The sequence below is a fragment of the Nocardia sp. NPDC004123 genome (genome assembly GCF_053603795.1).
In genome coordinates this window covers 111,823-227,165 of sequence record NZ_JBSGGG010000003.1, presented here as the reverse complement: position 1 = coordinate 227,165, position 115,343 = coordinate 111,823, and the positions used below count along the sequence as shown (strand labels likewise).

At 62.4% G+C, this 115,343-nt stretch carries 98 protein-coding genes (1 of these 98 running past the window's edge); 50 read left to right on the top strand and 48 right to left on the bottom strand.

What is annotated here, in order from left to right:
* Window positions 1–441: the end of a MobF family relaxase gene (gene mobF / locus ACWEQQ_RS05440; protein WP_452347277.1), read on the top strand. Its footprint begins 5,199 nt before the window's first position; only the last 441 of its 5,640 coding nucleotides appear in the window; the start codon falls outside the window, past its left edge; its stop codon occupies window positions 439–441.
* A 128-nt stretch (window positions 442–569) separates the two neighbouring features.
* Here the strand turns inward: mobF and ACWEQQ_RS05435 are convergent, their stop codons facing one another.
* The gene (locus ACWEQQ_RS05435; RefSeq protein WP_452347276.1) at window positions 570–791 is read right to left on the bottom strand and encodes a hypothetical protein; all 222 of its coding nucleotides are present in this window, start codon (window positions 789–791) and stop codon (window positions 570–572) included.
* A gap of 1,434 nt (window positions 792–2,225) precedes the next feature.
* On the opposite strand from ACWEQQ_RS05435, the gene ACWEQQ_RS05430 reads away from it, so the two are divergent.
* Entirely contained in the window at window positions 2,226–2,642 is a 417-nt protein-coding gene (locus tag ACWEQQ_RS05430; RefSeq protein WP_452347275.1) for a nuclear transport factor 2 family protein, read from the top strand.
* A gap of 204 nt (window positions 2,643–2,846) precedes the next feature.
* Window positions 2,847–2,993, top strand: a complete 147-nt coding sequence (locus ACWEQQ_RS05425) for a DUF6283 family protein (protein ID WP_452347274.1) — start codon at window positions 2,847–2,849, stop codon at window positions 2,991–2,993.
* A 278-nt stretch (window positions 2,994–3,271) separates the two neighbouring features.
* Here ACWEQQ_RS05425 and ACWEQQ_RS05420 read toward each other — a convergent pair whose 3' ends face one another.
* The 3 genes from ACWEQQ_RS05420 to ACWEQQ_RS05410 all read right to left on the bottom strand — a co-directional run bounded on the left by ACWEQQ_RS05420 (window position 3,272) and on the right by ACWEQQ_RS05410 (window position 9,365).
* Window positions 3,272–4,210, bottom strand: a complete 939-nt coding sequence (locus ACWEQQ_RS05420) for a spirocyclase AveC family protein (RefSeq protein WP_452347273.1) — start codon at window positions 4,208–4,210, stop codon at window positions 3,272–3,274.
* A 401-nt stretch (window positions 4,211–4,611) separates the two neighbouring features.
* Window positions 4,612–7,263, bottom strand: a complete 2,652-nt coding sequence (locus ACWEQQ_RS05415) for an AAA family ATPase (protein WP_452347272.1) — start codon at window positions 7,261–7,263, stop codon at window positions 4,612–4,614.
* 524 nt (window positions 7,264–7,787) lie between these two features.
* Complete coding sequence (locus tag ACWEQQ_RS05410; RefSeq protein WP_452347434.1) at window positions 7,788–9,365, bottom strand: acyl-CoA synthetase; 1,578 nt, start codon at window positions 9,363–9,365, stop codon at window positions 7,788–7,790.
* Between the two features lie 305 nt (window positions 9,366–9,670).
* On the opposite strand from ACWEQQ_RS05410, the gene ACWEQQ_RS05405 reads away from it, so the two are divergent.
* The 12 genes from ACWEQQ_RS05405 (at window position 9,671) to ACWEQQ_RS05350 (ending at window position 21,551) form a co-directional block, all read left to right on the top strand.
* Complete coding sequence (locus ACWEQQ_RS05405) at window positions 9,671–10,456, top strand: coniferyl-alcohol dehydrogenase (protein ID WP_452347271.1); 786 nt, start codon at window positions 9,671–9,673, stop codon at window positions 10,454–10,456.
* Window positions 10,457–10,501: 45 nt separating this feature from the next.
* Window positions 10,502–10,900: a nuclear transport factor 2 family protein gene (locus ACWEQQ_RS05400; protein WP_452347270.1), complete on the top strand. Its 399-nt coding sequence runs from the start codon at window positions 10,502–10,504 to the stop codon at window positions 10,898–10,900.
* Between the two features lie 321 nt (window positions 10,901–11,221).
* Complete coding sequence (locus ACWEQQ_RS05395; protein ID WP_452347269.1) at window positions 11,222–12,607, top strand: NAD(P)/FAD-dependent oxidoreductase; 1,386 nt, start codon at window positions 11,222–11,224, stop codon at window positions 12,605–12,607.
* 12 nt (window positions 12,608–12,619) lie between these two features.
* Window positions 12,620–13,573, top strand: a complete 954-nt coding sequence (locus ACWEQQ_RS05390; RefSeq protein ID WP_452347268.1) for a PDR/VanB family oxidoreductase — start codon at window positions 12,620–12,622, stop codon at window positions 13,571–13,573.
* Window positions 13,570–14,643: a phosphotransferase family protein gene (locus ACWEQQ_RS05385; protein ID WP_452347267.1), complete on the top strand. Its 1,074-nt coding sequence runs from the start codon at window positions 13,570–13,572 to the stop codon at window positions 14,641–14,643. The genes ACWEQQ_RS05390 and ACWEQQ_RS05385 overlap by 4 nt, the downstream gene beginning before the upstream one ends.
* 7 nt (window positions 14,644–14,650) lie before the next feature.
* Window positions 14,651–15,643 carry a DUF7064 domain-containing protein gene (locus tag ACWEQQ_RS05380; RefSeq protein ID WP_452347266.1) on the top strand — a complete coding sequence of 331 codons (993 nt, stop codon included), beginning with the start codon at window positions 14,651–14,653 and terminating at the stop codon, window positions 15,641–15,643.
* A 17-nt stretch (window positions 15,644–15,660) separates the two neighbouring features.
* On the top strand, window positions 15,661–16,095 hold the full coding sequence (locus ACWEQQ_RS05375; protein WP_452347265.1) for a nuclear transport factor 2 family protein: 435 nt from the start codon (window positions 15,661–15,663) through the stop codon (window positions 16,093–16,095).
* Window positions 16,096–16,191: 96 nt separating this feature from the next.
* Window positions 16,192–17,355 (top strand): thiolase family protein, encoded by a 1,164-nt coding sequence (locus ACWEQQ_RS05370; protein WP_452347264.1) that lies wholly within the window; start codon window positions 16,192–16,194, stop codon window positions 17,353–17,355.
* 169 nt (window positions 17,356–17,524) lie between these two features.
* Window positions 17,525–18,655 carry an acetyl-CoA C-acyltransferase gene (locus ACWEQQ_RS05365; RefSeq protein WP_452347263.1) on the top strand — a complete coding sequence of 377 codons (1,131 nt, stop codon included), beginning with the start codon at window positions 17,525–17,527 and terminating at the stop codon, window positions 18,653–18,655.
* Between the two features lie 2 nt (window positions 18,656–18,657).
* A complete protein-coding gene (locus tag ACWEQQ_RS05360; protein ID WP_452347433.1) occupies window positions 18,658–19,803 on the top strand; it encodes an acyl-CoA dehydrogenase family protein in 1,146 nt (381 codons plus the stop codon).
* A gap of 23 nt (window positions 19,804–19,826) precedes the next feature.
* Window positions 19,827–20,591 carry an SDR family NAD(P)-dependent oxidoreductase gene (locus ACWEQQ_RS05355; protein ID WP_452347262.1) on the top strand — a complete coding sequence of 255 codons (765 nt, stop codon included), beginning with the start codon at window positions 19,827–19,829 and terminating at the stop codon, window positions 20,589–20,591.
* An 81-nt stretch (window positions 20,592–20,672) separates the two neighbouring features.
* A complete protein-coding gene (locus ACWEQQ_RS05350) occupies window positions 20,673–21,551 on the top strand; it encodes a LysR family transcriptional regulator (RefSeq protein WP_452347261.1) in 879 nt (292 codons plus the stop codon).
* Between the two features lie 7 nt (window positions 21,552–21,558).
* Here the strand turns inward: ACWEQQ_RS05350 and ACWEQQ_RS05345 are convergent, their stop codons facing one another.
* Window positions 21,559–22,443 carry a LysR family transcriptional regulator gene (locus ACWEQQ_RS05345; protein WP_452347260.1) on the bottom strand — a complete coding sequence of 295 codons (885 nt, stop codon included), beginning with the start codon at window positions 22,441–22,443 and terminating at the stop codon, window positions 21,559–21,561.
* A gap of 150 nt (window positions 22,444–22,593) precedes the next feature.
* Between ACWEQQ_RS05345 and ACWEQQ_RS05340 the strand changes: the two genes are divergently transcribed.
* The 12 genes from ACWEQQ_RS05340 (at window position 22,594) to ACWEQQ_RS05285 (ending at window position 33,786) form a co-directional block, all read left to right on the top strand.
* Complete coding sequence (locus ACWEQQ_RS05340) at window positions 22,594–23,373, top strand: crotonase/enoyl-CoA hydratase family protein (RefSeq protein WP_452347259.1); 780 nt, start codon at window positions 22,594–22,596, stop codon at window positions 23,371–23,373.
* Window positions 23,370–24,521 (top strand): CaiB/BaiF CoA transferase family protein, encoded by a 1,152-nt coding sequence (locus tag ACWEQQ_RS05335; protein WP_452347258.1) that lies wholly within the window; start codon window positions 23,370–23,372, stop codon window positions 24,519–24,521. The genes ACWEQQ_RS05340 and ACWEQQ_RS05335 overlap by 4 nt, the downstream gene beginning before the upstream one ends.
* A 31-nt stretch (window positions 24,522–24,552) precedes the next feature.
* Window positions 24,553–25,701: an acyl-CoA dehydrogenase family protein gene (locus ACWEQQ_RS05330; RefSeq protein ID WP_452347257.1), complete on the top strand. Its 1,149-nt coding sequence runs from the start codon at window positions 24,553–24,555 to the stop codon at window positions 25,699–25,701.
* Window positions 25,698–26,468, top strand: coding sequence for an enoyl-CoA hydratase/isomerase family protein (locus ACWEQQ_RS05325; RefSeq protein WP_452347256.1), 771 nt, complete (start codon window positions 25,698–25,700; stop codon window positions 26,466–26,468). The genes ACWEQQ_RS05330 and ACWEQQ_RS05325 overlap by 4 nt, the downstream gene beginning before the upstream one ends.
* On the top strand, window positions 26,465–27,676 hold the full coding sequence (locus tag ACWEQQ_RS05320) for a CoA transferase (RefSeq protein WP_452347255.1): 1,212 nt from the start codon (window positions 26,465–26,467) through the stop codon (window positions 27,674–27,676). Before ACWEQQ_RS05325 ends, ACWEQQ_RS05320 begins: the two co-directional genes overlap by 4 nt.
* Complete coding sequence (locus tag ACWEQQ_RS05315; protein WP_452347254.1) at window positions 27,673–28,509, top strand: HpcH/HpaI aldolase/citrate lyase family protein; 837 nt, start codon at window positions 27,673–27,675, stop codon at window positions 28,507–28,509. The genes ACWEQQ_RS05320 and ACWEQQ_RS05315 overlap by 4 nt, the downstream gene beginning before the upstream one ends.
* 11 nt (window positions 28,510–28,520) lie before the next feature.
* Entirely contained in the window at window positions 28,521–29,678 is a 1,158-nt protein-coding gene (locus tag ACWEQQ_RS05310) for an acyl-CoA dehydrogenase family protein (protein ID WP_452347432.1), read from the top strand.
* A gap of 43 nt (window positions 29,679–29,721) precedes the next feature.
* The gene (gene fabG, locus ACWEQQ_RS05305; protein WP_452347253.1) at window positions 29,722–30,468 is read left to right on the top strand and encodes a 3-oxoacyl-ACP reductase FabG; all 747 of its coding nucleotides are present in this window, start codon (window positions 29,722–29,724) and stop codon (window positions 30,466–30,468) included.
* Window positions 30,469–30,473: 5 nt separating this feature from the next.
* Window positions 30,474–31,361 carry an FAS1-like dehydratase domain-containing protein gene (locus tag ACWEQQ_RS05300; protein ID WP_452347252.1) on the top strand — a complete coding sequence of 296 codons (888 nt, stop codon included), beginning with the start codon at window positions 30,474–30,476 and terminating at the stop codon, window positions 31,359–31,361.
* On the top strand, window positions 31,354–32,568 hold the full coding sequence (locus tag ACWEQQ_RS05295) for an acetyl-CoA C-acetyltransferase (protein WP_452347251.1): 1,215 nt from the start codon (window positions 31,354–31,356) through the stop codon (window positions 32,566–32,568). Before ACWEQQ_RS05300 ends, ACWEQQ_RS05295 begins: the two co-directional genes overlap by 8 nt.
* Complete coding sequence (locus ACWEQQ_RS05290; protein ID WP_452347250.1) at window positions 32,565–33,017, top strand: MaoC family dehydratase; 453 nt, start codon at window positions 32,565–32,567, stop codon at window positions 33,015–33,017. Before ACWEQQ_RS05295 ends, ACWEQQ_RS05290 begins: the two co-directional genes overlap by 4 nt.
* A 124-nt stretch (window positions 33,018–33,141) precedes the next feature.
* Window positions 33,142–33,786 carry a TetR/AcrR family transcriptional regulator gene (locus ACWEQQ_RS05285; RefSeq protein ID WP_452347249.1) on the top strand — a complete coding sequence of 215 codons (645 nt, stop codon included), beginning with the start codon at window positions 33,142–33,144 and terminating at the stop codon, window positions 33,784–33,786.
* Between the two features lie 854 nt (window positions 33,787–34,640).
* Here the strand turns inward: ACWEQQ_RS05285 and ACWEQQ_RS05280 are convergent.
* From ACWEQQ_RS05280 to ACWEQQ_RS05240, 9 genes are all read right to left on the bottom strand, one after another.
* Window positions 34,641–35,905 (bottom strand): IS3 family transposase gene (locus ACWEQQ_RS05280; RefSeq protein WP_452347248.1). Its coding sequence is split into 2 segments (ribosomal slippage): window positions 34,641–35,626 and window positions 35,626–35,905, totalling 1,266 coding nucleotides; the frame shifts between segments, so codons are not numbered across the junction.
* 153 nt (window positions 35,906–36,058) lie between these two features.
* The gene (locus tag ACWEQQ_RS05275) at window positions 36,059–36,826 is read right to left on the bottom strand and encodes an enoyl-CoA hydratase-related protein (RefSeq protein ID WP_452347431.1); all 768 of its coding nucleotides are present in this window, start codon (window positions 36,824–36,826) and stop codon (window positions 36,059–36,061) included.
* Window positions 36,827–36,908: 82 nt separating this feature from the next.
* A complete protein-coding gene (locus ACWEQQ_RS05270) occupies window positions 36,909–38,060 on the bottom strand; it encodes an acyl-CoA dehydrogenase family protein (RefSeq protein WP_452347247.1) in 1,152 nt (383 codons plus the stop codon).
* Window positions 38,061–38,164: 104 nt separating this feature from the next.
* On the bottom strand, window positions 38,165–39,793 hold the full coding sequence (locus ACWEQQ_RS05265) for a class I adenylate-forming enzyme family protein (RefSeq protein ID WP_452347246.1): 1,629 nt from the start codon (window positions 39,791–39,793) through the stop codon (window positions 38,165–38,167).
* A 48-nt stretch (window positions 39,794–39,841) separates the two neighbouring features.
* On the bottom strand, window positions 39,842–40,237 hold the full coding sequence (locus tag ACWEQQ_RS05260; protein WP_452347245.1) for a nuclear transport factor 2 family protein: 396 nt from the start codon (window positions 40,235–40,237) through the stop codon (window positions 39,842–39,844).
* Between the two features lie 39 nt (window positions 40,238–40,276).
* On the bottom strand, window positions 40,277–41,716 hold the full coding sequence (locus ACWEQQ_RS05255) for an aldehyde dehydrogenase (protein WP_452347244.1): 1,440 nt from the start codon (window positions 41,714–41,716) through the stop codon (window positions 40,277–40,279).
* 153 nt (window positions 41,717–41,869) lie between these two features.
* Window positions 41,870–42,637, bottom strand: a complete 768-nt coding sequence (locus ACWEQQ_RS05250) for an SDR family NAD(P)-dependent oxidoreductase (protein WP_452347243.1) — start codon at window positions 42,635–42,637, stop codon at window positions 41,870–41,872.
* Window positions 42,638–42,676: 39 nt separating this feature from the next.
* On the bottom strand, window positions 42,677–43,849 hold the full coding sequence (locus ACWEQQ_RS05245) for an acyl-CoA dehydrogenase family protein (protein ID WP_452347242.1): 1,173 nt from the start codon (window positions 43,847–43,849) through the stop codon (window positions 42,677–42,679).
* A gap of 49 nt (window positions 43,850–43,898) precedes the next feature.
* Window positions 43,899–44,660, bottom strand: a complete 762-nt coding sequence (locus ACWEQQ_RS05240; protein ID WP_452347241.1) for a 3-hydroxyacyl-CoA dehydrogenase — start codon at window positions 44,658–44,660, stop codon at window positions 43,899–43,901.
* 583 nt (window positions 44,661–45,243) lie between these two features.
* Between ACWEQQ_RS05240 and ACWEQQ_RS05235 the strand changes: the two genes are divergently transcribed.
* On the top strand, window positions 45,244–46,203 hold the full coding sequence (locus ACWEQQ_RS05235) for a pyridoxamine 5'-phosphate oxidase family protein (RefSeq protein WP_452347240.1): 960 nt from the start codon (window positions 45,244–45,246) through the stop codon (window positions 46,201–46,203).
* A 300-nt stretch (window positions 46,204–46,503) separates the two neighbouring features.
* Here the strand turns inward: ACWEQQ_RS05235 and ACWEQQ_RS05230 are convergent, their stop codons facing one another.
* The 5 genes from ACWEQQ_RS05230 to ACWEQQ_RS05210 form a co-directional block, all read right to left on the bottom strand.
* Window positions 46,504–47,967, bottom strand: a complete 1,464-nt coding sequence (locus tag ACWEQQ_RS05230; RefSeq protein WP_452347239.1) for a WS/DGAT/MGAT family O-acyltransferase — start codon at window positions 47,965–47,967, stop codon at window positions 46,504–46,506.
* Window positions 47,968–48,549: 582 nt separating this feature from the next.
* Window positions 48,550–48,768 carry a helix-turn-helix domain-containing protein gene (locus ACWEQQ_RS05225; RefSeq protein WP_452347238.1) on the bottom strand — a complete coding sequence of 73 codons (219 nt, stop codon included), beginning with the start codon at window positions 48,766–48,768 and terminating at the stop codon, window positions 48,550–48,552.
* Between the two features lie 483 nt (window positions 48,769–49,251).
* Window positions 49,252–50,634 (bottom strand): NAD(P)/FAD-dependent oxidoreductase, encoded by a 1,383-nt coding sequence (locus tag ACWEQQ_RS05220; RefSeq protein ID WP_452347237.1) that lies wholly within the window; start codon window positions 50,632–50,634, stop codon window positions 49,252–49,254.
* A gap of 587 nt (window positions 50,635–51,221) precedes the next feature.
* Window positions 51,222–51,647, bottom strand: coding sequence for a nuclear transport factor 2 family protein (locus ACWEQQ_RS05215; RefSeq protein ID WP_452347236.1), 426 nt, complete (start codon window positions 51,645–51,647; stop codon window positions 51,222–51,224).
* Window positions 51,644–53,083 (bottom strand): aldehyde dehydrogenase, encoded by a 1,440-nt coding sequence (locus ACWEQQ_RS05210; protein ID WP_452347235.1) that lies wholly within the window; start codon window positions 53,081–53,083, stop codon window positions 51,644–51,646. The genes ACWEQQ_RS05215 and ACWEQQ_RS05210 overlap by 4 nt, the downstream gene beginning before the upstream one ends.
* Before the next feature lie 421 nt (window positions 53,084–53,504).
* On the opposite strand from ACWEQQ_RS05210, the gene ACWEQQ_RS05205 reads away from it, so the two are divergent.
* The 3 genes from ACWEQQ_RS05205 to ACWEQQ_RS05195 all read left to right on the top strand — a co-directional run bounded on the left by ACWEQQ_RS05205 (window position 53,505) and on the right by ACWEQQ_RS05195 (window position 58,797).
* The gene (locus ACWEQQ_RS05205) at window positions 53,505–54,608 is read left to right on the top strand and encodes a porin PorA family protein (protein WP_452347234.1); all 1,104 of its coding nucleotides are present in this window, start codon (window positions 53,505–53,507) and stop codon (window positions 54,606–54,608) included.
* A 69-nt stretch (window positions 54,609–54,677) separates the two neighbouring features.
* Window positions 54,678–55,103: a nuclear transport factor 2 family protein gene (locus ACWEQQ_RS05200; RefSeq protein WP_452347233.1), complete on the top strand. Its 426-nt coding sequence runs from the start codon at window positions 54,678–54,680 to the stop codon at window positions 55,101–55,103.
* A 361-nt stretch (window positions 55,104–55,464) separates the two neighbouring features.
* The gene (locus ACWEQQ_RS05195; protein WP_452347232.1) at window positions 55,465–58,797 is read left to right on the top strand and encodes a protein kinase domain-containing protein; all 3,333 of its coding nucleotides are present in this window, start codon (window positions 55,465–55,467) and stop codon (window positions 58,795–58,797) included.
* Window positions 58,798–58,919: 122 nt separating this feature from the next.
* Here ACWEQQ_RS05195 and ACWEQQ_RS05190 read toward each other — a convergent pair.
* Window positions 58,920–59,718 (bottom strand): IS5 family transposase gene (locus tag ACWEQQ_RS05190; protein ID WP_452347231.1). Its coding sequence is split into 2 segments (ribosomal slippage): window positions 58,920–59,346 and window positions 59,345–59,718, totalling 801 coding nucleotides; the frame shifts between segments, so codons are not numbered across the junction.
* Between the two features lie 244 nt (window positions 59,719–59,962).
* On the opposite strand from ACWEQQ_RS05190, the gene ACWEQQ_RS05185 reads away from it, so the two are divergent.
* Window positions 59,963–63,241: a protein kinase domain-containing protein gene (locus tag ACWEQQ_RS05185; protein ID WP_452347230.1), complete on the top strand. Its 3,279-nt coding sequence runs from the start codon at window positions 59,963–59,965 to the stop codon at window positions 63,239–63,241.
* Between the two features lie 20 nt (window positions 63,242–63,261).
* On the opposite strand, the gene ACWEQQ_RS05180 is transcribed toward ACWEQQ_RS05185, so the two are convergent.
* The 7 genes from ACWEQQ_RS05180 to ACWEQQ_RS05150 all read right to left on the bottom strand — a co-directional run bounded on the left by ACWEQQ_RS05180 (window position 63,262) and on the right by ACWEQQ_RS05150 (window position 70,903).
* Window positions 63,262–63,519 carry a DDE-type integrase/transposase/recombinase gene (locus ACWEQQ_RS05180; RefSeq protein ID WP_452347229.1) on the bottom strand — a complete coding sequence of 86 codons (258 nt, stop codon included), beginning with the start codon at window positions 63,517–63,519 and terminating at the stop codon, window positions 63,262–63,264.
* 184 nt (window positions 63,520–63,703) lie between these two features.
* A complete protein-coding gene (locus ACWEQQ_RS05175) occupies window positions 63,704–63,925 on the bottom strand; it encodes a hypothetical protein (RefSeq protein ID WP_452347228.1) in 222 nt (73 codons plus the stop codon).
* A 239-nt stretch (window positions 63,926–64,164) separates the two neighbouring features.
* On the bottom strand, window positions 64,165–64,950 hold the full coding sequence (locus tag ACWEQQ_RS05170) for an enoyl-CoA hydratase/isomerase family protein (protein ID WP_452347227.1): 786 nt from the start codon (window positions 64,948–64,950) through the stop codon (window positions 64,165–64,167).
* A gap of 94 nt (window positions 64,951–65,044) precedes the next feature.
* Window positions 65,045–66,271 (bottom strand): cytochrome P450, encoded by a 1,227-nt coding sequence (locus tag ACWEQQ_RS05165; protein ID WP_452347226.1) that lies wholly within the window; start codon window positions 66,269–66,271, stop codon window positions 65,045–65,047.
* Window positions 66,272–66,284: 13 nt separating this feature from the next.
* On the bottom strand, window positions 66,285–67,895 hold the full coding sequence (locus tag ACWEQQ_RS05160) for an acyl-CoA synthetase (RefSeq protein WP_452347225.1): 1,611 nt from the start codon (window positions 67,893–67,895) through the stop codon (window positions 66,285–66,287).
* Window positions 67,896–67,925: 30 nt separating this feature from the next.
* Window positions 67,926–69,419, bottom strand: a complete 1,494-nt coding sequence (locus ACWEQQ_RS05155) for an acyl-CoA reductase (RefSeq protein ID WP_452347224.1) — start codon at window positions 69,417–69,419, stop codon at window positions 67,926–67,928.
* Window positions 69,416–70,903: a hypothetical protein gene (locus tag ACWEQQ_RS05150; RefSeq protein WP_452347223.1), complete on the bottom strand. Its 1,488-nt coding sequence runs from the start codon at window positions 70,901–70,903 to the stop codon at window positions 69,416–69,418. The genes ACWEQQ_RS05155 and ACWEQQ_RS05150 overlap by 4 nt, the downstream gene beginning before the upstream one ends.
* 244 nt (window positions 70,904–71,147) lie before the next feature.
* On the opposite strand from ACWEQQ_RS05150, the gene ACWEQQ_RS05145 reads away from it, so the two are divergent.
* Entirely contained in the window at window positions 71,148–71,945 is a 798-nt protein-coding gene (locus ACWEQQ_RS05145) for an enoyl-CoA hydratase/isomerase family protein (RefSeq protein WP_452347222.1), read from the top strand.
* Between the two features lie 109 nt (window positions 71,946–72,054).
* Window positions 72,055–72,873, top strand: a complete 819-nt coding sequence (locus ACWEQQ_RS05140) for a crotonase/enoyl-CoA hydratase family protein (RefSeq protein WP_452347221.1) — start codon at window positions 72,055–72,057, stop codon at window positions 72,871–72,873.
* 85 nt (window positions 72,874–72,958) lie between these two features.
* On the opposite strand, the gene ACWEQQ_RS05135 is transcribed toward ACWEQQ_RS05140, so the two are convergent.
* Window positions 72,959–74,554, bottom strand: coding sequence for an AMP-binding protein (locus ACWEQQ_RS05135; protein WP_452347220.1), 1,596 nt, complete (start codon window positions 74,552–74,554; stop codon window positions 72,959–72,961).
* Window positions 74,555–74,719: 165 nt separating this feature from the next.
* Here ACWEQQ_RS05135 and ACWEQQ_RS05130 point away from each other — a divergent pair, with 165 nt between their 5' ends.
* The 4 genes from ACWEQQ_RS05130 to ACWEQQ_RS05115 all read left to right on the top strand — a co-directional run bounded on the left by ACWEQQ_RS05130 (window position 74,720) and on the right by ACWEQQ_RS05115 (window position 78,927).
* A complete protein-coding gene (locus tag ACWEQQ_RS05130) occupies window positions 74,720–75,712 on the top strand; it encodes a Zn-ribbon domain-containing OB-fold protein (protein WP_452347430.1) in 993 nt (330 codons plus the stop codon).
* Window positions 75,709–76,773 carry a thiolase domain-containing protein gene (locus ACWEQQ_RS05125; RefSeq protein WP_452347219.1) on the top strand — a complete coding sequence of 355 codons (1,065 nt, stop codon included), beginning with the start codon at window positions 75,709–75,711 and terminating at the stop codon, window positions 76,771–76,773. Before ACWEQQ_RS05130 ends, ACWEQQ_RS05125 begins: the two co-directional genes overlap by 4 nt.
* A complete protein-coding gene (locus tag ACWEQQ_RS05120; RefSeq protein ID WP_452347218.1) occupies window positions 76,766–77,929 on the top strand; it encodes a thiolase domain-containing protein in 1,164 nt (387 codons plus the stop codon). The genes ACWEQQ_RS05125 and ACWEQQ_RS05120 overlap by 8 nt, the downstream gene beginning before the upstream one ends.
* Before the next feature lie 581 nt (window positions 77,930–78,510).
* Window positions 78,511–78,927, top strand: coding sequence for a transposase (locus ACWEQQ_RS05115; RefSeq protein WP_452347217.1), 417 nt, complete (start codon window positions 78,511–78,513; stop codon window positions 78,925–78,927).
* Window positions 78,928–78,934: 7 nt separating this feature from the next.
* Here ACWEQQ_RS05115 and ACWEQQ_RS05110 read toward each other — a convergent pair whose 3' ends face one another.
* Entirely contained in the window at window positions 78,935–79,963 is a 1,029-nt protein-coding gene (locus ACWEQQ_RS05110) for a TIGR03617 family F420-dependent LLM class oxidoreductase (RefSeq protein WP_452347429.1), read from the bottom strand.
* 2 nt (window positions 79,964–79,965) lie between these two features.
* Entirely contained in the window at window positions 79,966–82,122 is a 2,157-nt protein-coding gene (locus ACWEQQ_RS05105) for an acyl-CoA dehydrogenase family protein (protein WP_452347216.1), read from the bottom strand.
* 343 nt (window positions 82,123–82,465) lie between these two features.
* Here ACWEQQ_RS05105 and ACWEQQ_RS05100 point away from each other — a divergent pair, with 343 nt between their 5' ends.
* The 6 genes from ACWEQQ_RS05100 (at window position 82,466) to ACWEQQ_RS05075 (ending at window position 88,310) form a co-directional block, all read left to right on the top strand.
* On the top strand, window positions 82,466–83,236 hold the full coding sequence (locus tag ACWEQQ_RS05100; protein WP_452347215.1) for an IclR family transcriptional regulator: 771 nt from the start codon (window positions 82,466–82,468) through the stop codon (window positions 83,234–83,236).
* 141 nt (window positions 83,237–83,377) lie between these two features.
* A complete protein-coding gene (locus tag ACWEQQ_RS05095) occupies window positions 83,378–83,968 on the top strand; it encodes a TetR/AcrR family transcriptional regulator (RefSeq protein ID WP_452347214.1) in 591 nt (196 codons plus the stop codon).
* 348 nt (window positions 83,969–84,316) lie between these two features.
* Window positions 84,317–85,240 (top strand): SDR family NAD(P)-dependent oxidoreductase, encoded by a 924-nt coding sequence (locus ACWEQQ_RS05090; RefSeq protein ID WP_452347213.1) that lies wholly within the window; start codon window positions 84,317–84,319, stop codon window positions 85,238–85,240.
* 83 nt (window positions 85,241–85,323) lie between these two features.
* Window positions 85,324–86,391, top strand: coding sequence for an NAD(P)H-dependent amine dehydrogenase family protein (locus ACWEQQ_RS05085; RefSeq protein WP_452347212.1), 1,068 nt, complete (start codon window positions 85,324–85,326; stop codon window positions 86,389–86,391).
* Window positions 86,392–86,646: 255 nt separating this feature from the next.
* Window positions 86,647–87,399 (top strand): SDR family oxidoreductase, encoded by a 753-nt coding sequence (locus ACWEQQ_RS05080; protein ID WP_452347211.1) that lies wholly within the window; start codon window positions 86,647–86,649, stop codon window positions 87,397–87,399.
* A complete protein-coding gene (locus tag ACWEQQ_RS05075) occupies window positions 87,396–88,310 on the top strand; it encodes an NAD(P)-dependent oxidoreductase (protein ID WP_452347210.1) in 915 nt (304 codons plus the stop codon). Before ACWEQQ_RS05080 ends, ACWEQQ_RS05075 begins: the two co-directional genes overlap by 4 nt.
* Window positions 88,311–88,758: 448 nt before the next feature.
* Here ACWEQQ_RS05075 and ACWEQQ_RS05070 read toward each other — a convergent pair whose 3' ends face one another.
* The 3 genes from ACWEQQ_RS05070 to ACWEQQ_RS05060 all read right to left on the bottom strand — a co-directional run bounded on the left by ACWEQQ_RS05070 (window position 88,759) and on the right by ACWEQQ_RS05060 (window position 91,688).
* On the bottom strand, window positions 88,759–89,397 hold the full coding sequence (locus ACWEQQ_RS05070; protein ID WP_452347209.1) for an IS630 family transposase: 639 nt from the start codon (window positions 89,395–89,397) through the stop codon (window positions 88,759–88,761).
* A complete protein-coding gene (locus ACWEQQ_RS05065; RefSeq protein ID WP_452347428.1) occupies window positions 89,310–89,855 on the bottom strand; it encodes a helix-turn-helix domain-containing protein in 546 nt (181 codons plus the stop codon). The genes ACWEQQ_RS05070 and ACWEQQ_RS05065 overlap by 88 nt, the downstream gene beginning before the upstream one ends.
* Before the next feature lie 264 nt (window positions 89,856–90,119).
* Entirely contained in the window at window positions 90,120–91,688 is a 1,569-nt protein-coding gene (locus tag ACWEQQ_RS05060; protein ID WP_452347208.1) for an IS1182 family transposase, read from the bottom strand.
* 133 nt (window positions 91,689–91,821) lie between these two features.
* Between ACWEQQ_RS05060 and ACWEQQ_RS05055 the strand changes: the two genes are divergently transcribed.
* On the top strand, window positions 91,822–92,085 hold the full coding sequence (locus tag ACWEQQ_RS05055; protein ID WP_452347207.1) for a hypothetical protein: 264 nt from the start codon (window positions 91,822–91,824) through the stop codon (window positions 92,083–92,085).
* 65 nt (window positions 92,086–92,150) lie between these two features.
* On the opposite strand, the gene ACWEQQ_RS05050 is transcribed toward ACWEQQ_RS05055, so the two are convergent.
* Window positions 92,151–92,789, bottom strand: coding sequence for a TetR/AcrR family transcriptional regulator (locus tag ACWEQQ_RS05050; RefSeq protein WP_452347206.1), 639 nt, complete (start codon window positions 92,787–92,789; stop codon window positions 92,151–92,153).
* A 173-nt stretch (window positions 92,790–92,962) separates the two neighbouring features.
* Between ACWEQQ_RS05050 and ACWEQQ_RS05045 the strand changes: the two genes are divergently transcribed.
* Window positions 92,963–94,396: an aldehyde dehydrogenase gene (locus tag ACWEQQ_RS05045; protein WP_452347205.1), complete on the top strand. Its 1,434-nt coding sequence runs from the start codon at window positions 92,963–92,965 to the stop codon at window positions 94,394–94,396.
* Window positions 94,397–95,195: 799 nt separating this feature from the next.
* On the opposite strand, the gene ACWEQQ_RS05040 is transcribed toward ACWEQQ_RS05045, so the two are convergent.
* Window positions 95,196–96,323 carry a carbon-nitrogen hydrolase family protein gene (locus tag ACWEQQ_RS05040; protein ID WP_452347204.1) on the bottom strand — a complete coding sequence of 376 codons (1,128 nt, stop codon included), beginning with the start codon at window positions 96,321–96,323 and terminating at the stop codon, window positions 95,196–95,198.
* Window positions 96,324–96,601: 278 nt separating this feature from the next.
* Window positions 96,602–96,778: a hypothetical protein gene (locus ACWEQQ_RS05035; RefSeq protein WP_452347203.1), complete on the bottom strand. Its 177-nt coding sequence runs from the start codon at window positions 96,776–96,778 to the stop codon at window positions 96,602–96,604.
* A 763-nt stretch (window positions 96,779–97,541) separates the two neighbouring features.
* Here ACWEQQ_RS05035 and ACWEQQ_RS05030 point away from each other — a divergent pair.
* A complete protein-coding gene (locus ACWEQQ_RS05030) occupies window positions 97,542–98,045 on the top strand; it encodes a MarR family winged helix-turn-helix transcriptional regulator (RefSeq protein WP_452347202.1) in 504 nt (167 codons plus the stop codon).
* 264 nt (window positions 98,046–98,309) lie between these two features.
* Here ACWEQQ_RS05030 and ACWEQQ_RS05025 read toward each other — a convergent pair whose 3' ends face one another.
* The 4 genes from ACWEQQ_RS05025 to ACWEQQ_RS05010 all read right to left on the bottom strand — a co-directional run bounded on the left by ACWEQQ_RS05025 (window position 98,310) and on the right by ACWEQQ_RS05010 (window position 102,326).
* On the bottom strand, window positions 98,310–98,969 hold the full coding sequence (locus tag ACWEQQ_RS05025) for a GntR family transcriptional regulator (RefSeq protein ID WP_452347201.1): 660 nt from the start codon (window positions 98,967–98,969) through the stop codon (window positions 98,310–98,312).
* 92 nt (window positions 98,970–99,061) lie between these two features.
* Window positions 99,062–100,051, bottom strand: coding sequence for a transketolase family protein (locus ACWEQQ_RS05020; RefSeq protein WP_452347200.1), 990 nt, complete (start codon window positions 100,049–100,051; stop codon window positions 99,062–99,064).
* Window positions 100,048–100,938 (bottom strand): transketolase, encoded by an 891-nt coding sequence (locus ACWEQQ_RS05015; protein WP_452347199.1) that lies wholly within the window; start codon window positions 100,936–100,938, stop codon window positions 100,048–100,050. The genes ACWEQQ_RS05020 and ACWEQQ_RS05015 overlap by 4 nt, the downstream gene beginning before the upstream one ends.
* Before the next feature lie 38 nt (window positions 100,939–100,976).
* Window positions 100,977–102,326 (bottom strand): MFS transporter, encoded by a 1,350-nt coding sequence (locus ACWEQQ_RS05010; protein ID WP_452347198.1) that lies wholly within the window; start codon window positions 102,324–102,326, stop codon window positions 100,977–100,979.
* A gap of 192 nt (window positions 102,327–102,518) precedes the next feature.
* Here ACWEQQ_RS05010 and ACWEQQ_RS05005 point away from each other — a divergent pair, with 192 nt between their 5' ends.
* From ACWEQQ_RS05005 to ACWEQQ_RS04995, 3 genes are all read left to right on the top strand, one after another.
* Window positions 102,519–103,334, top strand: a complete 816-nt coding sequence (locus tag ACWEQQ_RS05005) for a sugar phosphate isomerase/epimerase family protein (RefSeq protein ID WP_452347427.1) — start codon at window positions 102,519–102,521, stop codon at window positions 103,332–103,334.
* Window positions 103,335–103,353: 19 nt separating this feature from the next.
* On the top strand, window positions 103,354–104,127 hold the full coding sequence (locus ACWEQQ_RS05000) for an SDR family NAD(P)-dependent oxidoreductase (RefSeq protein ID WP_452347197.1): 774 nt from the start codon (window positions 103,354–103,356) through the stop codon (window positions 104,125–104,127).
* A 540-nt stretch (window positions 104,128–104,667) separates the two neighbouring features.
* Window positions 104,668–107,955: a protein kinase domain-containing protein gene (locus ACWEQQ_RS04995; RefSeq protein WP_452347196.1), complete on the top strand. Its 3,288-nt coding sequence runs from the start codon at window positions 104,668–104,670 to the stop codon at window positions 107,953–107,955.
* A gap of 668 nt (window positions 107,956–108,623) precedes the next feature.
* Here the strand turns inward: ACWEQQ_RS04995 and purU are convergent.
* The 8 genes from purU to ACWEQQ_RS04955 are packed head-to-tail and all read right to left on the bottom strand — an operon-like array spanning window position 108,624 to window position 115,294.
* Window positions 108,624–109,466, bottom strand: coding sequence for a formyltetrahydrofolate deformylase (gene purU / locus ACWEQQ_RS04990; RefSeq protein WP_452347426.1), 843 nt, complete (start codon window positions 109,464–109,466; stop codon window positions 108,624–108,626).
* A 20-nt stretch (window positions 109,467–109,486) separates the two neighbouring features.
* Entirely contained in the window at window positions 109,487–110,098 is a 612-nt protein-coding gene (locus tag ACWEQQ_RS04985) for a 4-carboxy-4-hydroxy-2-oxoadipate aldolase/oxaloacetate decarboxylase (RefSeq protein ID WP_452347195.1), read from the bottom strand.
* The gene (locus ACWEQQ_RS04980; protein WP_452347194.1) at window positions 110,095–111,081 is read right to left on the bottom strand and encodes a DODA-type extradiol aromatic ring-opening family dioxygenase; all 987 of its coding nucleotides are present in this window, start codon (window positions 111,079–111,081) and stop codon (window positions 110,095–110,097) included. Before ACWEQQ_RS04980 ends, ACWEQQ_RS04985 begins: the two co-directional genes overlap by 4 nt.
* Before the next feature lie 2 nt (window positions 111,082–111,083).
* Window positions 111,084–111,488 carry a RidA family protein gene (locus tag ACWEQQ_RS04975; protein WP_452347193.1) on the bottom strand — a complete coding sequence of 135 codons (405 nt, stop codon included), beginning with the start codon at window positions 111,486–111,488 and terminating at the stop codon, window positions 111,084–111,086.
* Window positions 111,485–112,876, bottom strand: coding sequence for a hypothetical protein (locus ACWEQQ_RS04970; RefSeq protein ID WP_452347192.1), 1,392 nt, complete (start codon window positions 112,874–112,876; stop codon window positions 111,485–111,487). The genes ACWEQQ_RS04975 and ACWEQQ_RS04970 overlap by 4 nt, the downstream gene beginning before the upstream one ends.
* Before the next feature lie 18 nt (window positions 112,877–112,894).
* Entirely contained in the window at window positions 112,895–113,956 is a 1,062-nt protein-coding gene (locus tag ACWEQQ_RS04965; protein WP_452347191.1) for an amidohydrolase family protein, read from the bottom strand.
* A 22-nt stretch (window positions 113,957–113,978) separates the two neighbouring features.
* Window positions 113,979–114,632, bottom strand: a complete 654-nt coding sequence (locus ACWEQQ_RS04960) for an RraA family protein (RefSeq protein ID WP_452347190.1) — start codon at window positions 114,630–114,632, stop codon at window positions 113,979–113,981.
* Entirely contained in the window at window positions 114,629–115,294 is a 666-nt protein-coding gene (locus tag ACWEQQ_RS04955) for an RraA family protein (RefSeq protein ID WP_452347189.1), read from the bottom strand. Before ACWEQQ_RS04955 ends, ACWEQQ_RS04960 begins: the two co-directional genes overlap by 4 nt.
* Window positions 115,295–115,343 lie beyond the last annotated feature (49 nt).

Sequence of the window (115,343 nt, the reverse complement as noted above, 5' to 3'; positions counted from 1 at the left end):
GAAGCATGGGTCGAGCAAGACCCCAACCTCCAAACCCGCACGCGCCCATCCGGTATCGACTCCTCATCGACCGCGGCAAACCTCGGCACTCCGGATCCGCTGAAAGCCCTCACCGACGAGCAGATCATCCAACGCCTTGCCCACGTCGAGCGACGTATCACGCTCACCGACAACGAAGCCATCCTCTACGGACCAGCCCCGAATACTTCCGATGCCACCGATCCCACCGCCACTACCGACAACCAATGGCTCCTCGACGAACTGACGGAACTACACGCCGAACAACATCGGCGCGCCCAGCTCACGCCAGCACAAGCGGCCGCCGAGCGCGCCCTGCGCGGCAACCACACGGACGAATCTGCCGCCGGGATACCCGCACTCGACGCCAACGCGGCCGCCGACGTCTCCCCACAGAGGATCGACACAACGACTGAGCGGTAGGCACGCAAATCCGTCTCTCCGCACATTTCGCCGACCGTATGGTCACACACGACAGCTCCGATTCGAACCCAGCACCGGCCACGACCCCAAGGTCTTCCTCACCCCGGGCGGACCCCGGAGGCTTTCGATCACGGTCCGAGGAACAGTCGTTCGCATGGCAGGCGCGGCAGCAGCCGACAGTCGTCGATGGCACCACATATCACTTCGATTGTGCACCAACGCTGTCGCCGCCAATCGTGGATCAAGTTGTATACCGCCGCCGCGGCGGCCGTGCAGTCGAAGACCACGCCAGCCAGCCAAATTCGCACGTGGACGTCGTCTTCGGGTGGGAACCATCGTTCGGCGGTCATGGCCGATCGCATTCCTGAGGCATAACCGTGTCCTGCTTTCCGGACGAGGCACCAGCCAGCTTCACTGATCCTCTAGGGTGTTTGGATGTAGAGGTCCCCGTCGAGTTCGACGTACCAAATCGGAAGGCTTATCGGTCGGCAGTCGGCACGCACGTGATTAGCACATCGGCGTGACTTTGTCGCAGGAATTGTTCGCGTGCGGCACTCTCGATGATCACGCCCACTCGATCACCACCAACGGGAGACCTGGTGGCGTGCGCACATCGCATGGGTTTGTGCGGATACTCGTTTGCCTCGGTGCTGATTTCATCGACGGAGCGGTACTCCGTTCCGTCGAAGAACGTGGCCTGCTTCATACTTCGATCTATGCACAGGAAAGATGCAACTGCGCCCGTAGTTGGCTACGGAGATCGATCGAACGCTACTGCTGATTACTATCCGGCAGCGCGGTTCACGGTGTCCGCACCTTCTTGAGCACGCTGCGGTCGTAGTGGACCAACGACCACGGCGTCAGCACCGGCAGGACCCACAGCCAAACCGACACTCGGTTACTTCGCCGACCCATCTGGACGAGACGGTAGCTGGAAACGGTGCCCCTGGCCTCTTCGTGCGAAGAGGCCAGGGGCACCGGTTGGGTAATCCGTCAACGGTCGCAGTGCTATTGACACGGGAAGCGTGCCCGAACGTCGTTCTGCACGAGCGAGTCGGGTCGTCACATGAACTCCCCGCACAGTCGGCGAAGCTGTGTCGATCAGGCCAGTCATCATGGAGCGCCGCGCGCTGTACGCACACAGCGCAAAGCCAGCGCGGCCTGGCGCTTCGCACCGGCACGGCGGCTTGGGCACTGAGGTTCCGACACGCATTGTCACGACCCCTGCGCGACGACCATAGGCACGATGCGGCCGGCGGTTACGCAATCTTTGTTAACGGCTCTCCACTATCCCTGAGCTCAGTTACAAGCCCGCCGAGGATCAAGCCTTTTTGCAGATCGTATCTATTTGCTTGCACCGAACTAACACAGCAGGAATCTGGCCAAGAGTAGGTTCGTCGATAGCAGTCGATTCGCATCCTGAAGAAATAGAAAAGCATAGCACCGAACGCGATAGAGTCGCTCGCGATCGGCGGACTATGATCTGGGCTTCAGAACCGGCATGGGCACCCACGCCAGACCGGTCGTCCGCAGAGCTCTGACCGAATGCGCACGTCACGATCTTGTCCGGCGCACCGATCGCCGGCAAGGCTGCGATCATTTCGCTCACCAGAGGCACCTCCGTAGCGAAATTCGGCAATTTCAGTAGTCGGTAGCCATCGACTTCGCGAATCCACAGCCTACGCTATACACGACGTAACTTCTTCTGGGCCGACCGCAGACTATTCGGGCTTGCGGCTTGCGGAGCGAAAGGGCAATACACAATGGAAAATAGTGACAGCGCTGTGCGTGAGGTCGAAGCGGTACTCGAACACCTCCACAAAGCCTATTACAACCGAGATCTGGACGCGCAGGTATCTTCGGACGTCTACTTCACGGGAGACGCAGACGAAGACTTCGTTCTCTTCGACCTCGCGCCACCGATGCGACTGGTCGGACTTGAGATCTTCCGTAAGCGGGCCACTGATTTCTTCAATGTGACCGAAGGTCCACAACTGTCGGAGTGGACGGACACCTACATCAATGTTGTCGGTGATATCGCCTACTTCCACGGCACCTGGAAGACTACCTTCAAGTTGAAGGACCAAGCAGAGCCGACGGTACTGACGATGCGGGAGACGCTCGTCCTCCGGCGGATCGATGGCAGGTTCAAGATCGTTCACGAGCACTGCTCAGTGCCCCTGGAAGCAAGTGGATACTAAGCCTTGATCCGCGGCAACGCCGAATTGATCGCAAGACACACCGAGGACTCCAAACCCTAGCATCGACATCGCCGGCCGGACACGTTCTGTGTCCGGCCGGCGATGTTGATGGCTCCTCTCCGGGCAAGACGCGGAGCCAGTTCGGGTTTAGCGTGATGTGAGCAGGCCTGCATACGACTTGGGCTCCCCAAGCAGCCGCCGGCGTTGTTTCAATGCCACCAGACCGACACCGACAGCAATCGGCGGCGGCTTCGCGCCGGTTGGGTCGGCTGTCACTGCGACGAACTGCTGGGGCTTCGGTTGGCCGTGTTGGGGGCCGTATCAGCGATGCCACGTTCGAGAACGCTGTGAACTATCAGTCGCCGGTGCCACTGTTCAGGTCCGGCACCGACGCTGCCGATCACGGGCGGGCCGATATTCACCGTCCGGGCCCGGATGTGGTCGCGCGACCGCCAAGAGAAGCCGGCGATCCGGCCTGCATTGAGATGTCCTGCGCGAACCTCAGCGCCGGCGCCCCGAAGCCATACGACCGCCGACATCTGAGCCAGCCGAGACTCCCACACTCAGACAGATACTGATGTAGCCAGGGGCGTGGCCTGATTGCTAGGCCACGCCTCTCCTCCCTATCGCTACTTCTCGGTGCCAGATCCAGTCCTCGGCGGCAGTTCGGTGCCCTGGGGAACGACGAGGGAGCCGTCGGGTGCCACATGCGCAGAACCCTGCCGCGGAATCGGGATAGCAGGACCGGGGCACGCATACCCCGTATTCCCGCCACACATGTTCCCAGTGAAATACGACTTCTCCGTTATCGACGTCGGCCATGGGCCAGACTTGAGGGCGAAGAACTGCATGGGAATCCAATAGGTGAAGGCCAAGATCACTACATTGGCAGCGAAAATTGCCAGGAAGCGGATGAAAGTCTTCGTACGATCCGACCTATCGATTCTATCCAAGCCACGCTCAGCAACGGAGTCGCCTCTGGCATCGGTGAAGAATTTGAGCGCAGCGGCCCCAGCAAGCCACGCTCCGAAGAACAATGCATGATACACCGGATACTGATGGTATGAGCCGGAGAAGATCGTCAAACTCGGAGCAGCGCCTGGAATAGCATTGATGCCCAAGGGGAAGAACAGCAGTCCTTCAAGAACGATCGAAACGATCATCAAGATGATTGCACTCACTACAATGCAGAGCGGCGCAGAAAGACCCTTGTTACGCAGCCACTTGATCAGGGCACATCCTGCCATCACCGCTGGCAGGAGCAAGACGTATACGGGCGGAATCACAAGAAGCGGCTCGGCCATATAATTGGTCCTCGGCGCCCCCCAGCCAGGAAAACTGCCCATCGTCCATGAACCAAGATTGACCATGTTCGGGTTGTAAACAGCAATATTTTGGAAGAAGTTCAGCATCGGATCCCAGAAGACCAGCAGCAACCAGGCGAACCACCACAAACCATCCTTCGAAATTCTTCCAGCCTTCTTCCAAGGCAGCAGAACGTACACGAAGAAGGAGCCAATTGCAAGAATTGGAAAAACAATCTGGAATATGATCTGCACAACCGACATCCACGTAGGTTGCACACTAGGTCCGACCGGCGTCGGAGTTGCGTTCCCGGACAGTAGCCACCGGGCCCACACGCAGATCTGGAATAACAGGAGCAGACCTCCCGCCATGGCCCACCAGAGGGCAGGTACTGCGCGAGTATTTTCAGTGGCATCCTGACGATCGTCGCTCGCCGGCTGGAGCGAATTACGCAAGTCATCGGCTTCTGTGTGTTGCGTCACATACGTATTAACGCACTGCAGGTTCCAGGAAGCCTGAGTGGTGGGGTACTGAACTCGATGCAACAGCACTACGCACACCGATCTCCGAACCCGTCCACACCTCCACGACGTATGTCGAATCGGCGGCTTACCGGTTGAAAGAACCGGTAAGCCGCGCGCCGATCATATCCGAAGTGGGCTGCTCAGGAGACTCCCGACCAAATACCAAGCGCTTCGCTCAAGTCGGATCGGCGTGAGATGTTGAGCTTGCTGTATGCGCGCTGGAGATGGCTTTCGACGGTTCGTATAGATAGTTGTAGCTCTGCTGCCACCGCCTTATTCGTCCTCCCGCTCGCAACCAGCAGAGCGATCTTTCGTTCTGAGGGAGTGAGCTTCGCGCGGCATTCGGGCCTACTCAATGCGGGTGTGACAGGGAAACCCGCACGTTCGGCCAAGAGGTCAGCACGAATCTCGCTGGTACCGGCGCGGCGCGGTTGCCCGGCATGCCGCCAGGCCACAGCCGCATCAGCGGCCGCTTCGGCGGCCAGGAGCGTTGCCCCAAGACGATCGAACACGACAGAGACCGCATCCAATGCAGTGGCGTCACCAGTCGCCAGCGCAGACGCATGGGCTGAGCGGGCTTGAATGAGTTCTCCTTCGATCACCAACGTAAGTTCGGATAGCCGCGGCGCCACAGCGGGTGCTTCTTCGAGTCTGGCCAGCGCGTGCAGGGCACTAGCTTCGCCGACGTAGTCACCGCTACGGTTGCCCGTCGCCGCGGCTTCACGCAGAAGCCGCCGGCCACCATCAAGATCGCCCGCGGCGATTCGACTCCATGCCCTGGCTTGAACCAAGTCCGGCGCCATCACCTGGTAGAACGGAACACCGAGGGCATCCAGGTCGTCAAGAACCTCGGCGGCCTCCGTGGCATGTCCTTGCAGAGCAAGCGCTGTCGCCAAGTATTGCCGAGCCCACAGTTCGAACTGGGGCCGAGCCAGGCGATGGTAGATAGCGACCGCTTCCCGCGCATAATGCGCCGCCGTAGCCATCCCGCCGCGGTCACCGACGGCCTTCGACAGTACGAAGGCGAAGGTGGCCTGGTCCTCGAGGCATCGGTCGGTCAATGCGGCCCTGTAGTGCTCTGTCGCAATACGCTCTGCGACATCGAATTTACCGAGCTGATTGAGCGCATCACAGCGATGAAGAAGATGGAAGCAGGGATACCACTCGGATCGGTGCTGCAAGCCGGCCTGCGCTGCTTCGCCCTTTTCCGAGGCCACAATCGCGGAGGACAACTCACCGATGCAGGTAAGACCGTGAGCCGCCGTCATGCTCGCCCAGATCAGAGCCTCTCCCGTGGCGTGTTCGAGTTGCGGCAGCGCACGGTCAAGCGCTGCACGCGGTCCAGACGTGGCGAACGCGATGGTGGCGAGCCTGGACTCGACGTCCTGCCGATGAGTCTCGTTGTGCAGCCGCGCGAGAGCCGCAGTGGCGATTTCCTCTGCTTCACGCATCTTCCCGAGGTGGAATGCGGTGGTCTCGATCCGGAGCAGCGCCACCTCGGCGTATCGGTCATCGTCGAGGTCGCTCGAAGCGAGTCGAGTGAGCAAGGTGTTGGCACGTTCAGTGTGGCCTTGCACAATAGCTAGTTGCGCAATGAGCAGATGTGCGTCGTACCCTGCACCGGCCTGAGCAGCGGCTGTGGCAAGTCGTTCGGCAAGCGGAAAGTCGTAGCGCCACCTCGCGATTCGAGCCGCCGTAAGCAATAACTCGGGACCGGCACCGCCAGCGGTGAGCCGCCAAACAGCCACCCTGAGCACGTCGTCGTCGGAACATGATCCGCTGTTTTCGACACTGTCAGCGAGCTGCCGGGCGATTTCGAGAGTCCGCAGCGCCGGCGTCCGGGAACGCACGACCTCCGCATATAGCGGATGCGCGAGACGGACCGTGAGCTCGGCAGCGTCTTGAGTGCTGACCAGGAGATGGTCGCGCTCGAGTTCGGCAGCGATCAGCAGGTCACAGACCTGAGCCAAGATCTCCGGAGTAAGGTACTGCGCAAATGAGACGACCTCCAGAACTTTTCGCTGGCTGCGACTCAACGAATGTAGACGCATTTCGATCAGTTCGGTCAGCCGTTCGGACGGGGCGAGCGGACCGGTCAAACACCACAGCTCACCTTCCTTCGTCAACGCACCCGTTGCCTCTGCGCAGATGAGTAGTTCTCGCAGATAGAGCGCGTTACCCTGCGAAGCCTCGGCCAGCCGCACAGCGGTCGCTCCGTCGACGGGACCTTCGAGAACCGCACGTACGAGTTCCTCCACCGATTCAGGGGACAAACTCGGCACATCGATCCGGGTGGCGAGGCCGTCTTTCCAGAGCGTCATGACCGAGTCGGGGGTATCCGCTCCTGAAACGACGGTGAGCAATACGACCGCAGCCCGCGATGCCGCTATTTGATGTACCAGTGTCGCGGATCCGTCATCTAGGAGATGCGCGTCGTCGACGAACAGCAGCAGTGGGCGTCCGCCGGCGTTGCGCAGCAGTGTCGCGGCCGCACGGCGCAGCATCGCAGCGCGATCGGAGGTCGGGGCGAGCCCTGATTCGGCACCGTCACGTCCGACTAGAAGAGGTGCCATCGCACCGAACGGCAGTTGTGAGGCGCTACGAGTCGCAGTCGCGACAGCGACCGCAAATCCCTTCTTCTCCGCGATCTGTAGGCACTCTCGAGCAATTCGTGTCTTTCCCACGCCGGGCGCGCCCGCCAGGATCATGCCGCCCGACGTTCTAGCGTCGAGCAGTTCCCGAAAGTTGATCAGCTCTTTCGAACGGCCGATCAGCGGCCATGTCTGCTTCATTGTGCACACCTGCTTCACCACGTTGTGAGCGAACTGAGCGGTTCCGCCTGTTCGGGAACCTCGTCGGCACCAGGCCGGCCGATGGCCGTGGCCCGGCTGCCCTTAGGCCGGTCGACGGCGCACCCGATGCCGAGAACCCCACAGGCCGCTCTGCGATCGACTTAGTGGTGTCCGGGTGAGGATTGCGCACTGCATCATGTCCGCCTGCGGGTACCCGCTGCCACCCGCTGTGGCGCGAGAACGGGCCCTTGGCAAGTGGTGAGCGCCTCCGCCCACCACTATCCGCCCCGGATGAACAACAAGGCATACCAAGACCCTACCTCAGGCTCACGATCCAGTGTGTCCCAGACCACACTGCCGTGGATGACCTAATCATGCCCTGGCCAGGGGACACAAATCCGAAAATCGGATCGGATGGATCGGCCCACCCTATGGGGAGTGCTGGCGGCCGTTGCTGCGCACCGCGGGATAACCGGCGGGTTGACGGCAACGGTCCATATTGGCACCGTCACGGTCGACAATTTTCAGGCTTGAACAGTGTCTACCATGCTCTGATCGGCCGCATTTGCACCAGTGACATACTGCTCACGAAGTCTCCCCTTCATAAGCTTTCCGGTGTCCGTACGCGGCAGAGAATCAACGAAATGCACGCCACGCGGGGCCTTGAAGTGAGCGATCTTCGATTTGACGAATGTGATGATCTCGCGTTCGAGCTCGGGGCCGGGTTCAATTCCGCTGACCGTTTGCACGAACGCCTTGACCGACTCCCCCATCTCCGGATCCGGCACTCCGATCACAGCGACATCATGAACCGCGGGATGCAATGCGAGAACATTTTCGATCTCTTGCGGATAGATATTTACTCCGCCGGAGATGATGACGAACGCCGCGCGATCGGTCAGGAACAGGTAGCCGTCCTCGTCGATGTATCCGATATCGCCAAGCGTCGTCCAGTTCTCGTGGTTAGGGTGTTGGGAAGCCTTCGTCTTGACCGGGTCATTGTGATAAATGAACGGAACATCTTCGCGTTCCACGTAGACAGTGCCGGTCTCCCCCGGCGGCAGCTCTCGACCGTCCTCTTCGCAGATATGAAGTACGCCCAGTACTGACCTACCGACCGTCCCGGGTTTGGTGAGCCAGGTAGGGCTGTCGACGATGGTGAACGTATTGCCCTCGGTTGAAGAGTAGTACTCAACCAGGATGGGACCCCACCAAGCGAGCATTTTCTGTTTCACTTCTACCGGGCAAGGCGCAGCGGCGTGAATGGCAACCTTCAAGCTCGACACATCGTACCGCGTGCGCACATCGTCGCCGAGTTTCAGCATACGCACGAACATCGTCGGCACGAATTGCGCATGGGTTACCTTGTGGTTTTCGATCGCGTGCAGTGCCGATTCAGCGTCGAACCGTTTCATCACCACAACGGTTCCACCGTGTGCCTGCATTGCCGCACTCCATCGCAGAGGAGCGGCATGGTAGAGCGGTGCGGGAGTCAAATAGACTGTATCCTGGTCCACCCCGAAGTACGCACCAGTCAGCTGAACCACTGCATCCCCTACCTCACCGACTTGCCCTGACGGCAACGGAGGCCGCACTCCTTTCGGCCGCCCGGTGGTCCCCGATGAGTAGAGCATCGCAGCGCCGCGAGGTTGGTCCTCAAACGGAGTCGCCGAGGCCGATGCGATAGCAACTTCGTAAGGATCGAACCCAACTACCGCGCCGTTGTAGGAGAGCCGGAGCTTGAGATCATCAGCTCCCACCACAATTTCGGTCGCGATCTCTCCCTTTCCGGCCGACACGATCAGTGCTGATGCACCGGAGTCTCGGACGATGTACGCCGCTTCCTCCGCGGACAAGTTGTGGTTGATCGAGGTGAGATACAGTCCCGACCGGTGCGCGGCCCAGTAGACCTCGAACACTCGAAGGCTGTTCTCGCTGAGCAATGCGACGACATCGCCGCGACGGAGGCCGGCGTCGTACAAGACGTGAGCAAGGCGGATCGATCGCTCTTCGAGCTCGCGATAGGTGATCGACTCACCGGTTTCGGCAACCATCGCCGCGATCTTGTCCGGTGTGGTCGCCGCGTACGTTCCTGGGTACATCAGATCCTCTCGATATCGTCGCGCCGTCACGGGCGCCACGCAGTGGACCGTCGGACGCGAAGGCACCTCTCGTATTGAAAAGGTTCGTCCTCGAGCCAACCCCAGTCGCCCGTACGGCACTACGCAATTCCCGTGAGACCACTACCGAGGGCTGTCCTGCTCGGGTTACGAGCCTCCATGCTGGTCCAACCCCATCGGCGGTGCCTGTTCCAGCGGTGTTCGCCAAGAACACAAGCGGCCACAGGAACCTGTAATTCACCGGTGGGTTGCGCTTTGGTTGAGCAACTTCGGTAAGGAGATAGAACGTGTCCGACGTCAAAGGCAAGCGAATCCTGGTAACAGGAACCGCTTCTGGTATCGGCCAGGCCGTGGCCCGATTGCTCGGTGAAGGCGGGGCAACTGTATTTAGTCTGGATCGGAACGAGCCCAGCGTTCCGGTAGAAAAGCACATCGCCGTGGATCTCGCTGATCCGGACTCGATCGATTCCGCCGTCGCACAACTCGACGGCGAATGGGACGCTGTGATCAGCGTCGCCGGAATCCCTGGAACTGCTCCGGCGGACCTCGTTCTCAAGGTCAATTTCCTTGCTGTGCGTCATCTCACCGAGGCGCTTGCCGACGCGATCAAACCAGGTGGCAGCGTAGTAGTTGTTTCATCTACAGCCGGGGCGGGGTGGCCTGCACGCCTGCCTGTGATCAACGAACTACTCGCGACAAAAACGTTCGACGAGGGGGCCAAGTGGTTCGCAGAGAATCCGCAGGATGGCAATGCCTATCTTTTCTCCAAGGAAGCGGCGACCGTATACGTCCTCAGCAATGGGCTTCGTTTCGCAAAGATGGGCCTTCGTATCAATGCGATCACGCCCGGCCCGGTAGAGACGCCAATTCTCAAAGACTTCGAAGAGCATATGGGCAAAGACAACTTGGACGGGGTGAGGCACCTCATCGGCCGGCACGCCACGGCTGAAGATATCGCCGCGCCAGTCGTGTTTCTCGCTTCGAACGAGGCTAGCTGGATCAACGGTCATGCTCTCGACGTCGATGGCGGCCTGATGGGAGCGCTCTCCACCGGCGTGATCTCGCTCGGCTGAGACCCCGGTACCGCCGAACGCATCCGACTGGCAGGAGAAATCACCATGAGCATCGAAGCACACAAGAAACTGATCGTCGAATTCATGAAAGCCTTCGCCGATACCGACTACTCCACGATGACATCGCTGATGACCGACGATGGCACTTGGACAGTTCCCGGGCAGCTCCCGATATCGGGTCCGCATCCGAAGGATGAAATGGTCATGCTGCTCGAACAGATGAAGGAACAATTTGCAAGCCCGGTTGAATGGGTCGCCACGGGAATGATTGCCGAAGGCGACGCCGTCGCCGTCGAATGCTATTCCTCGCTCGATACGACCCGCGGGCAGGAGTATCGGAACCGATACCACCTGATCTTCCGCTTCCGTGATGGGAAGATATCGGAGCTCATCGAATACTGCGACACCAAGCACGTTTACGACGTCTTCCTCGCACCCTCGTAACGAGAACCCGAACACAGACTTGGCCGCTCTTGGCGGTGCGGGTCGAGCCATCCCCCCGCAATGTTCATCGCTCGGATGACGTTGCGCCGCGGTGTTGTGCCAGCGCTAATCCGCTGGCACAACACCAGCGTCTTCTGCGTTGCGACAACCTCACGTCCGGCGCGTGGTCACCGGCTCATCCGGTAGTCCATAACGCCGATCTCCGTAGCGCGGTACGGATGACTCCGTAGTGTCTCGAACCCGATACTTCAATTAGTCATGCCGTGAAAGCTTTCTTTGCGGCATTCCAGAAAAGCTCAACTCTTCTTTACGGAGGCTATCTTGCCCCTCGACCACGCTGTAGTTCTCGGTGGAAGCATCGCCGGTCTGCTCGCTGCTGCAGCTCTGAGCGATTCGTTCGCTGTGATCACGATCGTTGAGCGCGATGAGCTGGAGGACACCCCTGCCCTCCGACGTGGGGTACCACAGGGCACCCAGGTCCACCAGCTGATGTCACTCGGGCTTGACCGCATCGAGCAGCTGCTTCCGGACTTCGCTCAGGATCTGCTCGACAACGGTTGCGAACAGTACGACGCCGCGAGCATGCTGCCGTTCTGGACGCCGGAGGGCTGGGGGGCCCGGGCGGTAGGCGGGATCGGCGTCATCGGGTTTCTCAGGCCGACTTTCGAATGGCTTCTGCGCAGGCGCGTTTTCGCGCTGAGCAATGTGCGGGTGGTCAAAGGCGTTGCCACTTCACTGATTTCGACCGACGACAGGACACGAGTGACTGGCGTCAAAGTCAGAGGCGCCGAGATCGATGAGATCTCTGCCGATCTGGTCGTCGACGCGACAGGTCGCGGTTCCAAGTCCGGAAATTGGCTCGAAGACCTCGGCTACGACCGGCCGGAGGAGCAACATATCCGCCCGTTCATGGGCTACGCGACGATGGTTGTGCGTTTCCCCGACGGCGTCCTGCCCGACGGCATGCGTGGACTCGGCGCCCCTCCGCACCCGGGAAATACGAAGGGCGGTAGCTTCCAGCCCTGCGGCGATGGCAACCACGTCGTCGCCGCGTGCGGGATGGCGCGAGACTACCCGCCCGGCGAATTGGATGCCCTGCTCGACTTCCTCGACCAGGCCCCCAGCCCACTTCTCGGAGCTTTCGCCCGCAAGGCCGAAGTGGTGACGCCCCCCACTACGTACCAGATGATCGGCAGCCAGCGACGATTGTGGGAGCAGCTCGATCGCCGACCCGAGGGCTTTGTCGTAGTCGGTGACGCGGTGACATCCTTCAACCCGCTGTATGGCCAGGGCATGACGATGGCCGCCCTGGCTGCGACGATCCTGAAGGATGTTGTGGCCGAGTCGGGGGGCGAGATCGCCGGGATTGCCGAGAAGGTTTCGCGCGACCTCGCGCCCTGGTCGGATATTGCATTCGGTATGGCGGCCGGCCAGGACTCTTTCTACGCCGGCACTGAATTCGTCAACTTCGAGCCGCCGTGTGAGGACACCCGTCAGGCTCAATCATTGATCTTGCAAGTGGCCACCGCAGATACCGAGGTGATGCTCGCCCTCCGCCGTGCCGCCTATTACATGGATCCGACGGTCCTCCAAACCGAGTCTGTCCAGAGCAAGATCAAAGAGTGGTCCAATTCCGGCCGCACCCCCAGCGCGGCCGCTACCGACCCGAACCATATCCCGGACATCGTGCCGTTCGACGTGGAATGAGTGGTTCCCCAAATGACATCCCTACTACAGCTCCGCATCAACAAGGTCATTCACGAAACCGACGCTGTCGCTTCGATCTTGTTCGAGAGTCCGGATGGACAACCGCTGCCCCAATGGAGCCCGGGCGCCCATATCGAGATCATCCTCCCCTCGGGGAAGGCGCGGCAGTACTCGCTTTGCGGTGATCCGAACGACCGCTCGGTTTATGAGATTGCCGTCCTTCGCGAGGATGAAGGCCGAGGCGGCTCGGTGGAACTGCACCGTCTGGCCCAGGTCGGCGAGGTGCTCGGCGTGCGTGAGCCGCGGAACAACTTCCAGCAAGTGTCGGCCGACCATTACCTGTTCTTGGCAGGGGGAATTGGAATTACGCCAATCCTTCCGATGATCGCCGAGGCAAACGCGGCGGGCGCGAATTGGCGCCTTGTGTACGGCGGGCGCTCCCGTACCAGCATGGCCTTTCTGGACCGTCTTTCCCTCTACGATGCCGGTCGCGTTGACGTGGTCCCTCAAGATGAGAAGGGTTTTCCTGCGCTCGGCGAGGAGCTCGAGGGGTTGCATCCGCGCGGGCATGTGTACTGCTGTGGTCCGACCGGAATGATAAATGCCGTCACAGACCTGCATGTGACAAGTGGGCGAAGCACCGTGCTCCATGTCGAGCGGTTCGCTGCCGATCCGGACGCGGTCGTCGCAAAGGAAGGCGCCGCGTTCGAGGTCCAGCTGGCTCGTACCGGCGCAGCCGTCCCCGTCGGGCCGAGCGAGACAATTCTCGACGCTATCCGACCGGTTCTCACCAACGTGCCGTTCTCCTGTGGGGAGGGATATTGCGGCTCATGCGAGACGACGGTGCTGGCCGGCGAACCGGATCATCGCGACACATATCTGACCGATGACGAGAAAGAATCCAACGACACGATGATGATCTGCGTAAGCCGGTCGAACAGCACCCTGTTGAAGCTCGATCTATGACGATGAACGATAAGCCGTGGTTCGAGCAGTGGATTACCGAGCATCTTCCGGGCCTTACCCCTCCGGTGTCGATGGTCCGAATCGGTGCGGGGCAGTCGAACATCACTTACTTGGTCACCGATGCCTTGGGCCGGCGATGCGTGCTCCGGAGGCCCCCGGCAAATCGGCACGACTCCGCAGCACACGACGTACTTCGCGAGGCGCGGGTGCTCCGAGCCCTCGACGCCACCGAGGTGCCGGTGCCGAAGGTGCTCGGGTCCGCGGAGGCCACGAACGTCGAGGGCGGGAGCTTCCCGTTCTACGTCATGACAGCCATGCCGGGACGTGTGCTCGAGACGGTGGGCGACGCAGCGACCTTGACGGTGTCAGAACGCGGCGAACTCAGTACGCAGATGATTCGCGTGCTCGCAGCGATCCACCTGGTCGATGTCGAGGCCGCCGGACTGCAGGATCTCGGCCGTCGCGGCGACTTCATATCGCGGCAGCTCAAGCGAGGTCAGCGCAACTGGGACTACTGGGGCCGCACGTCCGACCACGACCACTCGTGGGAGGCGGTCCTGGCCCGCCTGCAGACCGGGATCCCGACTCAGGCAAGAACCGTACTGACCCACGGTGACCTGCGCCTTGCCAACGTGTTGATCGACGAAGGCACGGTAACAGCAGTTCTTGACTGGGAGCTGTGCACTCTTGGCGACCCACTGGCCGACCTGGCGTGGTTGCTCGACGACTGGCGCGCCGCCGACGAGCCCAGCATCGCCATCCCCAGCCCGACGCAGGCCGGAGGATTCGCCGACCGCGAAGCATTGATCCAGGAGTACGCCCGACTGACCGGATTCGACGTGTCGGGGATGGACTACTACCGCGCGTTCACGCACTGGAAGGCGGCGACGCTGCTGCAGGGCGTACTGACCCGACGCAGAGAAGGCGTTATGGGCGAGCACGGTTCCGTCGACTTGAACGTACTCGACAGCACAATCGGATTCCTCCTCGCCGAGGCCGATGAACTGCTTGAAACGGCCACCGAGCGAGACGGCGGGCCGCTGTCAAACCACCAATCGAACAGGAGCTAGAGCACAAATGAGCAGCCCGATCGATCCACAGCACGACTACCTGCATCCGATCACCGACCACCCCGACCACAATGAGAGCGCCTACTACAATTTCGGCGTCGTCGGCGGCATTACCGGATGGGTACGCATCGGCAACCGCATCAATGACGGATTCGCCGAGGTCACTGTCTGTCTTTATACCCCTGACCAGCGTATTGCCTTCTGGTGGAAGCGGGCAGAGATTGCCGACCCGGGCGTACACAATGCGGGCGGTCTGCGGTTCGAGGTTCTGGAACCGTTCCGCTCGCACCGGGTTACATACGCCGGTCCCGTCGCATTGTTCGACGACTTCCATGTCCTGGAGAATCCTAAGGAAGCCTTCGCGCAATCGCCTCGCGCGGACTGCGAAATCGACCTGCAGTTCACCGCGGCGTCGCCCGTCTGGGGCGGCCCGGAAGGAAGCCACAACTCGAAGGCGTTCGATGGCTTCGCCGGCAACCACTTCGAGCAGCATATGACGGTCACCGGAACTGTGCGTATCGGAGACGAGGAGTTCCCACTCGTCGACGGGCTCAGCGTGCGGGATCATTCCTGGGGACCGCGCAAGTGGCAGCAGGTGCACTGGTACCGCTGGCTGACCGCAAGCCTCACCCCGAATCTAGGATTCGCGTGCACGATCATCGGCGAGCTTGACGGCAACTACGCCACCCAGGGCTATCTCCATCGCGGACCAGATAAGCCACTGCTGGAAATCGTCGACGCCACCGTGCAAACCAACTATGACGAGGATTGGTACCCAACCGAGGCATTCTGGGTCCTGACGACTGAGGATGGTGTCAAACACCGGCTCGACGCCGAGGTCAGGCTCCCGCTGCCGCTGCGCCACGTTCGCGACGGAGAAACGACCCGAATCATCGAGGGCGCGACCGTGTATTCGTTGGATGACACCCGAGGACCCGGTCTCACCGAATACCTCGACCTAGTTGTCGACGGCAATTTCTGCGGTGCCCGGTTCGCATGACAGCTCCCATTGATGTCATGAATGAATCGACACCCCGTCACAGTATTTCGGATACGGTCGGGCAACTACTCGAGCATCTTTCAAAGGGCGCTCTCGAGCAAGCCCTCGCATTGGCTGACGACAATGTGGTCATGTCGATCCCATTTCAACCCCCGGGATACGTAACCCGAATCGAAGGCAAATCGGAACTTCGGGCGTTCCTCGCTCGCGTTCTCGACCTCTTCTCGCCGTTCGAGCTCCATCTGACCGAGACATTCCTTTCCGACACGGATGAGAGCGTGGTAGCTCACTACTACAGTGACGCGACGGTAGCGCGCACCGGTAAGCCATACGAAAACACCTACTTGGCAATTTTCCGGTTCGCCGACGGTCTACTTACCGAATGGACAGAATTTGCGAACCCTCTCGTGGTCCTCAAGTCATTCGAAGTGACGGATGTCGAGCCGTCCTGAAGTGAAAGTCCTGGACAACTCGTCTGGCGCGCTGGATAAGTCCCTCAGCTCGAGCCTACTTGCGAGGCCGCATCTACTACTAGCAAAGGAGACATCTTGCGAGATGCAGTAATCGTTGACGCGGTACGTACCCCCCTCGGAAAACGCCAAGGCGTACTCTCCGGTGTGCACCCGGCCGATTTGTCGGCGCAGCTCCTCAAAACTCTTGCGGAACGTAACTCGCTGGATCCTGCAGTTGTTGACGATGTCATCTGGGGTTGCGTATCTCAAGTTGGTGAGCAGGCCGGAAACATCGGTCGGTTCGCGGTACTGGGTGCGGGCTGGCCGGAGGAAGTGCCGGCCGTGACCGTCGATCGACAGTGCGGCTCGTCGCAACAGGCGGTCCATTTTGCAGCCGCTGGTGTGATATCCGGTCAATACGACGTTGCCGTTGCTGGCGGCGTGGAGTCCATGACCCGCGTTCCGATGGGTGTGGCGAGGCTCAACGGCCCGGGCAAGGCCTACGGCGAGCGTGCGGTTGCCCGATACAACGGAGTCGCCTTCAATCAGGGCGTCAGTGCGGAACTCATCGCAAGCAGGTGGAGTCTGAGCCGAACTCAACTGGATGAGCACGCGCTGCGATCACACGAGAATGCCGCCCGAGCAATCGATGAGGGTCGATTCAAGGGACAGATCGTTCCTGTCGAGGTACCTGCTGACGGTGGCGGCTCCCATCTCGTCGAAGTCGACGAAGGCGTTCGCCGCGGTGGAACTGTCGAGAAGATGGGCAAGTTGAAGCCGGCGTTCGACGAGAACGGAGTCATCACGGCAGGCAACTCGTCACAGATCTCGGACGGCTCCGCAGCGCTCCTCATCACCACTTCGGAGAAGGCTCGTCAAATGGGCTGGCGTCCTCTGGCTCGGCTGCACGCATTCGCGCTGGCAGGTGTCGACCCGCTCACAATGCTCACGGGCCCGATCCCGGCGACACATAAGGCATTGACCAAGGCAGGGCTGAGAATCGACGACATCGATGCGTTCGAGGTCAATGAGGCATTCGCCAGTGTCTCTCTTGCCTGGCTGGCGGAGACCGGTGCCGATGAGGCCAAGCTGAACCCGCTCGGTGGCGCCATCGCGCTTGGCCATCCCTTGGGCGGCTCCGGCGCGCGGCTCATGACGACGCTGGTTCACCACCTCCGTGACAACGGCCTGAAGTACGGGCTGCAAACAATGTGCGAGGGGGGCGGCACCGCCAACGCAACCATCGTGGAAGCACTGTAGACCTGAAAACGCTATCGGTCCCTTACCGAAAACAGCTCTGGCAAAGCGGTATAGGACCGAGCGATGAGTCCGTTCGGGTTCCGGTCTTTGTGGAAGCAAAAGGGCGCGTGATTGATTCGATATGGGCCCTATGCAGGACCCGCGCCGCGCACAAATCGAGGAGAGCAACATGAGGGATGCCGTCATTGTCGACGCTGTTCGAACACCCGTCGGCAAGCGAAACGGCGCGTTGTCCGGAATCCATCCAGGAGATCTGTCGGCACACGTGCTCACCGCACTGATCGAGCGCAACTCGATCGAACCCCACGAGATCGACGACGTCGTCTGGGGATGTGTCGGCCAGGTAGGCGACCAGTCCGGCAACATGGGACGGGTCGCAGTCCTCGCGGCCGGTTGGCCCGATTCGGTACCTGGCACCACCGTCGACCGGAGATGCGGTTCGAGTCAGCAATCTGTTCATTTCGCCGCAGCAGGCGTCATCGCCGGACACTACGACTTCGTCGTCGCAGGTGGTGTGGAGTCGATGAGCAGGGTGGCGATCGGTGCCGCGGTACAGGGCGGCGAGATGTACCCCCAGAGCGTTCTGGATCGCTATCGCGTCACTGAGTTCAATCAAGGTCTCGGCGCCGAGATGGTGGCCGAACGTTGGGGATTCAGCCGCACTCAACTCGACGAGTATTCCGCGCGCTCTCATGCGAGAGCGGCCGCGGCCACCGACTCCGGCGCTTTCGACGGCCAGCTGGTCCAGCTCGATGCCTTGCGGTATGACGAGGGAATCCGCCGGGCTTCGTCGGTTGACACGTTGGCAGCCTTGAAACCGGCCTTCCGCGACGGTGGGATGATCACCGCGGGCAACTCGTCGCAGATTTCCGACGGCGCCGGCGCGCTACTGATCACCTCCAGCGACCTCGCCCGCGACCGTGGGCTGAAGCCCCTGGCGCGAGTACACACCGTCGCACTGGCCGGAAGCGATCCGGTGATCATGCTGACTGCCCCGATCGACGCAACCGCCAAGGCGGTCAAGAAGGCGGGTTTGTCCATCGACGACATCGGAACGTTCGAGATCAACGAGGCCTTCGCACCCGTTCCGCTGGCATGGCAGGCGGAAACCGGCGTCGGCGACGATCGCCTCAATCCACTGGGTGGAGCCATCGCAGTGGGACATCCGCTCGGCGGATCCGGTGCGGTGCTCATGACCCGGCTTCTGCACCGGATGGTCGACGAGGGCATCCAGTACGGCCTGCAAAGCGTATGCGAGGCAGACGGTCTCGCCAACGCGACGATTCTGGAGCTGTTGTGACGATGCGGCGCACGGTATTCGAAGCAGAGCACGACGACTTCCGCCAGATGGCACGCGACTTCCTGGCGAAAGAGGTCGTGCCCCATTATGCGGACTGGGAGTCCGCAGGCCTGGTGCCTCGCGAAGTGTTCACCAGAATTGGCGAGCTCGGGGTCCTCGGCATGTCGATTCCGGAGGAGTTCGGTGGTGCCGGGGAAACAGGCTTCCTCTACTCCGCAATATGGGCAGAAGAGACGGTGCGCGCCTACGTGAATCTGGGCGGCCTCAGCGTGCATCTGAACGTTGTTCTCCCGTACTTTCTCAAATACTGCACTGCGGAGCAGCAGCAGAGATGGTTCCCCGGCCTCGCGACAGGCCAGCTGATGACCGCGATCGCTATGACCGAGCCCGGCACGGGCTCCGATCTGGCTGGAATGGCAACCACCGCAACACGGGACGGCGACCATTACCTGCTCAACGGCGCGAAGACATTCATCACAGGCGGCGTGAACGCAGACCTTTTCGTCGTGGTCGCGAGGACCTCCAGAAGTGACAACCGCCGAGACGGTTTGACCCTACTGGTCGTCGATCGCACGATGCCCGGATTCACCCAGGGCAGAAACCTCGACAAGATCGGGTTGAAGACGCAGGACACGGCAGAGTTGTTCTTCGAGGACGTCTTGGTCCCGGCTACCAATGTCCTTGGAGAAGAAGGTAAGGCGTTCAGTTACCTGACCAGCAATCTGGCGCAGGAACGACTCGGTATCGCGGTCGGTGCACAAGCCTCCGCCGAGGCCGCGTTGACAACCACGCTCGAATACGTCAAGGGCCGGCGTGTGTTCGGATCTACCTTGTCCACCTTCCAGAACACGAAGTTCGAGCTTGCAGCCTGCGCGGTAGACATCGAGGGCGGTCGGGCGCTGGTCGACCGGGCGCTTGCCGCTCACGAAACCGGCGAGTTGTCGGGTGCCGAGGCCGCGAAGGTAAAGGTCTTTTGCACCGAGTTGCAGGCCCGGGTCGTCGACCGATGCCTCCAACTGCACGGGGGGTACGGCTATATGCGGGAGTACCCGATCGCCCGCCTGTACGCGGATGCGCGAGTGACCCGAATTTACGGCGGCACCACCGAGGTGCTGAAGACAATCATTGCCAAATCACTCGATCTCTGAGAGTTCGAGGAGAGGATCAGCACATGCGTTTGGAAGACCTATCCATTGCAATCACGGGAGCCGCTTCCGGCCTGGGTCTTGCGACTGCGCGCAGGCTCGTGAAGGGTGGCGCCAAAGTCACGATCGTCGACCTACCGACCTCGAAGGGTGCCGAGGTCGCCGCTGAGCTCGGGGAAGCGGCCCGATTCGTCCCGGCGGACGTCACCGACCCCGAACAATTCGACGCTGCGCTGGACGCTGCTGACGACCGCGGCGGCCTACGCGGATTGGTGCATTGCGCGGGTGCCGGGCGCCGGATGCGAGTAGTCGACTCGAGCGGCAATCCAGGCTCGCTTGAAGATTTTGAATGGGTGATCAGGCTGAACCTGCTCGGTTCGTTCAATGCTCTTCGCCTCGGTGCGGCCCGGATGGCTCGCCAGGACGAGATCGACGGGGAAAGAGGCGCGATTGTGCTGACGGCCTCTGTTGCAGCATTCGAGGGACAGATTGGCCAGATCAATTACTCCGCTTCGAAGGCTGGGGTCGTCGGAATGGTCTTGCCCGCCGCGCGCGACCTCGCAAGCCGGGGTGTTCGGGTGTGCGCTATCGCTCCGGGCATCATCGACACCCCGCTCCTCGCTCGGCTTGGCGACGATGTGCGGGCGGCGCTCGAGAAGAGCGTTCCGAATCCGGCCCGACTTGGTCGGACCGACGAATTCGCACAGTTGGCGTGCCAGATCCTCGAGAATGGATACCTCAACGGTGAAACAATCCGCCTCGATGGGGCGCTGCGGATGGCGCCGCGCTGACCTCACCGTCGGCCGGGTTACCATACCAGCCAGTTGACAAACCCGCCCGGGCAGCGCATTTCGGTCAATTAGAGTCACGCTGTGGACCTCCACCAGATTGAGTACTTCCTCGCAGTCGTCGATCACAACGGCGTCAACGCGGCCGCGAGCGCACTCGACCTGCCCCAGCCGACGATCTCGGGATCTATTCGAGCGCTCGAACGCGACTTGGATGTGCTGCTGTTCCACCGGATCGGCCGTGGGATGGTCCTCACATCAGCCGGCCATAGCCTGGTGGGGCCAGCTCGCCGCATCCTCCGGGATGTGGTGACTGCGGAGGGATCTCTCGTCGATGCGGCCGGGCGGCAACGCGGGCGGCTGGACATCGCCACGATGCCGGCGCTTGCGGTCGACCCGGTCGCGCGGCTGGTAGGGGCTTTCCGACGTGAGTATCCAGCGGTCGCGGTGCGAATCACCAACTTGCGTCATGAGGCTGAGAGTTCAGCACTCATCCGCGACGGGCACAGCGAGATCGTGGTGTCGCTTCTTCCCATTCCCGATAGCGATGGTTTGGTGGTGCGTGAGCTAGGCGAGCAGGAATTCTGGCTTGTACTGCCGCCTGGCTCCGACCTGCCACCCGCCGATCCGTTGCCGCTGTCCGCATTGCCGGACGTGCCGCACGTGATCGTGCCCAAGAGCAGTTCCCAAGCCGTCGGCGAGATCGAGGATGCGATTGCTGCGGCTGGGCGCAGCATCATCCCGTCGGTCGTGATCGACCACCGCGAAGCCAGACTGCCACTTGTCATGGCAGGAGCGGGGGCTACTTTCCTCCCCAGGTCGATGGCCGAAGCAGCCAGCGCCCGCGGTGCAACCGTTCGGGCGGTGCAGCCGAAGATCAGTCGCCCGTTCGGTTTGATATTCCATGATAAGGCCCTCTCTCCGGCCGGCCGTGCATTCTTGCGACTCCTCGACATCGACTGAGCCGGGTCTATTCGGGACCACGATCGCTCGAAAGGCCCTGGGCGACTTGCATGAATGCATCGGCAGCCGGGGAAAGGGGACCGCGACGAAATGCGATTCCGACCGGTCGATGGACTTTCGGCGTGGTGGACCGCACCACGACGTCATGCAACTCCGTTTCGGCGATCGGCCGGGGCAAGAACGTAGCGCCGGCGCCTTGCCCAACGAGCTCCCAGATTGCATCTCGATGAACGCATTCGACAGCAACGAACGCGACCCCCTTGCCGAGTATCGCCTCAATTGCCGCGTTCGGCCCATCGCTTCCTGACTCGATCACGAGCGGTATCTCTGAGACCGCCTCGATGGGCACGGGGTCCGGTAGCTCGACGGCGATGGCAGGCGGGAGCACGAGACAAAGCTCCTGCTCCCACATCTGGCGAACCTCCAACCCCTCACTTGACAGGGGAAGATCGGCAAGTCCGATCTCCGCTATACCCCTACGGAGGTGGTCGACCAGGCCGGTGGGGCTGGTCGGATCGAGCACGGTGACCCTGATCGCGGGATGATTCTCGCGCAGGCCTTTGATCAGCTCGGGCAACGGATCAACGGCAAGTGTCGATTGAGCCGTCACGACCAATCGCCCCGTTATTCCATCGCGTACCGAATGGACTTTCTGCCGAGCGATGTCAATGTCTTTGAGGATCGTCCGCGCCGGTTCGAGGAACGCTCGCCCATCGGCTGTCAGGACCAGTTTCCCGCCCGACCGATCGAACAGCTGCACACCTAACTGACGCTCCAGAGTTCGGATGGCTTGCGACAACGACGGCTGAGCCAGGTAGAGCGCATGTGCTGCCTTCGTGATACCTCCGTGGTCCACCACAGCGACAAAGTATTCGACCAAACGAAGGTTCACGATTTCGGAGCCTAGTCCATCCCTTTATCTACCAGGTGTCATAGGCGCTGACGTTCGATTCGTACGCCACTAGGTCTTGGTCAGACGGTGAGGCCCGATGGTGCACTGGTTGCAAGCCCAGGCTAGGAACGACGAAGGAGTTGTGCAGCAGTGGAGTCGACGATCGCGACCGACGAGGTACTCGTCCGACGCGAGGGACGCATCCTGGTGATCACCCTCAACCGACCATCAGCGAAGAATGCCGTAACCCGAGCCATGGCAACAGGTGTCGCCGCCGCCCTGGATGAGCTCGACGGCAACGACGAGTTGTCGGTCGGTGTCATCGCCGGTGCGGGAGGCACATTCTGTGCAGGCATGGATCTCAAAGGATTCTTGCGTGGAGAGCGTCCGACCATCGAAGGGCGCGGATTCGCGGGATTGACCGAGGCGCCGCCCGCCAAACCGCTGATCGCAGCCGTCGAGGGGTATGCACTGGCCGGTGGATGCGAGGTGGTGCTTGCCTGCGATCTGATTATCGCCTCGACCACCGCCCGGTTCGGCATTCCCGAGGTAAAACGAGGCCTGGTCGCCGCCGCCGGCGGATTGCTGCGCCTTCCGCACCGCGTCCCACGGCAGCTCGCGATGGAACTTGCCTTGACGGGTGACATGCTCAGCGCAGAGCGGGCGTACCAGGCCGGATTGGTGAACCACCTGGCGGACCAGGGCAATGCATTGCCGATGGCGCTCGAGTTCGCCACCAGAATCGCCGATAACGGACCGTTGGCGGTAGTCGCCAGTAAGCGAGTCATCGTCGAGCATGAGCAGTGGCCCGAGCAGGAACGGTGGACACGACAGCGGGAGATCATCAACCCGGTGTTCGCGTCCGAGGATGCTCAAGAGGGTCCGCGCGCGTTCGCCGAGAAGCGTCGCCCGAACTGGCAGGGACGATGAACGACACCGGGTCGCAATCCGGGCCTCTCTCCGGAATCCGCGTGATCGAACTGGGCGGGATCGGCCCCGGCCCCTTTGCCGCGATGGTTCTCGCCGACCTCGGCGCCCACGTTGTCCGGATCCACCGCACATTCGAGTCGGCCGCCGCCAACCCGGTCCTCGACCGTGGCCGACAGTCGCTGGCCGTGGACCTCAAGGATCCGCGTGGTGTCGAGATCGTCCGCCAATTGATCGACACGGCTGACGTTTTGCTCGAAGGCTTCCGACCTGGTGTGGCAGAGCGGCTCGGGTTCGCTCCCGCGGCCCTGATCGAGCGAAATCCCCGTCTTGTGGTCGGCCGGATGACGGGTTTCGGCCAGGACGGTCCACTCGCGGATCGGGCCGGACACGACATCAACTACATCGCTCTGTCTGGTGCACTCGCGTCGATCGGACGCCCTGGACAGCCACCGACTCCCCCGCTCAACCTGGTGGGCGACTTCGGTGGCGGTGGGATGCTGCTGGCCCTCGGTGTGCTCGCCGCCGTGATTCATGCTCGGTCCTCTGGATCCGGGCAGGTGGTGGACGCATCCATGGTCGAAGGCTCAGGGCTGCTGATGTCGATGATGTACGGAATGCTGGCGCGCGGCTCATGGACGATGGAGCGCGGAGAAAACCTCTTCGACGGTGCTGCGCCCTTCTACGACGTCTACGAATGCGGCGATGGCGAATACGTTGCCGTTGGAGCACTCGAAATGCCGTTCTTCGTCAATCTCGTCGACGTTCTGGGTCTTTCCAACACGGTCGACACCGGCCGGCAACGGGACCGCAGCACTTGGTCATCCCTGCGTAAGCAGTTGACCGAGGCATTCAAGAGCCGCACCCGTGACGAGTGGCTTCAGCGATTCGATGGCGTCGATGCCTGTGTCACCCCTGTGCTGACCATGGCCGAAGTGTCCAACCACCCGCACAACGCCCACCGGCAGAGCTTCTTTACGGACTCGGATGGTGCGCTGCACCCGGCGCCCGCGCCCCGGTTCGAATTGACCCCGTGCGCTCTGCCGGCGGCTTCACCCGTGCCTGGGCAGGACACTCGGGCGGTCCTTACCGGTCTGGGTCAATCGCAGGCTGATATCGACCACCTGCTGGCTGAAGGGGTCGTGCGATGAGCCACCCATTCTCACAGAACGGAGCAAACTAGTGGATGAGGAAGCCTTCCGAGTTGTCCTCGACACCGTGCGGACGTTCGTCCGCAAAGAGGTCGTACCGGCTGAGGAGCTCATCGAGGAAGCCGATGCAATTCCCGAACCTATCCGTTCGAAGGCCGCGGAGATGGGCTTGTTCGGCTACGCGCTGCCTGAGGAGTACGGCGGACTCGGCTGCACGATGATCGAGGAAGTCGAACTCGCGATGGAGCTCGGCTACACCTCACCAGCGTTCCGATCGTTGTTCGGGACCAACAACGGCATCGCCGGGCAGGTACTCGTCAACTTCGGCACCGAAGATCAGAAACGCAAGTATCTGCCGGGTCTGGTGAGCGGCGCAAAGCTTGCTTCGTTCGCTCTGACCGAACCTGACGCGGGCTCGGATCCCAGCGGGCTGCGGACCCGCGCGGAACGGACCGAGGGCGGCTACTTGATCACCGGCCAGAAACGGTTCATCACCAACGCGCATCTTGCCGATGTGTTCATGGTTTTCGCGCGCACCGATCCGGACGCGCCACCGGCCGACGGAATATCAGTCTTCGCGGTCGACGCGGACCTGGAAGGGCTGACGGTTGGGCCGAAGGACGCCAAGATGGGGCAACGCGGAGCACAGACCGCAGAAGTGTTTTTCGATCGGGTATTTGTTCCCGACTCCGCACTGATCGGTGGTGTCGAGGGCGCCGGATTCGTAGCCGCTATGCGCTCGCTGAGCAAAGGCCGACTGCACATCGCCGCAATCTGTGTCGGATTGGCACAGCGTCTGGTCGAGGAAAGCGCCAGCCACGCTGCCAGCGCCAAGCAAGGTGGCCGGCCGATCGGTGAATTCCAGCTGGTACAGGCGATGCTGGCGGACTCGCAGACTGAGCTCTATGCCGGGCGCGCGATGGTGCGAGAAGCCGCGCGAGCCTTCGCTGACGGCAGTGATCGCCGACTGGCGCCGTCATGCGCAAAGCTCTTCTGCTCGGAAATGGTGGGAAGAGTTGCCGACCGCGCTGTCCAGATTCACGGCGGGCTGGGCTATATGCGCTCGGTCCCGGTAGAGCGGTTCTATCGCGATGCCCGGCTGTTCCGGCTTTACGAGGGAACGAGTGAAGTCCAGAAGGTGATCATCGCAAAGCACGTGTTGAAAGGGGTAGTGCGGTGAACGGTCCCGCAGTACTGATCAACCGGGACAGCCCGGTTTGGACCCTGACATTGAATCAGCCGCATCGACGAAACGCGCTCGACATCGACGACCGCCGCGAGCTTCTCGACGCACTGCGGTGGGCGGAGATCGACCCTGGCTGCCGAGCCATCGTCTTGGCAGGAGCCGGCGCCGTCTTCTGCGCCGGTGCCGATCTTCAGTCCATGACGGTCGACCCAGAGGTGGCGCGCAGCCGCATGCACCGGGTAAATGACCTTGCCCGCGCCCTGATTCTGAATACGAAGCCGCTTGTCGCAGCCGTCAATGGTGGCGCCTTCGGTCTTGGACTCGCCTTGGCCGCGGGCTGCGATTACGTTGTCGCAGCCGAGGATTCGCGCTTTGCTGCATCCTTCGGACGCGTCGGACTGACCGCAGACACCGGACTGTTCTGGAGCCTGCCCCAGCGAACAGGGCCTGCGATGGCGAAGAAAATCATCCTCTTCGCCGAAGTAGTCGGTGCGGCCGAGGCACTCCGAATCGGGCTGGTTGATGAAACGGTCCAGTCGGATGCGGTACTCGCGCAGGCTCACGAACGCGCGCGCCGACTCGCCGCGCTTTCGCCCCAGATGGTGGCGGGTACCAAGCAGATCTTCAGCCAGCCGGATCAGGACCTCGCCTCGATCCTGGCAGCCGAACTGGAGACACAATCCAAACTTCTCGGCACCGAATACTTCGCCGACCGTCGTGGAGAATTCTTCGCTCGCGCCGAGAAAAAGACACGGGCATGAACGGGCCGCTGTCCGGGCTGCGTGTCGTCGAGGTCTCGAGCTACGTCGCCACCCCACTGTGCGGCATGACCCTCGCCCAGCTGGGGGCAGAGGTTATCCGCGTCGAGCCGATCGGTGGGGCACCCGACCGCACGCGTTGGCCACTGGCTCCCAGCGGGACCAGCCTCTACTGGGCGGGCCTGAACAAAGGCAAACGAGCAATCGAAGTGGACTTGTCCACAGCCGCCGGTCGCCAGGTCGTTGTCGATCTTGCGGCCGAATGTGGTGTCGTACTCGCCAACTCCGACCGTCAACTGACCTTCGAAGATTTGCGCGCAAAACGGGCCGACATCATCCATGTGCTGCTGACCGGGCGTCGCGACGGAACTGCCGCCGTGGATTACACCGTCAATGCAGCAACCGGTTTCCCATCCGTGACCGGCCCCGAGGACAGCCCCGACCCGGTCAATCACGTGCTGCCCGCCTGGGATGTTGCGGCTGGTTTGTACCTGGCGGTCGGGCTGCTCGCCGCGGAACGGACCCGCCGACTCGAGGGTGAGGGCCAGCAGGTGCGAGTCGCGCTGGAAGACGTCGCGCTGGCCACCGCAGGCAGCCTCGGCTACCTGGCCGAGGCCCAGTTGGGCGGCGAACGCCGACCATCCGGCAATTACGTCTACGGCACCTACGGCCGGGACTTCACCACCGCAGACGGTCACCGCGTCATGGTGGTCGCGCTCACTCCGCGGCACTGGCACGAACTTGTTCGAGTGACTGGGTGCGGCGAAGTGATGACCGCACTCGCCGGCTCGCTGCACGCCGACTTCGAGTCCGAAGCCGATCGCTACCGCCATCGCCGAGTGCTCAGCGCCGTACTTGCTGAATGGTTCGAATCGAACTCCTTCGCGGACGTCGAGACGGCGCTGAACCGCACGCACGTGTTGTGGTCGCGTTACCGCAGTTTCGCCGACCTGGCTGCGGACGATGCGCTCCTACTGCGGGATAGCCCACTGATGGCCCCTGTCCTGCAGCCCGGCGTAGGCACGTACTTGGCTCCCGGCTCGCCGGTGGTCATGGGCGGAACACAGGCGCCACCGGTTGCTGCGCCATCTGTTGGTCAACACACAGCCGATGTCTTGCGCGCCGAGCTCAAGCTGTCCACGCAGGACCTCGAGAAGTTGGCCGAAATGGGTGCGATCCCTGCCGCGGCACGGACAGAGGGAGCCGCATGAGCGCGCCCGCAGGACGTGTGCGAGACGCCACGACGCTGCTGTTCGTTCCCGGCGATCGCCCGGAGCGATTTGCCAAAGCCGCCGCATCGGGTGCCGATCTCGTTGTGCTGGACCTGGAGGACGCGGTCGCGCCCGACCACAAGGGCGTCGCGCGCGGCCATGTGGCCGAATGGCTGGCCGATGGGCGCGAATGTGCGGTACGGATCAATGCACCGGGCACGGCATGGCATGTCGAGGACGTGGAAATGGTCGCTCGACACCACTGCGCCGTAATGCTGCCCAAGGCGGAGGCTACAGAGACTGTGCAGAAGGTCTCGGAACAGCTCGGCAAGTATTCGTGCCTGATTGCCTTGATCGAGACTGCTCGTGGCGTCATGGATGCGCGGGAGATCGCAACGGTGCCGACTGTCCGCCGACTGGCTTTCGGCAGCTTCGATCTTGCCGCGCAATTGGGCGTCGATCCAGCAGACCGTGAAGCTCTCGCATCCGCCAGGGCAGCGCTGGTACTCGCATCGGCAGCCATGGGCCTCGGCGGTCCAATCGACGGTGTCACCGGCGACCTCCGCAACAACGACCTCCTGACCGATGACGTGCATTACGCGCGTCGCCTGGGATTCACCGGAAAGCTGTGCGTGCATCCGAGGCAAGTCGCCACGGTCTCCGCGGCTCTACGCCCCACCGCCGAACAGATCCGTTGGGCGCAGACCATTGCGGACGCGACCTCATCAGACGGTGTCACCGCGGTGAACGGGCAAATGATCGACAAGCCAGTGCTGGACCGCGCATACCGGATCCTCCAGCAGGCAGAAGAAGGGAGCCTCCGATGGCACTGACCGACGACGAAATGACGTTCAGCAGCGACGAGCTGGAGATGATCGCTCTGGTCTCGGAGTTCGTGAACGAGCGAGTTCGCCCGCGGGTACGGGAGTTCGAGGAGAACGACATCTACCCAGCCGAATTCATCGATGAGATGAAGAAACTCGGGTTCTTCGGGCTGCTCGTGCCCGCTGAATACGGCGGTGTAGAGATCAGTACGGCCTGCTTCGCACGGGTCACAGAGGAACTCGCGCGCGGCTGGATGAGCCTGGCGGGCGTAATCGGCGGCCACTCCGTAATCACCTACCTGATCAAGACTTTCGGCACACCCGAACAGCGCGTCCGATACCTGCCCCGGATGGCTGATGGCTCGATCCGTGCCACAATGGCTCTCACCGAACCGGGTGGTGGCAGCGATCTGCAGGCCATGCGCACCCATGCCGTGGCCGATGGTGAGACGTGGTCGATTTCCGGGTCGAAGACGTGGATCTCCAACGCTGCGAACTCTGACTTGATCGGCCTGCTCTGCATCACCGATCAGACCGCCAGCCCGACGCATCGCGGCATGAGCGTGCTGCTCGTCGAGCCGGGCGAGGGCCTCACCATTTCGAAGAAGCTACCCAAACTCGGTTACCGCGGAGTCGAAGCGTGCGAGCTGCTGTTCGACGCGATGCTCGTGCCTAAGGACGCCGTGCTCGGTGGGGTGCCACACCAGGGCTGGACACAAATGATGCGCGGACTGGAAGTAGGCCGTATCCAGGTCGCCTCTCGAGCGCTCGGTGTAGGACAGGCAGCCCTCGACGCAGCCGTGAAGTACGCGCAGGAGAGGGAGTCGTTCGGCCAGCAGATCTGGAAGCACCAGTCTGTGGGAAACATGCTGGCCGACATGGCCACCAAGATGCGTGCGGCCCGCCTGCTGACTCTGAATGCCGCCCAACGGTTGGACGGCGGTGGCCGAGCCGACATGGAGGCAGGAATGGCAAAGCTCTTTGCCTCGGAGACTGCGATGCAGGTAGCTCTCGACGCGATGCGCGTGCACGGAGGCTACGGGTTCTCCAAGGAGTTCGACGTCGAACGGTACTTCCGCGACGCCCCCCTGATGATCCTCGGCGAGGGCACCAACGAGATCCAGCGCAACGTGATCGCGGCGCAGCTCATCGCTCGAAACAAGATCGAAAAGCACTGATTTACGGCCCGGCTCAGCAGCCGACTGCCAGAACGGAGTTGAAATGCCTCAGCCATTGCTGGCTGGCCGAACCGCTGTGATCACCGGCGGTGCGCAAGGTATCGGGTTCGCCATCGCAGAACTCTTCGTCGCAGAGGGCGCGCGTGTCGTGCTCGCCGACCTCAACAGCGACGACCTCGACCTTGCCGCCGAACGGCTGGGTGGGCCCGAAGTGGCCAGGGGGATCCGTTGCGATGTGACGCGCGGGTCCGACGTAGAGGCACTGCTGGCGTCAACGCTGCAGACGTTCTCCTCGGTGGACGTCATGGTCAACAATGCGGGCATCACACGCGACGCAACGATGCGCAACATGACCGAGGAACAATTCGACCAGGTGATCAACGTGCATCTGAAGGGCACGTGGAACGGAACGCGCCAGGCTGCCGCCATCATGCGGGAACGCAAACGCGGCGCAATCGTGAACCTGTCGTCGCTGTCCGGCAAGGTCGGCATGGTCGGTCAGACGAACTATTCGGCGGCCAAGGCCGGAATCGTCGGGCTGTCCAAAGCTGCCGCAAAGGAACTGGCCCACCATGGCGTGCGCGTCAACGCGATCCAGCCTGGCCTTATCCGCACGGCAATGACCGAGGCTATGCCCCAGCCGGCGTGGGACCAGAAGATGTCCGAAATCCCGATGCGCCGTGCAGGCGAGGTCGCCGAGATCGCCTCAGTCGCTTTGTTTCTCGCGTCGGACCTGTCGTCGTACATGACCGGCACCGTGCTGGAAGTCACCGGCGGAAGGTTCATGTAGTCGCGATGGAGCAATGGGAACCGCATACCGTCACTACCCTCGAGGAGTTGCAGCCCGGGCCCGTCGCCGCGCTTGCGGGCATTTTCGACAATGGTCTCCCTGCGCCGGGCCCCGGGGACTGTCTACCGCCCCTATGGCACTGGATCGCGCTGGCTCGCTGGCCGGTTTCTTCGGAGCTGGGCTCAGACGGACATCCGGCACGCGGCCAGTTCCTCCCACCAATAGAGCTGCCACGCCGGATGTTCGCGGGCGGGGAGGTCCGATTCCACACAGACCTGCAGGTTGGCGACGATGTTCGCCGGGAGTCAACCGTGCAGTCCGTAACAGAGAAGGTCGGCCGCTCAGGCCGACTTGTCGTGGTCGTCGTGATGACCCGGTTGTACCGACTCGACGGTCGTCTGGCGATCGAGGAACGACAGGATCTGATTTACCGAGAAGCCGCAGCGCCGTCTGACACAGCTGCGGCGCCCGTGGACGCCGCAACTCTCGAGCCGGTCGGCAGCCCGTTCCGACGGGCCGACATGTGGAACTGGGACTTCGCGACCGATCCGACCCTGCTCATGCGCTTCTCCGCGGCCAGCGCCAATGCCCACCGGATCCACTACGACTGGCCCTACACGACCCGTGTGGAGGGATATCCAGGTCTGGTGGTGCATGGACCACTCATAACACTCGCCCTCGCCGAAGTGCTCCGGCTGCACCACGATCCCCGCCGCGTCAGCCGGCTGCGTCACCGCAACTTGGCGCCACTGTTCTGCGGTCAGTCTGCGCGGCTGTGCGGCCGATCCGACCCAGATGGTTTCGCCCTCGACCTCATCGGGCCCGGCGGCGACACTGCGGGAGCCCACACCACCTTGACACTCGAATTCCAGAAAGGCACTTCCGATGCGTGATGCGGTGATCTGCGAACCGGTTCGAACCCCGATCGGTCGTTTCGGCGGTTCGATGCAAACGCTGAGCGCCGCCGAGCTGGGGACGATTGTGCTCAAGGGCCTGCTCGAACGCACCCTTATAGATCCCGCAGTGATCGACGACGTTGTGCTCGGCCATTGCTATCCCAGCGCCGAGGCGCCTGCAATCGGGCGCGTGGTCGCGCTGGACGCCGGACTGCCCACCACCGTGCCAGGTATGCAGGTGGATCGACGGTGCGGATCCGGCCTCCAGGCCGTCCTGCAGGCCGCAATGCAGGTTCAGGCCGGCATCAGCGACATCGTTGTAGCCGGCGGTGTCGAGAGCATGAGCAACACGATCTTCTACGCCACCGACATGCGCTGGGGTGTCAAAGGTAAGGGCGTGACATTGCACGATTCCCTCGCGCGTGGCCGTGCGACGCCGGGCGGTCGGCACTTTCCGATCCCCGGCGGCATGCTCGAAACAGCAGAGAACCTTCGGCGCGACTACGCCATCAGCCGCGAGGAACAGGACCAACTGGCACTCACCTCGCATCAGCGCGCGCTCGCTGCGCAGGCGTCTGGAATCTTCGCAGAGGAGATCATCCCGGTTCCGGTTGAAACAAAGAAGGGACGCGTCGTAGTCGAATCCGACGAGCACCCGAGGGCAGATACGTCGCTCGAGTCTCTCGCCTCGCTACGACCGGTACTGTGCAAGCAGGACCCCGGGGCTACGGTGACAGCGGGCAACTCCAGCGGCCAGAACGACGCTGCTGCGGTCTGCATCGTCACGCACCCTGACCGCGCCGCCCAGCTGGGGCTGCGACCGCTGGTCCGGCTGGTCTCATGGGGTTTGGCCGGCGTGTCACCGAAGGTCATGGGCATTGGCCCTGTGCCTGCTACGGCGGCAGCACTGGCAAAAGCAGACCTGAAACTCTCCGATATCGACCTCATCGAGCTCAACGAAGCCTTCGCGGCGCAGGTACTGGCCTGTACCAGTGAATGGGGCTTCGGTGCCCGCGACTTCGAACGGGTCAACGTGCACGGTTCGGGCATCTCACTGGGACACCCGGTCGGCGCCACCGGCACTCGCATCCTGGTGACAATGTCCCGAGAAATGGAGCGTCGCGGAGTGCGATACGGCCTGGAAACGATGTGCATCGGAGGCGGACAGGGGCTGGCAGCGATTTTCGAAAGGGTAGTCGGATGACCCGAACATTCGAGTCCCTGGATGAAGTTGTGGCCGCGCTGGGCGAAGAGCTGGGTCCAAGCGAGCCGTTGGTGATCGACCAGGATCGCATCACAGCGTTTGCCGAGACGACAGGCGACCAGCAGTGGCTCCATGTGTCCCCTGAGCGCGCCGCGAGTGGCCCGTTCGGCACCACTATCGCCCATGGTTACCTCACCCTGTCCCTGCTCCCCTACTTCGGCCAGCAGTTGTTCCGGTTGGGATTCGGAAGCGCGAGAGTCAACTACGGGCTCAACAAGGTCCGGTTTCCGGCGCCGGTACCGGTCGGATCGTTGCTTCGCGCGAGGGCAACCTTCGTGGATCTGAAGGAAGGCTCCGCTGGGACCACACTGACGACTCGATATGTCTTGGTGGTCGACGGCGCTGCAAAGCCAGCGTGTGTGGCCGAGACCCTGATCGTCCTGACGTAGGCAACGCCGGGCCTGCACAGTCCTTGTCCTCATCGCGATGAGGACAAGGACCACGACGAAGCCGGCGCATCAGGTACTTGTTAGTTCGGCGACGCGGCCGATTGGAATGCCGAAGAAGGTAGACATGAAACCCGCCCTCCTCGAACCGGCACGCAGCCCATCACCGGCCGACTACCGCGCGGCTCGCCTCCTGCGGCGCGAGCAAGCCCTCACCGCCGCCCTCACGCTCTTCTCCGAACACGACTACCACGCCGTCGCAATGACCGACATCGCGCAGCGCGCCGGCATGAGCAAACCCATCCTCTACAAACACTTCACCAACAAACTCGACCTGTACCTCGCAGTCCTGCAATCCCGCCTCGATGCCTTTGTGCCAGCCGTACGCAGGGCCGCGGGTACACCGGGCGACCGACGCACCCGCCTGCGCGCCATCATTCAGAGCTACTTCGACTTCGCCGATATCGACACCCTCGGCTACCAGCTCGTCTTCGGCTCGTCCATCCCCGCCGAACCCTCAGCGCAGCTGCGTTTGAGCAAAGCCACCGGCCGGTGCATCGACGCAGTATCACACGTGATCTCTCCGGAACCATCCATCGACGACCACCGCCTCCGCACTATCTCCTCCGCACTCGTGGGCATGATCCACTTCACCGTGACCGCCTGGATCAACGCCAACCGCCCCATCACCAAAACCGACGCCATCGACACCACCGCCGACCTCTACTGGGGCGGACTTTCTGGTATTCCCCACCGGACCACCACAACGTAGGCGAGTGCACGTTGGCGGACTGGAACGCCTGTCAGTGGGATCGAGATCGGTGGGTGGTTCAGTCGTGAAAACGGGCATCAGTTGATCGCTAATTTGAGCATCGGTTGCGGTGCCCGCAGCGAGCGTCTCGGATCAGCTCTGGGCGACGTGCGTATGAGCGAGGAGGTAGGAGCCGGTTCTCACGCGGGCCTGAGAGTGAACAGGTTCTCGGAGGTATCCACGACGGCCTCTAGACGCGCGCCGACCCGCGTAACCGGCTCAGGCTCACACCTGAACTGCCCTTCGAACGAGGGCACGCCCGGCCGCTGATCCGCAAGGTCATTACCGCCCAATCGCTTTCGCCCTCGGTGGTGTCCCCACCACGTCGATGACCTCCGCGACCGCCGGCCGACCGGATCGTCCCAAACGCGCGAAGTCCGCCCGCTGCCCGTCCGCATCACTCCAGAACGAGAAGCCCATGACAGCCAGCAGTGGCGCACAGAGAATCCCGTAGATAGCCCGTTCCCACCAGGCAATGTCCGAAACAATAGGCCCGGCAAGCAAACCGGCGGCGGCCATCCAGGCAAGCACAGCTCGGCAGCGCGCCGCAACAATGCTGCCGCCAGCGAGTGTCGCCCCTCGGACGACATCGGGATTCCTCATTTGGAGGTCCTCCTCTCAGGGGCGACATCAGCGGTAACGCACAGCTATGCCGCCACCGGATCCTCGCTGAGGAAAAGCCTGCGATGCACTCACACAGCTCGGTTAGGGTCAGCGCCACAACGAAACTGCGGGATCCAACCGCCCAATGTCCAGCGGCGCACAGACCCACTCTTGGCTCGAAGTGAATCCCCCCGGGTTTCATGCGCACCCGGTTATCTGTCTCCGACCGGTTGTTCGGTCAGAGCGGCATAGTAGTCGGCCTCGTACTCGACCGGTGGTTTGCGGCCGAGCCGGTGCATCAGCCGGGACTCGTTGAACCAGCTGACCCACTCATGGGTTAGTTGCTCGACATCAGCGAGCCGGTGCAACGGGCCTCGCCGGAACGGGGAATCATCACGGACCGCTTCGGTCTTGTAGAGCCCGATCGTGGTCTCGGCCAGCGCGTTGTCGAAGGCATCGCCAACCGACCCTATCGACGGTTTGAGCCCTGAAAGCATCAGTGTCTCACCGAATTTCACCGATGTATACTGGCTACCCGCATCCGAATGATGGATCGCATCAGTCAGCGGATGCCCTTCACGGTTCCGCAGCGCGGCGGCTTGCCGGATCGCCGATTCCACGAACGCGGTCAGCTTGCTGGTCGAGCATTCCCAGCCCAGAATCCGGCCCGCGTACGCATCGATGACGAACGCCGTGTACACGAACGTGCCCGTCGCCAGCCGCACATAGGTGAAGTCGGCCACGACCAGCAGATTCGGTGCCGGCACCCGGAACTGCCGATCCACCAGATCCGCCGCCCGCACCGCAGCCGGATCGGCCTCGGTCGTGCGAATCTTCTTGCGTCGCACCACACCTCGCCACCGGTTGGCCCGCATCAACCGTTCCACCGTGCACCGGGCCGCCTGGATGCCTTCACGCCGCAGGTGCGCCCACATCTTTTCCGCCCCGTACAGGCATTCCGGCCGACGTTTGCCGTTCTCGTCGGGCTCGTAATAGCCGGCGAGGACCTCGGTGAGGGCGATATCCCACAACGCCCGTTTCGACGGCGCACGTTTCACCCAGGCATGGAACGTCCTCGCCGAGATCTTCACCCCGCGCACGGTCAACACCCGGCACATCGCCGCGATCGGGAACCGCGCCTTGTGCTCGGCGATGAACTCACACACTAATGGTGTCGCGGGTGCTTGTCCCGCGCGAAAAAAGACGTTGCCGCAGAAAGGATTTCGATCGTCTGCTCCAACTCGGCGATCTTCCGCTTCTGCTCCCGGATGATCCTGGCCGACTCTGTCGAGGTCCCCTCGGCCTCGCCCCGATCGACCGCAGCTTGGCGGATCCATTTCCGCAGCGTTTCCGCCGTCATGCCCAGCCGAGCCGACACCGCCTTGATCGCGGCCCATTCGCTGTCGTAATCGTCACGGTGATCGACGACCAGCCGGACAGCCTTCGCCTTGGTCGCTTCGTCGTACTTCGCTGGCATCTCCTGTCCATCTTCTCAAGAAAGAGAGTGGGCATGAAACCCGGGGCGATTCAAAGATCCCACGAGACGGTGGCGGATGCAGGCCCGACCTTCAACGCCTCGCTAGGCGTTGAAGGGCCATGACTCCGGTCTCCGGAGCGCCGACCGCCGCAGTTACATCGCCGCGTCGCGCGGCGCAAAATTGGGTGACCGCTTTGCCAAAATCGCCGCGACCCCCTCACCGAGATCGGCTGAACCGGCGGTGGCACGGATAAGCGGAATGGATTGAGCATATGCTTCTGCGAGGCCCTTTTCCTGGCCGGCGTACAGCAGCTGTCGGATCTGGGTGACGGCAACAGGTGAGCACATTCGCGCTATGGACGCTGCGACAGCACGAACCTCGGGCAGGACTTCGCTCGAGCGGAATGCTTTGCTAGCCAGACCCATTCGCACTGCCTCCTCCCCGCTGAACACCCTACCGGTCAGGAGTAGGTCACATGCAGTTCCAAATCCGACCAGTCGAGGAAGAGTCCAGGCCACCCCGTATTCGGCCACCAATCCCAAGCGTGCGAACGGAAGCGCAAGTTTTGCATCCCCAGCGACATATCTCAGGTCTGCGGACAGCGCGATTGCGAGACCGATCCCCGCGGCCGGCCCGTTCACCGCCGCTAGAACGGGAATCCTCAAGGCGGACACTAGGTCTGGACCATCGCCGGGAGGTGGCACCAATGAGTCGAGACCATCTTCCGACACGGATTCCATCGCAGCCAGGTCCGCACCCGAACAGAATCCCCTGCCAGCTCCGGTAAGCACGACTACTCGCACCCGACTATCCCGATCGGCCCGATGCAGCAAGGCGGTATATCGACGAAACATAGCCGGTGTCAACGAGTTGAGCGACTCGGGTCTATTGAAGGTGATCGTCGCGATCCCCTCGGACACGTCGTATAGAACATGAGAATCGGAACCGATATCGTCGCGTTCAGCAGGTGACGGAGTCTCACCGTATGGCACACCATCACGGTCACTCACGGGGGACTATCTCTCGCGCTATGATCTCTTTCATGATCTCCGTCGTGCCTCCGTAAATCGTTTGCACACGAGTGTCGAGATACGCCCTCGCAACGGGATACTCAACCATATATCCGTAGCCGCCATGGAGCTGCAGGCACTGGTCGACGACCCGTTTCTGCAATTCCGTACTCCACCATTTTCCTTTGGCAGCGTCGACAGCTGTAAGGTCGCCCGCACGAAACGCCCGAACTTGAGCATCGAAGTACTGCTCGGCAATGTCGATCTCGGTCGCCAATTCTGCTAGCAGAAATCGACTGTGTTGAAAGTCGGCAATCCGACTGCCGAATGCGCGACGCTCGAGCACGTAGCGCCGCGTATCTTCGAACACAGTGCGTGCGACCGCAACAGCCATGGCTGTCGTCGCCATCCTCTCACGAGGGAGGTGCTTGAACAGCGCACGGAGACCAAGACCCTCGGGGCCCAGAAGATTCTGCCCGGGAATACGAACGTCTTCGAAGAACAGCTCCGCCGTGTCCTGCGCGTGAAGCCCGATCTTCTCCATTTTCCGGCCTCGGATGAACCCTGCCATCCCGTCTTCGACAACCAACAGACTGATCCGGCCATCGGCGACGCTTCCGGTATGCGCCGCGACGATTACCAGATCAGCAGACGTGCCGCTACTGATGAAGGTCTTCTGGCCATTGAGGATCCAATCGTCTCCATCGCGAACTGCTGTCGACTTCATTCCGCGCAAGTCGCTCCCGGCATCAGGCTCGGTCATCGCCAACGCACCGATCAGCTCACCGGCGGCGATCCCAGGAAGCCAACGCTGTTTCTGATCGCGGTTCGCGAGGTCGAGGAGATACGGGAGCACGAGGTCGTCCTGCAAGGAGAGGGTCATATTCATCGCGGTCGCACCCACTCGAGTCACCTCCTCGTTCACGATGACTCGGAAGCGATAGTCGTCGACACCCGCCCCACCGAACTCCTCAGGGATCTCCAATCCGTAGATGCCATAGTTGGCTGCGGCTCGCATCACCGATCTATCGATCAGGCGCTCCGCTTCCCACCGCGGATAGTTGGGAACAACCTCACTCTCCACGAATGATCGCACGGTTGTTCGATATTGCTCATGATCATCGTCAAACAGGTGCCGATGCATCGGAAACCACCATTCGATTATCGAGTCCCGGGACATAGCCACCCGTGGGCGAAAGCACTGGATATGACTCGCCCATTACTACGCTAACGGGCAATGGGCATAGGTCAGATACTCAGACCCGCCTCGGGCATTACGTTGTCCATGATCCTGTCACGCAAAACGAAGCCTTGGATCTTCCCCGACGCAGTCGTTGGCAGTGCGTCGGCGAAGTACCACCGCTGCGGAACTTTATAGGGTGCTATTCGCTCCGCGCAGTACTGCCGTAGCTCCTGCACCAGGCCTGGTTTGGCAGACTTCGTCACAACTACAGCTGCGACAATCTCGCCGAGACGTTCATCGGGTAGTCCGATTACCGCCGCCTGATCCACGTTCTCGTGACGAATTAGACAATCTACAATCTCGGCCGGTGCAATATTCTCACCACCGCGAATGATCAGCTCTTTCAGCCGACCAGTAAGAGTGATCACACCCCGCTCATCCATTGTGGCCAGATCGCCCGTGTGCAGCCAGCCCTCGGCATCGATGGCTTCCGCAGTTGCCTCGGGGTTGCGATAGTACTCGAGCATCTGCTGGTACCCCCGTGCGCAGAGTTCGCCGGCAACACCAACACCGACGGTCTTGCCGGTGTCGATGTCGGCTATGCGGCACTCCACCTGTGGCACCGGCCGGCCGATCGTCCTCGTGATGTCATCGACGGTGTCGTCCCGTCGAGTGACAGTGAGCGGTGCTGACAACTCGGTCTGACCGTAGACCACGAGAACTGTTGCACCGAAGGTTTTCTGGGCTTCCTCGACCATCGATGAAGGAACACTTGCGCCCCCGACCGTGATCGTCGGAAGCGAGTATTGCCCCTCACGCGCTTTCGCGGCATTGATCAGCCCGTGCAGCATTGTCGTGATGAATACAACAGTGTCGACACTTTCGCGGTCGATGAGATCGAGTGCGCCGTCCGGGTCCCATCTGTCCATGAGTACCAACGTGGCTCCGAGGGAAAGCGGCCCGAGGGTCGACGTTATGCATCCCGCAGTGTGAAACATCGGGCACGGCGACATGATCACAGCGTCCGGCCCGATACCGGCTGAGATCATCAGTGACCGGGCAGCGTTGACCATTGACCGATGCGCGAGCAGTACCCCCTTCTGCCGGCCGGTGGTGCCCGAGGTGTACTGGATCATCGCAGGTGAAGCTGGATCGACCAATGGCAATGGTCGCTCGACTGGCCGCGAGCCTTCCACCCACGATCTCACTTCCTCCAGGCCAACGACCGTTCGGACATTGGGGCAGTCAGACCTGATCTCTGCAACCACCGCATCGAGATCTCGAGCTCCGTTGCGATTCGCGTGGATCAACACCGCAGCGTCAGAGTTGCCCAACGTGTATCGGAGCTCCTCTTGCCCTGCGGATGGGTTCAGCGCAACCAGCACCATCCCCGCAAGAGAGGCGCCGTACTCGACGGCCGGCCACTCAACAACATTCGGGGCGAGGATGGCGACGTTCTCGCCCGGCTCCGCAATCGCGAGGAGGCCATCCGCGACCGCACGAGCGGCTTGCCCTAGTTGCCGGTAGGTGAGCCGCCGCTCCTCACCACAATGGCTTCGCCCGATCAAGGCGACACGGTCTGGATTTTGCTTCGCTCGCGTGATGAGGAGCGACGCGGCAGTCTCTTCGAGTAGCTCGACGCTGTCATCTAACGGCCAATAGGCCACGCGATGCTCCACTGGAATCTCTGTCAAGGGAAGTCTCCAATACTGCCCGTCGCCCGACGGCGGCCATGCATCTGATCAATCGAGGAATACGTCACGACGAGAAAAAAGCCACTGCCCGTTTACTTTCCGGAGTGTGTCTCGGTATCCGCCTAGGGCTGCAAGATGCGTTTCACCCGATTCCGTATGATAGTAGGACAGATAACACCAACCCACGGCGTTTGTTCCATCAATCTCGACACTGATGTTCGAGATGATGTGGCGCACCTGAACACCAGCCAGATTCTCATGGTAAGACGTTGCGAATCTCTTGAGATTCTCGAATCCCGTATGGGTTCCTAGAAGTGGGCTGGAGAAAGTGCCGTCCTCGGTGAAACATCTCGCCCATGCTTCATGGTGCCGCTCGTCGACCGAGATGGTGTAGCGCGAATGAAGCTCGCGAATATTCTCACGATCTTCCAATTCTGAATTCACGAGAGACCTCCATCAGTGTATTTCGCGCAACCTGCCGATTCAGGACAGGTAGATCGATTTTGTCGCCTGGAAGATTCCGATGCCTTCGGGGCCCAGCTCGCGACCAATACCGCTGCTCTTGACGCCACCGAAGGGCGAGGCGAAGTCGAGCATGTAGTTGTTGATGCCGATACTGCCGGTCTGCACTCGTCGGGCGATATCCAATCCCAACTCCGCGTCCTCCGTCCAGACACTGCCGCCGAGACCGTATTCGGAGTTGTTCGCGATTTGCACCGCGTCATCGACATCGACGTACGGAATGACAGACAGCACCGGGCCGAAGATCTCCTCGCTGGCGATGGTCGAGGAGTTGTCGACATCAGCGAATACCGTTGGCGCGATGAAGTATCCAGGACCCAGATCCTCGCGGCGGGCTCCGCCGGTAGTCAACCTTGCGCCCTCGCTGAGTCCTTTCGCGATGTAGCTCTCAACTCGATCTCGCTGCCGCTCGCTCACGACGGGGCCGAGAACCGTAGCGGGATCCGTGGGATCGCCGAGTGGGAGCGATGATACGAAATCCGAGATGGTACCGACGATTTCGGCGTAACGAGAGCGAGGCGCGAGGACCCGCGTCCCCAGATAGCACGTCTGTCCGCTGTTCATGAGTGTTGCCGCGAAGAAGTCCTGCAAATGGACTCCGAGGTCGGCATCGTCGAGGATGATCGCGGCGGATTTGCCACCGAGTTCGAGGGTGGACGGCCGGAGAAGACGGCCGCACACCTCGCCGATTGCCCGTCCGGCCGAGACGGAACCGGTGAAGGAGACCTTGTCGATGCCGGGATGGCCGATCAGGTAGGCGCCCACCTCCCGACCGCCTGGGACGATATTGATGACGCCGGAAGGTAGGCCGGCTTCCTCGACAGCATCTGCCAGAATGAATGCGTCGAGGACTGTCTCAGGCGCAGGTTTGATTACAACTGTGCATCCTGCGGCGAGGAGCGGAGCGACCTTGAAGAAGGTCAGCGTTTGAGGGAAGTTCCACGGCACGACCGCGGCGACCACGCCGATCGGTTCGTTGCGCACCAATGTGCGACCTCCACCGAAGGAGTCCCGTACCTGCTCGATCTGCATTTCGCGCGCAAGGCGTGCGTAATACCGCAGTAGCAGCGCTGGCGTTATCGCTTCGGAGACCGTGGCAATAGCAGTCGGCATGCCGATCTGCGCGGTGGCTGCTGTCGCGGTTTCGGTGGCTCGGGATTCCAACGCAGCAGCGAGCCGCTCCATTGCGTCGGCGCGGAACGCTGGCGTCGAATTCGCCCATTCGGATTGAGTGAAAGCCCGGCGTGCAGCCGCCACAGCCGCATCGACGTCGCTTTCGGCTGCTTCAGGCACCAAGCCCAGGGTCTGCAGGGTCGCCGGGTTGGTTACCGTTATGACGGAGTCGCTGCTGGGAGTGGCCCAGCGACCATCAATCCACAACGCGTCGCGCTTGAAATTCATTTGTACGGTCCTTCGTGGAGCTGAATAGCAGGGCGCAGACAATATCGTTGGGAGATATTTCAACCCTGCTACCAAATTTTCGGCGGTCAGCGGAACACCGATATCGCCGATGCCCTGCTATTTTCCTTGGAGGGATGGAGACTTGCTTGACAGCTAAATGCTGTACCCACCGTCGACATAGAGAGTCTGACCAGTGATCCAGGCGCTTTCGTCTGAGAGAAGGAATCGGGCCGCTTTCGCTACGTCCTCGACACTGCCGAAGCGGCCGAGCGCGGTTTGGGAAAGAGCCTGCTTCAGCCCTTCCTCGGTGAAGTCTCCGCGGGCCATAAGCTCATTCCACATTCCGTCGCCTTCGATGACGCCGACCCCGATCGCGTTAGCTCGAACGCCGAAGCGACCTTCCTCGGCCGCTATGCCGCGTATCAGGGCCTGCACTGCGGCCTTGGGGACGACAGACAGAAGGTCTGTCCGTGCGTAGCGAAGAATCACCGGGGTCACCATCGCGAGGACCCTGCCTCGATGCGCCCGCAGATGCGGTAGCGCTGGCTGCAGGAGGTTGAAGCAAGCTTTGAGATCCTGGTCGATCGTGTCCGAGAACTGCTGAGATGTAATTCTGGAGACGAAGTCCATCGTGATGTGCGGTCCTGCCGCATAGACCACAGCCGACAACGGGACGTTCTTACTGATGTCAGCCACTGTCTGGCTTGCTGCGGCTGCGTCGGAGAGATCCACTCCGGCAATAAGTGCCTCCCGTCCTGCCTCACGGACCCGGTCCGCGGTGGCCTCCGCCGCATCCTTGTTGCTGTGATACGTCAGAGCGACGTTCCAACCGTCATCGGCAAGAGCAGCGCATACTGCTCTGCCGATGCCACCGGAGCCGCCGGCGACGAGCGCCCAACGCAAATCGGTATCCGAAGTCATGGGTGAGTAGTCCTTTCCGTGCCGAGCGCGGTGTTGTTGCTATCGGCTGCGCTGGGAGAAGTTGTGGTCCGGCAGCAGTTCTGCAGCGATCGAGTTCCGCAGCACGAGCGGGCTCCCGCCAGCGACGATGGTCGCGACAACGTCGCGATGGATGCGCTGAATCGCCGAGTCGGTTGTCGCACCGAACCCGCCGTGCAGTTCCAGGCTTTTGAGGGTGATCTGCGAGGCCACGCGGGCGCCGAAGAGCTTGGCGGTCGTCGTTTCGAGCGACTTCGGGAAGTTGCCGCCGACTGCGGACGCTGCGGCGCGGTAGGCGAGCGCTCGCAGTGCTTCGATATCGGTCCACATATCAACCAGCGCGTGGTAGACGGATTGGAACTCGACGATCTTGTGCCCGAATGCCTGCCGCTTCTCGACGTAGCTCACCGCTTCATCGAAGGCCGACTCGGCCATACCGAGGTTGAACGCACAATTGTGGAGGCGCTCCATATTGAATGCGGTCATCAGCTTGCCGAAGCTGCCGGGGCCGACAACAACGTTCTCGGCCGGAATGCGCACGTTGTCCATCAACAGATCCCCGTGCGGCACACCCCGGCATCCGACGAACTCCGGACCGGCGTCGATCTTGAAGCCCGGCGTGCCGGCCTCGATGATTACCGCGCCGATGCCCTTGTGGCCGGGAATGTCATCGAAGCGAGCGAAGACTGCGTAGAGGTCGTTCTCGACCGCTCCGGTGACAAAGCTCTTCGATCCGTTGACGACGAACTCATCACCGTCCCTCGAGACCGATGTTGCGAGAGACGTCAAATCGGAACCGTAGTCAGGCTCGGTGAGCGCGATAGCACACTGGCGACGCCCTTCGACGATGTCGGGAAGGAACTTTTCGCGGGTCCGCTCGTCCTCGGCAAGCAGCAACATCGAGGGCCCCGGCCCGGTGGTGGCGAACACCGGCTCGCCCACGGCCCAGAACTGAGAGCCTCGGAACAGCGCCTCCACCACGAGGAAATATTCGAGCGCGGTCAGCCCTTGGCCACCGTACTGCTTGGGCATCGCGAGGCCGAGCAGCCTGTGATCAGTGATGTGCTGCACAACGCGGTCGTAGGGCACCTTGTTCAAGCGATCCCATTCCGCAACCTCGTCGCGGAGTGCGCGGCCGGCCTGCAGTGCACGATCTTGTAGTGCGAGCTGCTCCGGTGACAGCTGAAAATCCATCACTTACCTCTCTGTACATGCTGTGGGCTTTTCCGCGCCTCGTGCGCGGTCATCGCGGCGCCATTCGGATCGCCCCGTCCAATCGGATGGTTTCGCCATTGATCATTGGGTTCTCGATAATGTGCCTGACCAGGGCGCCGTACTCCGACGGCTCGCCGAGCCGGGAAGGATGGGGCACCTGTTCGGCGAGAGCTTGAAGGGACTGCTGAGGCAGGGTTTCCATGGGGGGTGTCCGGAAAAGCCCCGGCGCGATCGTGACGACCCTGATCAAATACGAAGCCAAATCGCGGGCGATCGGCAATGTCATACCGACGATGCCACCCTTGGATGCGGCATAGGCAGCCTGGCCGATCTGCCCTTCGAACGCCGCGACCGAGGCAGTAGAGATGATCACCCCGCGTTCGCCGGCCCGAGGTTCGGTTGCCGCGATCCGCTGTGCAGCGAGTCGCGTCACGTTGTAGGAACCGATCAGATTGACACCGACAGTCCGGGTAAACGCGGCCAGTGGTGCAGGCCCGCTACGCCCCAGGGTCTTCGCTGCCGGGCCCACCCCCGCACAGTTGACTGCGATCCGCAAGTCACCCATTTCGGTGGCGGCGTCGAAAGCCGCCGTCACTTCGTCTTCCGACGTCACGTCACCCGGCACGAATCGGACAGCAGCACCCAGTTCGGCGGCGACATCCTTTCCTGGTGCACTAGGAAGATCGAGGATCACAACCTGAGCGCCAGCCTCTACAAGGGCCCGGGTCGTAGCCAGCCCCAAACCCGAAGCACCGCCCGTTACCAGGGCCACACTGCCCTTAACATCCATCGCTGACCACCTCAAGACAGCTCTGGCGCAACGACGTTGAGCCGCTCACGCGCGCTGGTGCACGCCTCGGGGCCGCGGCGATTTCGCCAAAGCATCCGCCAGGGGCGGCAGGGCGATCTAGGAACAACGGGAGCCTCCGCAAACAATCAGTAGTGGGGATGCCACGCACTCGAAAGGTGGCACCCATCGCCTATGTTGGCGGCACCCGTGATGCGGGTCACCCGTACTGATCTACGGAATTCGATCCGAGATGACTACTCAGCGTCTGCCCTGACGAATGCGCTCTATCGGTGATGACGCCACCGCGGTTGGTCCTCCACCGCGGCCGCAGCATGCTCGAGAGGGTGCGCGCACCGTGAAGCGCGCGGCCGGATAGAAAGCAGCAGTAGCGTTCGATCGATCTCCGTAGCCGACTACGGGCGCAGTTGCTTCTGCCCTGTGGGTAGATCGCAGGTGTGAAGCAGACCACATTTTTGACAGAACGGAATGCCGCTCCGTTCACCAACTCAACCCGGCTACACACGACGCCCCGCACAGACCCATGCGATCTGCGCACGCCATCGATCGCGTTGGCGGTGATCAAATGGGCGTGATCATCGAGGGTGCCGAGCGCGAACAATTCCTGCAACAAAATCACACCGCGGTGCTGACCACCTTGCGCGCCGACGGGCGACCGATAAGCCTGCCGATCTGGTACGTCGAACTCGATGGGGACCTCTACATACAAACACCTCGAGGATCAGCGAAACTAGCCAGAATTCGCCGCGATCCGAGAGCATCGCTGCTCATCGAACGGGGCAAGAACTGGACGGATCTTGCTGCCATCCATCTCGACGTAAGCGTCATGGTGGTTGAGGACCAGGCCGCCATCGACACGATCGTCGCACTTTTCGACACCAAGTATGCCGCGCACCAGCTTCCGCTCGAACAAGCGCCGCCCGCCGTCGCACGAGCGTATGCCGACCAGGTCGTTCTCCGTCTTCGCCCGCTCGGGGAGGGCCTGAGCTGGGATAACTCCAAGATTCGGCTGATTGGCAAGGCCACAGTCCACGTTTCAACAACGAATACGGAAGGGGATCCGGAAGACATGGAGCCCACAAGCGACGCCGCGATGAATTCCGATGACCTCGCCGAGATCCAGAAAGTGGTCGATCATCTCGCGAACGCGTACTACAACCGCGATATCGACGCCGCGGTCTCTACCGACATCTACCACCATGAGCCGGATTCGGAACCGTTCGTGCTGTTCGACTGGACGCCGCCGATGCAACTCGCCGGTCTCGACGTCTTCCGCGACCGCGCCCTGCAGTTCTTCGAGGCCAGCGACGGGCCGGTCTTGACCGAGTGGGCCGATACTCACATATCGATCCTCGGAGACGTGGCCTATTTCCGCGGCATTTGGAACATCCGCTTTCGCATGAAAGGCAACCCCAAGGAGCTCGCGGTGTCTATGCGCGAGACACTCATTCTGAGGCGAATCCAGGGCAAGTTCAAGATCGTCCACGAGCACAATTCGATTCCAGCGCAGGACTTCGTCTATTAGATCAACGTCCAGATCAGCATGAGTCGTTTCGATAGCTGATCATTTCGGCGCACATTCCAAAGACTGTTCGAGCCCTCGCAGAGTCGAGGGCTCGAACAGTTGAGCCACCCACCTAATGCCTCGTCCGGAAAGGTTGACACGGTAATCCGCGTGCAACGTAGTCCTCGGTCGCTGCTGTCAAGGTGCGCCGTCGCCGCAGCGCACGTCTGGCACGGACGACGAATTTGCCGGACTGCCGGGATAGTATTGTCGGTTCGTATTCGATGGGTTCGGCGGTCATTTCCTGCTCCGTTTGGTCGGTCAGGCCTGGAGTTCGGTCAGTGCGTCCTCGAGGTTGCGAGCGATGTCCCAGACGTCGGGAACGGTGTCGGGGCAGGCGAGGATTCCGAAGTCGAGGTGTCCGTCGTAGGACATGACGGTGATGTTCAGGCAGCCCGACAGCTCGGTGAGCACTGAGACGGGGTGGCTCGAGAGCACGCGAATTCCCGCGAGGTACAACGGTATCTGTGGCCCGGGCACGTTGGAGACGAGCAGGTTGACCAGCGGGAGAGTGGATGCAGCCGCTCGCATCACGGCTCGGGTGGGCATGCCGTGCAGCAGTGGTGTTGCCAGTGTGGTGACTTCGTGCAGTAGATGCGATGACTGGGTGTGGAATCGCTGTTTGGCGACGAGCAGGTTGTCGCGCAAGAGTTTCACTCGATGACCAGGGTCGGTCTCGGAGATCGGCAATGTGGTGAGCATGAGTGAGAACTGGTTTCCCGCGGTGCCGAACTGCTCGGGCGTGCGCACCGATACGGGAATGGCGGCCAGCAGCGGTCGGTCGGTGGCGAAGCCCCGGTCGTGCATCCAGCTCCGCAATGCGGTGGTGCACAGGGCCATCACGACATCGTTGACCGTCCCGTCGACGCTGTTCTTGATGGTTTTCACCGCGTCGAGGGGTAGCGATGTGTATGCGACGCTGCGGGCGCTGGTGAGGGGGCCGTTGAACGGTACGTCGGGGTGTTTGGTGTGTAGATCATCGGCGGAACGCAGCAGTGTCGGCACGGCGCGCAGGGCGGCGCGGAATCGGGTTGCCGGTCGAGTGAGCGCGTTCGGGAGGCTGCGCGCGAGCATTTCGACGGTCGACGGTGTCCGGCCGCGACGTAGGTCCGGAGTGGACGGCGGTGTGGCGGAGGGTGTTTCGCAGATATCCATTATGGCGGCCATGATCTCGGCGGCGGAGACGCCGTCGATCACCGCGTGGTGCACTTTCGTGTAGACGGCCTGCCGCCCGCCCGAGAGTCCGGACACGAGGTGGCATTCCCACAGCGGACGCGACCTGTCGAGCGGCTGACCGTGGCGGCGCGCGACGTAGTCGGCGAGTTCGCGATCATCCGCGCCGTCGGGCAGTCGGATATCGCGGACGTGGTATTTCAGGTCGATCTCCGCACAGTCCTCCCAGTAGGGCAGGTCCAATCCGAACGGGACCGTGCGCACCCGGCGGCGTAGCGGCGCGACGAGGGGCAGCCGCTCTGCGAAAAGCCGTCGCAGTGCTTGGGAATCGAGCGGTCCGTTCGGCGCTGATGCGGAGTCGAGCAGCGTAATCGCGCCGATATGCAGTGGCGTAGTGGAAGTTTCGGTATCGAGCAGGTGCAGATCGAGCGAATCGAGCTGTCTCACAGGGCCGATGGCGCGTGTGGTCGAGATGGCGGCAGGGGTGTGCTGGTGGCCCACGGAGTCCTCCCGGGTCGTGTCGGTACCGGACGCGGCCGCCGGCAGGTGCATGCCGACAGCTCACAGCGTCGATCCCGGACGTCTGGTGATTCCGTGCATCGCGGCACGGAGCGCGACACCGTGCCGGCGCTGACACGCTCGAACGGTGAAACCCTCGAACTGGAGGGGTGAATGCGAGTGTAGTGTCAGCTGACACGTCACGGTCTTGATCGACCGTTACATCTCGTTAATTGTGTGCGAACACTAAACACTGATCACACGTCCAAGAATTCTGGTCCGCAAGGTCGTACGCGGACTGCGGCCATCGTACGGCTACCGGCGAGTAGTCGGAACGAGGGCTCCGTGGAAACGCCCTGCGGCTAGCCTGACGGCACTCGAATGTGGATGGCTCCGAGTAGCCTGCGGCCGCGCATATACCAGACTTAGTCGTCGATGGGGGCGTGCCGACCTTCACGATCAGCCGTAGCGTTTCACGACTGATGTCAGCGATTGCGTTGACATGCAATACATCCCGCAGTTTCGACAGACTCCACGTGGAGAACGGCCAGCCCAAGCCGCGGGGCAGCACCGGGCGATCTGACAGATCCGATCACGTGTGGCCTGATCGGTCTTCGCCGGTCTGCCCCTCTCCATTTAGGGGTCCAGCGCGTCGAAACCCTTCTCGTTGAAGTCGCGGATCACTCGCCGCACATACGATTCCGGCACCTGCATCAACTTCGCAATGAACCCCGCCGGTTGATGCTGCACCGAGGCCATCACCAACGTGCGCCGCATCCATACCGGCTGCGTGCTGCGGCGGGCGATCTGGGCCAGTTTGCGGCCTTCCTCCGGAGTCACCGCCCTGACGAGCACTCCGGCTTACGAGCCACAGGCACCACCGCCACCGGCAACATCACCGGTCGGCCGCTCCGGTTCAACCTGCCACCCCGGCGATTACCGAATCAACCTCCCTGGACGAGGCACTAGATAGGCCGACGGGCCCGCCAGATCATTTGCGTGACGGCGGCGCACACTGGCGAGGCACTGCGTCACGGCGTCGGCACCTCGAACTGCCGACGCGGTGACGCAGTGCTGATCTGGCAGATTCACCGCCCACGGCACGAACCACCTGGCGCGGGACGGTTTCAATCGTCGCGCCCGGCACCGTGATCGCGTGCGCTCATGTCTCCTGTCGCGGGCCCGTTAGGCGGGCCGAGAGACCCCACCCATCAGACGCGTGATGGTCCTAGCAGCGAGATTGGCAGGACCATCAGCAAACCACCGTTCAGCTCTCTCGACGGGTGGGGCGTATAGGTGATGGTTCAACCCAGCAAACGCGGTTGCCCCGGGAAAAAGTCAGCCGGGGTACGGCACTGCGTCAGGGATCCGCTCCGGATCTGCGGCGACGTCCGAGACCTTCCTACCTGTGCTGACCCATTCCTGGATCTTGGACTGGACCTTGTCGGAGGTCAGATCCGACATGTCCATGTAGTAAGCCGCTCTCCGCATCGCCATCATGACGTCCATATCCTCGGTGGCCACTTGCGCCAGTGCCGCGCCGGCAGCTTTGGCCTCCTGCGGTGGCTGGTCCATGTTGACGAATTCGACACCCTCGTAGAAGGCGTCCTGGCTGGCGGCCGTCGCGAAGGCGACATCGGTCCACGGCGCCAACTCCCGCTGTACCTTCTCGGCGAGGCCGGCAATCCGTCCGGTGCTTGCCCGCACTGCATCACGCAGGATGGTGGCCCCAAGAGACGCCATTGTCATGCCCTGCCCGTATACCGGGTTGAAAGACGTCACAGCGTCTCCGAGGACAACGAAGCCCTCAGGCCGCCGCTCCAGTTTCTCCCACAGTCGCCGCTGGTTACCGACCATCCGGTAAGCGACCGGCGGCTCGACCAGCTCGGCCTTGCGAGCAAACCTGCCGACGAGCGGGCTTGCGCCCTGCTCGAGGAAATCGAGCACGGCCTCGTGGTCGGCTTCTGGATAGTCGCGCATCATGCCCGCAGCGACCAGGATGTGGTTGCCGTCGCCGCATGGCTGGAAACTCCCGCCCCGGGTATTGCCGGGGTGGGTTGGGGCGCCGATCCCACGGACGCCCTCCGGCAGCGCACCGTCCGGGAATCGGACCACCGACGTGACGTAACCCATGTACGGGCGGAGGTGCACCTCCTCGGGAGCTACGTAGCCCAGGGCCTCAATCCAGGCGCCCGCCTTCGAGTTTCGGCCCGTGGCATCGACCACAAGGTCCGCTTCCAGCTGTCCGCCATCGAGACCTTTAACGTGCGCTCCGTTGACCGTGCCGCCGTTGGATGTGGCGCTGAGAGCTGTAGCAGTGCCTTTGATGATCTCAACGTTAGGAAGTTCCAGAACACGTCGGCGGAGCAGCCACTCCATCTTGGGCCGGAGGAATCCGACTGTGCGAATGCCTGCATTGGCCCGAAGACACCAGCCCTCCGCCGTGTAGAAAGGCAGTTCCCCGGTGAAGTCGTAAAGGTCACATCCGTTGTCGACCAGATACTCCTCGAAGCCCGGGACGAGATCGTTGAACCGATCCAGGCCGAGCGGCATCAGCATATGAGCCTGGTTGCCCTGGGGCACACCGCGTCGTGTCGACGGTGCGTCCTCCAGTTCATCACGTTCGACGATGGTTACTTTATCGAACGACTCGCTGAGACCAGCAGCGGCGAGCAACCCGGCTAAGCTTCCACCCAGTACGACTGCATGATCCAGGGACATTGGTAGACCTCCATTGGATTCCACAGGTCGGATTGCGCATTGTCTTTGACTCGATTAGCCCGATGCGCCGACCTATGGCAAGAGTCCCTAAATTCGGAGGGAACGTAACCCGTATCACACTACTGAGGTTCTACCTTCAGGATACGGAGTGTCGCGGGACAGCCGGGCTCCGGCTTTTGATCAACTTCGAGATGCTGGACGCCGTTTAGATCAATGCAGCGACGATCGACGTCAAGCACTGCACGATTCAATAGAGACTTCAGAGAAGTGCCGGGTTCCCTGCGTGGCGCGCGGTCATGATGAACTGGACGACATGCGGGGATCTATGGAGAGTAATTCGAGATGGTCAGTACTCGACAGGAGCTCGCACCGGCGAAGACCGCGAGTCGACCGCAAGCTTCGAGGGTATGGAGTTCGAGGTCGGGTAGCCTTCAAACGCCCTCGATGTGCCGGGATACGCCGGCGCAGGCGAAAAGCCGCAGCTGATCCGACGTCCAGGATCTCCCGAGCCCTATTAGCCCGAAACCCGCCACGATCAGCAAGCTGATTGAGGCGGGTCAGTCACTCGTGAGCCTTACGTCCTGCGTCTACCCATTCGGCTCGCCGAAAGATTCGAGCAGCACCAGCGGATTAGCAAACTCGGTCCATTCGACGAGCTTTCCATTCGAGAATCGGAAGATCGATATATAGGAATTGTTGTACGGATTGCCGGTACGGAGCATGGTCGACCTGCCCTCGTAGCGAGCTACTGCACCCGTTCCTCCCTCGATAGAGAGCGCTTCGGTAACGCGGAATGAAATGGGCGAAAATAGACCGAGGACTCGCCTCAGGAAGGAACGGAGCTTCTCGCTTCCTTCGATGCGGGTCGGATATCCGGGGGGCTGGTAGGGAATTGACATGAACACGTCATTGTCAGCCATTGCAAGAGCTCCGTCGACATCGCCAACGGATAGGAATTCGAGAAATCTTACCGCTGCCGCCACCGGATCATTGATTTGAACTTGTTCCGTCATGAGAGATACACCGACTTCTTCTTCTGATAGATGGAAATTCCCTCGGGGCCGAGTTCGCGCCCTACACCGCTGTTCTTGACCCCGCCGAACGGTGCGGCGTAGTCCAGGTTGTAGTTATTGATTCCGAAACTGCCCGTCTGAACTCGCCGCGCGACCTCAAGTCCGAGACTCTCATCGTCGGTCCACACGCTGCCGCCGAGCCCGTACTGGTTGTCATTCGCGATCTGCACGGCCTCGTCGATACCGCCGTAAGGGATCAGAGACAACACCGGGCCGAAGATTTCCTCGCTCGCGATCGTCGAGGCGTTGTCAACGTCGGCGAAGACTGTCGGAGCGACGAAGTATCCGGGGCCGAGATCCTCGCGCCGCTTGCCACCCGTCGTGAGCCGGGCCCCTTCAGCGATCCCCTTGGAGATGTAGTGCTCCACCCGGTCTCGTTGCCGCGCGTTGACAAGCGGTCCGAGGACTGTCGCCGGATCGGTGGGGTCGCCGATCGGAAGAGCGGCAGCAAAGTCGGTTACCGTGTCTACGATTTCCGCGTACCGCGAGCGCGGTACCAGCACACGGGTACCCAAGTAGCACGTTTGTCCGCTGTTCATGAGCGTGGCCGCAAAGAAACCGTCCAAGTGACCGCCGAGATCCACGTCATCAAGGACTATCGCAGCGGATTTGCCGCCGAGTTCCAATGTGACGGGCCGGAGTAGACCTCCACACGCCGCACCGATGGTGCGGCCGGCGGTAACCGATCCAGTGAAAGAGACCTTGTCCACTCCGGGGTGAGCTACAAGGTAAGCACCGATCTCGCGGCCGCCGGGGACGATGTTGATGACTCCGGCGGGTAGCGCCGCCTCCTCGATGGCGTCAGCCAGGATGAACGCGTCGAGAACGGTCTCCGGAGCCGGCTTGATCACAACTGTGCAACCCGCGGCGAGCAGTGGCGCGACTTTGAAGAAGGTCAGGGCCTGCGGGAAGTTCCAGGGCACCACTGCCGCGACTACGCCCATCGGCTCGCTGCGCACGAGCGTCTCCCCGCCGCCGAACGACGTCCGTGTTTCCTCGATCCGCATTTCGCGCGCGAGTCGCGCGTAATAGCGCAACAGTCGAGCGGGCACGACGGCCTCGGAGATACCGGCGATGGTGGTGGGCATACCAATCTGCCGAGTGGCCGCCGACGCGGTGGCTTCAGCTCTGGACTCGAGTGCCGAGGCCAAGCGCTCCATGGCGTCGGCCCGGTACGCCGGGCTCGACGTGGCCCACTCGGAACTGGTGAACGCCAGGCGGGCAGCATTCACTGCCGCATCCACATCCGCTTCTGCGGCCTTGGCGAAGGTTCCGACCAGTTCCAGATTGGCCGGATTGGTGACTTGAAGGACCGAACTCGTAGACGGCGGAGTCCAGCACCCACCTATCCATAACTTGCTACGCGCGATGCCCATCGGACGGTTCCTTTCAATGGACGTGACGGTCAATGGACGTGACGGCCCTGCGCGGCCTTGTTCCTCGGCATCGCGTTGTCGAGCACCCCGACTCTTCGAGCTGGGCTTGCCGGGGCAGTCATCAATGCAGCCTGTGGCCTGCGTCACCCCAGGGAACCAGTAAGGCGCTACGGAGATCCCGGTTGCGGACCTACTGAGCAACAGCCCAAATGAGGTACTCGATTCTCAGTAGTCCGCGCGCGAGATCTACGTACTCGGTTGCGGAGGCTTGCATTGCGTCGACCTGCCCTAATTGCGATGTGATTCATCACACAATGCCGAAATCCTGCAGCTGATTCCTACTACGGCATCGCCGCGCCAAGGAAATCGCGCAGATTTTATGGCCCGCCCCATTTTTCGCTCGAACTGTGAGGTTCTCCGTATGACGATCCGTAAGTCATCGATCGCGTTGCTGATCGTCGGCATCCTGCTGATCACGGCATCAATGATAGTTAAATTTGTAATGCTACCATCGATGTTGAAGCTACCGGCCGACTTGAGCAAGAGTCAGAAGTATGAAGGAACAATTAGCGCGCTGAACCCGGAGGCGTTCTCGAATCAGGATCTTGCCCACCTGATTACACCGGAGGCACCGATTAAAGCGGACCGATCTCTCACGGTTGACGCCGTCGACGGGGACACCGCAATCATCACGAGCGATACCACGATCGAATTGCCGAACGGTTCGCAGATGAAGGACGTGCATAGTTATTCCGTGAGCCGGACCGACTACGCACCGGTACCGTTGACGCAGGAGAAGGCGCAGTCGCTCGTGCCGACGAACCGCATGTCCACCTACCAGAAACACGAAGGCATCGCGTTCAGTTTCCCGATGAATCCATCGAAGGATGGGAACCGGATCTACGACCCCGTGACCCAAACTGGCCAGGACGCGACGTTCCTCGACGAGGGCACGCTCGAGGGTCGTGACGTGTACAACTACCAGGTGAGAGCGTCCGGACCGATCACGAGCCCTACGGTCTTGGCTCAGTTCAAAAACTTCCCGCCGCAGCTCTCCAGATCTGTCTTGGCAAGCCTGCTCCAGGCAGGAATCGTGCCTGAGGCATCGCGCGCTGCTGTGCAAGACCACCTGAGCTCTCTACCCGATCTTATTGACACGGGATTCGGCAGCTCCAACGTTGCCAACATGGCAGTCGATAAACAGTTCGGCACCCCTTTGAAGGTCGACCAGACTCAGGCGATGTTCGTAACCGTACCGATTAGTGGAAACGCAGTTCCCGTACTTCCGCTGTCAACAGTCAAACTGCACACGTCAGCTAACGAAGTCTCGGCATTGGCCAAGGATCTGTCGAAGAACAGCACCCTGCTCACAGTCTCCGGTGTGTGGCTTCCGATCGGCTCGGCGCTCGTAGGGTTGCTCCTGATCGTGCTCTCTATTGCGCGATGGCGTCGACAGGTCGTGAAGACTGCTTCTTTGCCGGCATCCCAACACGCCGAGGGTGCGGCCATCAACGCAAAGCAATAATGATCATTGAGTGATCGATTCAGCCGATGAATAGTCCAGATCCGATATCGAAGACTGAGAGAAAAGCCGTTGCAGAGCCCACAGGATGAGATCCGCGAACTGAACGCACGCTACGCCTTAGCAGCAGATGAAGGTCCTGGTTCCTCATGGGCCGACTGCTTCACCGAACAAGGTATTTTCAATTGGGGTGGCGATCTGGTGGGGCGAACCGCCCTAGAGGAATTTCAGAGCAGCTATCTCGAGTCGCTCGATGGCGTGCAGCCTCGGCACGTACTTACTTCTGTTGCAGCCGACATCACGGGCGACCAGGCCCGCGGCTTCGCCTACTGGGTTGTCTTCCACACCAGGGATAACCAGACAAGACTGGCGGCCATCGGCCGCTACGAGGATGAGCTACAGAGAGTAGCTGGACGGTGGTTGTTCGCTCGTCGCAATGTCATCGTCGACAGCCACCAAAACCCCTTCGAGCTGGCGCCCACCCAATCACAGGAGTAGATCTTGCTCCCCGGCCGCTTGACCCCCATTGGATGTATGGCAACCCTTCGCGCGGTCTGATTCGGCGGTACCTGAGGTGTAGCGCCTGTCGGCGTGATCCAGCCGCGCGCGGAAGGCGGTGTAGTTCGCCGGTAGCCCGTATCACCGACAGTGAAGCGGGCGCCGGTCCACCACTGCGAGCGACACATCGAAGGAGCCCCGCACCACTGATCCGCCGGTTGCGTTGACCACGGGGAGAGCGTCGGCACTCCGCCCTGCGGCGCGCTCGTTCGAGCACCATGGTTGAACGCGGTTCGCCGGGCATAAACTGAGGGCCCAGCGGGGCACGACGCTCGCCGCCGCCCGAACGCGAAGTAAGACCATGGCCGGCTCGGATCCGTTCGAAACACAAAGTGACCGGCCTCCAGATATCACGGACGAACTGGAGGGCGCGGACCTCTCCAACCCTCAGGTGGTGGGCCGAGGTGGTTTCGGTGTCGTCTATCGCTGCTGGCAACAGGCTTTGGGCCGCAACGTCGCGGTCAAGGTTCTCACAGCGAGAGCAGACCTGGAACCAGAGAGTTTCGAACGGTTCTTCCGCGAGCAACGTGCAATGGGCGCACTCTCCGGTCACCCGAACATCGTGCATGTCCTGGAAGTAGGCACGACCCGTAGCGGCCGCCCGTACCTGGTCATGCCCTACTTCTCCCGCGGTTCGCTGGAGGCCCGAATCCGCCGGGAAGGTCGTATTCCTCTCGACGACGCAATCCGGATCACGATCAAACTGGCCGGAGCCGTCGAGACCGCTCATCGCGCTGGGATCCTGCATCGAGACATCAAGCCGGGCAATGTTCTGCTCACCGACTACGGAGAGCCACAGCTCGCTGACTTCGGAATCGCCCGCATCAACGGCGGGTTCGAGACCACTGCTGGAGTAGTGGTCGGTTCTCCAGCTTTCACCGCTCCCGAAGTACTGCGATCGGGTAGCCCGTCGGTCTCGTCCGACGTCTACGGGCTCGGCGCGACGCTGTTCTGCATGATCACCGGTCATGCTGCTTTCGAACGCCGCTCCGGCGAGCAGGTGGTCGCTCAGTTCCTCAGAATCGCCGCTGAACCGCTACCGGACCTGCGACCCGATGGCATCCCCGACGACGTGTGCTCCACGATCGAATCCAGCATGTCGCACGACCCGGGGGACCGCCCGAACTCGGCCGCGGACTTCGGTGAACTGCTGCGCCGAATCCAATTCGCAAACGACATGAGCGTTGACGGCATGGCGGTCCCCTCACCCACTCACGATCCGGCGGACACGTACGCGGACGCCAGCCCGCACCGATCGACCCCTTCTTCTCGACGCTCGCGAACACCACCAACCCCGGCCACCAAGTTCCGCCCGTCCACCTCCGAGCGCCCACTCGTTCCGCGCGACCGTCTCATGGCGATGTTGGGCGCTGGCTCGCGGCCGCGTCTGACCGTCATCCACGGCCCTGCCGGTTTCGGTAAAAGCACACTGGCGGTCCAATGGGCGAGGTTCCTGGAGGAGCAGCAGGTTGCGGTCGCATGGTTGAACGCCGATCGTGACGACAACAATGTCGTGTGGCTGCTGACAGATCTGATCGAGGCCATTCGTCGGGTCCGCCCGGCACTCGCCGGCGAGCTGGCTCGGACCCTCGAGGAGTCGGGCGAGGGTGCCGCTCGATTCGTGCTGACCACTCTGATCAACGAGATTCACGAGCACCGCGAACGTCTTGCCTTGGTCATCGACGATTGGCACCAGGTCACGGACCCCGCAGCCATAGCCGCGATGCGTTTCTTGTTGGAAAAGGGGTGTCACCACCTACAGATCATTGTCACCAGCCGGTCTACCGAAGGCCTGCCGCTGGCCACCATGCGAGTTCGCAACGAACTCATCGAGGTAGATTTGGCCGCATTGCGGTTCGACGCGTCGGAAGCGAGTTGCTTCCTGGTCGAGCTCGGCGGTCTGTCACTGACCGACGGAGACATCACCGAGTTGAGCAACGCAACCGACGGGTGGGCCGCCGCGCTGCAACTCGCCGTGCTCTCGCTACGCGGGCACCGCGATCCCGCGGCACTGATCAGCCACATCTCCGGACGACACCATATGATCGCCGAGTATCTGGCCGAGAACGTACTCGACACAGTGAATTCCGACGTGCTCAACGTCCTCCTGGAGACATCTCTACCCGAACGGGTATGCGGGGACCTGGCGAACGCGCTGACCGGCCGACAAGACGGGCAGGCGATGCTGGAAGACATCGAACGGCAGAACCTGTTCTTGCGCCGCGTCGACGAGAACGGCGAATGGTTCCGCTACCACCCTCTGTTCGCACAGTTCCTCCGTGAGCGAATAGAGCGCGACCACCCCACGCAGTTGGATGAGCTACATCGCGCTGCCGCTTCCTGGTTCGCCGACCGCGGACTCCTCAGCGAGGCAATCGATCACGCGCTGGCAAGCGGAGACGACGAGCGCGCTGTGGACATCGTGGAAAACCGAGCCATGGACCATATCCAGAATGCCCGGATCGCGACGCTCCTCGGACTGGTCGCGAAGCTTCCACCTGAGAGAATCGCAAACCGGACTCGCCTCCAGATCGCTCTCGGTTGGGCTCATGTACTCATGCGCCAGACGGCTGAACTCCAGACGGCGTTGCGGCTCGCAAACGCATCACTGGAATCTTCCATGACGGAAGCTGACAGATCCGCTCTTGCTGCCGAGGTGGCCCTCATCGAGGGCACCGGACGTGCAATGAGCGACCACGTCGACGACCTGGACAACGTCGTCACCGACTGTATGTCCCGAACCGACGTGCTGACTCCGTGGACGTTGTCGATTGCCTCGAATATTGCCGAATTCCTGGCGATCTATCGGTTCGATTTCGACGAGGCTCGTGAGTGGCACCTACGGGCCGCTCCATACCATAGGCAGGTCAGGGGGACATTCGGTCTGACGTCCAGCCACTGCATGGTCGGCATCGCAGCTCACGAACAGCTCGACATCATCGAAGCCGAACGCAACTTCCGCATGGCGCTCGACATCGCGACAACTGCATCCGGGAAACTGTCCTACCCCACGCGACTGGCCAGCGCCATGCTCGGCGATCTGCTGTACGAACGCGACCAACTCAGCGAAGCGGAACGACTCCTCAACGAAGTCCATGAGCTCGACGCCGATGGCGGTCCCGTGGAGTTCATGATGGCCACCTATGCGACCGGTGCCCGGATCATGGCGCTACGTGGTGATCTCGACGGCGCAGCCAAACGCTTGGAAGGCGCTCACGCCGCGCGCATTCTCGCCCTCCCACGATTGGCGGCTCGCATCACCAACGAACAGGTTCGACTCGGTCTCCCTATCACGACCCGTGGGCACACCGAGACAACCATCCGAGGCACTGATGGCATCGCAACGCTTACTGCAGAGCTCAACGAGGCCACCGCAATCCGCTTGCTACTTCGTGAGGGCACTCCCGCTCAGATCGCCTCGGCATGCGATCGAGCAACGAAGCTGTGCAAGAGCATTGCCCCCACGCGCCGCCCCCGAGCAGGCCTGGAGGCACAACTTCTGGTCGCGTCCTGTCAGGCAGCCAGTGGTCAAATCGAGGGGGAAAGAACACACTCGTACCCGCGCTGGCAACCTACGTCGACCTCGGCCTTCTCCGTCCTCTACGGGACGCAGACGAATGGACCAAATCATTGATTCGTGCGCTGGAACTCGATGCCGAAGCAGGCCATTGGCGCGACGAATGGCCCAGTATTCCGTCGGCTTCCTTGGCAACGGTACTGGAGAACTGACCGAGATTCAGCAACGGCTAGGAGCTCCTACCGGATTCGGTTGCTGAGTCGTCGCCAGCAGATCAGGGCTGCGGCGAGGTCGAGAAATCCGTGGTGGATGTCGGTGCGTCGTTCCCATCGGATGGCCAGTCGCCGGTACTGGTGGAGCAGGGCAAAGGATTGTTCGACGATCCAGCGGCCGGCGGTGACCCTGTCACGGGTGCCGCGGCGCGCGATGTAGCCGGTGATGCGGCGTTGCCGCAGTTCGGAATACACGCTGGGGTAGTCGTATCCCTTGTCCGCGATCAAGGTGGTGATCCGATGCCGGGGCCGGCCCGCGCGCCCGCGCAGGGGTCGGACCCGGTCGAGCAGGGTGGGTAACAGCAGATGGTCGTTGACATTGGCGCCCGACAGCGCTGCTGCGAGCGGGAATCCGTTCCCGCAGGTCAGGATGTGGTGCTTGGAACCGGTCTTGGCGGTCGACCGGGCTCGGACCTGTTGCGGCGCCCCCTTTTTTCGCCCGCACATGCGAGGCGTCGACCATGACCCGGTCGAAGTCGATCAACCGGGCGGCGTGGCAGCGGGCGAGCACCACTTGATGGATCTGTTCGAACGCCCCGACGGCCTGCCAGTCCCGCAACCTGCGCCAACAGGTCATCCCGGACCCGAACCCCAGTTCCTGGGGCAAATCTTCCCACCCGATCCCGGTGATCACCACGAACAAGATCCCCTGCAGCACCCGGCGGCTATCCATCTGCGGCGGTCCCGGTGTTCCGGCCGGTTTCACCGGCAGTAGCGGTTCGATTACCGCCCACAACTCGTCATCCACGATCCAAGGCGCTGCCACACCGAAACATCCTGCACTGCAATAGAACCCAACGCCACCGCACCGAACCTGTTAGGAGCTCTAAGTTCCGCAAAGGAAAATCGCGATCGTCGAAGGGTTGATCGTTCGGAACCGTAGGCGATTGCTTCGACAACGCCCGTCATGGAGGCCTGGGACGCATGCAAACCGAGCTGGTCGAATGGTCCGAGCACGCGTGCAGAGATACTCTGTCTGGTGTCCGCCGCGGGCGAATTGCGAGTAACCGATGGTTGAGAGCGATCCATTCAAAACGCAGCGTGATGCCGGTCTCGACGTCGTCACGGAGCTACGCGCGGCTGGGTTCGAGGACGCCGACGAGATCGGGCGGGGTGGCTTCGGCACTGTCTATCGGTGTACCCAAATTGGCGCGGACCGCACCGTTGCGGTGAAGGTCCTCACCGGTGAACTGGAGGACAACCGTGAGCGATTCTTTCGCGAGCAACGTGCGATGGGGCGGCTGACCGGGCACCCGAACATCGCCGGGATACTCGAGGTCGGGGAAACCGGGAGCGGTCGCCCCTACTTGGTGATGGCGTACCACCCTCGAGGCTCGCTCGACGCACGTATCCGGCACGGCGGTCCGCTGTCCCTCGCGGAGATGCTTCACGTCGGGGTGAAGATGGCGGGTGCATTGGAATCCGCCCATCGAGCCGGAGTTCTCCACCGCGACATCAAACCGGCGAACATCCTGCTCACCGACTACGACGAGCCGGCGTTGACCGACTTCGGGATCGCCCACATCACCGGCGGGTTCGAAACGGCGTCGGGGACCATCACCGGCTCGCCTGCCTTCACTGCGCCTGAGGTGCTCGGTGGACAGGCACCCAGTCGTGCCTCGGACGTCTATGGGCTGGGAGCGACGTTGTTCTGTGCGCTCACCGGACACGCGGCCTTCGAACGCGGTAGTGGCGAGCAGGTCGTGGCCCAGTTCGTGCGGATCACCACGCATCCGATTCCGGACTTGCGCGAGAGCGGTATCCCGGGGCATGTGTGCGTGGCCATCGAGGCGGCAATGTCTCGCGACCCGCATGACCGCCCCACCGCGGCGGCGCTGGGTGAGCAACTGCGCCGAATACAGCTCGATCACGGTTTCACGGTCGACGCAATGGCGCTACGCCCGGAATCGGGGTCCGAACCCGAATCCGCCGCGACTTCGGTGCCTGAAGTGCCACACGGAGTTCCGCGTATCCCCAGCTCCGGGTTGCACGGGGGGACCGGAAATTTGCCGCTCGAGCTGACCAGCTTCGTCGATCGCCGGACCGAGTTGTCTGAAGTCGGAAACCTGTTGGCGGGGGCACATTTGGTGACCGTGACCGGGATCGGCGGGGTCGGAAAGTCACGGTTCGCGCTGCGAGTCGCTCATAAGGTCCGGCGAAAGTTCGCGAACGGGGCATGGCTGATCGAGTTGGGGGAGCTGAGCGATGAGGCATTGCTCCCCGACGTTGTCGCCGCCGCCTTCGGAATGCGAAGCCAGGGAAACAGATCCATGCTCGACACACTGGTGGAGTCCCTCGCCCCACTCGATCTTCTGCTGGTACTGGACAACTGTGAGCACCTGATCGACGCCGTTGCCAAACTGTCCGAGTCACTGCTGCGAGCGTGTCCGAACCTGCGAATTCTGGCCACCAGTCGCGAGGCTGTAGGCATCGGCGGAGAAACCCTGTATCCACTACGGCCGCTCGGGATTCCCGATTCGACCAGCCAGCGAACGCTGGCACAAAACCACGCGGTGACACTGTTCGTCGAGCGCGCCACTGCGGCGGTGCCGGGGTTCGAGGTGACCGAAGGGAACGAACGCAGCATTGCCCAGATCTGCACCAGGCTGGACGGTTTGCCATTGGCAATCGAGTTGGCGGCGGCGCGGCTGCGCACGATGTCGGTCGAGCAGATCCAGACCCGGCTGAGAGACCGATACAGCCTGCTGACCCGGGCCGGGCGGGGCGCGCCGAAGCGGCAGCAGACCCTGCGGTATTGCATGGGCTGGAGCTATGACCTGTGCACGCCCGACGAAAAACGGCTGTGGGCCGACTTGTCGGTGTTCGCTGGCGGTTTCGAACTCGACGCGGCCGGGCAGCTGTGTGTCGATGACATGGCCGAGTCCCAGTTGCTCGATACCTTGTCCGCCCTGGTGGAGAAATCGATCCTCATCCGACAGGAGACCGACGGGACTGTGCGCTTCCGGATGCTGGAAACAGTTCTGGAATTCGGCCGAGAGAAGGCCGAGGACTCCGGCCGGTACCCGAGCCTGCTCCGGCGCCACCGGGACTGGTGTGAACGATTGGTGCACGAGGCGGACGCGGAGCTGATCGGTCCGCGTCAACTGAAGTGGGTTGCCCGGCTGGAGCGAGAACTCCCGAATCTTCGAAAGGCACTGGAGTTCAGCCTGTCCGAGTCCGACGACGGCGGACTCTCGATTATCGCAATGCTCTATCTGTTCTGGACTCTGCGTGGCCGCATCAATGAGGGGCGCCGCTGGTCCGTGCGCGTGCTCGAGCATTCATCCGGCGGCCGGACCGCCGACCGAGCCAAGGCGCTCTTCGCGGCCTGTTCGATGGCGGCTATGCAAGGCGACCTACAGGCTGCGACCAGCCAGGCCGCGGAGCTCCGCACCCTCGCCGAGCAGGCAGGGGATCCGTTGGTCATGACCCTGCTCGCCCACATCGAGGCGAATATCGCTCTCGTCGGTGGTGGTGCCGGTCGGTCTCACGCGGCTGCCCGCCTGAGCGATGTCGTTCGCAGCCACGAGGTGCGCGGTGACCTCGGGATTCAGTTGGATGCCCGAATCTCCCTCGGCTGGGCCTACGCCCTGGAGGGCGATGTTTCCGAAGCCGTCGCATGTCACGAGAAGACGCTCAGTATCACCGAAGACGCCGGGGAAACGATCTTTCGATCATGGGCGTTGTGGGCAGCGGGCTTCGCCGTGTGGCGCAGCGGCGACGCCGAACGCGCCACACACTTGTTGGAAGACCGTATTCGATTGTCCGAACAGATGGCCGATCCGCTCGTCACCGCAAGCTGCCTGGAGACGCTGGCATGGATTGCTGCCGACAGGCGCGAGGCCCACCGTGCTGCTGTCCTGATGGGCGCGGCGGACGCGCTGGGACTTCTCGCCGGCACCTCCACATTCATCTTCCCCGAACTGCTGGCCTACCGTGACGAGTGCTCGCAGAGTAGCCGTCGAGTGCTCGGCGTGCGAGCCTTCGACAAGGCCCACGGGGAAGGTTCTGCGATGAGCCTCGACGCTGCGGTGCGGTTCGCACTCTACGAACGATCCGAAGCCAGCCCATCGATTGATCGTTCGTCGGAGGACCTGACGAGGCGTGAACGCCAGGTAGCCGACCTTGTCGCCGAAGGTCTGACCAACAAGGCGATCGCCGCGCGCCTGATGATCTCACAGCGCACCGCTGAGGGGCATGTCGAACACATCCTGTCCAAGCTGGGATTCACCTCGCGTGCACAGATAGCTGTCTGGGCCACAGCGCATTCCGGCAGCACACCGGACTGACCCCTGCCGGATCCCACTAGCTAGACGTCGAGAGAAAAGTGCGCTGCGCGCGACAGGCCGCATGTCGTTCCGGTGTTCGGGCGGCGGGTATCGATGGCCATCCAGAGCGCGTTGGTCACCGGCGCGGCGTTCAGGGTGGAGTCGATCGACCAACCCACCACCCGATGCGAATAGACATCCAGCACCACCGCGCAGTAGACCTTCCCAAATGTTTTGCGCGGACGCCAACAGCGATCCCCAACTGTTCCACCCGAAGCCGTGCATACGCAGGCGGCCAATCACCCGCTGCGGCGGCAGTGGCGGGAGATCGCCACCGGAATCTGGGGACCGCGCCCTGCCCGCCGACCCGATCGGTCGAGATTGCCGTCATCGTCGCCCGCGTACTACGACAAGGCATCGACCCATCGAGACATCCCGCGAGGCCGATCAACCCGCCCCACTGGGATCCTGGAGCGCTTTCGGTCACGGTCCCACGAACAATCGTTCGCATGGCAGGCGCGGCAGCAGCCGACAGTCGTCGATGGCATCGCGAACCAATTCGATTGTGCACCAGCGCTGTCGCCACCAATCGTGGATCAAGTTACGCACCGCCGCTGCGGTGGCCGCGCAGTCGAAGATCACGCCAGCCAGCCAAATACGCACGTGGACATCACCTTCGGGTGAGAACCAGCCTTCGGCGGTCATAGCCGATCGCATTCCTCAGGCATCACCGTGTCAACCTTTCTGGGCGAGGCGCCGGCGATCGCTCACACAATGACCGAACCCATGGGTACAACCATTCGAACGAAAGTACGTCTGCCTCACCACTTTTCAACTACTTGGCTCGGTATGGCGCCAACTAGCCGGGCCCGGACGGTTGTGTTGTCGATGAGTGCCTGAACCGGCAGGCGAATGCCCAATGCGCAGACAAGTACCGACCGCGATCACCATCCGTCGGGCAGCGTCGTGAAATCGGGCGCCCGGTGTTCGGCGAACGCCGCGAGCGCTTCGGTATTTGCCGGTCCACCCATCAACTCGAAGAAGGCTTTGTTCTCGCGTTCCCTCGCTGCGTCGATCTCACCACGGATTGGTTGAGTCATCGTCCGCTTCACCGCCATGAGGCTCGAAATCGGCTTGCTCGCAAGTTCTTCCGCGACTGCGCGGGTCCGATCCGCCAGTTCGGCAGGGTCGCACACCTGCCACACCAGCCCCATCTGGCGAGCCTCACCCGCCGAAATCCAGGCAGAGGACATGAGCAGCCAGGCGGCGTTCTGGCGACCGATAAGACGTGGCAACAGGAACGACGATGCGGCTTCCGGCGCGACTCCAAGGCTGGTGAAGGGGCACTTCAGCCGAGCTGTGGCGGACATCAACGAGAGGTCCGCGAAGCCCAATATCGTGGTCCCGATGCCGAGCCCTATGCCATTGACGGCGCATACGAGTGGTTTGGGAAAGGCGGTGAGTGCGTCGATAAATCCCGTGAATCCGTATTTTCCTGGAGCAAATTCGGGGTTCGCGAGCCGCTCGGCCATCTCTCCGAGATCGGTTCCGGCGCTGAAAGCGCGTCCGTTACCTGTGATAACGACAACTGCGACGGCTGGGTCCCCGGCCGCGTCGAGCAAAGCCTGTGCAGTTGCGTCGTACAGTGCCTCGTTGAAAGCATTGAGGGCATCGGGACGATCCAGCGTGAGGGTTCGCACACGATTGAGATCGTCGATCTGCAAACTCATGGATTCCTGTCTTGTTCTGTTGCGGGACTGAGCCGTTGCCTCGCGCGCAGGCGTGGTTAGCGAGCACAACGCCGCTCTGGCAATGGTGCCGACCTCATTCGTATTTGACTTGCCAGTGCTTGATGCCATTCAGCCAACCCGAGCGCAGGCGTACTGGTTCGGCGACTTCGGTGATCCTAGGCATCACGTCGGCGAGCGCGTTGAACATCAGATCGATCTCGAGTCTCGCGAGGTTGGCTCCGACGCAGTAGTGGGAGCCGGTGCCACCGAAGGCGACGTGCGGGTTGGGGTTACGCAACACATCGAACCCGAACGGATCGATGAAAGCATCCTCGTCGAAGTTCGCGGAGGCATAGAACAGCCCGAGACGCTGTCCCTTCTTGATGGATACGCCTCCCAGTTCGGTATCCGCGGTAGCGGTGCGTTGGAAGGCGCTTACCGGCGTAGCCCAGCGCACGATTTCGTCGGGCGCGGTGCGCGGGCGCTGCTCTCGGTAGAGGTCCCACTGCGCGGGGTTGTCGACGAAAGCCTTCATGCCGTGAGTGATGGCATTTCGGGTGGTTTCGTTGCCTGCCACGGTGAGTAGGACGACGAAGAATGCGAATTCGTCTGTGGCAAGCGATTCACCGTTGATGTCGGCGTTCACCAGCTTGGTGACGATGTCGTCTACCGGACATTTCCGGCGCTCCTCGGCCATGTTCCAGGCGTAGCCGGCCAGACCGCCATATGCCTCGATCGCGTCGCCGCCATATTCGGGGTCGTCGTAGTTGTTGACGTGGTTGGACCAATCGAACAGCTTGTTGCGGTCGGACTGGGGTACGCCGAGCAGTTCGGCAATCGCCTGCAGCGGGAGTTCGACGGCGATTTGTTCAACAAAATCTCCACCGCCGGTCTTCTTCGCCTCTGCGACAATGATCTCCGCACGTTCGCGCAGGGCGTCGCGCAGGCTTTCTACCGCCCGCGGAGTGAAGCCCTTGGATATGATGCGACGGTTCTGGGTGTGTTTGGGCGGGTCCATGTTGACCAGCATCGCGCGGGTCAGGTCCTTCTGATCCTCGCTGATGCCGTCGGGCAGGCGGATGATCGAGGTGTTCTCCCTGGAGGAGAACAGCACGGGGTCTTTGGATATCTCTTTGACGTCCTCGAGTTTGCTGACGACCCAGTAGCCTCCGTCATGGTAGCCGCCCGCGCCGTCGCGTTGTTCGTTCCACCAGATCGGTGCTGTTCGGCGTAGTTCGGCAAACTCCTCGATCGGGGTCCGGGTGGCCCACAGATCGGGGTCGGTGAAGTCGAAACCTGCGGGGATCGATGATGTGGTCATAGTGTGTTCCTTGCTAAACGCGGTGGTCTGGTTCTCGGCTGGCGGCGTAGGCTTTGGCTCGCCGGTAGTCGGGTTTGCCGCTCGGGGTTCTTACGACCTGGTCAGTCACCCAGATTCGGCGCGGTACTTTGTATCCCGCGAGGTGAGTCCGCACATGCTGCTCCAACGAAGCGAAATCGATCGGCCCGGACGTTCTGGATGAGACGACGGCCGAGACCTGGTGTCCCCACCGTTCGTCAGGTACCCCGATCACGATGGCGTCGTAGACATCCGCGTGTGACTTCACGATGCTTTCGACCTCTTCGGCGAAGACCTTTTCACCGCCGGTATTGATGACCATATTGCCGCGGCCCAGCAGCGTGATGAAACCACCTTCCTCGACAATCGCCCTGTCGTCGGTGATCACCATCCGTATGCCCTCGACGGTCTTGAACAGCCTGTCCGTCTTTTCCTGGTCCTTGTAGTAGCCAATCGGAACCGATCCGGTCTTGGCCAGCCACCCTTCCTGCCCGACCTCGACCGGTCGGCCGTCGTCGGTGACCACAAGGGCGCCGCGGCCGGTCTGAACCTTGGGACCGCGGGTGGCCGTTTCGCTCTTTTGCGCGAAACCCATTCCCCCGTACCCGGTTTCCGACGAGCCGATCGAGTCGGCGACCACCAGCGTGGGAAACAGTTCCAGGAGTTCGTTTTTCACCGACTGCGAGAGCAACGCAGCTCCGGATACAACCATCGCCAGTGCCGATGTGTCGACGGGGGCGGCACGGTAGGCGTCGACGAGCGGCCTGCCCATTGCGTCGCCGGTGATGATCAGGCACGTGACTTTGTCACGAGCGACGACCTGCCAGACCTTCGCGGGGTCGAATTTGGACTCCAGGATCACGGTGTTGCCGGACCACAGTGCTGTGAAGCTGGGCATCATTGCCGCGGCGTGGATCAGCGGGGGCACCGCAAACCACCGACTGATTTGCGCTGCGTCGACACCGGTCCGGGATTGGTGGTACTCGTCGGTGATCGGCTGTCCTGTATGGAAGTCGATGCCTCCGCCGATTACCCGCCAGATGTCTTCCTGACGCCATACAACGCCTTTGGGCTGGCCCGTGGTGCCACCGGTGTACATGATGAACAGGTCGTCGCTGCTACGTTCGGCAAAGTCGCGGGCCGTTGAGGCAACGTTCAGTGCCTCTTCGTACCGCAAGGAGTCGCTGAGTTCGTCGACGCTGTCGAGGTCGTCTTCGACGACCAGCGTGTGGCGAATCGACGGCACCGACGGCAATACCTCGGCGACTGATCGGCTGTACGTGCGGTGATGGACCAGTGCCACGAGGTCGGCATTGTCATAGACGTAACGCAGCTCGGCAGAGGTGTAGCGATAGTTGATGTTCACCGGGACCGCGCGGATCTTGAAACACGCGATCAGGGTCTCCAACGTCTCGATGGAGTTGTGCATGTGGAACCCGACATGGTCGCCGCGGTCGATCCCAGCGGCAGTAAGGTGATGAGCGAGCTGGTTGGCGCGGCTCTCCAGTTCCCGGAAACTGACCTCGCGGCCCTGTGCGATCACCGCAATCCGGTCCGGCATTGCGTCGACCGCATGCTCGAACAGATCGGCGAAGTTGTATGACATCGTTGTCTCGTCCTTTTGTTGAGTTGCGCTCTAGATCTGAGTCAGGGTCGCGTCTGGTCCAGGGGCGACCTCTCCCAAGCGCCACAGCGGAATCACCACATCGGGGTCGCATTCCTCGTCCACGATCCACTTGCACATCCGGCGGATCGGCTCGATCGCGTCCTGCGGCATGGCGATCGCGACGCTGCACGCGTAGCCCAAACTGGTGAGACGCTGCGCGCCGAACAGCGGAAGCTTGTCGCGCAACTCGCGCTTGAGCGATTCGGGATAGATGCCAATCGTCTGTGTGTAGGCGTTCACAGCGCTTGCGACCTTGTCGATGTCGGCAACCGGAACCACGTTGGCGACCCGCCCGCAGAGCATCGAGGAATAGTCCACCGCCGAATCGATCTGGGACACGATGATCGCGCCTTCGCGATCATCGCCGCCGATCACGCGATACCAGTCGTCAACCATTCGGGAAGCGTCGACATGCTCGAACAGTTCCCGATTTGGGTACAGCGGTGGCGTGCTGATGAAGGCGGGCAACCCGACGAGCTCTTCGTAGATCATCTCGCCCAGCCGGTTGGCCTTCGCGACCCCGGCCACGTCGGTCCCGCTCATCACGTAGATGACGCGCGCATTGGCACAACCCTCTTGGTTGGCGACACCGATGTCGACTGCCGCGCGCCGCGCGACATCGCGCATCGTAGCCCCATCCTCGAACGCCTCGGCGCCAATGATTGTCGCGGACCGCTTGGGGTCCAATGCGATCAGCTCGAGACCCGGCTGGATAAAGCGGGTGACGTGTTTGACCGAGGCCAGGCCGCCCCACGCGACGATCTTCTCGATGTGCTGAGGCTGGTAAAGCGCCTCCTCGACGGTGGTGTCACCGCCCTTCCAATACCCTACGACCAGATGCTTGGTGATCGGGTGGTCCGGTGCGACGTCGGCCAGCGTTCGGGCGATCGCGACCGCGGTCAGCGGATCGTTCGACGGTGCCTTGATGATCGTGTCGGAGCGCGTGATCACCGAACGCAGGATCGTCACCGCGGACACCAGACCGCCGTTGCCAGCCGGAATGTGCAGCACGCGCGAGCCGAATGCACGCACCCGCAACTCCCGGCCGTCGGCAAGCCGCCGGGGCACCCATCCGTTGAGATAGTCGAGCCCGACCTGGGTGTCGGCCAGCTCGCGGACGTGATCGCGGGAGAACAGCGGCCGCAGAATCTGATAGCTGTTCTTCAGCATGTCCGCCGGCAGCGGATTCGCCAGCAATGCGGCCTCGTAAGCCTCCTGCATGTGGGCGTTCGTTTCGAAGACCAGCGCATCACCGAGCGCCTCGAGCACATCGAGGATTTCCTCGAAGCCCACGTCGTAGAGATCGGTCATCGCCATCGGAGTCGCCAGCGGAACCTGATCGATGTACCGGCCTATGTCCGGAGCCTGAAACTCGGCACCACCAGTACGGGTACCGAATGTCACCAGATCGTCGGTGATGACCTCACCACGAAGGAAGAGCGGGATTGTGTAGGCACTACTCACGATTCGAACTCCTTCATGAAGTCGATCGCCTGGTTGTGAACCTCATGGGTTGCGGCACAGGTGATTCGATCGTCTTCAACACCCTGCTTTTCGCTGTAGCGGATGATGTGGTGCTCGAAGGCGACCGTGGTCCGACCGCAGGGACAGGCCAGATCCCAATCGATGGTTACCTCGTCGCCGGAGATCACGCCGCCCCAGTGGCTCTTGTTGAGAACGTCGTAGACCGCCGCCCGACCGATCTGTACGCCCTCCCGGGGCAACGGCTCACTGGTCTCCGGGTCGAGGATGAACGGAATGATCCACGGCTGTATGTGGTATCGCCCCTCGTCACACGCCCAGTGGAAGGCATTCTGCTCGGAGAATCCGTAGCCTTCCTGGATCCGCTCGACGCCGAGGAATTCCCGGATGATGTCCATGTAGTCGTCGGGCAGGACGAAGCCCTTGGATCCGCCGCCGGTGAGGATCGCCGAGTCCGGTGCGAATACGTTGGTGATTCCGCGCTCGAGCCCGGCCTTCGCGACGTCGTACATGAGGTTGTAGGTGCCGAGCATGAAAACCCGCTTGCCGCGCAGCTTCTCGGTGATCTCAGTGAAGAAGGTGTTCAGTTCCTCGGGCTGGCGCATCTGCAGGGCGATGAACTCGTCCTTGCGGGCAGCCAGTGCAGGGTCGACCACGAGGCGGTCCAGCTCGCCGCGAGAGGCGGCGGCACGCATCTTGGATGCCAGGAACATCAGGTCGGTGTCGATGCCACCGGAGTACAGCGAGTGGAATTTGCTCTCGTCGCCTCCGGTGAAGCCTCTCTTGATCATTGCGGCGATGCGGAGATGCCCCAGCTTGCCGCTTGCGTAGTTGGGCCAGATGACCTCGACACCGGGGTTCAGCTCTTCCGCGGTCGGCTCCTTGCCGAACGTCTGGAACAGGCACAACTTCCACAGGACCATGTTCTGGGTCGAGCTGTCCTTGTCCTTCGGAATGATCGACAAAGTGCCGGTCGTTCCGCTCGATGTGATCACTTCGAGCGGTGTCTGGGCGTCCAGCCGATCGATCCACTCGTCGATGCTCTTGCAGCCCACGGTGTCAACGTTCGACAGATCATGGCTAGTGACTCCGTCCAGCCACCGGGTCATCAGATCGAAACGCTTGTTGTCGATCAGTGCGGCCGGATACGACTTGAACGCCGTATGCGAGAACAGCAGCGGCACAATGTCATTGAACTCGCTCACCTCGGTGATACCCAGTCGATCGGCCAACTTGCGCACGATGTCGATGCTCCGCCGGTGCTCCTGGAAACGGATGACCATCGCTCGACGTTGAAGTTCCTCGAGCTCGTCACGAGCAATGCTGTGCATCTGGGTCACCGACTCGCCGAAGAAGGCGATCGGGTCAGTCATGAACTGGCTTACTTTCCGCGCTGAAAGCTGAGTGACACTCATCTGCACTTCGGTTCTCCATCGGTTCGGTTTGGGTCGGCTCCCGGTCGGCATGCACCTCGGGGATGGCAGCAATCCCCTCCGTGAGCTGCGCCGACGACCATCCGAGTCACTGTGTCGCATCTCACCAAGCAGATCCGACGATACAAGTTGGTGCATATAACTGCAATACTATAGTTGACCGCAAACACCGGCGTTGGCCATTCAGCCATGCCATGGCTCGCGCCGACGCCGAACGTCGGGCTTGCATCGCCGAGCCGCGCCGGGTTGGCGAGTGCCAAAGCCAGAGGAGTGGCCCATGGAATACCGAACCCTGCACCTGCGCATCAGCGACCGGATCGCCGTTGTCACCCTGGACCGGCCGGAACGGCGTAACGCCTTTACCGGCCAGATGGGTGCGGAGCTATCTGATGTGTATCGACGCTGCGACGCCGATGATGAGGTGCGGGTCGTCGTGCTCACAGGAACCCCGCCTGCGTTCTGCGCAGGTGCCGATCTCGGCGCCGGTGATCAAACCTTCGCAGGGGCGCCTGCCGGGTTCAGCGCAGCAGGTATCAATCCCCCAGCGTGGAAGGTTCGCAAACCAGTCATCGCGGCAGTCAACGGCCACGCCCTCGGGATCGGGTTCACACTAGCGATGCAGTGCGATCTGCGGATCATGGCCGCGGGCGCCAAATACGGTGTGCTGCAGGTACGTCGAGGCATGATCGGGGACGCCTATTCACACTGGGTACTCCCCCGCGTAGTCGGCATGTCGCGCGCGGCCGAGCTGTTGCTGACCGGGGCTTCGTTCGACGGCAGGCGGGCATTCGATCTAGGCCTGTGCTCTGCAGTGGTGCCAGCTGACCAGGTCCTCGACGCAACCCTCGAGATCGCGCACGACATTGCTGTAAACACCGCGCCATTGTCCGTTGCAGCGAGCAAGCGGCTGTTGTGGTCATCGTTCGAGCGGGATGCACTCGAGATCGGCTCAATCGAGACCGAGTTGCACATACAACTCATGGATCACGAGGACGCCCGAGAAGGCGTCCGCGCCTTCATCGAGCATCGCCTCCCGAATTGGACTGGCAAGGCGGCAGATTTGTGCGATAGGTAACGCAAAGAAACTTCACATAGGTATACGAACTAGAACACGTTCTAGTTCATTTTGATGCCCAAATTCGGTGATCGATCACCGCAACTAAGGATTCCCCGAGAGGTTCACCATGACATCCACACACACCGAACCAGGCCACGATTCCACTCCTGCCGCGCTCGTCGAGCAGCGTGGTCAGACACTGATAGTCACTATGAACCGGCCGCACGTGCGCAACGCGATCACCAATGAGATGCTCGCCATTATGGTCGAGGCATGGGATCGGCTCGACGGGGATCCGACCATTCGCAGCTGCGTCCTCACCGGCGCCGGCGGCGCCTTCTGCGCTGGCGCCGATCTCAAAAGAATGACGCGCTACGACCCCGGCAAGACCATGTCCAGCGGAGACTGGGACCCCGCATATCTGCCAGGCCTACTCAAAGGGCGCCGATTGACCAAACCTCTGATCGCAGCGGTTGAGGGCCCGGCAATCGCCGGAGGAACCGAGATCCTTCAGGCGACCGACATTCGCGTCGCGGGCAAAAGCGCTGTGTTTGGCGTCTCGGAGGCAAGGTGGAGCCTGTTCCCGATGGGTGGCTCGGCAGTTCGGCTACCACGCCAGATTCCCTACACCGCCGCAGCCGAGATGCTGCTGACCGGCCGTCACATCACCGCGGCCGAGGCCAAGGACATCGGCCTGATCGGACAGGTGGTACCCGACGGCGAAGCTCTGGACAGGGCACTGGAGCTGGCTGAACTGGTCAATGCGAACGGCCCGGTGGCAGTGGCCGCCATTCTCAAGGCCATACGCGACACCGAAGGGATGCACGAGGAAGCAGCGTTCCAGATCGAGGGGAAAATCGGCCTGAAGGTCTCCTTCAGCGACGACGCCAAGGAAGGACCCCGCGCCTTCACCGAGAAGCGCAAACCCAGCTTCGAGGGCCGGTAGGTCAACAAGCGAAAGAATGCCCCTGCGCCACAACTCGACGACCTCCCCCGGACTGTACGCGGCGGGAGGTTGTCGGGTTTCGTCGTCAATTCACCTGGCGGTCGCTATCGGCCCAATACCGGGCACGCAACGCCTTCTTGTCCGGCTTACCGAGCGGGCTGACCGGAATGCTGGCCGCGTAGTCGATCGACTTCGGCGTGTAGACCGCGCCCTTGCGCTCCTTGACCAACTTCTGCAGTTCCTCGACGGCCACGGTCTGCCCCGCACGCAGGACGATGACGGCCTTGACCGCCTCGCCCCACTTGTCATCTGGCACACCGATAACAGCCGCAGCGCTCACAGCCGGGTGAGCCGACAACACGTCTTCGACCTCACGCGGGTAGACGTTGAAACCGCCGGACACGATCATGTCCTTCTTGCGGTCGACGATGTAAAGGAAGCCTTCGGCGTCCTTCCGGGCGATGTCACCGGTGTGCATCCAGCCGTGTTCGAAGGTCTCCTTGGTCTGTTCCGGCTTGTTCAGATAACCCTTCATCACCAGTGGTCCCCGCACACAGATCTCGCCGGGTTCGCCGTCGGGCACTTCGTTGCCGGCCTCGTCCAGAAGTGCCACGTGCAGCCATGGCACCGGCCGGCCGCAGCTGGCCAGGCGCTCGGGCTTGGACAGATCGTGATCGCCCTTGCGAAGCACCGAAATGGTCATCGGGCATTCGGCCTGGCCGTAGAACTGGAAGAAGATCGGCCCGAGCTTACGGATCGCCTCGGCGAGGCGCGTCGGAGAGATTGCCGAGGCACCGTAGAACACTGTCTGAAGGCTGGACAGGTCGTATTCGTCGAGTTTCGGATAGTCCAGCAATGCGTAGAGCATGGTGGGGACCAGCATGGTCGAGGTGATCTTGTACTTCTGGATCGCCTCCAGCACCTTCTCCGGCTGGAAACCCTGCAATACAACGATCGAGCCGCCCTGCATGCTCGTCGGGTTCCAGAACGCGCCACCGGCATGACTAAGCGGAGTGCAGACCAGGAAGCGGGTGTCGGCAGGCCATTCCCACTCGGTGCGCTGAATCCGAAGCAGCGTGGCACTGCCCTGGTAGCTGAGCATCACACCTTTGGACTTGCCAGTGGTGCCGCCGGTATATGCAAGGCTGACCGTATCAGTCGGGCTGACCTCGGGCGCCCGCAACGCGGCCGGCGTGAATGCCTCGGCCGCGGCCAGCAGGTCCGTGCCTACGCCCGTCTCACCGAACGCGAGCAGAGTCCGCAGGCCCGGCACTCGCTGCGCAAGCTGCGCGGCACGCTCCTCATAGGTCTGTGGGTCGTAAATCAACGTTTCGATGCCCGCGTCTTCCAGTACATACACATGGTCCTCGAGCGACCCCATGGGGTGCAATGCGGCGAACCGGACCCCGGTGACCTGATTCGCACCCTGAGTGAAGAGCACCTCGGGCCGGTTCGCAGACAGGATCGCGACCGAGCTACCCACGCCCAGCCCCAGCGCAGCGTAGGCCTGAGCAAAGCGGCTGATCTGATCTCGTAGCTGCACGTACGTCAGTTCGGTATCACCGATGTGCACTGCGGTCCGATCAGCGTACATCTCCAGAGAGCGGATCAATATGTCGACCGGCAGCGGCTCCCGGTGCAACCTGGCGAACACTTCTGTTTGCCCAACGGTCGTTGTCATAGTTCTCGCTCCTTCTCGGGTGCTGCATACATCACAAATCTAGAACGTGTTCTAGGAGCGATCAAGGTGGAATCCTATCGATCACGTCGGATACAGAGATTTACACCTTCGCGGCAACACCAATTGCCTCTTGTCGATATTTCAAGAACGTGTTTCACTCGCTTGGTGACCGCAGAAGCTTCCCCTCTTTCGGCACCACTCGACATCGGGTTCGATTACACCCGATCCCTCGGTCCGGTGCTCGGACGATTCATGACAGATTTGTCGCAACGCCGCATCGGAGGAGTACGCGGCGCCGACGGCCGCGTCCATGTCCCGCCGGTCGAGTTCGACCCGGTGACCGCCGCTCCCCTATCGGACTTCGTCGAGGTCTCGACCGAAGGCGCCGTCCTGGGCTGGTCTTGGTGCGCCGAACCGGTAGCAGGCCAACCGATCCAGCGCCCGTTCGCTTGGGCACTTATCCAACTCGACGGCGCCGACACCGCGCTCCTGCACGCCGTAGACGTTATCGACGCCAACGACATTCATACCGGCATGCGGGTCCGAGTCCGATGGGCCGATCAGCCGATCGGGCACATCCGCGACATCGCCTACTTCGAGCCGGTCGACAGATCGCCGGATGGGCTCGTACCACCGATGTGGCCTGCGCCCCCGGCCACGGCACGGGGCGAGGGAGAACCGGTAACGGTGATCATCACCCCGATCGAGCTGGAGTACACGCACTCGGTCTCCGCAGAGGAGAGCCGATACCTGCGCGCCCTCGACGAGGGCAAGTTGATCGGCCAACGGTGCCCGGCATGCGAGCAGGTGTACATCCCCCCGCGTGCCTCGTGCCCAACCGACGGCGTTCCCACCACCAGTCCGGTGGAATTGCCCGACACAGGCACCGTGACCACCTTCTGCATCGTCAACGTGCCGTTCCTCGGACAGCAGATCAAACCCCCGTACGTGGCCGCCTACATACTGCTGGACGGCGCGGACATTCCATTCCTTCATCTGGTGCTCGGCTGCGACGCCGCCGATGTCCGGATGGGCATGCGGGTGCGCGCGGTTTGGAAGCCCCGTGAGGAATGGGACACCACGCTGCGCAATATCGACCATTTCGAGCCGTCTGATGAGCCGGACGCGCCCTACGAGTCGTACAAGAGGCACCTATGAGCTCCCAGGATGTAGCCGTCATCGGCTTCGCCCAGTCGCCGTCGCGCCGAGTCGGCGACACCACAACCAATGGCGTCGAGATGCTCGTCCCGCTGTTCTCCGACGTGTACACCCAGACCGGACTAGCCAACTCCGACATCGACTTCTTTTGCTCGGGCTCATCGGATTACCTTGCTGGCCGGGCCTTTTCGTTCATTTCCGCAATCGATGCGATCGGTGCCGTCCCACCGATCAACGAGTCTCATGTCGAGATGGACGCCGCCTGGGCGTTGTACGAGGCATGGATCAAGATCCGCACCGGCCAGGTCGAGACTGCGCTGGTCTACGGTTTCGGCAAGTCTTCAGCCGGTCAGCTACGGCGAGTGCTGTCGCTGCAACTTGATCCCTATGTCGTCGCACCGCTGTGGCCTGACTCGGTCAGCGTCGCAGGCATACAGGCACGGATCGGGCTGGAATCCGGCCGCTGGAGCGAGAAGGACATGGCGCAGGTGGCCGCGCGCAGCCTCGCCAACGCCGTGGCCAACCCCTACGCCCAACGCCACGGCACGTATGACGCAGTGGCGCTGCTCGATGCTCCCTACACCTCGAATCCCTTTCGCGCCCATGACATCGCGCCGATCTCCGACGGCGCGGCTGTCATCGTCCTCGCGTCGGCGGAACGTGCAGCCCAGCTGGTAGAGCGGCCCGCGGTCATCACGGGCCTGGAACATCGAATCGACTCCGCTTTGCTTGGTGCACGCGACCTCACCCGATCGCCGTCGACTGAAGCTGCCGGCGCGGCCGCAGGTATCGAGGGAGTCGAAATCGCCGAACTGCACGTGGCATTCAGCCACCAGGAACTCATCCTGCGCGAGGCGCTCGGACTCGACGAGGGCGTGCAGATCAACCCGTCGGGCGGCCCGCTGACAGGCAATCCGATGTTCGCTGCAGGCTTGGCTCGGATCGGCGAGGCGGCCGGGCATATCTTGCGTGGCGAGGCCCGGAAGGTGCTCGCACACGCCACGAGCGGCCCTGTGCTGCAACAGAACCTGGTAGCGGTCTTGGAGGCAGCTAATGGCTAAGCAGTTGGCGGCGGTGCTCGGCACCGGCCAGACTCATCACACGACCCGGCGCCGCGACGTGTCCATGGCGGGCATGATCCGCGAGGCCGTTGACCGCGCTCTCGAAGATGCCCGTTGCACCATGGCCGACATCGATGCGATCGTGATCGGCAAAGCGCCCGATTTGTTCGAGGGCGTCATGATGCCCGAGTTGTACCTCGCGGATGCGTTGGGCGCCAACGGCAAACCGCTGTTGCGCGTACACACCGCGGGCTCTGTAGGAGGATCTACATCGGTCGTGGCGGCCAGCCTGGTGCAATCGGGCGTCCACAAGCGTGTCCTCACCGTCGCGTACGAGAAGCAGTCGGAGTCCAACGCCATGTGGGCGTTGTCGGTCGCGGTGCCATTCACGATGCCTGTGGGTGCCGGCGCCGGCGGCTACTTCGCGCCGCACGTGCGCTCCTACATCCGACGTTCCGGTGCGCCGGATCATATCGGCGCGCTGGTAGCGGTCAAGGACCGTCGAAACGGTGCCCTCAATCCACACGCTCATCTGCGGCAACCTGACATCACTTTCGAATCGGTTCGCGCGTCGCAGATGCTGTGGGACCCGATCCGCTTCGACGAGACCTGCCCGTCGTCGGATGGCGCGTGCGCCATGGTGATCGGGGACGAGGCGGCAGGCGACGCCGTTGAGGGCGGAGCGGCGTGGATTCACGCCACCGCCATGCGCACCGAACCGACCACGTTCTCCGGTCGCGACCAGGTCAACCCCCAGGCGGGCCGGGATGCCGCGGCGGCGCTGTGGCGCGACGCGGGCATCACCGATCCACTCGCCGAGCTCGACGCGGTTGAGATGTACGTGCCGTTCTCCTGGTTCGAACCGATGTGGCTGGAAAACCTCGGCTTTGCCGAGGAAGGGACCGGCTGGAAACTGACCGAGGCGGGCGAGACAGCGATCGGCGGGAAGCTGCCGGTAAATCCGTCCGGCGGGGTTCTCTCGTCCAACCCGATCGGGGCTTCGGGGATGCTGCGCTTCTCCGAAGCCGCGAGGCAAGTCATGGGTCGTGCGGGCGCCCATCAGGTCGACGGTGCACGCAAGGCGCTCGGCCACGCGTACGGCGGCGGATCGCAGTACTTCGCGTTGTGGGTGGTGAGCAGCCAGAAACCCGCGTAACAGCACTCGCTTCGTCTCGCCAGGTCGATCGGCGCGACGAAGCGAGTGCTGTTACCCGCAGACACGACGGTCAGCAGGAAGTATGCGTTGGGCCTGGAGTTGACCGATCCCGGATTCGACTTCTCTGTCCAGTCGATCCGAGCCCAGCGCCAGCAACGCTGGCGACATCGCAGGCTGACCGCGACACGAAAACGCCGCAGCGAACTCCGAATCGGCGAAGATCGGCCCCAGCGCGTCCCGCAGCCGCATCGCCAGACACCCATCGGGGAACACCATCCTGGCAACCCGCACCGTCTCCACCGGAACCACATCCCACCTGCGCGGGCGCAAAGAAACCCCAACCTCCATCAACACCATGCACGATCCCCCGAGCATCGATCATGCCGAACCGGCTCCGGCTCAACCGAATTCCGAGAAGATGAACCGCGTCCTGGGTCTCTAGGATCATCGGCCCGACGACGGGCGCGTGGTCTGTGTCGACGAGTTCGGGCCGCTCAATCTGCAGCCCCGCGCCGGCCGCGGATGGTTCACCCGCCGCCGGCCGAAGCGGTTGCGGGCGGACCTACAACCGGACTCAGGGGGTGCGCCTGGACCTGCGCAGCGGCCAGTTGTACTACCGGATCCGCGACCGCGAACGCTGGACTGAGTTCCTGGCGTTCCTCGAGACCCTGCGAGCTCGCTGGCCCGGTGAGAAGTTGTACTTGATCGTGGATAACTACTCGGTCCATAAGCGTGGTGAAGTGCGGGAATGGTGTGCCGCCAACGAAGTCGAGCTGGTGTTCCTGCCGACCTACTCGTCCTGGTTGAACAGAATCGAGTGCGAGTTCGCCGCCCTGCGCTACTTCGCGTTGAACGGCACCGATCACCGCAGCCACGACGAGCAGGACGCGGTGATCGGTGACTACGTCCGCTGGCGCAACCAGCATGCTGGACCGGTCCGCGACTTCGCCGTCGGCTCCAAGATCCGGCACCCGGATTACTTACTGAACGTTGCCTGACGCGGCACTAGCAGCTCGGCTGCGCGTTTGATTCCTGCAGAGCCCTAGCCAGGTCCGCGACGTCCTGCGGTGCCGGGCTGTAGCCGGGGAAATAGACGCAAACGCGATCAGCTACATCGCCGAATCTATCCTTGAGCTGAGCAGCGCACTCCACCGGGGATCCGTGAACGGCAATGGTAGATATCAACGAATCGTCGATCAGATCCGTCATCTCGTCGACGCTGCCGCTTTTGGACAGCTTGTTGAGCTTTTGTTGTAGGTGACCATAATTCTCGACTTCCAGCACTGGTAAATAGGCCGGTGTTGAGCCGTAGAAGGCAATGAGGCGACGCACGCCTGCACGAGCCCGTTCGATGTCGTCCGCGGTTTTTCCGAGCACAGCCATCGCCTGCGGCGCGATTGTGAAGTCGGCAAGGTCCCTGCCACTGCGGTCGAGCCCATCGAGCACTGCCGGCATTGTTCGCTCGCGGAAGTGTCGAGCACTATTGAACGGCATCACGAGCAGCCCGTCGGCAACTTCGGCCGCCGCCCTGGTCATTAGCGGACCCAGCGCACCCATCAGCACGGTCGGTACACCGAACGCGCTCGGTCCAGGATTGAATGCGGGCGGCATCAATGTGTGGCGAGTGAACTCTCCCCGGAAGTCCAGTTTGGTCTCGGTCTGCCAGGCGGTCAAAATAGCCTTTACCGCCGAGACGAATTCTCGCATGCGCGCGGCCGGTTGCGACCAGGTACCACCGTACCTGTTCTCGATGTGAGGTCGAATCTGGGATCCGAGCCCGAGCCGAAATCGCCCGCCGCTCAGCGCATGTAGATCGTAGGCGGCATGCGCGACGTGCAACGGGCTACGCGGAAATGCAATCGCCACGTTGGTCATGAGATCGAGGTCGACCGACGGAGCGATAGCTGCCAAGGGAAGAAAGACGTCATGACGGCCCTCGAAGGTGAAAACTCCGTCAACTCCCAGCTTCGCCAGCTCAATCGCTCGTGCGATCGCCTGTTCAGGGGCTGCGTCGAGTTGGATGTCGATCCGCATCATCACCAGTCCTTCGGCAAACCGAGCGCGTGCTCGGCCACCATGCTCAGCAAGATCTGCGTACTGCCACCCGCGATGGAAATCGCCCGTGTGAGCAGGAATTCCCGGGTCACCGACCCATCGAGCATCCCCGCCTCCCCCGCCAGGTGCAGCTGAAACTCCGCTACGGCCTGGCGATTCCGGACACCGACGAGCTTTCGGACCGCCGCCTCTACTCCGCCATCGCCGCCGCCGATCCGGTGAGTGAGTGCCTGGTGTGCGAGGAGACCGGTTGAAATTCCTTGCGCCAGCATGTGACCCAGGTAATCGTCGGTCCGAGAGTCACACGCGCTTGCCGCCAGATCCATCAACGTCGCGATGCGATCTTCGAGGGTCGCATCCCCGCCCATCTCCACGCGTTCGCTCGCCAACGTGGTCCGTGCGAGCGACCAGCCGCCATTCACTTCTCCGACGACGCAGTCGTCGGGAACGAAGACATCGTCGAGAAACACCTCGTTGAACAAAGAGTCTCCGGTGATCTCCCGCAGTGGCCGCGCCTCGATTCCAGGGGAGTGCATGTCCACCAGAAAGTAAGTGATCCCGCGGTGTTTGGGCACCGATTTGTCGGTGCGAGCCAGGCAGATTCCCCAGTCTGCGACGGTCGCGAACGAGTTCCATACCTTCTGCCCCGACAAACGCCAGCCGCCTGGGACTCGCTCGGCTCGTGTGCTCAAACTCGCAAGGTCCGAGCCGGCTCCCGGCTCACTGAACAGCTGACACCATGTGAACTCGCCACGAAGCGTGGGTGGGACGAATCGGGCGATCTGGGCACGATTACCCGCGGCGAGCAGGGCAGGAACTGCCCACCATCCGATGATGAGGTCGGGACGCGAAATGCCGGCTTGTTCCAGCTCTTGATTGATCAGAACTTGTTGGGCGGCAGAGGCATCGCGGCCATATGGTGCCGGCCAGTGCGGTGCGAGGTAACCGGACTCCGCCAGCGCGATGCGTTGCTGCTCCGCGGGAAGCGTTGCCACCGTGGCGATCTCCTGCCGGACCGCCGCCCGTTGCTCCTCGACCGACCCCAGGTCGATGGTCGGGCGACGTCGTTGACCTGATCGCACATGCTCAGCGGTTTTGCGGCACCACCACGCGCTACCGCCGTGCGACTTTCGCAAGGCAACCGCGCGGCGCAGGTAGAGGTGCGCGTCGTGCTCCCATGTAAACCCGATGCCGCCCAGGATCTGAATGCAATCTTTCGCGTTGTCAACCGCTGCGTCGAGCGCAATCGCTCCCGCGACGGCAGCCGCGATACGCTCCTCGTTCCCGTCTGTGATCGCCGCGGCCGCATCGGCTGCGGCTGCCCGTGTCTGCTCTGCACGCGTATACATCGTTGAGCACAGATGCTTGATTCCTTGGAACGCCCCGATCGGGCGTCCGAATTGTGTGCGCATCGCGGCGTATTTGGCCGCGATTTCGAGTGTCTGCGCGGCGATCCCCGAGGCCACTGCTGCCGCCGCTGCCACATGGAGATCGGCCAATACGTCGAACTCGGTCTCCTCGAAGAGCACCGCGACCGGAGTGGCCGCGACTTCCACCGCAGCAACTGGCGTTCCGAAATCGATGCCGTGCAATATCCTCGTGACAAGCCCTTCGGCACCCGGCAGGAGCAGACAAATCACAGCGGGTCCGCCATCGACCACCGAGACCGGTGCTAGCACCGCGCTCGCCTCGGATCCGCCGATTACCGCGCCCAGATGGCCGGACACCACACGTCGACCTGCGACGATGGCCGAACTGAGGGGAGCAGTTCCCGGGTTGGCTATAGCCACCACAAGTTCACCGCGTATGACCTCCTGCAGCACCGAATCCGGCGTCTTTGCCGCTCGACCGAGGAAGAACGCCCCAACACATTGGGACAACAGCGGGCCGGGTACTAACTCTGCACCGACCGACTCGAGCATGGCGGCCATGGCCCGGAATTCTGCACCCGCACCGCCGCGCTCCAACGGGACCGTTGCGTCGAAGAGTCCGAGCTTGGCCAGGTGAGGCCAAATGCCAAGCCATGCCTGTCCTGATTCGTCTCTTGCTGCGTTGATGGAACCCAGGTCACGAGCCAACGCTGCCACTGCTGAGGAGGCCGACAAGTCCTCCGAAGTGGCCGCGATTGTCGTGAACATCCGCTTAAACATGGACCCGGTCACCTCCGACCGATGTCGCCTCGAGCTGACGCTCGGCTCGAACTTTCGGACTGATCGCGGATAACGCCGATGAGCCTCCAACGAGGCACAGGCAGGGACGTGAGTGCATGCTGCTCCTTAGCTGTCGATGGCAGACAAGCAGTGCGAGGCCTGCGGGCGTTGCGTCAGTTCCATCCAGCGGCACCTGTTGCTTCAGGCACGACCCACATCGTTAGATTGCAGGTAGGAGGTTATCGAGATGGAACCGGAGCCAGTCGCGCAGTTGTCTATGCGCTCCATCAGCAACGGGCGTAACGAACCGAGGTCGTCGGTTATCGAGAGGATGACCGAGGTGCTCGACGCATTCGCTGCCGGTCCAGATCGTCTGAGCCTCCCCGAGGTCGCGGCGATCACCGGATTGCCCCGGACGACCGTATTTCGAATCATGCAGCAGTTGGTCGGAATGGGCTGGCTCGAGCAGGACTATCCCGGGTTTCGGCTGGGGCGGCGTGCGTTTGGTTTAGCGGCACGTCAACAAGACTGGTCCGGCCTGCGAGCAGCGGCAAACCCTCGACTCGTGTCCCTGTATGAGGGTGTTGGTGCCGTCGCGCATCTGGGTGTGTTGGAAGGCAACCAGGTCCGGTATCTGGACAAGATCGGCGGCCCGACCACAGGCGTTCCGTCTGCGATCGGCCTTCGAGTTCCGGCAGAGCGAACGGTTCTGGGGTGGGCGATGATGGCGGCGATGCCACCCGAACACGTCGATGTTCTATTCGCCGGAGGGTCCTCGACCGAGGATAGCGACAGCTCGGATCTGCTTCACCTGCATACTCAATTGAGCCGCATCCGGATGCGGCACGGGTTGGCGGTCAGCAATGTCGAACGCTGTCCAATGGGCATCGCGAGCGTGGCTGCCCCGATACTGAGTCCCGACGGCGACGTGGTCGGGGCCATCTCGGCGGCCGGGGTGGGGTTGCGATTGGACGCTGTGGGTCCGATGGTTTTGGCGGCGGCCCGGAATACTTCGAAAGCCTTCTTCCCGAGCGGTTCCGGCGGAAATCCCCACTGGCTGTCGCAGGAGCGGAAGACGGTCCCGATGTGGCGCGTGGTCTGACACAGGGCTGCCTGTAGATCTGAACAGGACCACTCTGGCCGTACGTGCGAGCTGAACACCCCGGTGTAAGGTACACCTCAGAGAGTGCACTTGACTGCAAACTCTCACACATGCGCAAGGACGGCTGCAGGGAGTGCCCACGTGAACCGATTGGACCGTCGTAAGCGCGAAGTGCGCGAGCGGATACTGCAGGCCGCCTTCGACCTCTTCCTGTCGCAGGGCATCGAGGTAACCAAGATCGAGGAAATCTGCGAACGGGCAGACGTCGCCAATCGCACCTTCTTCAACCACTTTCCGACGCGCCAGGACTTGATTCGTGCCCTGGCCGAGCAGCGATTGATCCACCTCCACGACGTTCTCTTCGACCGCTCCGGCCAACCCCTCCCGGCTCGGTTGATCGGATTCTTCGATGACATTTCGGCGGAGCTCCTCGGGCAGGGCGACACCTATCGCGAAATGATCGGCGTAATGCTGATCGCGACCCCGACCGGTTATCAGCGCGGATTCATCCTGCACGACACATTTCTCGAGATGGTCAAGCAGGGCGTCGCCGACGGCGAGATAACCAGCCGGCACGCCCCGGCGATCCTCGCCGACATCATCGTGGGCGCATTGGTCCGAGGCATCGTCAACTGGACCGTCGACAACACCTTTGCACTCGACACCGGACTTCACGATGTAGCCGCAGCGCTGGTCGACCTGTTGATGACAGGCCAGTCGACTCGGCCCTGACAGGGTTCAGCCGCCCGCGGTCGCGGGCACCACGGGAGCCCCAATCTGTGATCGTCGAGATAACAAAGTCGGACTGCAGTCAAGCAGTCGGCGATGACCCAATCGCCGCATAATGCACACAGATGCGCTATTGCAGTCGAATGCATGATGTTGTAACGTCTGTCTCGACGGCGGGCTGTGTCCCAGAACCCCTGCGCCACAGCCCGCCCCGGCATCGCGGCCATAGACCCCATTGCGGACTTGGAGCGAACCTGACCTACCACCAATCGCGACCGGAGTACAGATGAGCGTCTGGCAAGAGCCAGTCCGGCAGGCAATCAACCCACGCCACCTCCGCGCAGGTTCGAAATGACACGCCCAACCGCACTCGAAGTCGTCGAGGGATTCGATCTGACCGGCAAAACCTGTGTGGTCACCGGCGCCTCGTCAGGGCTAGGCCTGCAGTCGGCGCGCGCTCTGGCCGCAACGGGCGCACACGTGGTGCTTGCCGCGCGCAACCACGCCTCCGCCTCCGATGCGGAGGCGTGGATTCGCAAAGACATAGCGTATGCCCAAACCTCCACTGTTCAGCTGGATCTGGCTTCACTCTCCAGCGTCCGCAAAGCGGCAATTGAGATCGCGGAGCGAACACAAGCAGTGCACGTGCTGATGAACAACGCCGGCGTGATGTTCACTCCTTTCGGCCGGACCAGTGACGGATTCGAATTGCAGTTCGGGACCAACCATCTTGGTCACTTCGAATTCACGAGGTTGCTGACTCCGCAGCTAGTGGCCGCCAACGGAGCTCGAGTAGTGATCATGTCCTCGAGCGGTCATGCGATGGGCGGCCTCGACTTCGACGACCTGAACTGGGAGAAGCGCGAGTACAACAAATTCCGCGCGTATGGCGCCTCGAAGACCGCCAACATCCTGCATATGGTCGAACTCGATCGCCAGTTACGCCACTACGGAGTTCGGGCGTATTCTGTCAATCCCGGCGCTGTCGCGACCTCGTTGGGTCGTCACATGGCGCGAGAGGACTACTCCCGCCTGCGCAAGTACGCCGCCGCCAGCACGGCAGCCAGGGGCGAACTCACCGATGGTTACCTTGACTTCGTAATGCCGGATCAAGGGGCGGCTACTCAGGTTTGGGCAGCGATCACCCCGGAGCTGGCCGAGGTCGGGTCCGTGTACCTCGAAGAGTGCCATATCAGCGGTGAGGTACAGCCATACGCGCAGGACGAAGACTTCGCCGCGAAGCTATGGGCGCTGTCGGAAGCTTTGTGTAGTTAGCCGACTACGTTGCTGATAACCACCGCGCCCTGCAGATACGAGACCGCTCAAGGCTCGAACAGTCTGCTCATGAAGGAGTGGCCATGTCCCTGAGAGTTGTGCAGTGGGCGACGGGAGAAGTGGGGCGGGCCGCCATCTCCGGCGTACTAGAGCATCCTGAGCTCGAATTGGTCGGCTGCTGGGTGCATTCGAAGCGAAAGGACGGCGTCGACGTAGGCAGAATTATGGGGATCGACCCGATCGGTGTGATCGCGACGTCCAGCTTCGATGAGATTGTCGCGTTGGACGCCGACGCCGTGATCTACGCACCGTTGGTGCCGAATGCTCACGAAGTGGAGGCGCTACTGCGGTCAGGAAAGAATGTCGTGACCCCGGTGGGCTGGTTCTATCCCACCGAGCGAGATGCTGCACCACTACGGGCCGCGGGCCTCGCTGGAAACTCGACGCTGCACGGCACAGGGATCGGGCCTGGCGGTGCCACCGAACTCCTTCCGCTCGTATTTTCGGCGTTGTCGAGCTCAGTGACATTCGTACGCGGCGAGGAATTCTCTGATATGCGCACCTACAACGCACCCGACGTACTGCGCTCGATCATGCGCTTCGGCGCCAGCCCCGAGGACGCGATGAAAGGACGGATGCTGGGGTTGCTCAGCGCCGGCTTCACACAATCCGTCCGGATGTGCCTCGACGCCCTCGCCGTCAGCGCAGACGCTGAGATCCGGATGTCGCAGGAAGTTGCAGTCGCGGTGGCACCGATCGACTCACCGATCGGCGTCATTGAACCCGGACAGGTTGCGGCGCAACGCTTTCAGTGGGAGGGCGTCCTCAACGACACCGTGATCGTCTGCATATCCGTCAACTGGCTGATGGGAGAGGAGCACCTCAGTCCACCTTGGACCCTCGGCGCAGCAGGCGAGCGCTACGAGGTGGAGGTCAAGGGCAATCCGGACGCGTTCGTGACTATCAAGGGCTGGCAGCCCGAGACCATTGAGGAAGGGCTGACCAGCAACCCTGGAATCGTCGCCACCGCAGCGCATTGCGTCAACGCGATTCCTTACGTGTGCGCCGCCGAGCCCGGTATCCAAACCCTCGCTGACCTTCCGCTGATTACCGGACGCGCTCGCTACGACTTCACTGCGCGGCAGCAGTGATGACCGACGAACAGCCCCGGCCGCAGCCAGCTCACCGCTGTTGATCGACGGTAACCCTCATGCCAAGTGATGGTGGCGAATTCGCTCCGGGCCAACCCCCGCGGCGAACAGACTTCCCAGGCGCGCAGCCGAAGTCGGTCTCGCGGTATGAATGCGGCCATCGGAGCATTGTGCACGACGGCCGGCAGCACCGACTAACAAAATGAGATGCCACCGTGGCCTGAGGCGGCGGTTTCCACCCACCAGGAGTTGACCTTGTCCAGATTCGCAGAAAAGACCGTCATCGTCACAAGAGCCGCTCAGGGGATCGGTGCGGCGTACGCCGAAGCGCTCGCCGCGCATGGCGCGCAAGTTGTTGTGGCAGACCGGAATATCGATCGAGGCAAAGCAGTCGCCGCGGCCATCGTCGCCAATGGAGGGGCTGCTGTCTTCGGCGAGGTCGACGTTGCCGATCCCGGATCTGCCGCGGCCCTGGCAGAATTCACCGTTCGGGAATTCGGCGGCATACACCATCTGGTGAACAACGCTGCCATCTACGGCGATATGAAGCTCAACCTGCTGCTGAGCATCGACTGGGACTACTACAAGAAATTCATGAGCGTCAACATGGACGGCGCCCTGAACATGACCCGCGCCGTGTGGCGACACATGGCGAAAGCAGGCGGTGGATCGATCGTCAACCAATCCTCCACTGCCGCATGGACATACTCCAGCTTCTACGGCTTGGCCAAGGTCGGCATCAACGGATTGACCCAGCAACTCGCTACTGAACTCGGCGGGTCGAACATCCGAATCAACGCGATCGCACCGGGCCCGATCGATACCGAGGCAACCAAGAACGTCACACCGACGGTCGTCGTCGACGACATGGTGAAACGACTTCCCCTCAAGCGGGTGGGTACTCCGCAGGATCTGGTTGGCGCCTGCTGCTACCTGCTGTCCGATGAAGCCAGCTGGGTCACCGGTCAGATCTTCAATGTCGATGGCGGACAGGTTTTCCGCTCATGAGGCCGGTTGAGCCGGCCCTGTCGGCGCCACACCCATTGGCGTCTGATCCATTCAGAGTTGGATTTATCGGCCTCGGCAATATCGGTGCGCCGATGGCGGAACGCCTACTCGATTGGTCCGGCGGTCTGACGGTTTGCGATATGCGCCCCGAAGCAATGCTGCCCTTCAGCGAACGTGGGGCAGCAACAGCCGGCTCCGGCGCTGATGTGGCGGCCACCTGTGCATTGATCAGCATTGCTGTGGTGAGTGACGAGCAGGTGCGGCAAGTGGTCGACGGGCCTGACGGCGTGCTGCGGACTGCCACGCCCGGCACGGTGATCGCCGTGCACTCCACCATCAGCGACCAACTTGCCGAAGAACTTGCGGCCGGCTGCAGCAAATACGGTGTCGACCTGATCGACGCACCCGTGAGCGGCGGCGCGCCGAGTGCGAAACGAGGACGGCTCGCCGTCATGGTCGGCGGCAATGAGCAAGCGGTTCAGCGTGTCCGGGGCCCGTTCAGCTGCTTCTCTGACCTGATTGCGCATGCAGGGCCGGTCGGCGCGGGTACTCGATTGAAGCTAGCGCGCAACCTCCTCCACTTCGTAGCCTTCGCCGCGGCAACCGAGGCGCAGCGCCTGGCCGAAACTGCGGGAGTCGATATCAATCTACTGGGCAAGGTCGTCAGGCATTCCGATGCCGCGACAGGGGGCCCCGGAGCCATAATGCTGCGCGATCGGACCGGCCCGATCGCGGAAGGAGATTTCTGGCTGCCGATCCTGCAGCGCGTACGAGACCTGGGCGAAAAGGACCTTTCACTAGCCCTCGAACTAGGCGCCCGCCTCGATACAGAGCTACCATTTGCCACCCTGGCTATGCAGCATTTGGGTGCGGGGCTTGGAGTCCCCCCGTTGCCTTCTTCGCGCGCGTGACACTGCCGACGGGCGGGCACCTCCACGAACCCTCGGCCGAAGATGCCTGATACAGCAGAATGCCGGGCCTTTCTAGAACTCCCGGTGTTGGGTGGTGCATGCCCCCGTTTGCTCGCTGACGCTGAAGCCCAGGCCAGGCCGGTTGGGCACGATCATCGGCCGTCGCGAACTTCGGGCCTTTCGTTGAACAGGGCCTCCAGAATCTCCCGAGTTTGGCCATAGCGAATATCGTGACGATCGCGCCGATCCACGGCAGCGAGGACAACAGACCAACGTCTGTTGCAGGCCCACCACCCAGGAAACCGCTAGCTTGGCCGTCACGAGCGAACCCAGCATGGTGCTCATCCTGCGCGAGCGCGGCCCGAGACCGGTCGGCGTGTCCGCTGAACTGGGTTCACGGCCGCTGCATTCGACCTCCGTCGGCCGCGCATATCTAGTGCTGCGTTCCTCAAAGGTGGTACACAAAGCGGCGGCGTAGGGTTCGGGGTTTCGGGGCTGGTCTGCCCCAGATCCATGGTCGTGCGCGGGCATTGAGGGCGGCCGTGGCTTGGTGGCTGGCTCGGTCGATCTCTGTGTGGTCGGCGAAGGTTTGTCCGGCGAGGGCTTCTCGCCGGAAGATCCGCCACCATGGTTCTTGCAGGTTGAGCCAGCACGCCCCGACCGGGATGAACGCGTGCTTGATCCTCGGATGGTCCTCGAGCCATTCGCGGGTGGATTTTCTGTTGTGACTGGACAGGTTGTCGGTGACGACGTAGATGTCACCGGTCGGATTGGCTTGTTCGATCAGTTCGAGGAAGCGCTGGTAGTTGACGCTGTTGCGGGAGGACGCGGTGAGCGTGACGGCGTGGCCGTCGCGGACGCGGATCGATCCGTAGACCCAGATCTTGTCCGGGCCGCGCGAGTATTCCAGTGTCGCTTGGATCCGGTGCCCATCGACCGACCACCCTGGCGCTGGTCCGAAAGTTCGGGGTGAGACCGGGCCCAGTTCGTCGGCGCAGACTACCGTGGCGCCTGCGGGTGGCTGCGTGTAGAGACCGCCGATGTGGGTCCTTTTGGGACGAAGTACGGGTCCTTGCTCGTCGTCCACGACCGCGGTCTACGCCATCGAACACCTTCTGCCGCAAGGATTCTGCGGACCTGACTACGGCCTACGACAATGCCTTCGGCGCGCAGGGCCGTGGTGAGCGAATCCAGGGTCCAGCTCGACGGCGCTGCGTCCTGCTCGGCCTCCAGAGCCCCGTCGGATCGCCGGGTCAAACGCCCCGGCGGGGTGGTGGCGACCAAGGCCACGATCCGGCTGCGCTCTGTTTCGGTCAGCCGCGGTTTACGCCCTGCCCCTCGCCGATCGCCCAGGCCATCCAAGCCGTGAGTATTGAACCTGTGCAACCGTTCTCGCACTGTCTGCCGATGACAGCCCAGCGCGCTCGCGATCTCCGCAGTGGACATACCGTCCCAACTCGCCGTGATCATCCGCGCACGCCGGATCCAATCCCCAGGTGCGTGCCGAGCCGCAGCCAGCTTACGAATCTTGCGCTCCTCCAACACATCCCGTGCTGCCCGCGCAACCAACACCTTCGGCAGAACCCACCTCGACCACAGCCGAACCACCAAGACCAGCAACAAGATACACGATCATTGAGGAACGCAGCACTAGGAGACTGCTGAAGGCTTGTTTCGGGTTCCGTCGCTGTGCGGCGGAATCTGATGGTGATCGCGGGTGTGGGTGGTGAGGGCGCGGCTGGATTCTTCACCGGGGTGGGTGATTTCGGCTGGGTGGGATTGTGGGTGCCAGCGGGGTGCTGGGGTGGGTCAGGCGAGGGCCCAGGTGGTGTCGTTGCGGGTGAGGCCGAGGTTGAGCAGGCGGCGCAGGTTCAGCGCGGCCATGCGCCGGTGCAGCCAGGCGTCGTTGGCGTTGACGCCGCGGTAGCGCAGTTTCCGGCAGCGGCCTTTTTCTCCGACGAGCCAGGAGATCGACCGCTCGACCATGGGTCGGTGTCGGCGGTAGGTGTCGCCCAGATCGTCGCGTTCGCGCCAATCCCGGCGGGCTTGACGCAGCAACGTGTGGTGTTCGTGCAGGTTGAGGGTGCGCCCGGACTTGCTGGTGGTGCACTGCGGCGGTAGTGGGCACTCGCGGCAGGCGATGCCGAACACGACCTTGTGTTTCGTGGTGATCGCTCGGGTGATGTTGTTCGGGCAGGTCACGGTCGCATCGTCGTGGAAGGTGAACTCGTCGAGGGTGAACCCGCCCTCGACAGCGGGGCGCAGCGGGGCCGGTTTGATGATCGCGGTGTGGCCACGCTCGGCCAGTTCGGCACGCATGTTACCGGCCCCATAGGCGTTGTCGCCCAATACTTCTCGTGGCCCGCCCTCGTCGGCGAGGAGTTCCAAGCCGACCACGGTCTCGTGGTTGTCGATGCCGGCGGCCTTGGTGAGCGCGCCATCGGTGAACAGGCCGGTGTCGGGTTCGACCGCGACGTGGGCCTTGTAGCCGTCCTGGCGTTTGCGCACGGTTTTGTGGACGTGGCGGGCCTCGGGGTCGACCACCGAGATCACCCGGTCCTCGGCGACCTTGCGGGCGATGCGCCAGCGCCCGTCGGTGCCGTCGGAGCCCTCGGCTGGCTCCACGTCCTGTCCGGCGATCAACGCCAGCAACGCCAGCGCCTGCGACGCCTTCTCTGCCGACTCCGCGTCGAATACGGTGTCCGCCAATGCATCTGTGATCCTGGTGGCGTCACAGACCAGCGCAGACACCAACGCTTCCCGGGCCGCGGTGTCGTCCCACGCGATCGCCGGCTTGCCCGGATCGTCGTAGTCGTGGGCGTGGCACTGCGCGGCGATGACCGCTGCCGCGCCGGGCACTTCGCGTCTCACCCGGCGGATCGCGGCGATCAGCTGGGTCACGCTGTCCTGGGTGGCGACCGCATCGTCGAGCACCACCGTATCCAATGCTCGTCGTGTCTTTCCTTGCAGCACACCGGTTTCGGCGGTCACGGCGCGGACCGCGTCGAAGATCCGGTTCGGGCTCTGCGATTTCGCCAGCCGTCGACGCCAATACGTCAGCGTCGACGCATCGAACCCCGCATCGTCGAGCGCCAGCCCGCAGGCCACCTTCCACCTCAGATCACACCGCAGGGCCTGCTCGGTTTCCCGGTCCGACAGGTCGTGCAGCGCCTGCAACACCAGCACCGTCGCCGCGACATCGCAGGCCAGACTCGGCCGTCCGGTCCTGCTGGGAAACAGATCCTCGAACATCGCCGCCGGGAACACTTCCCGGCGATGGGCGGCCAGAAACGCGAACACGCTCCCCACCGGAACCAGATGCCCGACCAACGCCGCCGCGTCCATCAACTCCGGGTTCGACCCACCCACACCCTGCACCCCACGAGTTTCCCTGGCCGGCCTGCGGCCGGCCAGGGAAACTCAAAACTTATTCAGCAGTCTCCTAGCCGCCCTGCCTGCTGACCAATGGAGGATGTCCCGGCCGAACTGGTTCGATCGGAGCCAGTCCCCCGTGAACAAAGACACGGTGAGCGATCTGCGGGCCGAGATCGAACATGCGCGCCAGCGCAGGTCAGAGGATCGCCACAAGTTCGATGCATCCAGTTGCTGTTGCGAAGCAGCAATTTTCGACCACATCGGCACACCGATCGCCACAATCAGCGTTGCCGACGTCGCCGAAAGAATGGAAGGCCCGCTCAACGAGATCGGCGCCTGGTCCGAAAGACGGCCACCGAAATCTCCAACTCTCTCGGTTACATCGCCCCGGCGCGCGTAGCCGAATCCGCGTTCGGGAGCGACGCCCAAGCTCGACGCCGCCGCAACCTACTGTGCGGGCGGCGATCAGATCGTGAGTATCGGCCCGGCTTCCGCATGTGACTTCACTTGAGCGATAATGGCGGGCCCCAACCAGCGGCGCAGATACCGTCGAAGCTCATCATCGCTCCGGGGGCGGCTCCCAGGAGAGATGTAAAGCGAATGTACGGTGCGCAGGACGAATTCGACAAGTTCGCACAGAGATTCATCGTCGTAACCGAAGTGCTCCCAGTCGACGTCGAAACGTTTGATCATAGTCATTCCGTAGGTTCTCACTTCCCGAAGGCTGAGGAACTCGGCGCGGACGCTCGACCATGGAGTCGAGAGCAGAATGCCCAGCTGAGGCGTTCGGAGTGCCTCGGCCAGCGCGTAAACCACAGCCTCTATCATCGCGTCGACAGGATCTGCAATCCCCTTTGCCTGTTGGGCGAGTCGATCGAGAAACACATCGATCAGAGCAACCGCCGCAGCTTGCCTCAGCGCGTCAGCACTGGGGAAGTATCGGTACACCGTCTGGCGGATGATGCCCAGTGAGTCCGCCACATCCGCGACGCTGACGTCCAAGCCGGTGCGTCCGATCAAATCAATTGCGGCAGCGACGATTCGACGAGATGCCTCCGTATCATCGTTCGGCGGACTGCCACCCCATCCGCGCCTCCGGACCACTTTCCCGCTCCTCGGCTCGAGCCCTTGTCGATCGCGCGCGAACCCCTGAGAAGGAGTGCAAGATCTTGCATCAATGTGCACTATTGCACATGTCTGCATCGCAGGGCTAGGGTTTGGACACCTATCCGACCAGTCTCGGATACTCGTCGGCCGCTGAAGTCTGGGAGCGCAATATGTTCGAACGCGATCTGCTGTTTATCGATGGCGACTGGGTCGCACCGGCAGGCAGTGGAACCATCGAGGTCATCTCGCCCCATACCGAGCAGGTGATCGGCCGAGCGCCCGATGGCACGCCTGCCGACATGGACCGTGCAGTCACAGCGGCACGAGCGGCTTTCGATTACGGGCCATGGGCACGGATGGATCCGGCAGACCGCGCGGCTGTGTTGGATAGATTCGTTCAACTGTATGGAGAACGAATGGGAGAGCTTTCCGAACTGATCACCGCCGAGGTAGGTACGCCGATCTCCTTCTCGAACGTCGGGCAGACCGGGCAAGCGCACGCCGTATGGAGTTATTACGCCAGCCTGGGTAGAAGTTTCGCCTGGGAGGAGGAGCGGCCCGGCATGATGGGGCCGGTCACTGTGCGTCGCGAGCCCCTCGGGGTGGTTGCGGCGATCGTGCCGTGGAACATGCCGCACTACATCGTTGCCCTCAAGCTGGCGCCCGCGCTGATCGCAGGCTGCTCAGTCGTGCTGAAGCCGGCACCAGAGACCGCGCTGGATCCGTATCCCCTGGCCGAGATGTTCGAAGAGGCGGGCCTACCCAAGGGCGTGATCAACATAGTGACCGCGGGCCGCGAGGTCGGCGAGTATCTGGTCCGCCACCCGGGCGTCGACAAAGTCGCCTTTACCGGGTCAACCGCTGCCGGCAGGAACATCGGCGCGATATGTGGTGAGCAGCTCAAGCGGTGCACGCTCGAGCTCGGCGGCAAGTCCGCCGCGATCATCCTCGATGACGCCGACCTCGGACCGACGATGCAGTGGCTCAAGCTCACCGGACTAATGAACAACGGCGAGGCTTGTGTGGCACAGACCCGAATCTTGGCGTCCCGCAAGCGCTACGACGAAGTTGTGACAGCACTGGCGGAAACTGTCGGCGGCATGAAGGTCGGCGACCCGATGGACCCCACCACTGAGATCGGCCCGTTGGTATCGCGGCGACAGCGGGAGCGCGTCGAAAGCTATATCGAGCTCGGGCTGGCGGAGGGTGCCCGGATCGTAGTCGGCGGACCGGAGCGCCCGTTCGAGCAAGGCTGGTACGTCACACCGACCGTCTTCGCCGATGTCACCAACGACATGCGGGTTGCCAGGGAAGAGATCTTCGGTCCGGTCCTGACGGTGATCGCCTACGACGACGAGCAAGACGCCATACGAATCGCCAACGACAGCGACTACGGTCTCGCCGGCTCGGTGTGGACCGCTGACGCCGAACACGGCAGGGACGTCGCTCGCCAGGTTCGCGCCGGCACCTACGGAGTCAACATGTTCATGCTTGAGCCGGGCGCGCCGTTCGGCGGATACAAGAACAGCGGCATCGGACGTGAACTCGGCCCCGAAGGATTGTCGGCATACCTCGAGTACAAGTCCATCGCCCGCATGGGCTGACCGACTTCAATCATCCACCCTGAGCGCTGCGTTCGGGCAATCGACACCCTTACCACCGCGGCGCGGCCAGCACTTCGAACCTTGAGTCCGTCCGCGCCGCACAGTCCGAAGGCGATGCCCTCCGGACATTCAATATTCGCCAATCGAGTCGAGGAGTTGCCTCCGCACGAGGCTTATTTTTTGCCGACGTCCAAACACGACGAGAGCGCGGTAATCAACGCAAAGCAATAGCGTTCCTCGAATGATCGGTTCAACCGATGAATAATCCAGATTCAATAATTCCGAGACTGAGAGAAAAGCTGTTGCAGCGCCCCAGCTCGGCGATCTCTTCCGGTGTCGCCGGAACTGAACCCGGCGATTACGCAGTTCCCGACTGCGGCAAGTGCCACTTGAGCCTCCTCGTCTTCACCATCCGTGCACGAGTGATGGCGAAGACGGTAGAACTTTGGAAAACCTGAATGAGATTCAATCGGCCGAATGATCTCACTGTCGACCGAAACCCGCTGACCTGCAGACTATCCCGCCCCGGCGACCTCGGGAAACTCCAGGATTGTTTCTTATCATCGACCCGGTGACCCATCAACGCATCGACGTGCTCCCAGATCGCAAGTCCGATTCGTTACACGCCTGGACGTAAGGCATCCGGGTGGTCGAGAAGACTGTCGGTACGCCGCCGCGGCGGCGCGGGGGTCATCTGAGCAGTCGGCGAAACATCGGCTCCGATCATCGTGTCCCGCGATGCGCGAGATCGGCAGAACGGACGGTGTTCGCTCTGCCCATCATTCAGCGCGATCCGTCGTCAGTCTCGGTTCTGTCGGCCAGCAGTATTCAGTTCGGTCGCGGCGGCGGAATCCCATTCCTGGCGGACAGGACGGACGCCGCCGACAGGAAGCGTGGCCGCTTCGGGCGGAATACGGAAGCGCTTGATGGCCGTTCGCACCGTTTGGGGGCTAGGCTCGGCGGCCTCGTCGGGCCAGAGGGAACGGCGATCAACCTGCAGGCGCAACACCTCCGGTCGCGCGTAATGGCCCTTGGCGTCCACCCATGCCTTCACTACACCGAAATCCGACAGATCAACGGTCGCGGTGACCAGTTTTTCCTCGGCGCCGGTTTGCGGGCCGCCGAGGAAAGAATTGAACGGGTGGATAACCGCCGACCATCCGCCGCCCTCGGTGACGAACGACTGTGGTCCCAGATTCGCATCCATCCAGTCCAAGCAGACGCGGTCGACATAATTCGAGGCGCAAACGACAAACACCTGCGCAGTCAGTGCATGAGTCTTCATCATCGCCTCGATCTGAGCATCGGCGACGGCCTCGAAGCCGGCCATCGTGGACAGCGCCGGCCACGCGGCGGCGTGGATCTGCTCATCCTGCTCGATCAGCGCCTGCCGAGCCAGGTTCATCGTGTGCTCCCAGCACGCCAGTCCGCCGACACGCCCAGAGGTCGAATCCACCACCGACAGCGTCGCCCCGCCCCCTTGCGCCCAGACGATACGTTCGACATAGGTCGGCTGAAGTTTGCGATGCACTCCCAGCAGCGTCCCGTCAGCATCCACGAAGACCTGCGAATTAAAGCACGTCCCAGTACCCGCGAGGCGCTCGCTGATGCCGAGCACGATTTCGACTCCGGCTCGCGCGCAAGCGGACTGGATACGACTGATCTCCGGTCCGGGCACCTCGATCGAAGCGTGTGTGTACTCGGCGTTCGCTGCCACCTGCTGCAGTGGCGGATAACACTCGATCCAGTACGGGTACCCGGGTACGAACGTCTCCGGAAACACCAGCAGATCGATGCCGTCTCGACCGGCCTGTTCGATGAATCCGATTACCTGGTCCACAGTGGCGTCGGTGTCCATGAACACCGGCGCGGCATGGACGGCGGCGACCACGCGGGTCGTTCCATTGGTGGCCATGATGATCTTCACTTCCTGCTCATTCCCGTGACCGGGACTCCTCTATTAATCCGAACACGGACGAATCGATCACGCAAGAGGAAATCCGAAATCGAGTAGTGAAAATCTAGATCAGCAACCAACCGATCGGCCCCCTTAACAGCATCTTCATATGACAGAAACAATCCCTGGCTGTGGTTCGCCAAGCCCGTCCGAAGATCCACCAGGATCTTCAACCGACCAGATCAACAAGCCTCTACGCCGGTCAAATCATCTGCACTCGGACTATAAGTTCCTGAACGCAGACCTCATCACAAATGACTACGAGCTTGCGCTGTACGTTCGACGTCGGTCGTCAACACCTGCCGCACGACGGCCAGGGCGGCGGTCAGATTGTCCCAGCACACCATGTGGCCGGCCTTTGGGACAGTCCTGAAATCAGCCGCAGGATTGCTGTCCTGCGCCTCGGCGAAGCCTTCAGCGGTCACGACCGAACCGTCGCCGCCCCGTATGAGCGCACCAGGAGTTCTGATCCGCAGTCAGAAGTCGTCGAGCTGGAACCCATAATGGGATTCGACGACCGCGCTCGTCACAGCTGGACAGCAACAGAGCAGGCAAGTGCAGGCCATCGTGGCCAAGTCTTGGCGATCGCCTCGGTCGTGGTTCCGACGTTCGCTTCGGAGAGTTGGAAGACCGGTAGCGGCGTGGGGTATGGCCCACCCCGTGGCCCACTCATACTCACGCAAACTCGATATCGGCCGAGCCGACGCGATCATATTGTCCGCGTGTGTGCAGATGCCTTCTTTGCGATCCGTCGACCCGGTCGAAAGAATCCACGGGGGGTTGCCAGTGCTGTCGGCGACGACCACCACCGCCTACAAGATACTGTCGGCATTGAATCTCGACCCTGCGGTACCCGGTGCAGGGCATCGACTTAGCGGCAACATTACGGCCAACCACCGGACCTCCGTCGATTATTGACCAGTCGGGGCGTTTGGCGGTGCTTGCGGATGCGCATGGGACCTATCGATGAGCCGAATCGCTTCTCTGGCCGATGTTCGGTCTTCCCGACACCGTCATGGATACGAACGCCCCGACGGCGGTCCGGGCCGAAGGCGCTTGGTCTGTTGGCCCACCGACGCACCGCTCATCACCCAGCGATGGGCGCGCTGCCGATAGGCGGACACCGTCAGATTTTCAGCCGCCAGCACGACATCTCCAACTCGAACGGCCTGTGCTTAGCTGAGAGGCGTGGTGAAACATCTGTCCAGCGCGAGCCGCAACAATACCCGGAGCACGCTGGCGGCACCGGTCTCACCCCCAGAATTGCTGGCAGCGCCGGGCTTCCTTGCCCGCCGCCTCTACCAGGCCTATCTGGCGGCATGGGCGCGCAATGTCGATCCGGTGCTCACCGGCCCGCAGTTCGCGGTACTGACAGCAGTAGCCCGATATTCAGGGGTCGACCAAGGCTCGCTGGCGGCAACAGTCGCACTCGATCGTTCGACCATGGCCGACGTGGTGCGACGACTGGAGAAGCGTGGCCTGGTCTGGCGCGAAACCGATACCACGGACGGCAGACGAAAACTGTTGCATCTGACCGAGGAAGGCGCCGACGTTTACGCCGAAGCCAATCGCAAAACCCGTGAGCTGGACGAATTACTGTTCGGCGGCCGGACTGCGGCCGAACGACAAGCCCTGATGGCGATGTTGACCGCACTGGCCGACCAGTGGGAAACCATCGCCCCGCCGTCGTAATTCCATGTGTAGGCAAACGAAGACACACCGGACGGACGGAGGAAGTGCTCGGCGCTGGCAGGAGTGTTGTGGCCTACGCTTCGCGCCCTGACCGGCTCGCGATATACAACCCGCCTCCTTCCTCATCCACGAAAACAACCGCTGATGCCGACTTCAGGGCCCGAATCTGACGAGTCGAGGCTCGTTGTATCCGAAAAAGATTCTTACGCTGCGGAATGTTCCCCACGGGAAGAGGACGCCGCCGTACACACATCCCCGATTCACTCAGGAGATGAGCACACGTGCGGCGGCCTCCATGTGCGCGGTGATCGTCTTGGCAGCCTTGGCCGCACCACCGGTTTCGATCGCATCGACAATGTCGTTATGGCGGGTGGCATCCATGTTCTTGATGGCGCGTTCTAAGCCGGCATACATGATCGACATCCTGATGCTGCCTTCCAACGACGACCAGGAGTGCAGCAGTGTCTCGTTGCCGGAGAGGCGGCACATCGTCCGATGGAAGTTCAGATCGGCTTCGATTCGGTTCTCGAGGTCGTCGCCCGCGCGTGATTCCATCTCCCGCACCGCCGCCCGCAGACTCTCGACGATGCCTGTGCGGTCCGACTGCGCGCAAAGTTCGCGCACCGCAAGACTTTCGAGCGCAGCACGGACAGCGAAGATGTCGCGGATTTCCTTGGCGTCCAGATGCCGCACCGACAGTCGCCCTCGGGGACCCGCCGAAATCAGGCCTTCTTGTTGCAATTGCCGCATGGCTTCGCGAAGAGTGCCGCGGCTGATCTGCAGCCGTTCGGAGATCTCGGTTTCGACCAGGTGGGTGCCGGGCGGGATCTGCCCGGTGCTGATCGCCTTACGCAACACCGACAGAGCTTGTTGACGCAGGCTTGTTTTTTCCAGGCCTAGCAGGGCAATCGGTTCTACGGACATCGGTGCGGGCCTCACTGTGTGTCAAGTATCGACTGTCAACAGTTGTTCTGTCGACAGTCGATACTACTGAACCGTTCGCGCTCACCGCACGGTCAGCCGAGCTCCTTCAGAACTCGCGCGATGATCCGGCCCGTTGACAGTCCGTAACGGTCATGGAGAGTGGGCAGCGCGCCCGCCTCGAGGAACCGGTCGGGCAACCCGATCGGCACGACCCGTTTTCCCAGCCCGACCCGTGTGGCGGCGGCGGCAACAGTTTCGAACAGGCCACCGACCACGGTGTGGTTCTCGAGGGTGACCGCCAGCCTGCCGCTGTCGATTTCGGCGAGAACCGTTGCGGCGTCGAAAGGTTTGATCGTCGGAGTGTGGACCACGGCGACATCGACGTTATGTGCAGCGAGCTCATTTGCTGCTTGCAGAGCGCGCATCGTCATCAGACCGCTCGAAACGAACACGACGTCGGCGCCGCCGCGCAACACCTTCGCTTTGCCAAGTTCGAACGTGTAGTCGTATTCATCGAGCACCGTAGGCACCTTGCCGCGCAGCAGCCGCAGATAAGTCGGGCCGTCACTGGCAGCAAGCTGTGGTACCGCCTGTTCGATGTCCACCGAATCGCAGGGATCGACGATGGTCAGATTCGGCATGCCACGGAAGATCGCGATGTCCTCGGTGGCCTGGTGTGAAGGCCCGTACCCCGTGGTCAGGCCGGGCAGCCCACCGACGATGTTGACGTTGAGGTTCGGCTCGGCGATATCGAGGCACAAGAAGTCATAGGCGCGCCGCGCGGCAAAGACCGCGTAGGTGGACGCGAAAGGCACCAACCCGGTCTGCGCCATGCCTGCCGCCGCGCCGAGCAGTAGTTGCTCGGCCATCCCCATTTGGAAAAAGCGTTCCGGAAACGCCTCGGCGAAGATATGCATATCGGTGTACTTGCCCAGGTCGGCGGTGAGGCCGACGATGCGTGTGTCGTCCTGCGCCGCGGCAACCAACGCATGCCCGAATGGCGCTGACGTTGTCTTCTGGCCAGGATCGGCGAAGGAGGCGATCATCGCCGAAGTGCGCGGCCGGGGCTTCGTGGTCGTCATGCGGTGGTGCCTCCTTGGTAACCGGCGGTCAACTGTTCCCGGCAGATCTGCCATTCGTTTTCTTCGATGCGCAGGAAGTGTGCCTTTTCACGCTGTTCCAACAGCGGTACTCCGTTGCCGATTCTGGTGTCGCACAAGATGATCGACGGTCGGCCGTGCATCGTGGACTGCTCGGCCGCCTGATCGAACGCTTCCAGCAAGGCGGGGATGTCGTTGCCGTTGACGCGCTGCACGAACCAGCCAAAGGCAGCCCACTTGTCTGCCACAGGTTCAGTGCGCAGCACGGTGTCGGTTGGGCCGTCGGCCTGTAGCGCGTTGATGTCGACAATCGCGGTCAGGTTGCCCAGACGATGATGGGATGCGCCGATGGCTGCTTCCCACGTGGAGCCTTCATCGAGCTCACCGTCGGACAAGAAGTTGAACACCCGGGTATTCGCTCCCTGATGACGTAAGCCGAGCGCAGTACCGACCGCGATTGTCAATCCGTGCCCCAGCGATCCACCTGAAATCTCCATGCCGGGGGTGTAGGTCGACATTCCCGACATCGGAAGGCGGGAATCGTCGGACCCGTAGGTCTCGAGTTCCTCGATCGGGACGATCCCGGCTTCGGCGAGAGCAGCATAGAACCCGATCGCGTAGTGACCGGTGGACAGCAAAAACCGATCTCGGGCCTCCCAGTTCGGATCATCTGCTCGATATCGGAGCTGATCGGCGTAGACAACGGCGAAGATGTCGGCTGCACCGAGAGCCTGGCCGACATATCCCTGTCCCTGCGCCTCACCCATAGCGAGCGCGTGGTGGCGCATCCGGTAGGCCGCATCCCGAACTCGGTCCAGTCGGTCCCGCGGGGTCGCTGGTATCGGTCCGGTCCGCACAGTGATGGTCACAAAATTCCTTTCGATTAATCAAGTCGACGACTACGAACTCAGCGGTGGAGTTCGGCTGCGGAAACCACGGCAGGCGAATCGGCCGCGAGATCGGCCAGCCGACGTTCCCGAGGTCCCCAGGTCTCGCGGGTCAGCGCCGCGGCACACAACCCGATCGCGGCATAGGTACTGAACAGCAGGGCAGGGCCCAGCCAACCCCAAGCGACATAGAGAAGCGTGGTGATGAACGGGGTAAAGCCTGACACCATTGCCGACACCTGGTACGCCAACGACGCCCCCGACGCCCGGGTCTCGGCCTGGAACAACTCGGGGAACCAGGCGCCCTGCGCACCGGCCAGCGAATTCTGGCAGATCGCATACGCGATCACGATCGTGGCGATGACCAGTACGAACAGTCCGGTATTCACCAGCACGAACATCGCAAAACCGAACACAACCGCGAAGGCGCACGACCACCGGTAGACGGTACGGCGACCCACCCGGTCGGTCAGTCGCGCCCACCCCAATGTCGCGACGATTCCGATGCCGGCCGCGACGCACAGTGAGATCAGCGTCTGGGTTTTCGTTGCGAGCCCATTGCTGTGCAAGTACGAGATCATGTACGTGATCGACACTGCATAGCCGGCTGTCTCCGCGACTCGCAGTCCGATGCCGCGCAGAATATTGCGCCAATCGGTCCGAAGCACTCGCACGATCGGCGCCTTGACTACGTCGCCACGATCTTTGACATCCTCGAACACCGGGGACTCGGGCACCCTGGACCGGATGATCAGGCCGACAACGACCAGCACAATACTGGCGAGGAACGGTACCCGCCATGCCCAATCACCGCCGAGATGGACGCTGCCCAAGAATACGAGATTGGCCAGCAAGAGCCCGACCGGAAAACCCGCCTGCACGATCCCGGTGTACTTACCCTTCTCCTTCCAGGGGGCGTGTTCGTAGCTCATGAGGATCGCGCCACCCCACTCCGCGCCGAATGCCAACCCCTGAATTATCCGAACGGTAACCAGCAGCGCCGGCGCGGCAATGCCAGCTTGCGCATAGGTGGGCAATAGCCCGATGGCGAAGGTGGCCAAGCCCATGACAATCAAAGAGGCAACCAGCACCGGCTTCCGCCCGATCCGGTCACCGAGGTGCCCGCCGAGAATCCCGCCCAACGGGCGAGCTGCAAAGCCGACACCCAGCGTCGCGAAGGAAGCCAGTGTGCCGGTCAAGGGATCCGTACCTGGGAAGAATGCATTACCGAAGTAGAGTGCGGCCGCGGTACCGAACCCAATGAAGTCATAGGTCTCGATAACCGCGCCCACGCCGGAACCCACAGCGACACGTCGTGCCTGGGCTGTGCCATGCATGGGTCCTCGCATGGCCAGAGCCTCATCGCTCATAACTGGATCCTTTTCGCCGCATCAAGCAAGTTCACATCTGTTGACTGTCAACAGTGCAAGCCCAGTGTGATACAAGGCACAACTCTCTGTCAACAGTCAACATGGATAGTGTTCGACAGTTGACTGTTAACAGTAGAGTTCTATAGCGTGGCAACGGTCACCACTCGAACCATGTCACCGAGGACAACGATGATGCCCCACCCCCGGCTGGGCTGCTCTACTATCAGCTTTCGCCACCAAGACCTACCGACCGCTCTGCAGACGATCGCCGAGCAGGGCTTCATCGAGATCGACCTCGGAGCGCTGCCGGGAGTTTGCGATCACGTGCCTCTCGTTCTCGACGACCGCGCGGTGTCCGAGGTCGCAAAAACAGTCGCTGAGTCAGGTCTGCGTGTTCGTTCCATCAATGCGGACATCGGCGATCTCAATCGCGCTACCGACACGGCTGCCCGCGCCAAACATCTCGACCAGTTACTCACGCTCGCCGCGATGACCGCCGCGCGAGCGCTGGTACTTCCTTGCGGCGCGCTCGATCGGACACCGCTGGCAACACTGGACGATGACTTGGACACCGTCGCAGCGAAACTGATAGCGGCCCACGACACAGCCCAACGCTTCGGGATCGAATTATGGACCGAGTCCCTGCACTATTTCCGACTCTGTTGCGATATCGACCGTGCCCAGGCTCTGACAGATCGACTTGACGGCTCCGGTGTCGGCATCGTGATGGACTTCAGCCACATCGTTGCCTCAGGCGCCGACCCCGAGGATTTCGTGAATCGGTTCCGTCGGTCGATCACCCACGTGCATTTGCGCGACGCAGCACCAGGGAACATCCACCTCAGCATCGGGAACGGTGATGTGAACTTCGCCACCGGACTGAAATCCCTTGCCGCACAGGGGTATACCGGACAATTTTCGCTAGAGCTGGAAACTCGCGATATCACCGATATCCAACGCCCGGCAGCAACTCGCGCGGCTGCCAACTACATCAGCGAACTCATCTGACCCGACATCGAGGAGAAGCATGTCCACCATCCAACGCGCAGCCATCGTCACCGGCGCCACCTCCGACCGCGGCATCGGCATCGCCGTCGCCCGTCGCTACGCCCGCGAAGGTTGGGCCGTTGTCGTACTCGATCTGGATGGCGAGAAGTCGGCCAAGGTCGCCACAGATATCGCCAACACGTACTCAGTCCCGGCGTTCGGCCACGAAATCGACGTTGCCGATGCCGGTTCCGTTGACGCCGCCCGTGCCGCAGTCGAGGCCCAGATCCATGCTGGAGCGCTCCCGCCGATCGGCGCGCTGGCCAACATCGCGGGAATCACCTCTCCGGTCCCATTTCTGGACACCACCCTCGACCAGTGGAACCAGGTGATGGCAGTCAACGCCACCGGCACCTATCTCGTCACCAAGGCTTTCCTGCCGGCCATGCTCGCCAATGGCTTCGGCCGCATAGTCAACATGTCCTCGGTTTCAGCGCAACGCGGTGGAGGCGTGTTCGGCAAGGTGCCGTACTCGGCATCCAAGGCCGCCGTCCTCGGCTTCACCAAAGCCCTCGCCCGTGAACTCGGCGACAGCGGCGTTACCGTCAACGCCGTGACTCCTGGCGCCGTCGACACCGATATCCGTGTCGGCACCACTCCCGAGCGCGAAGCCGCCCTCGCTCGTGATATCCCCTTGGGCCGCACCGCCACCACCGACGAAGTAGCCGCCGCAATCACCTTCCTCTCCAGCACAGACGCCGCATACCTCACCGGAACCACCCTCGACATCAACGGGGGAAGCCATATGCACTGAACCAGTGACCCCTGGTAGCCCATCGCCGCGGCGCCGACCGCAGTATCCGTGGTCGGTGCCCTGCATCAAGTTCGGCCGGACAGACGCAACCAAGGTCCGTTCCGAGGGGCGATGACCCCCAACTACAGATATGCCTTGTAGACTGATTTTCGGCAAACACCACGCCAGGTGTAGGTCGTCAGTAATACCGCAAGAATGACCCGGCTCCAAGTTAGTCCTCGCACGAGATTAACAAAGAGTCGGGGATTTCTGCCCGATCTGATCGGCGATGTTCTCGATCATCCAGCATTCGGGGAGACCGCGGTGCCACGGATCAAGTTCCGGGATGTGATACAACCTCGGGCGGCTAGCCCATTATCCGAAACCCAGTTTCTGAATGTCGGATGTCCGCGACACACCCTCCACCACCCATCGGACCCTTGGGATTCGACGGACGCCGTGCCCGCTTCACCCGTGCGGACCGACGGACGGCGCGAGCGGCGTGGTCGGAGGCAATCGGCGGGGATATTCTGACTGATGTGCCGCGGTTGCGAGCAACAGATGGTTGACGGCGACCCACTCGAGACACAGCGTGATGTCGGTGTCGATGTCATCACGGAATTGAGCGCGGCTGGGTTCGAAGACGCCGACGAGATCGGCCGGGGCGGTTTTGGTGTGGTATACCGGTGCAGTCAGATCGCCGCTGACCGCACGGTGGCAGTCAAGGTTCTCACCGGCGAACTTCAGGAGAATCGGGAGCGTTTCCTGCGCGAGCAACGCGCGATGGGCCGGCTCACCGGTCATCCGAATATCGCCGGCATGCTCGAGATCGGGGAGACCGCAACCGGGCGTCCGTACCTGGTGATGCCCTTTTACTCTCGAGGCTCCCTCGACGCACGCATCCGGCGAGATGGTCCCCTGCCTGTCGCCGGGGTCCTCCACCTCGGAGTGAAGACCGCGGGGGCGCTGGAGACGGCCCATCGGATGGGTGTTCTGCATCGTGATGTCAAACCGGCCAATATCCTGCTGACCGATTACGGCGAGCCGGCGCTGACGGATTTCGGGATCGCCCACTTCGCCGGCGGGTACGAGACGACGTCCGGTGCGATCACAGGCTCGCCCGCCTTCACCGCACCCGAAGTGCTCGGCGGTCAGACTCAGAGTCCCGCCTCGGACGTGTACGGGCTGGGCGCCACATTGTTCTGGGCACTCACCGGGCACGCCGCATTCGAACGCCGCAGCGGCGAACAAATGGTGGCTCAATTCGTGCGGATCACCACCCACCCGATCCCGGACCTGCGTGAGTCCGGCATCCCCGAGGACGTGAGCGCGACCATCGAGGCGGCGATGGCTCGTGACCCGCACGACCGCCCCACCGCAGCAGCGTTGGGTGCGCAGTTGCGGCAGATACAGCGAGACCACGGCTTTTCGGTCGACGAAATGGCGCTGCCGGCCGAGTTCGACGCCGCACAGGAATCTGCCACCGCGTCGCAAGATGCGGTGCCACACAAAGTTACACATTTCCGCGGCGACGGATTGCGGGCAGGGACGGGAAATCTCCCCTTGGAGCTGACCAGCTTCGTCGATCGGAGGACCCCGCAGTCCGAAGTCAGGAACCTGTTGTCCGGCTCGCGTCTGGTGACGCTGACCGGGATCGGGGGCGTAGGCAAGTCACGGCTCGCCTTGCGAGTCGCTCACAACCTGCGGCGGAAATTCAAGAATGGGACATGGCTGATCGAGTTGGGCGACCTGCGTGACGATGAGTCGCTGCCGAATGTCGTGGCTGCCATCTTCGGTCTGTCCGATCACGGCGGTGGATCGACACTCGATACGCTGATCGAGCTACTGGCCCCCCATGAACTGCTCCTCGTATTGGACAACTGCGAACATATGGTGGAGGCGGTCGCACAGCTGGCCGAATCGCTCATGCGAGCCTGCCCGGATGTGCGGATCCTGGCCACCAGTCGCGAGGCCCTGGATATCGAGGGGGAGGCGGTATACCCGCTGCCGCCGCTGGATATACCCGATCCGGCCACCGAGCCGCCGTTGCGGACTGTGGCACGCTACGACGCGGTGACACTCTTCGCAGAGCGGGCAGCCGCGGCAGTGCCCGGGTACGAGGTGAGCGACGACAACAGGTTGTACGCCGCCAGGATCTGTGCACGGCTGGACGGCCTACCGCTGGCGATAGAACTCGCCGCAGCGCGCCTGCGGACGATGTCCGTCGAACAGATCCTGACCCGGCTCAACGACCGCTACGCCCTCCTGACTCGGGGCAGCCGCAGCGCACCCAGGCGGCAGCAGACGATGCACTACAGCATGGACTGGAGCTATGACCTGTGCACACCGGACGAACAGCGGCTGTGGAGTCGACTATCGGTGTTCACCGGCGGGTTCGAACTCGACGCGGCCCTGCAAGTGTGTTCCGCCGACATGACCGAGCCAGATTTGCACGATACGTTGTCGGGCCTGGTGGACAAATCGATCCTCATCCGCAAGGAAGTGGCCGGCTCGGTGCGGTTCCAGATGCTCGAGACGGTCCGCGAATTTGGTCAGGAGAAGGGCGAGGAGTCCGGGGAGTATCCCCTCCTGCGCCGACAGCATCGGGAATGGTGCGAGCAACTGGTACACGAGGCGGATGCCAACTGGATCGGGCCGCACCAGCTGGACTGGGTCGAACGGCTCGAGCGCGAGCTACCTAATCTTTGGAAAGCGCTGGAGTTCAGCCTGACCGCGTCCGAGGACAGTGGGCTGCGGATGGCTACCACCCTGTACTTGTTCTGGCTGTTGCGGGGCAGGACCAGCGAAGGGCGCCGGTGGTACGAACGGGTTCTCGCCCGCCCGTCCGGAGGACGGACGGTGGACCGCGCCAAGGCGCTCTACGCTGCCGGCCTGATGGCAGGGCTTCAGGGTGACGCACAGACCGCCGCCGGCCATGTTAGGGAACTGGCCGCCCTGACCGAGCAAACAACTGACCCGATGGTCCCGGCGCTGCTCGCACACACCCGGGCAAATTATGCCTTCACCTGTGGCGATTGGGATCCGTCCCGGACGGTTGCCGATCTGGAATACGCGCTGCACACCTACGAGCTCTGCGGTGACCGCGGAATGCAGTTGGACGCCCGGAACTCGCTGGGATGGGCCTACGCTCTGCAAGGCGATACCGTCCGAGCCCTCGCCTGCCAGGAGAAGACACTCGACCTCACCGAATCCGCCGGTGAAACGATCTACCGGTCGTGGGCACTGTGGACAACGGGATTCGCCGCGTGGCGCGGCGGTGAGCCCAACCGTGCCACGCGCTCGCTCGCGGAGGGAATTCGATTGGCCCACATGGCCGCCGATCCGCTCGTCGCCACCGGCTGTCTCGACACGCTGGCCTGGATCGCCGCGGAACAACTCGATGCTAAGCGTGCGGCTGTCCTTATGGGCGCGGCGGATACCTTGGGACGCCTTGCGGGCGCGTCCGCTGTTTTTATTCGCGGACTGCCCACCTCTCATGACGAATGCGAGCAGCGCAGCCGCCGAATGCTCGGTGCACGCGCATTCGATGCCGCCCGGCACGAGGGCGCCGCGATGAGTCTCGATGCCGCAGTCGCTTTCGCACTCGGCGAGCAATCCCGAACGACCTCCCTGCCCGATCGTTTGCTTGAGAGCCTAACCGCGCGCGAACGCCAGGTCGCCAACCTCGTCGCCGAAGGACTGACCAACAAGGCAATCGCCGACCGCCTGGTCATTTCGCCACGGACCGCGCAAGGGCACGTCGAACATATCCTCACCAAACTCGGCTTCACCTCGCGCACGCAGATCGCAGCGTGGGCCATAGCCCAGACCCACGACACCGCCGAGTAATCGAATGCTCGAAGGTATCGAGACCATCAGCCGCCGTCGTCCGGACGTTGCGACGGCGCTGCGAGGCGGAAGTTGCGATCAGCCAGGCGACGTCATCGACCGCGTTGCGGCGCTGTACGCAATCTTGGGTCGGTTTACGCGAAACCAGCTCCCTGACTGCGCGTCCCCAGTGGGGAGTTGATGGCTCGACATTCTACCGACCGTCGATGAGCTGGAGAGCCGCCTGGACGGCTGACTTGCACACCTCGTGTGCCTCCCTGGGCAAAACGACCGGATAGCGTAGGCTGTTCGATCTCGGACCGTCGGCCAGCATCGCTGCCAAATCACAGTCGGGCCGACCAGGGCTGAATACGCCTCGAACATCCCTAAATCTTGATAGAGGCCGCCCCTGCGCGTGCAGATGACACGAACTCAATCGGGCTCCAGGGCCACCTCACGACCATCCACATCACCGCAATCAACCAATGGCTCCGACACCAATGAGACGGGCCCAACAGCCCGCCCTCACCACTTCGACACAGGCCTAAGCTCCTACCACCGCCAGCGCCTCCGTCTGTGGCAAGAACTCTGCCCCAGCTCCTTGTTCTCGCTGATGGACAGCTCAACGCCTTATTTTTTGCCGAAGCTCCCCACTTCCCTGAAAAGACAGTCGCGGGGTAGCAGCCCGGTCAGCGGAGGACTACGGTCCGGGTACCGTCCAACGCCACCCGGTTTTCGGTATGCCAGCGGACCGCACGGGCAAGGGCCTGGTTCTCCGCGTCCCGGCCACGGACAGACAACAGCTCGGGGCTGAACGAGTGGTCGACACGGACGAGCTGCTGCTCGATGATCGGGCCCTCATCCAGATCAGCGGTCACGTAATGGGCCGTAGCGCCGACGTACTTCACCCCGCGTGCAAACGCCTGGTGGTAAGGCTTTGCTCCCTTGAAACTAGGCAGCATCGAGTGGTGGATGTTGATCGCCCGGCCCTCGAGATGCTTGCACAGATCGTCGGAGAGGATCTGCATGTACCGAGCCAGCACCACCAGATCCACCCGCCGCTCGGTCACCAGCTCGAGGAGCTTGGCCTCGGCTTCCGGCTTCCCTCCAGCGGGCACTGGCATGTGCACGAAGTCCACCCCGTAGCTCTCGGCCAGCGGGCGCAGGTCTTCATGGTTCGACACCACCGCGACGGCGTCCACGTTGAGATCGTGCACCGAGTTGCGGTACAACAGGTCATTGAGACAGTGCCCCAACTTGCTGACCATGATCACGACTCGCTGCGGGCGAGCGGGATCCACCAGCCGCATGGTCATCCCGAACCGATCGGCGATCGGGGCGAGGTCGGCGCTCAGTTGTTCATGATCGGGCGCCGTGCCGTCCTGCTGCGCAAACTCGACCCGCATGAAGAAATGGCCGCTTATCGGGTCACTGAACTGCTGGCTCTGCAGGATCGTGCAATCACGTCGTTTCAGCACACCCGAGACGGAATACACGATGCCTGGCACGTCAGCACACGACAACATGAGCACTGCGCGGGGAGATTGTGGGGTCACAGGACACTCCTCAAGTGGGGTGGTAATGCGTAAATGTCGACCGTCGTACGGCCGTTCGCCAACTCCGAGATGATCTTGATCTCGTCCTCGTCCCGCTGACGGGCGCGGGCCAGGATGTACTCGGCGTCAGCAGCGGGCAGAACGACCACGCCGTCCTCGTCGCCGACCACCAGGTCACCGGGCTCGATCGTGATCTCGCCGAGCGTGACAGCAGAGTTCAGGGCACCGTCGCTATCGGGGTCCTTGCCAGTGCCCCGGATACAGATCCCGTTGCTGAACACCGGGAAGCCCAGCTCGGCCAGCACGGCCGAGTCGCGGATCCCGCCGTCGATCACCAGGCCGGCGATGCCCCGGGCCATTGCGGCATGGCACATGATCTCGCCCCAGTAGCCATATTCGGCATCTCCGGGCACGGCGACGACGAGCACCGCGCCAGCCGGAGCGGCGGCAAGAGCCCAGTGCAGCCAGAGATTGTCACCAGGCGGGCAACGGACCGGAAAAGCCGGGCCGAGCACCCTCATCGATGGTGAAACCGGCTTGATCCGGGACGGCAACGCCCCGCGCCGCCCCGCCGCCTCGTGGACCGAAGCTGAACCGGCGACACTCATGAAGCCACGTCACTGAAAGCGAAGCCGTGCCCGATCGGCGATGCATAGATCGGCACGTAGTCGACGATTGTCGCCGGGCGCCCTTCGATCATCGAGCCTGCGGTTATCCAACACAGCGACTCGCGCGTCCCGAACTGCGGCCCGCCCGGGCTCTTCAGTCCCGACGTCCCAGGCCCGGCTGTGCTCACGTCCTGACTGGGATCATCGCTGGCGTCGTAGGCATCGAAATACGCCGCCCACCCCTTCATATCACCTTCACGCAGATAGTTCAGACCAGCCTGATCGAACTCCTCGTTCACCCACGACTTCGGCCGACCCGGAGTGTGCCAGAGGCCGCCCGAAGCGATGACCGCGACCGAGATGTCCTCGGGATAGCTGTCCAGAATCGTCCGCAGCGCCTTGCCGAGCCGGTTGACCCGACTGCCGGTCAGCTGCGGGGCGTAGAAGGCGTTGATCAGCACCGGGACGATCGGGATCGTGTAATCCGTGAAGAAGCCGGCCACCTTCATGACTGCATGAGACATTCCGGCCTCGGGCCGGGGCAGGCCGGTCATGAACGCGGGGTCGAAGTCCTGTTCCAACAGTCCATTCAGGACAGCCTGCGCCAGCTCAGGTGCTCCAGGCACGGTGACCATATCGGGCACCGGTGCAGCCGGGTCCGGCGAGCGGCGCACACCAGGCGGGAAGCCGGAGAATTCGGCCCCCACATACACTGCGATCGACGGGTGATTCTCGAAGGTGAAGCACTCCTCCTGGTCATCCCCGATCACTAGGAGGACGTCGGGCTGCCACTCCTCGATCTTGCGGCGCAGCGCGGCAATACCGGCTTGAGTACGCTCCCATTTGACGACCATCTCCTCCTGCGACTCGACCGGCACACCCTCACGATACGAACGGCTGTCACGGCGTTTCGCCCACACATCGGGCGGCAACGTGGTGTAGCCGCTGTGAGACGTGAACACAACCCCTGTCAAGCGGGCCATCACTAACCTTCTTCCTGGTCGCGGGCCACCGCGACGATTTCGAGCTGAATGAGCATGTTCTGGTTGAGCGGTAGGTTCATCGCATGCCTCGCTGGCCGGCTCTCCGGATCGGGGAACAGCGCGATCCACTGCTCGTCCAGCGCCGGCCGGAGACTCCGATCCTCCAGATGCACCGTCATCCGGACGACGTCCTCGGCCGTCACACCGGCCTGGTCGAGGAAGGTCCGCAGGTTGGTGAACGCGAACCCGACCTGGGCCTGGCCGTCGTCCGGGATCTGTCCCGTCGACGGGTCAGAACCGTTGATGGCAGAGGAGAACACCACATTGCCGATGCGTGCACCGCTCGGAATCGGTGCTTTGTGTGGTGCGCCCGGGATCTCGATCGACCGTCGCCGCTCGGTGCTCACGCCGACCTCCCCGCGTCATAACTGGGAATACCGTCGATATCGAACTTTGCGTTCGGGGGTAGGTCCAGGTACGGGAAACGGGTGACCGTGGCACGGACCGGGATCTGTCGGGTTTCGGGCTCGCCCCAGATGACGGTCACCTCACTACCGATCTCGGTGAAGGCAGGGTCCAGAAATCCCAGCGAGATCATCTTCTTGTAGTGCAGCGTGTACAGGCGCCCCGCCGACTTCCCGATCAGGTTGCCGACGCCGTCCACGACCTTGTCCTGGAAATTCCCGGACGGGGAGTCGAGAAGGTTCTGCGGGAACTGCATATGGGGGGCGACACCGGGAGTGTCGTCGAAATACGTCTTCACGACTTCGAGAAGGTCGTGAGGATCCCATTCCAGGGTCACCACTTTGCGGGTTTGTGGATTGTCCCGAATGGACAGTAGAGCCTCGCGCCCGACGAACTCGTGCTCCCAGTTGATGGACCGTCCCCAGCCGGCCTCGAACGGGTTGAGCCGGTAGGCGGGCCGCCCTTGGTCCTTCAAGCTTCCGCGTAGCTCCGCTGTGTACACGTCGCCACCGTCGATGGCGTGGTTATGACCGTCGAGATAGGCCCGAACGGCGGGATCACTCCAATCCGACATGAAATGCAATCCCTGCTGCGGGTATCCGTTCTCGGTGTGGTTGCTCATGTAGGCGAGTCGGCCCAGGACCCGCAGCCCGAACTGCTGACCGACGCGCACAATCTCGTCGAAGAGCTCCGTGACGTGCTCGAGGCTGTAGGCATGTATCTCGTAGGACAGCGTGCCGGCCATGCCCATCCGGACTACCCTCACCGGATGGCCCAGGATGTGCGCCGTCCTGAACCGCATGAACCGAAGGTCATGTAAGTCCTCGCAGGCGGCATGCTCGAGCACTTCGAGCGATCGGGGCCCGCCGAGCTGGAAGATCAGCCCCTGCGAGGAGTGCGGCTCGAACGGCTCCACGTCGAAGCGGCCGGACTCGGCGTACATCGAGACGAACGGCTGGCGCACATTCATCTCGAAGGTGTCTTCGGCGAGCCGCAGGCACATTCCGTCGGCGCCGATATTGCCTGCCGGCGAACACGTCACGACGTGCTTCGCCGCTCCCACCGGGAACTTCTCCAGCGCGAAGTTGTTGACGAATGCGTAGCTCAGCAACGCTTCGGCGCCGGGTCCGCGCAAGATAACATTCTTGCCGGTCCCGGACAGCATCGTGTGCAGGTAGCAATCTTGTTTCCAGGACAGGCTTTCGTTCTCCCAGCCGGTGATCTCGTACGGCAACATAACGCCGGACAACCCGCCACGGCTGACGTAGTTGTTAACCGCTGGGTTGTAGGGCATCGCCGGCGTATGGGCGAACCGGATGTCGCGCTTCATGGTGTCCTTCCTCTTCCGTCAAGCCGTTTGCCGCAGTGCGCTGACAAGGCGCGGGAACACCGCGAACTGGTTGTCGTGCATCAGGCGAACTCGCTCGGAGTCGTCGAGAAAGTCGAAGCTTTCGAGCACGGCGACCAGGTCATCGCTCGGACGGTTCGTGGTGGTGTTAAGGATCGAGCTGCCCGAACCCGGCACTTCGCTGCCGAACACCATGCGCTCGACGCCGTACTGACGGATCGCGCCACGCAGGAAGATCGGGTCGTAGGCGCAGGTGTCGACGTAGAGATTGCCGGTCAGATCCCGGGGAGCCTTGTGTTCGGCTCGGCTGACCGGCATCGTTGCCGAACCCCCGTGGGTGCTCCCCGTGGCCGGTCCGTGCTCCAGCATCCGCCGCAGCGCACCGCCGCAATGGCACACCACGACCCGTAACGCGGGGAACCGGTCGAACACGTCGCTGTGCTGCAGCAACAACATCGCCAAGGTCTCCTCAGCGAGGTTGTTGTACTGGTAGCTGTGCGGAATGATGTCCAGCCGCGGGTCCCGGCTGCTTGATGGGTGCACGATCAGGGTTATCTGCTGGTCCGCCGCCATTTCGTACAACGGAAACCAGTACGGGTCGTTCATCCCCGGAGCTGCTCGGTCGCCGCCCGGGTCCGGGTTGACCAGAGCAGCCACGAATCCCAGCTCGTCCACACAACGGGCCAGCTCCGTCAGGAGGTGCGACGTATCGCGTTCCTGGTTCTGCGGAAGCTGCGCTACTCCGACGAAACGGCCGGGCGCGAGGCTGCACTGCTGGGCGATGACATCGTTAGTCGTCTGCGTCCACGCCTCGACCAGATATGGCCGCTCCCAGTGCATCATCGCCACCGGTCGCGGCGACAGTAGCTGCACGTCGATCCGGCGCTCGTCGAGCGCGGCCAGATGCCCCTGGATCGCTTCGGACATGCGATCGTCCGATATCGACAGCGAGCCGAAACCGGACGCAGTCCGCAGCGCCAGGATGTTGTACGCATACGCGCGGAACTCCGGCGGGGTGGACATGTGCCCGTGAGCATCTATGACAATCTTGCCGTGGTACATGGGAGCCTTTCGTCGGATGAGGTCATCGTCGGGTCTGCAAGGAGTGGTAGCCGTGTCGTTTTCGGGCCTCGTCGAGACGCAGGCCGCCTTCGACCGCATCTGCGTGGATCGCCTGCTCCGCCTTCTCAATGGAGACTGCCAAGTCGGTGATCTCGGTGACCCGTTCGGCGGGGAGCACCAGCAACCCGTCGTCATCGCCCACGACGAGATCCCCGGGGCGGACCAGAAGATCGCCGAGCACCACGGGAACTTGCACCGCGGACGCCCGCACTCGGTCCTTACCGGTACGCATCCACCGCCCTCGCGTGAAAAGCGGGTAACCGATTGCCGCGGCGCGAGGCGTGTCACGGCAGACGCCGTCGATCGCGGTGCCCGCGATCCTGCGCTTGACTGCAATCTCGGACAACAGTCCCCCCCAGACAGTCACGTCGGTACGGGCATGGTTGGCCAGGACGACGAACGCGCCGGCTTCCACGTCGTCGATGTAGTCACCCACAGTGCCGCCCTCGGTTCCGACCGGCTGATACTGGACGGTGAACGCCGGGCCCACCACAGTGCCGGAGCCGGTGATCCTCATGATCGAACTCGCCTGCCCAACAATGCCGAGCTTGTCGAGCGCGTCCGAGATCGTCGGCGTGGACAGCGACAGGAGCGACCCGAAATCGAGCGCGCTCATCGGTCAGCGCTCAGCATGCGCTCGTACTCGCCGGTCAGCACCTCGGTCACATCGGCGCCGTTCCGCAGTCTCGTTGCCATGTTTTCCTCTTTCACATAGATCTCCTCAGCCCGGCTCAGCACCTCGGCAGCCCGGTCAAGTGGGACAAAGACCACCCCCGATCGATCAGCGATCACGAGGTCTCCTGGGCTTACGGTGACCTCCTCGAACACCAAGGGTGTGTTGGTCGAGACCTCAACGGTCCGGGAACGCGCGGTGCGCGGGGTCGCAGAATGCGCGAAGACCGGTAGCCTCGCCGCCTCGATGTCATCGACGTCACGACACGCGCCGTAGACAACGACACCGCCGACCTGCCGGAGCGTCGCAGCCAGCGACAGCAGTCCGCCCCAGCCGGCCGATGCTCCCGCACCGGCACGGTTGTCCACCACGATCACGTCTCCGGGCCGCGCCGCGGCGAGCGACTTGGCGCCTAGGTGCCGGTTCGACGTAGCCGGACCGGTCGGCGCGGAGCCGAGTTCAAGCGTCTGGACGCGACCGACGAGGCGCGGGCATCGCCACACCGGTGCGATTCCAGAGATCGCGCCCGGGAGTCCGAGGGCATCCAGTGCGTCGGAGATCGTGGGGGTGTCGAACCGGGCGAGCCACGGCACTGGGTCGTTCATATGCGCATTTTCGGACCGAGACCGGCGCGGCATCGAGAGGTAGTCTCAT

What these genes read in the sequence shown, in the direction of transcription:
- ACWEQQ_RS05285 (WP_452347249.1), top strand. Translation starts at nt 33,142, where the DNA reads ATGAAACCCGCCCTCCTCGAACCGGCACGCAGCCCATCACCGGCCGAC.
- ACWEQQ_RS05140 (WP_452347221.1), top strand. Translation starts at nt 72,055, where the DNA reads ATGACATCCACACACACCGAACCAGGCCACGATTCCACTCCTGCCGCG.
- ACWEQQ_RS05185 (WP_452347230.1), top strand. Translation starts at nt 59,963, where the DNA reads ATGGTTGAGAGCGATCCATTCAAAACGCAGCGTGATGCCGGTCTCGAC.
- ACWEQQ_RS05045 (WP_452347205.1), top strand. Translation starts at nt 92,963, where the DNA reads ATGTTCGAACGCGATCTGCTGTTTATCGATGGCGACTGGGTCGCACCG.
- ACWEQQ_RS05010 (WP_452347198.1), bottom strand. Translation starts at nt 102,326, where the DNA reads ATGAGCGATGAGGCTCTGGCCATGCGAGGACCCATGCATGGCACAGCC.
- ACWEQQ_RS04970 (WP_452347192.1), bottom strand. Translation starts at nt 112,876, where the DNA reads ATGAAGCGCGACATCCGGTTCGCCCATACGCCGGCGATGCCCTACAAC.
- ACWEQQ_RS04980 (WP_452347194.1), bottom strand. Translation starts at nt 111,081, where the DNA reads ATGGCCCGCTTGACAGGGGTTGTGTTCACGTCTCACAGCGGCTACACC.
- ACWEQQ_RS05420 (WP_452347273.1), bottom strand. Translation starts at nt 4,210, where the DNA reads ATGTCGGTTGTGCAGATCATATTCCAGATTGTTTTTCCAATTCTTGCA.
- ACWEQQ_RS04985 (WP_452347195.1), bottom strand. Translation starts at nt 110,098, where the DNA reads ATGAGTGTCGCCGGTTCAGCTTCGGTCCACGAGGCGGCGGGGCGGCGC.
- ACWEQQ_RS05195 (WP_452347232.1), top strand. Translation starts at nt 55,465, where the DNA reads ATGGCCGGCTCGGATCCGTTCGAAACACAAAGTGACCGGCCTCCAGAT.
- ACWEQQ_RS05100 (WP_452347215.1), top strand. Translation starts at nt 82,466, where the DNA reads ATGACCGAGGTGCTCGACGCATTCGCTGCCGGTCCAGATCGTCTGAGC.
- ACWEQQ_RS05120 (WP_452347218.1), top strand. Translation starts at nt 76,766, where the DNA reads ATGGCTAAGCAGTTGGCGGCGGTGCTCGGCACCGGCCAGACTCATCAC.
- ACWEQQ_RS05360 (WP_452347433.1), top strand. Translation starts at nt 18,658, where the DNA reads ATGCGGCGCACGGTATTCGAAGCAGAGCACGACGACTTCCGCCAGATG.
- ACWEQQ_RS05255 (WP_452347244.1), bottom strand. Translation starts at nt 41,716, where the DNA reads ATGAATTTCAAGCGCGACGCGTTGTGGATTGATGGTCGCTGGGCCACT.
- ACWEQQ_RS05085 (WP_452347212.1), top strand. Translation starts at nt 85,324, where the DNA reads ATGTCCCTGAGAGTTGTGCAGTGGGCGACGGGAGAAGTGGGGCGGGCC.
- fabG (WP_452347253.1), top strand. Translation starts at nt 29,722, where the DNA reads ATGCCTCAGCCATTGCTGGCTGGCCGAACCGCTGTGATCACCGGCGGT.
- ACWEQQ_RS05220 (WP_452347237.1), bottom strand. Translation starts at nt 50,634, where the DNA reads ATGTCCCTGGATCATGCAGTCGTACTGGGTGGAAGCTTAGCCGGGTTG.
- ACWEQQ_RS04995 (WP_452347196.1), top strand. Translation starts at nt 104,668, where the DNA reads ATGGTTGACGGCGACCCACTCGAGACACAGCGTGATGTCGGTGTCGAT.
- ACWEQQ_RS05295 (WP_452347251.1), top strand. Translation starts at nt 31,354, where the DNA reads ATGCGTGATGCGGTGATCTGCGAACCGGTTCGAACCCCGATCGGTCGT.
- ACWEQQ_RS05150 (WP_452347223.1), bottom strand. Translation starts at nt 70,903, where the DNA reads ATGCCGACCGGGAGCCGACCCAAACCGAACCGATGGAGAACCGAAGTG.
- ACWEQQ_RS05365 (WP_452347263.1), top strand. Translation starts at nt 17,525, where the DNA reads ATGAGGGATGCCGTCATTGTCGACGCTGTTCGAACACCCGTCGGCAAG.
- ACWEQQ_RS05380 (WP_452347266.1), top strand. Translation starts at nt 14,651, where the DNA reads ATGAGCAGCCCGATCGATCCACAGCACGACTACCTGCATCCGATCACC.
- ACWEQQ_RS05385 (WP_452347267.1), top strand. Translation starts at nt 13,570, where the DNA reads ATGACGATGAACGATAAGCCGTGGTTCGAGCAGTGGATTACCGAGCAT.
- ACWEQQ_RS05165 (WP_452347226.1), bottom strand. Translation starts at nt 66,271, where the DNA reads ATGACCACATCATCGATCCCCGCAGGTTTCGACTTCACCGACCCCGAT.
- ACWEQQ_RS05205 (WP_452347234.1), top strand. Translation starts at nt 53,505, where the DNA reads ATGACGATCCGTAAGTCATCGATCGCGTTGCTGATCGTCGGCATCCTG.
- ACWEQQ_RS05110 (WP_452347429.1), bottom strand. Translation starts at nt 79,963, where the DNA reads ATGCGGATCGACATCCAACTCGACGCAGCCCCTGAACAGGCGATCGCA.
- ACWEQQ_RS04955 (WP_452347189.1), bottom strand. Translation starts at nt 115,294, where the DNA reads ATGAACGACCCAGTGCCGTGGCTCGCCCGGTTCGACACCCCCACGATC.
- ACWEQQ_RS05300 (WP_452347252.1), top strand. Translation starts at nt 30,474, where the DNA reads ATGGAGCAATGGGAACCGCATACCGTCACTACCCTCGAGGAGTTGCAG.
- ACWEQQ_RS05375 (WP_452347265.1), top strand. Translation starts at nt 15,661, where the DNA reads ATGAATGAATCGACACCCCGTCACAGTATTTCGGATACGGTCGGGCAA.
- ACWEQQ_RS05005 (WP_452347427.1), top strand. Translation starts at nt 102,519, where the DNA reads ATGCCCCACCCCCGGCTGGGCTGCTCTACTATCAGCTTTCGCCACCAA.
- ACWEQQ_RS05320 (WP_452347255.1), top strand. Translation starts at nt 26,465, where the DNA reads ATGAACGGGCCGCTGTCCGGGCTGCGTGTCGTCGAGGTCTCGAGCTAC.
- ACWEQQ_RS05410 (WP_452347434.1), bottom strand. Translation starts at nt 9,365, where the DNA reads ATGTACCCAGGAACGTACGCGGCGACCACACCGGACAAGATCGCGGCG.
- ACWEQQ_RS05270 (WP_452347247.1), bottom strand. Translation starts at nt 38,060, where the DNA reads ATGCATCGGCACCTGTTTGACGATGATCATGAGCAATATCGAACAACC.
- ACWEQQ_RS05390 (WP_452347268.1), top strand. Translation starts at nt 12,620, where the DNA reads ATGACATCCCTACTACAGCTCCGCATCAACAAGGTCATTCACGAAACC.
- ACWEQQ_RS05105 (WP_452347216.1), bottom strand. Translation starts at nt 82,122, where the DNA reads ATGTTCACGACAATCGCGGCCACTTCGGAGGACTTGTCGGCCTCCTCA.
- ACWEQQ_RS05090 (WP_452347213.1), top strand. Translation starts at nt 84,317, where the DNA reads ATGACACGCCCAACCGCACTCGAAGTCGTCGAGGGATTCGATCTGACC.
- ACWEQQ_RS05250 (WP_452347243.1), bottom strand. Translation starts at nt 42,637, where the DNA reads ATGACTTCGGATACCGATTTGCGTTGGGCGCTCGTCGCCGGCGGCTCC.
- ACWEQQ_RS05310 (WP_452347432.1), top strand. Translation starts at nt 28,521, where the DNA reads ATGACGTTCAGCAGCGACGAGCTGGAGATGATCGCTCTGGTCTCGGAG.
- ACWEQQ_RS05170 (WP_452347227.1), bottom strand. Translation starts at nt 64,950, where the DNA reads ATGAGTTTGCAGATCGACGATCTCAATCGTGTGCGAACCCTCACGCTG.
- ACWEQQ_RS05145 (WP_452347222.1), top strand. Translation starts at nt 71,148, where the DNA reads ATGGAATACCGAACCCTGCACCTGCGCATCAGCGACCGGATCGCCGTT.
- ACWEQQ_RS05125 (WP_452347219.1), top strand. Translation starts at nt 75,709, where the DNA reads ATGAGCTCCCAGGATGTAGCCGTCATCGGCTTCGCCCAGTCGCCGTCG.
- ACWEQQ_RS05230 (WP_452347239.1), bottom strand. Translation starts at nt 47,967, where the DNA reads ATGCACCTGCCGGCGGCCGCGTCCGGTACCGACACGACCCGGGAGGAC.
- ACWEQQ_RS05025 (WP_452347201.1), bottom strand. Translation starts at nt 98,969, where the DNA reads ATGTCCGTAGAACCGATTGCCCTGCTAGGCCTGGAAAAAACAAGCCTG.
- ACWEQQ_RS04965 (WP_452347191.1), bottom strand. Translation starts at nt 113,956, where the DNA reads ATGTACCACGGCAAGATTGTCATAGATGCTCACGGGCACATGTCCACC.
- ACWEQQ_RS05000 (WP_452347197.1), top strand. Translation starts at nt 103,354, where the DNA reads ATGTCCACCATCCAACGCGCAGCCATCGTCACCGGCGCCACCTCCGAC.
- ACWEQQ_RS05415 (WP_452347272.1), bottom strand. Translation starts at nt 7,263, where the DNA reads ATGAAGCAGACATGGCCGCTGATCGGCCGTTCGAAAGAGCTGATCAAC.
- ACWEQQ_RS05175 (WP_452347228.1), bottom strand. Translation starts at nt 63,925, where the DNA reads ATGACCGCCGAAGGCTGGTTCTCACCCGAAGGTGATGTCCACGTGCGT.
- ACWEQQ_RS05210 (WP_452347235.1), bottom strand. Translation starts at nt 53,083, where the DNA reads ATGGGCATCGCGCGTAGCAAGTTATGGATAGGTGGGTGCTGGACTCCG.
- ACWEQQ_RS04960 (WP_452347190.1), bottom strand. Translation starts at nt 114,632, where the DNA reads ATGAGCGCGCTCGATTTCGGGTCGCTCCTGTCGCTGTCCACGCCGACG.
- ACWEQQ_RS05315 (WP_452347254.1), top strand. Translation starts at nt 27,673, where the DNA reads ATGAGCGCGCCCGCAGGACGTGTGCGAGACGCCACGACGCTGCTGTTC.
- ACWEQQ_RS05355 (WP_452347262.1), top strand. Translation starts at nt 19,827, where the DNA reads ATGCGTTTGGAAGACCTATCCATTGCAATCACGGGAGCCGCTTCCGGC.
- ACWEQQ_RS05335 (WP_452347258.1), top strand. Translation starts at nt 23,370, where the DNA reads ATGAACGACACCGGGTCGCAATCCGGGCCTCTCTCCGGAATCCGCGTG.
- ACWEQQ_RS05020 (WP_452347200.1), bottom strand. Translation starts at nt 100,051, where the DNA reads ATGACGACCACGAAGCCCCGGCCGCGCACTTCGGCGATGATCGCCTCC.
- ACWEQQ_RS05135 (WP_452347220.1), bottom strand. Translation starts at nt 74,554, where the DNA reads ATGACAACGACCGTTGGGCAAACAGAAGTGTTCGCCAGGTTGCACCGG.
- ACWEQQ_RS05245 (WP_452347242.1), bottom strand. Translation starts at nt 43,849, where the DNA reads ATGGATTTTCAGCTGTCACCGGAGCAGCTCGCACTACAAGATCGTGCA.
- ACWEQQ_RS05435 (WP_452347276.1), bottom strand. Translation starts at nt 791, where the DNA reads ATGACCGCCGAACGATGGTTCCCACCCGAAGACGACGTCCACGTGCGA.
- ACWEQQ_RS05215 (WP_452347236.1), bottom strand. Translation starts at nt 51,647, where the DNA reads ATGACGGAACAAGTTCAAATCAATGATCCGGTGGCGGCAGCGGTAAGA.
- ACWEQQ_RS05160 (WP_452347225.1), bottom strand. Translation starts at nt 67,895, where the DNA reads ATGTCATACAACTTCGCCGATCTGTTCGAGCATGCGGTCGACGCAATG.
- ACWEQQ_RS05075 (WP_452347210.1), top strand. Translation starts at nt 87,396, where the DNA reads ATGAGGCCGGTTGAGCCGGCCCTGTCGGCGCCACACCCATTGGCGTCT.
- ACWEQQ_RS05290 (WP_452347250.1), top strand. Translation starts at nt 32,565, where the DNA reads ATGACCCGAACATTCGAGTCCCTGGATGAAGTTGTGGCCGCGCTGGGC.
- ACWEQQ_RS05240 (WP_452347241.1), bottom strand. Translation starts at nt 44,660, where the DNA reads ATGGATGTTAAGGGCAGTGTGGCCCTGGTAACGGGCGGTGCTTCGGGT.
- ACWEQQ_RS05235 (WP_452347240.1), top strand. Translation starts at nt 45,244, where the DNA reads ATGGGCGTGATCATCGAGGGTGCCGAGCGCGAACAATTCCTGCAACAA.
- ACWEQQ_RS05400 (WP_452347270.1), top strand. Translation starts at nt 10,502, where the DNA reads ATGAGCATCGAAGCACACAAGAAACTGATCGTCGAATTCATGAAAGCC.